The 104346-nt window shown below is 58.9% G+C and carries 85 protein-coding genes and 2 pseudogenes; 45 read left to right on the forward strand and 42 right to left on the reverse strand.

Annotation, left to right across the window (positions count from 1 at the left end; genetic code table 11):
* The first annotated feature begins 220 nt into the window (after window positions 1–220).
* The 3 genes from IEQ42_RS23800 to pgm all read left to right on the forward strand — a co-directional run bounded on the left by IEQ42_RS23800 (window position 221) and on the right by pgm (window position 4878).
* Window positions 221–1675, forward strand: a complete 1455-nt coding sequence (locus IEQ42_RS23800; protein WP_210705562.1) for a hypothetical protein — start codon at window positions 221–223, stop codon at window positions 1673–1675.
* Window positions 1676–1724: 49 nt separating this feature from the next.
* On the forward strand, window positions 1725–3125 hold the full coding sequence (locus IEQ42_RS23805) for an aminotransferase-like domain-containing protein (RefSeq protein ID WP_210705563.1): 1401 nt from the start codon (window positions 1725–1727) through the stop codon (window positions 3123–3125).
* Window positions 3126–3231: 106 nt separating this feature from the next.
* Window positions 3232–4878 carry a phosphoglucomutase (alpha-D-glucose-1,6-bisphosphate-dependent) gene (gene pgm / locus IEQ42_RS23810; RefSeq protein WP_210705564.1) on the forward strand — a complete coding sequence of 549 codons (1647 nt, stop codon included), beginning with the start codon at window positions 3232–3234 and terminating at the stop codon, window positions 4876–4878.
* An 85-nt stretch (window positions 4879–4963) separates the two neighbouring features.
* Here the strand turns inward: pgm and IEQ42_RS23815 are convergent, their stop codons facing one another.
* On the reverse strand, window positions 4964–5659 hold the full coding sequence (locus tag IEQ42_RS23815) for a pirin family protein (RefSeq protein ID WP_042559266.1): 696 nt from the start codon (window positions 5657–5659) through the stop codon (window positions 4964–4966).
* 276 nt (window positions 5660–5935) lie between these two features.
* Here IEQ42_RS23815 and IEQ42_RS23820 point away from each other — a divergent pair, with 276 nt between their 5' ends.
* On the forward strand, window positions 5936–8410 hold the full coding sequence (locus IEQ42_RS23820; protein ID WP_210705565.1) for a UvrD-helicase domain-containing protein: 2475 nt from the start codon (window positions 5936–5938) through the stop codon (window positions 8408–8410).
* Window positions 8411–8460: 50 nt separating this feature from the next.
* Here IEQ42_RS23820 and IEQ42_RS23825 read toward each other — a convergent pair whose 3' ends face one another.
* Window positions 8461–8733 (reverse strand): DUF1652 domain-containing protein, encoded by a 273-nt coding sequence (locus IEQ42_RS23825; RefSeq protein WP_042559264.1) that lies wholly within the window; start codon window positions 8731–8733, stop codon window positions 8461–8463.
* Window positions 8734–8996: 263 nt separating this feature from the next.
* On the opposite strand from IEQ42_RS23825, the gene IEQ42_RS23830 reads away from it, so the two are divergent.
* The 14 genes from IEQ42_RS23830 to IEQ42_RS23895 all read left to right on the forward strand — a co-directional run bounded on the left by IEQ42_RS23830 (window position 8997) and on the right by IEQ42_RS23895 (window position 30681).
* Window positions 8997–9812 (forward strand): AraC family transcriptional regulator, encoded by an 816-nt coding sequence (locus IEQ42_RS23830; protein ID WP_200617183.1) that lies wholly within the window; start codon window positions 8997–8999, stop codon window positions 9810–9812.
* Window positions 9813–9864: 52 nt separating this feature from the next.
* The gene (locus tag IEQ42_RS23835; protein ID WP_210705566.1) at window positions 9865–11271 is read left to right on the forward strand and encodes an NAD(P)/FAD-dependent oxidoreductase; all 1407 of its coding nucleotides are present in this window, start codon (window positions 9865–9867) and stop codon (window positions 11269–11271) included.
* Between the two features lie 30 nt (window positions 11272–11301).
* A complete protein-coding gene (locus tag IEQ42_RS23840; protein ID WP_210705567.1) occupies window positions 11302–11646 on the forward strand; it encodes a cupin domain-containing protein in 345 nt (114 codons plus the stop codon).
* 50 nt (window positions 11647–11696) lie between these two features.
* Window positions 11697–12782: a polyamine ABC transporter substrate-binding protein gene (locus IEQ42_RS23845; RefSeq protein WP_210705568.1), complete on the forward strand. Its 1086-nt coding sequence runs from the start codon at window positions 11697–11699 to the stop codon at window positions 12780–12782.
* Between the two features lie 468 nt (window positions 12783–13250).
* Window positions 13251–14717: a serralysin family metalloprotease gene (locus IEQ42_RS23850; RefSeq protein WP_200616828.1), complete on the forward strand. Its 1467-nt coding sequence runs from the start codon at window positions 13251–13253 to the stop codon at window positions 14715–14717.
* 93 nt (window positions 14718–14810) lie between these two features.
* On the forward strand, window positions 14811–15239 hold the full coding sequence (locus IEQ42_RS23855; protein WP_210705569.1) for an AprI/Inh family metalloprotease inhibitor: 429 nt from the start codon (window positions 14811–14813) through the stop codon (window positions 15237–15239).
* 205 nt (window positions 15240–15444) lie between these two features.
* Window positions 15445–17223, forward strand: coding sequence for a type I secretion system permease/ATPase (locus IEQ42_RS23860; RefSeq protein ID WP_047301172.1), 1779 nt, complete (start codon window positions 15445–15447; stop codon window positions 17221–17223).
* Complete coding sequence (locus IEQ42_RS23865) at window positions 17220–18569, forward strand: HlyD family type I secretion periplasmic adaptor subunit (protein ID WP_210705570.1); 1350 nt, start codon at window positions 17220–17222, stop codon at window positions 18567–18569. The genes IEQ42_RS23860 and IEQ42_RS23865 overlap by 4 nt, the downstream gene beginning before the upstream one ends.
* A 2-nt stretch (window positions 18570–18571) precedes the next feature.
* Window positions 18572–19933 carry a TolC family outer membrane protein gene (locus tag IEQ42_RS23870; RefSeq protein ID WP_210705571.1) on the forward strand — a complete coding sequence of 454 codons (1362 nt, stop codon included), beginning with the start codon at window positions 18572–18574 and terminating at the stop codon, window positions 19931–19933.
* A gap of 253 nt (window positions 19934–20186) precedes the next feature.
* Window positions 20187–23138 carry an autotransporter serine peptidase EprS gene (gene eprS / locus IEQ42_RS23875; RefSeq protein ID WP_210705573.1) on the forward strand — a complete coding sequence of 984 codons (2952 nt, stop codon included), beginning with the start codon at window positions 20187–20189 and terminating at the stop codon, window positions 23136–23138.
* 77 nt (window positions 23139–23215) lie between these two features.
* Window positions 23216–26302 carry an autotransporter serine protease gene (locus IEQ42_RS23880; protein ID WP_210705575.1) on the forward strand — a complete coding sequence of 1029 codons (3087 nt, stop codon included), beginning with the start codon at window positions 23216–23218 and terminating at the stop codon, window positions 26300–26302.
* 23 nt (window positions 26303–26325) lie between these two features.
* Window positions 26326–28014 carry a polyurethane esterase gene (locus tag IEQ42_RS23885; RefSeq protein ID WP_210705576.1) on the forward strand — a complete coding sequence of 563 codons (1689 nt, stop codon included), beginning with the start codon at window positions 26326–26328 and terminating at the stop codon, window positions 28012–28014.
* 199 nt (window positions 28015–28213) lie between these two features.
* Window positions 28214–30067, forward strand: coding sequence for a polyurethane esterase (locus IEQ42_RS23890; RefSeq protein ID WP_210705685.1), 1854 nt, complete (start codon window positions 28214–28216; stop codon window positions 30065–30067).
* 239 nt (window positions 30068–30306) lie between these two features.
* Complete coding sequence (locus IEQ42_RS23895) at window positions 30307–30681, forward strand: hypothetical protein (RefSeq protein ID WP_210705578.1); 375 nt, start codon at window positions 30307–30309, stop codon at window positions 30679–30681.
* Window positions 30682–30787: 106 nt separating this feature from the next.
* Here the strand turns inward: IEQ42_RS23895 and IEQ42_RS23900 are convergent, their stop codons facing one another.
* Window positions 30788–31012, reverse strand: coding sequence for a YgdI/YgdR family lipoprotein (locus IEQ42_RS23900; protein ID WP_042562092.1), 225 nt, complete (start codon window positions 31010–31012; stop codon window positions 30788–30790).
* Between the two features lie 194 nt (window positions 31013–31206).
* Between IEQ42_RS23900 and IEQ42_RS23905 the strand changes: the two genes are divergently transcribed.
* From IEQ42_RS23905 to IEQ42_RS23920, 4 genes are all read left to right on the forward strand, one after another.
* Window positions 31207–32859, forward strand: coding sequence for a VRR-NUC domain-containing protein (locus IEQ42_RS23905; RefSeq protein WP_210705580.1), 1653 nt, complete (start codon window positions 31207–31209; stop codon window positions 32857–32859).
* Complete coding sequence (locus tag IEQ42_RS23910; protein ID WP_210705582.1) at window positions 32856–35174, forward strand: ATP-dependent DNA helicase; 2319 nt, start codon at window positions 32856–32858, stop codon at window positions 35172–35174. Before IEQ42_RS23905 ends, IEQ42_RS23910 begins: the two co-directional genes overlap by 4 nt.
* Before the next feature lie 5 nt (window positions 35175–35179).
* A complete protein-coding gene (locus tag IEQ42_RS23915; RefSeq protein WP_210705584.1) occupies window positions 35180–37099 on the forward strand; it encodes a hybrid sensor histidine kinase/response regulator in 1920 nt (639 codons plus the stop codon).
* A 76-nt stretch (window positions 37100–37175) separates the two neighbouring features.
* Window positions 37176–37712, forward strand: a complete 537-nt coding sequence (locus IEQ42_RS23920) for a hypothetical protein (RefSeq protein WP_047301155.1) — start codon at window positions 37176–37178, stop codon at window positions 37710–37712.
* A gap of 191 nt (window positions 37713–37903) precedes the next feature.
* Here the strand turns inward: IEQ42_RS23920 and IEQ42_RS23925 are convergent, their stop codons facing one another.
* The 5 genes from IEQ42_RS23925 to IEQ42_RS23945 form a co-directional block, all read right to left on the reverse strand.
* On the reverse strand, window positions 37904–38200 hold the full coding sequence (locus IEQ42_RS23925) for a hypothetical protein (RefSeq protein WP_210705586.1): 297 nt from the start codon (window positions 38198–38200) through the stop codon (window positions 37904–37906).
* A 156-nt stretch (window positions 38201–38356) separates the two neighbouring features.
* Window positions 38357–39703 (reverse strand): cation:proton antiporter, encoded by a 1347-nt coding sequence (locus IEQ42_RS23930; RefSeq protein WP_210705588.1) that lies wholly within the window; start codon window positions 39701–39703, stop codon window positions 38357–38359.
* 107 nt (window positions 39704–39810) lie between these two features.
* Window positions 39811–40668 carry an SDR family oxidoreductase gene (locus IEQ42_RS23935; protein WP_210705590.1) on the reverse strand — a complete coding sequence of 286 codons (858 nt, stop codon included), beginning with the start codon at window positions 40666–40668 and terminating at the stop codon, window positions 39811–39813.
* Window positions 40669–40879: 211 nt separating this feature from the next.
* A complete protein-coding gene (locus IEQ42_RS23940; protein ID WP_200616817.1) occupies window positions 40880–41359 on the reverse strand; it encodes a nuclear transport factor 2 family protein in 480 nt (159 codons plus the stop codon).
* Between the two features lie 55 nt (window positions 41360–41414).
* The gene (locus IEQ42_RS23945; RefSeq protein ID WP_210705592.1) at window positions 41415–41978 is read right to left on the reverse strand and encodes a TetR/AcrR family transcriptional regulator; all 564 of its coding nucleotides are present in this window, start codon (window positions 41976–41978) and stop codon (window positions 41415–41417) included.
* A gap of 215 nt (window positions 41979–42193) precedes the next feature.
* Here IEQ42_RS23945 and pssA point away from each other — a divergent pair, with 215 nt between their 5' ends.
* Window positions 42194–43537 (forward strand): CDP-diacylglycerol--serine O-phosphatidyltransferase, encoded by a 1344-nt coding sequence (gene pssA, locus IEQ42_RS23950; protein ID WP_210705594.1) that lies wholly within the window; start codon window positions 42194–42196, stop codon window positions 43535–43537.
* A 151-nt stretch (window positions 43538–43688) separates the two neighbouring features.
* Here the strand turns inward: pssA and efeO (IEQ42_RS23955) are convergent, their stop codons facing one another.
* From efeO (IEQ42_RS23955) to efeU, 4 genes are read right to left on the reverse strand one after another with little or no spacing between them, the layout of a single operon-like run.
* Window positions 43689–44513 (reverse strand): iron uptake system protein EfeO, encoded by an 825-nt coding sequence (gene efeO / locus IEQ42_RS23955; protein WP_210705596.1) that lies wholly within the window; start codon window positions 44511–44513, stop codon window positions 43689–43691.
* A 27-nt stretch (window positions 44514–44540) separates the two neighbouring features.
* The gene (gene efeB / locus IEQ42_RS23960; RefSeq protein WP_210705598.1) at window positions 44541–45839 is read right to left on the reverse strand and encodes an iron uptake transporter deferrochelatase/peroxidase subunit; all 1299 of its coding nucleotides are present in this window, start codon (window positions 45837–45839) and stop codon (window positions 44541–44543) included.
* Between the two features lie 17 nt (window positions 45840–45856).
* Window positions 45857–47056, reverse strand: coding sequence for an iron uptake system protein EfeO (gene efeO / locus IEQ42_RS23965; protein WP_210705599.1), 1200 nt, complete (start codon window positions 47054–47056; stop codon window positions 45857–45859).
* 8 nt (window positions 47057–47064) lie between these two features.
* A complete protein-coding gene (gene efeU, locus IEQ42_RS23970; protein ID WP_210705601.1) occupies window positions 47065–47904 on the reverse strand; it encodes an iron uptake transporter permease EfeU in 840 nt (279 codons plus the stop codon).
* Window positions 47905–48210: 306 nt separating this feature from the next.
* Here efeU and IEQ42_RS23975 point away from each other — a divergent pair, with 306 nt between their 5' ends.
* From IEQ42_RS23975 to IEQ42_RS24000, 6 genes are all read left to right on the forward strand, one after another.
* A complete protein-coding gene (locus IEQ42_RS23975) occupies window positions 48211–49227 on the forward strand; it encodes an AraC family transcriptional regulator (protein ID WP_210705687.1) in 1017 nt (338 codons plus the stop codon).
* 248 nt (window positions 49228–49475) lie between these two features.
* Entirely contained in the window at window positions 49476–51140 is a 1665-nt protein-coding gene (locus IEQ42_RS23980; RefSeq protein WP_210705603.1) for an AMP-binding protein, read from the forward strand.
* Between the two features lie 16 nt (window positions 51141–51156).
* Window positions 51157–51918: an SDR family NAD(P)-dependent oxidoreductase gene (locus IEQ42_RS23985; protein ID WP_210705605.1), complete on the forward strand. Its 762-nt coding sequence runs from the start codon at window positions 51157–51159 to the stop codon at window positions 51916–51918.
* A gap of 12 nt (window positions 51919–51930) precedes the next feature.
* Entirely contained in the window at window positions 51931–53124 is a 1194-nt protein-coding gene (locus IEQ42_RS23990) for an acetyl-CoA C-acyltransferase (protein ID WP_042559233.1), read from the forward strand.
* 142 nt (window positions 53125–53266) lie between these two features.
* Window positions 53267–54394, forward strand: coding sequence for an acyl-CoA dehydrogenase family protein (locus IEQ42_RS23995; protein WP_210705608.1), 1128 nt, complete (start codon window positions 53267–53269; stop codon window positions 54392–54394).
* Between the two features lie 15 nt (window positions 54395–54409).
* Complete coding sequence (locus IEQ42_RS24000; protein ID WP_210705609.1) at window positions 54410–55183, forward strand: enoyl-CoA hydratase; 774 nt, start codon at window positions 54410–54412, stop codon at window positions 55181–55183.
* 289 nt (window positions 55184–55472) lie between these two features.
* On the opposite strand, the gene IEQ42_RS24005 is transcribed toward IEQ42_RS24000, so the two are convergent.
* From IEQ42_RS24005 to IEQ42_RS24025, 5 genes are all read right to left on the reverse strand, one after another.
* On the reverse strand, window positions 55473–56624 hold the full coding sequence (locus IEQ42_RS24005) for an acyl-CoA dehydrogenase family protein (protein ID WP_210705611.1): 1152 nt from the start codon (window positions 56622–56624) through the stop codon (window positions 55473–55475).
* 3 nt (window positions 56625–56627) lie between these two features.
* On the reverse strand, window positions 56628–57734 hold the full coding sequence (locus tag IEQ42_RS24010) for an enoyl-CoA hydratase/isomerase family protein (RefSeq protein ID WP_042559229.1): 1107 nt from the start codon (window positions 57732–57734) through the stop codon (window positions 56628–56630).
* 188 nt (window positions 57735–57922) lie between these two features.
* Window positions 57923–58618, reverse strand: a complete 696-nt coding sequence (locus tag IEQ42_RS24015) for an HPP family protein (protein WP_210705613.1) — start codon at window positions 58616–58618, stop codon at window positions 57923–57925.
* A 155-nt stretch (window positions 58619–58773) separates the two neighbouring features.
* On the reverse strand, window positions 58774–59952 hold the full coding sequence (locus IEQ42_RS24020; protein WP_210705615.1) for an MFS transporter: 1179 nt from the start codon (window positions 59950–59952) through the stop codon (window positions 58774–58776).
* 112 nt (window positions 59953–60064) lie between these two features.
* The gene (locus IEQ42_RS24025; RefSeq protein ID WP_210705618.1) at window positions 60065–61444 is read right to left on the reverse strand and encodes a UDP-glucose dehydrogenase family protein; all 1380 of its coding nucleotides are present in this window, start codon (window positions 61442–61444) and stop codon (window positions 60065–60067) included.
* Between the two features lie 384 nt (window positions 61445–61828).
* Here IEQ42_RS24025 and IEQ42_RS24030 point away from each other — a divergent pair, with 384 nt between their 5' ends.
* The gene (locus IEQ42_RS24030) at window positions 61829–62674 is read left to right on the forward strand and encodes a site-specific integrase (RefSeq protein ID WP_228732033.1); all 846 of its coding nucleotides are present in this window, start codon (window positions 61829–61831) and stop codon (window positions 62672–62674) included.
* On the opposite strand, the gene IEQ42_RS24035 is transcribed toward IEQ42_RS24030, so the two are convergent.
* The 5 genes from IEQ42_RS24035 to IEQ42_RS24055 all read right to left on the reverse strand — a co-directional run bounded on the left by IEQ42_RS24035 (window position 62675) and on the right by IEQ42_RS24055 (window position 69009).
* A complete protein-coding gene (locus IEQ42_RS24035; protein ID WP_210705620.1) occupies window positions 62675–63226 on the reverse strand; it encodes a PqiC family protein in 552 nt (183 codons plus the stop codon).
* A 16-nt stretch (window positions 63227–63242) separates the two neighbouring features.
* Window positions 63243–64898 carry a PqiB family protein gene (locus tag IEQ42_RS24040; protein WP_210705622.1) on the reverse strand — a complete coding sequence of 552 codons (1656 nt, stop codon included), beginning with the start codon at window positions 64896–64898 and terminating at the stop codon, window positions 63243–63245.
* A gap of 195 nt (window positions 64899–65093) precedes the next feature.
* Complete coding sequence (locus IEQ42_RS24045; RefSeq protein WP_210705624.1) at window positions 65094–66395, reverse strand: NAD(P)/FAD-dependent oxidoreductase; 1302 nt, start codon at window positions 66393–66395, stop codon at window positions 65094–65096.
* On the reverse strand, window positions 66392–67480 hold the full coding sequence (locus IEQ42_RS24050; protein WP_210705626.1) for a polyamine ABC transporter substrate-binding protein: 1089 nt from the start codon (window positions 67478–67480) through the stop codon (window positions 66392–66394). Before IEQ42_RS24050 ends, IEQ42_RS24045 begins: the two co-directional genes overlap by 4 nt.
* 170 nt (window positions 67481–67650) lie before the next feature.
* The gene (locus tag IEQ42_RS24055; RefSeq protein WP_210705628.1) at window positions 67651–69009 is read right to left on the reverse strand and encodes a glutamine synthetase family protein; all 1359 of its coding nucleotides are present in this window, start codon (window positions 69007–69009) and stop codon (window positions 67651–67653) included.
* 161 nt (window positions 69010–69170) lie between these two features.
* Here IEQ42_RS24055 and IEQ42_RS24060 point away from each other — a divergent pair, with 161 nt between their 5' ends.
* From IEQ42_RS24060 to IEQ42_RS24085, 6 genes are all read left to right on the forward strand, one after another.
* Entirely contained in the window at window positions 69171–70079 is a 909-nt protein-coding gene (locus IEQ42_RS24060) for a helix-turn-helix domain-containing protein (protein ID WP_042559151.1), read from the forward strand.
* Between the two features lie 83 nt (window positions 70080–70162).
* Window positions 70163–70672 carry a sigma-70 family RNA polymerase sigma factor gene (locus tag IEQ42_RS24065; protein ID WP_210705630.1) on the forward strand — a complete coding sequence of 170 codons (510 nt, stop codon included), beginning with the start codon at window positions 70163–70165 and terminating at the stop codon, window positions 70670–70672.
* The gene (locus IEQ42_RS24070) at window positions 70672–71619 is read left to right on the forward strand and encodes a FecR domain-containing protein (protein WP_210705632.1); all 948 of its coding nucleotides are present in this window, start codon (window positions 70672–70674) and stop codon (window positions 71617–71619) included. The genes IEQ42_RS24065 and IEQ42_RS24070 overlap by 1 nt, the downstream gene beginning before the upstream one ends.
* Window positions 71620–71686: 67 nt before the next feature.
* A complete protein-coding gene (locus IEQ42_RS24075) occupies window positions 71687–74089 on the forward strand; it encodes a TonB-dependent receptor (RefSeq protein ID WP_210705634.1) in 2403 nt (800 codons plus the stop codon).
* Window positions 74090–74231: 142 nt separating this feature from the next.
* Window positions 74232–74747 carry a cupin domain-containing protein gene (locus IEQ42_RS24080; RefSeq protein WP_210705636.1) on the forward strand — a complete coding sequence of 172 codons (516 nt, stop codon included), beginning with the start codon at window positions 74232–74234 and terminating at the stop codon, window positions 74745–74747.
* A gap of 424 nt (window positions 74748–75171) precedes the next feature.
* Window positions 75172–75750, forward strand: coding sequence for a site-specific integrase (locus IEQ42_RS24085; protein WP_210705638.1), 579 nt, complete (start codon window positions 75172–75174; stop codon window positions 75748–75750).
* A gap of 1162 nt (window positions 75751–76912) precedes the next feature.
* Here IEQ42_RS24085 and IEQ42_RS24090 read toward each other — a convergent pair.
* The 3 genes from IEQ42_RS24090 to IEQ42_RS24100 all read right to left on the reverse strand — a co-directional run bounded on the left by IEQ42_RS24090 (window position 76913) and on the right by IEQ42_RS24100 (window position 78964).
* Complete coding sequence (locus tag IEQ42_RS24090; RefSeq protein WP_210705640.1) at window positions 76913–77683, reverse strand: molybdopterin-dependent oxidoreductase; 771 nt, start codon at window positions 77681–77683, stop codon at window positions 76913–76915.
* A complete protein-coding gene (locus IEQ42_RS24095) occupies window positions 77676–78278 on the reverse strand; it encodes a cytochrome b/b6 domain-containing protein (protein ID WP_210705642.1) in 603 nt (200 codons plus the stop codon). The genes IEQ42_RS24090 and IEQ42_RS24095 overlap by 8 nt, the downstream gene beginning before the upstream one ends.
* Window positions 78279–78352: 74 nt before the next feature.
* Window positions 78353–78964 carry a hypothetical protein gene (locus tag IEQ42_RS24100; protein ID WP_210705644.1) on the reverse strand — a complete coding sequence of 204 codons (612 nt, stop codon included), beginning with the start codon at window positions 78962–78964 and terminating at the stop codon, window positions 78353–78355.
* Between the two features lie 183 nt (window positions 78965–79147).
* On the opposite strand from IEQ42_RS24100, the gene IEQ42_RS24105 reads away from it, so the two are divergent.
* Together IEQ42_RS24105 and IEQ42_RS24110 are read left to right on the forward strand one after the other, a co-directional pair.
* Window positions 79148–79843, forward strand: a complete 696-nt coding sequence (locus IEQ42_RS24105) for a heavy metal response regulator transcription factor (RefSeq protein WP_072405205.1) — start codon at window positions 79148–79150, stop codon at window positions 79841–79843.
* A pseudogene (locus IEQ42_RS24110) lies at window positions 79816–81220 on the forward strand (heavy metal sensor histidine kinase). Before IEQ42_RS24105 ends, IEQ42_RS24110 begins: the two are co-directional and overlap by 28 nt.
* 80 nt (window positions 81221–81300) lie before the next feature.
* Here IEQ42_RS24110 and IEQ42_RS24115 read toward each other — a convergent pair.
* From IEQ42_RS24115 to IEQ42_RS24135, 5 genes are all read right to left on the reverse strand, one after another.
* Window positions 81301–82509, reverse strand: coding sequence for a GNAT family N-acetyltransferase (locus IEQ42_RS24115; RefSeq protein WP_210705646.1), 1209 nt, complete (start codon window positions 82507–82509; stop codon window positions 81301–81303).
* A 173-nt stretch (window positions 82510–82682) separates the two neighbouring features.
* On the reverse strand, window positions 82683–83441 hold the full coding sequence (locus IEQ42_RS24120; protein ID WP_210705647.1) for an SDR family NAD(P)-dependent oxidoreductase: 759 nt from the start codon (window positions 83439–83441) through the stop codon (window positions 82683–82685).
* Between the two features lie 63 nt (window positions 83442–83504).
* Window positions 83505–84977 carry an MFS transporter gene (locus IEQ42_RS24125; protein ID WP_210705649.1) on the reverse strand — a complete coding sequence of 491 codons (1473 nt, stop codon included), beginning with the start codon at window positions 84975–84977 and terminating at the stop codon, window positions 83505–83507.
* A gap of 165 nt (window positions 84978–85142) precedes the next feature.
* A complete protein-coding gene (locus IEQ42_RS24130) occupies window positions 85143–85619 on the reverse strand; it encodes a nuclear transport factor 2 family protein (RefSeq protein ID WP_210705651.1) in 477 nt (158 codons plus the stop codon).
* Between the two features lie 9 nt (window positions 85620–85628).
* Window positions 85629–87512 carry an NAD(P)-binding domain-containing protein gene (locus tag IEQ42_RS24135; RefSeq protein ID WP_210705653.1) on the reverse strand — a complete coding sequence of 628 codons (1884 nt, stop codon included), beginning with the start codon at window positions 87510–87512 and terminating at the stop codon, window positions 85629–85631.
* Between the two features lie 115 nt (window positions 87513–87627).
* Here IEQ42_RS24135 and IEQ42_RS24140 point away from each other — a divergent pair, with 115 nt between their 5' ends.
* On the forward strand, window positions 87628–88479 hold the full coding sequence (locus IEQ42_RS24140; protein ID WP_210705655.1) for a LysR family transcriptional regulator: 852 nt from the start codon (window positions 87628–87630) through the stop codon (window positions 88477–88479).
* A 78-nt stretch (window positions 88480–88557) separates the two neighbouring features.
* Here the strand turns inward: IEQ42_RS24140 and IEQ42_RS24145 are convergent, their stop codons facing one another.
* Genes IEQ42_RS24145 through IEQ42_RS24170 form a run of 6 tightly spaced genes read right to left on the reverse strand, consistent with a single transcriptional unit; the run spans window position 88558 to window position 94678 of the window.
* Window positions 88558–89496, reverse strand: coding sequence for an AraC family transcriptional regulator (locus IEQ42_RS24145; protein WP_210705657.1), 939 nt, complete (start codon window positions 89494–89496; stop codon window positions 88558–88560).
* A 55-nt stretch (window positions 89497–89551) separates the two neighbouring features.
* Window positions 89552–90451 (reverse strand): LysR substrate-binding domain-containing protein, encoded by a 900-nt coding sequence (locus IEQ42_RS24150; RefSeq protein ID WP_232392136.1) that lies wholly within the window; start codon window positions 90449–90451, stop codon window positions 89552–89554.
* A 36-nt stretch (window positions 90452–90487) separates the two neighbouring features.
* Window positions 90488–91813, reverse strand: a complete 1326-nt coding sequence (locus IEQ42_RS24155; protein ID WP_210705659.1) for an MFS transporter — start codon at window positions 91811–91813, stop codon at window positions 90488–90490.
* Between the two features lie 59 nt (window positions 91814–91872).
* On the reverse strand, window positions 91873–92664 hold the full coding sequence (locus IEQ42_RS24160; RefSeq protein ID WP_210705661.1) for an enoyl-CoA hydratase-related protein: 792 nt from the start codon (window positions 92662–92664) through the stop codon (window positions 91873–91875).
* 29 nt (window positions 92665–92693) lie between these two features.
* Window positions 92694–93470, reverse strand: a complete 777-nt coding sequence (locus IEQ42_RS24165) for an enoyl-CoA hydratase-related protein (RefSeq protein WP_210705663.1) — start codon at window positions 93468–93470, stop codon at window positions 92694–92696.
* Window positions 93467–94678 (reverse strand): CaiB/BaiF CoA transferase family protein, encoded by a 1212-nt coding sequence (locus IEQ42_RS24170; protein WP_210705665.1) that lies wholly within the window; start codon window positions 94676–94678, stop codon window positions 93467–93469. Before IEQ42_RS24170 ends, IEQ42_RS24165 begins: the two co-directional genes overlap by 4 nt.
* Window positions 94679–94899: 221 nt before the next feature.
* Here IEQ42_RS24170 and IEQ42_RS24175 point away from each other — a divergent pair, with 221 nt between their 5' ends.
* The 3 genes from IEQ42_RS24175 to IEQ42_RS27450 all read left to right on the forward strand — a co-directional run bounded on the left by IEQ42_RS24175 (window position 94900) and on the right by IEQ42_RS27450 (window position 97733).
* Complete coding sequence (locus tag IEQ42_RS24175) at window positions 94900–95904, forward strand: membrane dipeptidase (protein ID WP_210705667.1); 1005 nt, start codon at window positions 94900–94902, stop codon at window positions 95902–95904.
* A 159-nt stretch (window positions 95905–96063) separates the two neighbouring features.
* Window positions 96064–97443 carry an NAD-dependent succinate-semialdehyde dehydrogenase gene (locus tag IEQ42_RS24180; protein WP_210705669.1) on the forward strand — a complete coding sequence of 460 codons (1380 nt, stop codon included), beginning with the start codon at window positions 96064–96066 and terminating at the stop codon, window positions 97441–97443.
* A gap of 182 nt (window positions 97444–97625) precedes the next feature.
* On the forward strand, window positions 97626–97733 hold the full coding sequence (locus IEQ42_RS27450) for an MEKHLA domain-containing protein (protein WP_232392134.1): 108 nt from the start codon (window positions 97626–97628) through the stop codon (window positions 97731–97733).
* A gap of 77 nt (window positions 97734–97810) precedes the next feature.
* Here the strand turns inward: IEQ42_RS27450 and sodC are convergent.
* A pseudogene (sodC, locus tag IEQ42_RS24190) lies at window positions 97811–98325 on the reverse strand (superoxide dismutase [Cu-Zn] SodC).
* Between the two features lie 336 nt (window positions 98326–98661).
* Window positions 98662–99165 carry a hypothetical protein gene (locus IEQ42_RS24195; protein WP_210705670.1) on the reverse strand — a complete coding sequence of 168 codons (504 nt, stop codon included), beginning with the start codon at window positions 99163–99165 and terminating at the stop codon, window positions 98662–98664.
* 398 nt (window positions 99166–99563) lie between these two features.
* Here IEQ42_RS24195 and IEQ42_RS24200 point away from each other — a divergent pair, with 398 nt between their 5' ends.
* Together IEQ42_RS24200 and IEQ42_RS24205 are read left to right on the forward strand one after the other, a co-directional pair.
* Window positions 99564–99998 (forward strand): PaaI family thioesterase, encoded by a 435-nt coding sequence (locus tag IEQ42_RS24200; protein WP_210705672.1) that lies wholly within the window; start codon window positions 99564–99566, stop codon window positions 99996–99998.
* A gap of 4 nt (window positions 99999–100002) precedes the next feature.
* Window positions 100003–101016: a zinc-dependent alcohol dehydrogenase gene (locus IEQ42_RS24205; RefSeq protein WP_210705675.1), complete on the forward strand. Its 1014-nt coding sequence runs from the start codon at window positions 100003–100005 to the stop codon at window positions 101014–101016.
* Between the two features lie 2 nt (window positions 101017–101018).
* Here the strand turns inward: IEQ42_RS24205 and IEQ42_RS24210 are convergent, their stop codons facing one another.
* Together IEQ42_RS24210 and IEQ42_RS24215 are read right to left on the reverse strand one after the other, a co-directional pair.
* On the reverse strand, window positions 101019–101486 hold the full coding sequence (locus tag IEQ42_RS24210; RefSeq protein ID WP_210705677.1) for a MarR family winged helix-turn-helix transcriptional regulator: 468 nt from the start codon (window positions 101484–101486) through the stop codon (window positions 101019–101021).
* A gap of 133 nt (window positions 101487–101619) precedes the next feature.
* A complete protein-coding gene (locus IEQ42_RS24215) occupies window positions 101620–102435 on the reverse strand; it encodes an SDR family NAD(P)-dependent oxidoreductase (protein ID WP_215729746.1) in 816 nt (271 codons plus the stop codon).
* 48 nt (window positions 102436–102483) lie between these two features.
* On the opposite strand from IEQ42_RS24215, the gene IEQ42_RS24220 reads away from it, so the two are divergent.
* Window positions 102484–102888, forward strand: a complete 405-nt coding sequence (locus IEQ42_RS24220; protein ID WP_210705679.1) for a winged helix-turn-helix transcriptional regulator — start codon at window positions 102484–102486, stop codon at window positions 102886–102888.
* 601 nt (window positions 102889–103489) lie between these two features.
* On the opposite strand, the gene IEQ42_RS24225 is transcribed toward IEQ42_RS24220, so the two are convergent.
* Window positions 103490–104074 (reverse strand): TetR/AcrR family transcriptional regulator, encoded by a 585-nt coding sequence (locus IEQ42_RS24225; protein ID WP_210705681.1) that lies wholly within the window; start codon window positions 104072–104074, stop codon window positions 103490–103492.
* 50 nt (window positions 104075–104124) lie between these two features.
* On the reverse strand, window positions 104125–104346 hold a 222-nt coding region (locus tag IEQ42_RS24230; RefSeq protein WP_210705683.1), incomplete at its 5' end, for a hypothetical protein.

Raw genomic sequence — 104346 nt, forward strand, 5'->3', positions numbered from 1 at the left:
AGCACGATCAGAGGAAAGAGCCGTGAATTAAAGACAAGAAGGGTCTGTTTTTCGGCCGACTTGGATTTTTTGAACCTCAAGCAGCGAGGGCCTCAAAAATCGGTGGGTACTTCAGACCTTCCTTAGCATCTGAGCGTCTATTACTTATTGATTAATTGTCGTGCGGACAGTTGGTTTTCTGTCTGCGCGCCATGAAACCTTTTATACCGGGTAAATACCGATGAGCACGATCCACGATCAGGCAATGAATTATGTCTACCAGCAAGTATTGCAGCGGTTGCTGAGTTTTTTCTCACGAGCGGAGCGCACGGCATTGCAGTTGCTGATCCAGCGACTGGCCGTGGCTGCTGGCGGCATGGAGAACATCGGTCAATTCAAAGTGCTGGTTAACCAGACCGGGTCGCGCGACAGCTGTTACACATTGGCGCTGCTGCGGGCAGCGCAATTGAGTATCGCCGGGCGTGCGCCCGGGACGTTTCAGCTACGGGTGGCGACTTTACGCTGGAACGGCAACAGTGACACGGCGCTGCAGAACATGCACCGCAGCTACGGCGCGCTGTTCCTCTATGACGATCCTCGGGTCGAGTTGTTGATGGTGGATCATCGCCAGGTCCTGCCATTCGACCATCAGGCACCGATCTGCGAAGAGGGGCGCGAGACCCATCGTCTAAACCTGCTGCTGCTGGGGCATCGAAGAACCTACAGCGAAGCGCTTGAGTTGTGGGACGACGCTTATTTGGCCACTGCCGAGTACTACGGTCAGATCGCCCGATGGAACAATGGTGTCGATGCCATGATCGGCAGTGAGTCGTTAAACCGCCAGAAGCACTTTCTCGACGGCTTGAGTCGCGCCGTTCAAAAAGCCGCCATTGCCGGTCCGCTGGTGACCTCTGCTGGCTTTGAAGCGCTGTTCCCGCTGCTCGACCGGCTGGGTGGTGATTACTATCGCGAGTTCTACACCGAAGAGGAGCGGGTAGCGTGGCGCCCGGAAGGTGAGTTCGAAGCGTGTCGGCGCACCGGTTTCATCAACATCAATGACATGATCGTTGGCAAGCTCGAGGAGCGCTGGCCGTTGCTCAGTGACTTTCTTGGGTTCCAGGCGGATGACCTGAGCCTTTATCAAAGTGACGATGAATATGCAGATCCTCTGGTCGCTGCGCATCTGCGAGGAATGCAGGCACGATTCATCGAGGGGAGAACCTACGAGGCCGGAGTCGGCGAATACCTGCACAACTACCTGATAACGATGCGTCGCAGACAGGTACCCGAGCCGGTTTGCGAACAGATGCTCGCCCATTTCGGCAATCTGCAGGATCCGCGACATTTGCGCATGCAGGCGGAAGGCTGGCTCTCGGCCGGTTTCGATTTGAACGATATCCAGCTGATGTGCCTGCTGTTTGCGCCGTTTGTTGATAGCGGGGCGGGGCTGGAACGGTTTCTGCGCAATTGTCATCCCGGCATGTTGGTGGCGTTGCCGGATCTGCACCGGGCAATGCAGGGCCTGCATGCGCCTGAGCAAGTGCTGAAGTGGATGACGGACGTCAGCGGGTTGCCGGTCAAATTGATTGTGCGTCTTTACTCGATGGGACCCGTTCGGTTACTTGCGTGCGGCGACAGCGCCAGTGCGGAGGAGGCGGGTACCGAGCCGACAAACGATCGATCGGCGGAAGGCTGACCGTGAGCCAATCGCCTAACCCTGAATCACAGCCCATGGATGCCGGCTCGTGAAAGCGTCGCGGGAAAACGACTTTGTTTATCAGGCTGTTTATCGCTACCTGACGCTGCTGATCGAGGAGGCAGGGAGCAGCTCGGCAGTGCGCCTGCCTTCCTTGCGGCAACTGGCTGATCGACTGAATGTGTCGATCTCGACCGTCCAGTACGCCTATTCGTTGCTGGAAAAGGAAGGTCGGGTTTATTCAATCGCCAAATCCGGTTATTACGCGAAAGCACTGCCCGCAATGGACGTGCCTGGTTGTGGCAGGGACCTGCTCGAAACCGTCTACGTCAATACCCAGCGACCGGGCATGTGTGTATTGAGCGCCGATGACCCGGCTTCGCTGCAACCGCTGGACCGTCCTTTGCTGATGCTTGAGCGGGAACTGCTGCGCCAGTACCCGCGCCAGCCGCAAGTACTGGTGCAGCCTTGCGGTGAGCTGGAGTTACGCACCGTACTGGCTGCGCGTTACACCTCATCGACGGTGAATTGCTGGCATGCCGATGACGTCTACATCGGTGCCGATTTGCGCGGGGTGCTGGAAATTCTGATTTCGGTGCTCGAGTTGCGTGGGGCCACCGTAGTGGTCGAGTCGCCGTGTGACTGGGTGATCCTGCGTCTGCTGGATTGCGCCCAAGTGCGGGTGATCGAGTTGCCACTGCTCGCAGGCGGGGTGATTGATCCGCAGCGCCTGGAGTCTTTGCTCAAGAAGGAACGGGTGCGCCTGATCCTGTTGTCCTCAGCGTTGAGCATGCCCCACGGCAGCCTGCTCTCTGCGACCAATCGACAAGCCATCGCCCATCTGCTCGGGTGTCATGGCACCTGGGTTCTGGAAAACGACTGCTACAGCGAGCTCGATGAAGGGATCGACTCCCAACGCCTGCGCCACTGGCTGGACCCGGATCGCCTGCTGGTGTTTTCCACGTTCGAGAAGTTCATCGGTGCTGAGGCGCCTTTCGGTTTTGTCCTGTCGCGCCATTGGCGCAGTGAGCTGCAACGTCATTTCCTGTTACGCGCCTATAGCTTGTCGCTAATCCGCCAGAAAGCGATTGCGAGATTGTTGGGTGGCGGACGGCTGGACCAGCATTTGTCGGTACTGCGACGGATGCTGAAGGAGCGGCGAACGCAGTTGATCCAGTTATTGCGCGAGCGCCTGGGCGACGCGTTGCAGGTTGTCGAGCCGCAGGGTGGGGCGACGGTCTGGGTAGGCTCGTTGCGTCCGGTAGACATGGGGAATGTCTTTCAGCGCCTGCTCAAGCAACAGATCATTATTGCGCCAGGGGAGTTGTTCAGCCTGCAGGGGTTGCATGCGCACCATCTGCGCTTGAGCTCATTGGGCCATGGTGACCACGATCTGGGGAATATCGTCGGGCTGCTGGGCGACGCATTGCGGATGGCACCCGAAAGTTAACGTTAAAAAACATCGGGAGTGTCCCGGATAGATCCCGTCGCACTACGGTCAAACTGCCAGTAAACTGCGTTCTATTCCTGAATCACTCTATTTCAGAGGTTTTTGCATGACACTCAGTCCTTTTGCGGGCAAACCGGCACCGGCAGAATTGTTGGTCGATATCCCGCGACTGGTAACGGCCTATTACACCGGCCAGCCTGACGCTTCCATTTCCACGCAGCGTGTGGCGTTTGGCACGTCGGGGCATCGGGGCAGTTCTTTCGACCTGAGTTTCAACGAATGGCACGTGCTGGCGATCAGTCAGGCGATCTGTCTGTATCGCGAGGCCCAAGGGATCACCGGGCCGCTGTTTGTCGGCATCGACACTCACGCGTTGTCGACTCCCGCGGGTGCCAGCGCTCTGGAAGTGCTGGCGGCGAACGGTGTGACCGTGATGATCGCCGAAGGCGACGAGTACACGCCGACTCCGGCCATTTCCCATGCCATTCTTTGCTACAACCGCGGCCGTACTTCTGGCCTGGCCGACGGCATCGTCATCACGCCGTCGCACAACCCGCCACAAAGCGGTGGCTACAAATACAACCCAACCAACGGCGGCCCGGCAGACACCCACATCACCAAGTGGATCGAGGCCAAGGCCAACGAGCTGCTGGCCAATAAACTGGCTGGCGTGAAACGCATCAGTCACGAGCAGGCGCTCAAGGCCAGCACCACCCATCGTCACGACTACGTGAACACCTACGTTGCCGATCTGATCAACGTGATCGACTTCGATGCCATCCGCGATGCCAAGCTGCATTTGGGTGTCGATCCGCTGGGTGGCGCAGGGGTGCGCTACTGGTCCGCGATTGCCGAGCACTACCGTCTGGATCTGGACGTGGTGAACAAGCAAGTCGATCCAACCTTCCGTTTCATGACCGTCGATTGGGACGGCCAGATTCGCATGGACCCATCATCGAGCCATGCGATGCAAGGCTTGATCGGTCTGAAGGAGCGTTTCGATGTGGCGTTTGCCTGCGACCCGGATCACGATCGCCACGGCATCGTGACGCCTTCCGGTGGCTTGCTCGCGCCGAACAACTATCTGGCAGTGTCCATCGATTATCTGTTCCAGAACCGTCCGCAGTGGCGTGCCGATGCTGGCGTGGGCAAAACCGTGGTCAGCAGCGGTCTGATTGATCGTGTCGCCAAGCGTCTGGGGCGTCGTCTCTACGAAGTGCCGGTCGGTTTCAAATGGTTTGCGGACGGGCTGTTTGACGGTTCGCTGGGTTTTGGCGGCGAGGAGAGCGCCGGTGCATCGTTCCTGCGCAAGGACGGCGGTGTATGGAGCACTGACAAGGATGGTCTGATCCCGGCATTGCTCGCGGCAGAAATGACCGCTCGCACCGGTCGCGACCCAAGCCAGGCCTATAAAGCGCTGACCGATGAACTCGGAGAGCCGTTCTCGGTACGCGTAGACGCCAAGGCCAACCCGGAACAGAAAGCCCTGCTGAGCAAGCTGTCGCCGGAGCAAGTCACTTCGACCGAATTGGCGGGCGAGAAGATTCAAAGCATTCTCAGCCACGCACCGGGCAATGATCAGGCAATTGGCGGCTTGAAGGTAATGACCGAGAACGGCTGGTTCGCGGCGCGTCCGTCAGGCACCGAAGACATCTACAAGATCTACGCAGAGAGCTTCATCAGCGACGAGCACCTCAAGCAATTGGTGGTCGAAGCGCAAACTCTGGTGGATGGCGCAATTTCCAGCAAATAAGCTGAAGTCCTTCACCGCAAGGGCTACCGAGCCAAAAAAGGGGCAACCATTGCGGTTGCCCCTTTTTTTGCCTCTGATCAGGCGATCAAGCCAAATCTACCAACACAATCTCACTGTCTTCAATCGCAGTAACGGTCAGCACCTGCTCATGCGCAACCGCCACACCGTCTCGAGCTTGTGCACGCAAACCATTGACTTCAATCACACCCGTAGCCGGCACCAGATAAGCGCGGCGTCCTTCGTCGAGACGATATTCCGCCGTCTCACCAGCCTTGATGTTCGCCGCCACCAGGCGAGCATCGGCGCGGATACGCAGGCTCTGATCATCGCCATCCTTACCGCTGGCAAGGGTCACAAACCCTTCACGCTGACCTTTGGGAAAGGGTTTCGCACCCCAGGACGGCGGGGCGCCGGTTTCGGTGGGCAGGATCCAGATCTGGAAGATCTTGGAGTCTTGGGCTTCCAGGTTGTATTCACTGTGCGCGATGCCCGTGCCGGCACTCATGACTTGCACGTCGCCAGCTTCGGTGCGGCCCTTGTTGCCGAGGTTGTCCTGATGGGTAATCGCACCTTCACGCACGTAGGTGATAATTTCCATGTCGCGGTGCGGGTGCTGCGGGAAACCGCTGCCGGCGGCGATTACATCATCGTTCCACACCCGCAGATTGCCCCAGCTCATGCGCTGTGGGTCGTAGTACTCGGCGAACGAAAAATGGTGATGGGCATCCAACCAGCCATGATGGGCGGCGCCCAGTGTGTTGAAAGGTCTGAGTTCAAGCATGATCGTCTCCTCAAAAGGTTCATGACGGGGCGCAGTTATCGCGCCCGGCCCAAGACCGGTGGTTTATGACGGCGATCATCTATCAGCCAAGTATCGATAAAAAGCGTAAAAAGTGCGGCATCAAGATCGAATAAGTCGATCAAAAAAACCTCGAAAATTTCTCATCCCACCTTCAGTTAATCGCCTAAACCAATGAAGCGTAAGCATTTCGCTAGAACCCGGCGTTAAATAAAGACACCATAGCCTTCAATAGCATATTTACTGGAGCCCGTCAGCGTGGCGCAACAAACTCCCGATCTTCCTCCCGAACTTCGCCCTTTGGCCGAGATGCAGTGGTTCAAACGGATGGCCGCACGTTTCTTCGGCCACGGTTTGACGCGTTTGCGCGCGCAACACCGTGCGTCGTGGCTGCATGGTCAGGCGGATGGCTTTCGTAGCGGTCACACCGCGGGTGTCGAGTACGGGTATAAAGAGGGCAAGCTCGAGGGGTTTGAAGAAGGTCGGCAAGTGCTGCTGATCCGCGACAGCCGCAACACCGAACATCGTCCGCCAAGCGTGGACAATCTCCTGTTCGACGACTGGCGCCTGCCGCTCACCGCTGAGCTGAAGAAGCGCATCAAGGCTGATGTCGCGCGTTTACTCCCCGCACACGCTCAGCCGAGCACTGCGCAATGGAAGATGATTTTCAGCGATACGCCTTCGACTTCCGTGGTGGCCGGCGCCGGAGCGGGCAAGTCGACCACGCTGGTCCTGCGCATTCTACTGTTGACGCACTATCTGGGCTTTGAGCTCGATTCAATGACCGTAGTGACCTTCACCCGCGAATCGCGCAAGGACTTCATCAACAAGCTGATCGAACTGTTTGCGCTGTGGGGGCGGGCGCTGAGCCTGAAACAGGCGCGTGAACTGGTGCGAACCTTCCACTCGCGAATCCTGCCGATGGTGCGCAGCCTGGCGGGTTTCGAGCGGTTGCAGGCTTTCGAGAACCTCAGCCATCGAGCGCCCGGTGCTGACGAGGAGGTCGACAGCAATCCGTTCGACCTGCGTATCAACGACGCGCAGCGCCAGCAGCTCAATGCCTGCTATCACCGATTGTTCACTCAGGACGAGCGTTTCCGCCAACTGATTCAGCCGATGGCAAAGGCCGGGTTGCAGCTCAAGGAGCTGGAGCGTGATAACCCCGATGTACAGAAGCGCATGGCCGTCACCGAGCTGGCGGCCAAGCGCGATGAAGAACTGTGCGATGCAATTGAAGATCTTTGGTTCGGCGCCGGTGCCTGGCCTATCAAAGGCATTGAGCCAAACCGGCAGACCTTCGAAATCAATGGTTCGACATTTCACTGTCACGGTTACATTCCAAGCCTTGATGCTTGGGTCGTACTCGGCTTTGACCCCAGGGAAAACGCCCAGCTCTGCCGAGCGAATGCGAAACTTTCGATACGTGCAGAGTGGGCAGTGAAGCGCACCCTGTTTCAAGCTTTCTGTCGTAAGCCATTGATTTGGCTGGATAGTTACGAATCGTCAAAACGCGTTTTGGCGACATTGGCAGGCGATGCCAGTGCGGGCCCGGGCTTCGATTACAAGGTCAAGGGTGAACTCGCTTCCGCGCCGTTGCTCGACTGTTTCGTGGCGGCGGCCGGGTTTATCGAGAACCTGGGGCTGGACGTACCGGACGCTGTTGGCCGCATGAGTTTCGCCAAAGATGACCCCGACCGGTTTTTCTTCGAGGCGCTGAGCCTGTTCTGGCGCGCCCTGGAAGATCACTTGCTCGACCAGAAGCCGCCGATCATGACCTACAACCGCATGTTCGCGCTGTTCAGCGAGCACTCGCCGGAAAACCTCAAACTGCTCAGCGATGAACTGCTGCGACCCATGTCGCACCTGATGATCGATGAATTTCAGGACGTTTCGCCACAGATCGTTTCGTGGATTCGCGCGAGCCTCTCGGAAATTCGCAGCCGTGGGCCGGCCATGCATGTCGGACGAGGCGCGCAGCGCTCGTCGCTGCTATGTGTGGGGGATGACTGGCAATCGATTTACGGCTGGCGCGGCAGTTCACCGAGTTACTTCATGGAGTTCAACAAGGAATTCCCGTCGCCGAGCACCACGCGAGTAATGCTCAGTGACAACTATCGCAGTCATCAACACATCATCGATGCGGCGGAACACATCGTCCGTGCCGCGCCCGCGATTCCCGGTAAGAAGGCCAAGGCGAGCGGCGAGCCCAAGCCATTGCAGCCAGTCAATGTGCTGGAACGCGATGATCAGGCGCTGGGCGAACGCCTGGCCGAGCATTATCGGCAGGGCCATTCAATCTTGATGCTTTATCGAAAAAGCAGCGATAAGTTATTGATAGAAAAGCATATTCAGTCAGTAGTTAATGTTGATTCGAGCTTGCCGTACGAGGCTCGTCGGTTGAAACAACTGACGTATCACAGTGCCAAGGGCCTGCAGGCAGACGCGGTGTTCCTGCTCGGAGACTGTCAGCATCTGACCAGTTCTCCTTACAAGAACCAGGTGTATCGCATGGCCGGATTGGGCAAAACCGGCGACAGCGAGCCGTATGACAGCGCGCAAAAGGACGAGATCTTGCGCCTGGCGTACGTCGGGATTACCCGCGCGGTCAGCCATTGTTATTGGTATGTCGAACCGCAGGAGCCGCAGGCGGTGAACATGCCCAAGGCGTCTGACCGAGTGGCGAAGGGCAAGCCATTCTTCGCTGATCATCGAGCAGAAAAGCAAACCGCGTGACCCACAAAAAAGCCCGCATCAATGCGGGCTTTTTGTTGTAAATCATAAGGTTATGCGTAATTCCTGAGAGACTCTGGAGGTATGAAAGCATCCAGCTCATCCTCCACAGCCTCGATAATTCGCTCGACGTCTGCCGCATTCATTACCGTTGCGCACGGGATGCCAGCGATAGCGATCATGGTTTCACCACTGGCTCGATCGAACAATCGGGCAATCATGCTGCCCGGTGCATCCATCGTTGCCTCGAAACCCATGGGATGAAAATGCCAGCGCATCAGCTGGCAGGCGTTGGGGAACGTGACTTTGCTTGACCCGTTATTCATGTGTTGCCCGCCTTCTTCATCGAGCGCTTCCTTTAGCTCATGTTAGGTGGGAAGAGCCTTCATTGGCTCAACCGGTGACTGACATTAAAAGTAGCATCTCAATGTGAAATTTCTGTGGGAATTTTCAGTTCATTTTGCGATTGATTCGTATTTTTTGATGTAAGTCACGGCTTACGCATTCGTCGCCAAAATGCCACCATGGATTAGTCATTGATGCCCGTGCCGAACTTCGGCAAGCTCGATTCTTTTTCGCCGAGCTCCTTATGCACGCCGACGACGACGGCCCCGCACAGACCCAGGCCACGACCGCCACGGTCATGCGCTATCACTTGAGCTGGAAACACCGCGACCTGGACAGCGTGATGGCGCTGTATCACCCGGACATTCAGTACAGCGATTTTTTCCAGAACCGCGTGCTCGGCCTCGACGAGTTGCGCGAGTACGTGCGTGTGAGCATGCCGCGCGAATCCGACGAAGCGCTTGAGCATTGCGACCGCATTCGCGTTGATGGCAACACTGCGTTCATTCAGTACGAAGTGACCCTGCGCGGCGGCGAGGGACTTGTGTCGTTCCGCTCCAGCGAGGCGATCACGGTCAAGGACGGGCTGATCTGGCGCGTAAATGAATATGCCTCGTTGGTGCGTGCACAGGTTGGCAACACGACTGCGCCGAGCCAGCGCCCGGCCGTCAGTCGCCTGGGCCTGTCGCCGCGTCAATTGAGTTTTATGGCCGACGATCTGCAGCAATACTTCGAACGCCAGCAACCGTACCTGGATCCAGAGCTTGACCTGCAACGGGTCGCGAAGGAGTGCGGGTACAGCCGCAATCAGATTTCTTACCTGCTTAATCAGGTGCTTGGGCAAAGTTTCTACCGCTACGTCAACCACGCGCGACTGCAGCATCTGCTCAAGTCACTGGACGATGCCGCGCCGCCAGTGCGCATCGATGAGTTGGCGTTCGCCGCTGGTTTCAATTCGTTGTCGGCGTTTTACAGCTGTTTCCGCCAACACACCGGCCTGTCGCCCAAGGCCTACGTTAAACAAATTTCTTTGCGGACACGCGCGCAAGACATCTCCTGAGGTCGCGCACTAGGATCGACGCCATCGAAGGTTTTCAGTGGCGGAGTCTTGCATGCCGGCGTGGCGCACTATCAGTTTGTGGATGGATCAACTCGACGAGCCGCTGATCGCGCGGCCCGAGCTTGAGCGGGATCTGGACGTAGACGTGGCGATCATCGGCGCCGGTTACACGGGGCTGTGGACGGCGTACTACCTGAAGAAGCACGCGTCGGGCCTGGACATCGCGATTATCGAGGCGCAAACCGCCGGGTTTGGCGCATCCGGGCGCAACGGCGGCTGGCTGATGGGCAATCTGCTTGGCGAGGAGCGTTTGCTCGCCGGCCTGTCCCCCGAGCAGCGTCGCGCGTCGTTTGATCTGCTGCACAGCATCCCCGATGAAGTCGAAGTCGTCCTCGAACGTGAAGGCATCGACTGTGATTACCGCAAGGGCGGCGTGCTGTACTGCGCGGCGCGCTATCCGGAACAGGAAGCCACGCTGCGCGACTACCTGGCCAAACTCCACGCCCAGGGCCTGACCGACGACGATTACCGCTGGCTCAGCCCCGAGCAACTGGCGCAGCAGATTCGTGTGGCCAAACCTTACGGTGGTATCTACGCTCCGCATGTGGCGACCATTCACCCGGCCAAACTGGTGCGCAGCCTGGCGCGCACCGTACAAGGCATGGGCGTGAAAATTTACGAAAACAGCCCCGTTACGCATTGGCAGTCGGGCAGTTTGCGCACGGCCAAAGCCCATGTGCGCAGTCGCTGGATCGTGCCGGCAGTGGAAGGTTACTCGGTGACATTGCCGCCATTGGGTCGCTACCAATTGCCAGTGCAAAGCCTGATCGTCGCCACAGAGCCGCTGTCCGCTGCTACGTGGGACGAGATCGGCCTCAGTCGCGGCCAGGCTTTCAGCGAATTCAGCCGCCAGGTCACTTATGGCCAGCGCAGTGCTGACAACCGTCTGATTTTCGGCGCCCGCGGTGGTTACCAATTCGCCGGCAAGCTGCGCCACAACTTTGACCTGACCCGCGATGAAGTCGAGCTGCGTCGTTATCTGTTCGGTGAACTGTTCCCGCAACTGAAAAATGTGCAGATCACTCACGCCTGGGGCGGCAACCTCGGCATGTCCCGCCACTTCAAGCCGCACATGCTGTGCGATCGGGCCAACGGCATTGCGTTGGCCGGCGGTTATGGCGGGGAGGGCGTCGGTGCCAGCAACCTCGGCGGCCGTACCCTGGCCGATCTGATCCTTGAGCGCGACAGCGAACTGGTTAACCAGCCGTGGGTGCTGCCGGACGGCGGGATTCATGCGCTGCGTGCCTGGGAGCCGGAGCCGTGCCGTTGGCTCGGTTACAACGCGATCATCAAAAGCTTCGTCCACGAAGACCAGACCCTCGCCAACCCGGCGACTGCGCCATGGCGGCGCAAACTCGCCAGCCAGGTGGCCGGGTTCATGGAAGGTTTCATGCACTGACAGATGTTTATTCACAAGACAGGTAACGCCATGAGCATCACCCAGTTCAAAAACACCGCCACGTTACAACTCGATGAATCCAACCCGGTCGCCGTGCCGCTTGGCGAGCCGATAGCCATTGCCTCAACGACCAGCGTCGAGCGCGACGATGGTGTCGAAACCGGCGTCTGGGAATGCACGCCCGGCCGTTGGCGCCGGCAGATCACCGCGCAGGAGTTCTGCCATTTCATTACCGGGCGTTGCACATTCACCCCGGACGACGGTGGCGAAACCCTGCACATACAAGGTGGCGACGCTTTGATGTTGCCGGCCAACACGCTCGGCATCTGGGATATCCAGGAAACCGTGCGCAAGAGCTACGTGCTGATTTTCTGATTGCTTGAGATTGCCTGCCAAACAACAATAGCCTCTACAGGAATCGACCCATGATCCGGAAAACCCTCACTCTGGCACCGCTGTTGCTGGTCGCCTCCATCAGTCACGCCGCCGAGACGGTCAAGGTTTACAACTGGTCCAGCTATATCGCACCGGACACCACGAAAAACTTCCAGAAAGAAACCGGCATTGGCGTTATTTATGACGTCTACGACAGCAACGAAACCCTCGATGGCAAGTTGATGACCGGCAACTCCGGTTACGACGTGGTGTTTCCGTCCAACCACTTCATGGCTCGGCAGATTCAGGGCGGCGCGTTGAAGAAGCTCGACAAGAGCCAGTTGCCGAACTGGAAAAACCTCAATCCGGTGTTGCTCAAGGCCCTGCAAACCAACGATCCGGGCAACGAGCACGGCTTCCCGTATCTGTGGGGCAGCACCGGCATCGGTTACAACGTTGCCAAGATCAAAGCGGTGTTGGGCGATGACGCGCCGGTCGATTCCTGGGATCTGATCTTCAAGCCCGAGTACATGGAAAAACTGCAGAAGTGCGGCGTCGCGATTCTCGACAACGGCCCGGAATTGCTCCCGGCGGCCCTCAATTACCTGGGCTTGCCGCACCACAGCAAGAACCCCGAGGACTACAAGAAAGCCGAAGCATTGCTGTTGAAAGTGCGGCCGTACATCAGCTATTTCCATTCCTCGAAGTACACCAGCGACCTGGCCAACGGCGATATTTGCGTGGCGGTCGGTTTCTCCGGCGACATCCTGCAAGCCGAGAGCCGCGCCAAAGAGGCGAAGAACGGCATCGAGATCGGCTATTCGGTTCCCAAGGAAGGTTCGCCCATCTGGTTCGACATGGTTTCGATGCCCAACGACGCTCCGGACGAGAAGGCCGGCTACGCCTTCATGAACTACCTGTTGCGCCCGGACGTGATGGCTGACATCAGCAACTCGGTGCACTACGCCAACGGCAATGAGCAGGCCGACAGCCTGATCGATCCGGCGATCAAGAACGACACCAAGGTTTATCCGACCCCGGAGATGTTGGGCAGGTTGTTCGCGCTGGAGGCAATGCCGATGAACATCGACCGGATTCGTACTCGGATCTGGAACAAGATTCGTACCGGTAGCTGAGATATATCGGTAAATGCAAAACCTGTGGGAGCGAGCCTGCTCGCGAAGGCGATGTTTCATTCAGCATTGATGTTGGATGAGCTTTCGCATTCGCGAGCAGGCTCGCTCCCACATGGGTTATCAGCGACTGTTATCGGTTGATATCAATGCGCTGGCACTTGCACTAATACAAAGCAAAAGTGAGACGCCTTCGACAAAAAACAACTTAGCCTTATTTAATAATTAAATAGAAAATCGTCAGACAATTAGGAAAAAACCAGACATCTGAAACATTCTTTCGACCGCACATGCTTTGTTTACGGGAGCTTCCCGGAATAGCTCGATTTGAATTCAAAAAAATGCTTTACGTCAGATTTCAAATTGTGTCAGTTTTCTTTCGCCTTCATTGGGCGAGTGATAGGACGATCTCGCCAGAGATTGTCGCTATCGGACAAAAACTGTTCCATTGCTTAACAAGGAAGTGTGTTTATGTCGAAAGTTAAAAAGAACGCTATTGATACCGCCGAACAGGCTTTCCAGCCTGTAGGGGCTGCGCAATCACTGGCAGCATCCAGCTCCGCCTGGAACCAGATCAATAGTTTCAGCCATCAATACGATCGCGGCGGCAATCTCACGGTCAACGGCAAACCCTCCTTCTCCGTCGACCAGGCCGCCACCCAGTTGCTGCGCGACGGCGCTGCCTACCAGGACAAGGACGGCAGCGGCAAGATCGAACTCACCTACACGTTCCTGACTTCTGCTTCATTTGGCACGATGAACAAGCACGGGATCTCCGGGTTCAGTCAGTTCAGTGCACAACAACAAAACCAGGCCAAGCTCGCCATGCAATCCTGGGCCGATGTGGCCAATGTCACCTTCACCGAAAAAGCTACGGGTGGTGACGGTCACATGACCTTCGGTAACTACAGCGGTGGCCAGGATGGCGCTGCAGCGTTCGCTTATCTGCCAGGCACCGGCGCCGGTTATGACGGCACCTCGTGGTACCTGATCAACAGTGGCTACACGGCGAACAAGAATCCGGATCTGAACAACTACGGCCGTCAGACGCTGACTCACGAGATCGGTCATAGCCTCGGTCTGGCTCACCCTGGCGACTACAACGCCGGTAATGGTAACCCGACCTATAACGATGCTTCCTACGGGCAAGACACCCGCGGCTACAGCATCATGAGTTACTGGAGCGAGAACAACACCAGCCAGAACTTCAGCAAGGGTGGCGTGGAAGCCTATGCCTCCGGCCCGCTGATGGATGACATCGCAGCGATCCAGAAGCTCTACGGCGCCAACACCACCACTCGTACCGGTGACACCACCTACGGTTTCAACTCCAACACCGGTCGCGACTTCCTCAGCGCTTCGTCGTCGAGTGACAAAGTAGTGTTCTCGGTCTGGGATGCGGGCGGCAAGGATACTCTGGACTTCTCGGGCTTCACCCAAAACCAGAAGATCAACCTCAATAGCGCCTCGTTCTCCGACGTTGGCGGTATGGTGGGTAACGTCTCCATCGCCAAGGGCGCAATCATCGAGAACGCCATCGGCGGTTCGGGCAGCGACCTGCTGATCGGCAACAGTGTGGCCAACGAACTCAAGGGCGGTGCCGGAAACGACATCCTCTACGGGGCCGGCGGTGCCGACAAGCTGTGGGGTGGCGCGGGTTCGGACACGTTTGTGTTCGCGGCAAGTTCGGATTCCAAACCGGGTGCTATCGATCAGATTCTCGATTTCGTCAGTGGTCTGGACAAAATCGACCTGACCGGCATCACCAAGGGCGCCGGCCTGCACTTCGTCAGCGCCTTCACCGGTGCGGCGGGCGATGCGGTATTGACCTCGTCGGGCGGCAACAGCCTGCTCTCGGTGGACTTCTCCGGATTCGGCGCGGCCGACTTCCAGGTCAGCACCGTTGGCCAGGCGGCAATCAGCGACATCGTGGCTTGATGTGAAACAAGAGGGCGGCGCGTGATGCGCCGCTTTCTTCGCTTGCATCGTCTTGCCCTGTAGGCAAGGCTACGCACTGGGGTGAAATTTCCTATGAGTCGAAACGTTTTTACCTACATGACGGTGGCGTGGCTGATGGCGACGCTGATGATGATTTCAGGAGAAACAAGCATGGCAAGCAGCCTCAGGCTCGAAGAACCCTCGGTATTTGCCGGGCAGTGGCAGGCGACGCTGAGTGCCCGCGAAGACAGCGCTGAAGCGCAAAAACTGCAGGACAAACCGTCGAATACCTGCATTGTCGATCTGCAATCCAGCCAGACGATCGGTAAAGGCGCTGACTGCTTGGGAGTATGGCTCGAAGAGGCGCCGATTGGCTGGTTTCCCGACCCGGACGGAATTTCGATCACTGGCAAGGAGGGTTCAAGAATCCAGTTCTTTAGCCGACAACGTGATGGGTTTTATCTGGCGACTTTGAAGTCAGGTCTGAAAATTACCCTCGAGCGCATTGCACAACAACCGTAAAGATCAATCAGACGACGAAGTTTTAATATAAGGCGTCAGTGTCAGGTTATAAGCGACGTGTTCAATCACAACTGCACTGTATTAATCAGAGCTAGTTGTTATGAATTTGTAAGCGTACAGCTTGGAAATATATTCCCGCGTTGCGCGGATAATCAATTTGAAGTCTCGTCAAAGATTGGCGAGAGTTAGACCTCAGGAATAATCAATGAAGATGGCGAAGGCCCCAGCCACCGCTCCCTTGTTCAAGGCATTGGGTGACTATAAAAGCATCCTGATCAGCGTTGGATGCTTTACGGCACTGATTAACGTGCTGATGCTGGTGCCCTCCATTTATATGCTTCAGGTCTATGACCGGGTGCTGTCTTCACAGAACGAAACCACCCTGGCGATGCTGTCGCTGATGGTTGTCGGCTTCTTTGTCTTTATCGGCCTGCTGGAAGTGGTGCGCAGTTTCATCGTGATCCGCATCGGCAGCCAACTGGAGCGCCGCTTCAACCTGCGGGTGTACCAGGCGGCGTTCGAACGCAACCTGTTCAAGGGCGAGGGCAATGCCGGGCAGTCGCTGGGCGACTTGACCCACATTCGTCAATTCGTCACCGGCCCGGCGCTGTTCGCTTTTTTCGATGCGCCGTGGTTTCCGGTGTATCTGTTCGTTATTTACCTGTTCAACGTCTGGCTCGGCGTACTGGCCACCGCCGGTGCGCTGTTGCTGATTGCCTTGGCATGCCTCAACGAATACATGACCAAAAAGCCGCTGGGCGAAGCCGCCGGTTTCTCGCAGCAATCCAGCCAGTTGGCCACCAGCCACCTGCACAACGCCGAAACCATTCAGGCGATGGGCATGCTCGGTTCGTTGCGTAAACGCTGGTTCCAGGTGCATTCGCGCTTTCTCGGTTTGCAGAATCAGGCCAGCGACACCGGCGCGGTGATCAGCTCTCTGAGCAAAACCCTGCGTCTGTGCCTGCAATCGTTGGTGCTGGGTCTCGGCGCGTTACTGGTGATCAAAGGTGACATGACCGCCGGCATGATGATCGCCGGGTCCATCCTGATGGGCCGCGTACTCAGCCCGATCGACCAGTTGATCGCCGTCTGGAAGCAGTGGAGCGGGGCGAAGCTGGCTTACCGGCGTCTCGATGCGTTGCTGCAAGCCTTCCCGCCGAGTGATGAAGCGATGGCCCTGCCAGCGCCCAAAGGCCAGATCACCTTCGAGCAAGTCAGTGCCGGCCCACCGGGGCAACGCGCTGCGACGTTGCACATGGTCAATTTCAATCTGGGCGCAGGTGAAGTGCTGGGTGTGCTCGGCGCGTCCGGTTCGGGTAAATCGACCCTGGCCCGAGTGCTGGTCGGTGTCTGGCCGACCCTGGGAGGCACGGTACGACTGGACGGCGCGGACATCCATCGCTGGAATCGCGATCAACTCGGCCCTTACATCGGCTACCTGCCGCAAGACATCGAACTGTTCAGCGGCAGCATCGCCGAAAACATTGCGCGTTTTAGCGAGGCCGATGCGCAGAAAGTCGTGGCGGCTGCCCAGCAGGCCGGCGTTCACGAAATGATCCTGCGCCTGCCGCAAGGTTACGACACGCAGTTGGGCGAAGACGGCAGCGGTTTGTCCGGTGGTCAGAAGCAACGAGTAGCGCTGGCGCGCGCCATGTACGGGACGCCAAGCCTGGTGGTGCTGGATGAGCCCAACTCCAACCTCGACACCGTCGGCGAAGCGGCGTTGGCCAGCGCGATTGCGCAACTCAAGGCCCAAGGCACCACAGTGGTGCTGGTGACACATCGCTCTTCGGTGCTGGCTCAGGCCGACAAGCTGCTAGTGCTCAACGAGGGTCGTCTGCAGGCCTTCGGCCCGAGTCAGGACGTGCTCAAGGCGCTGTCCGGCGCCGCCAATGAACAACCACGCGAGAAACCTGCGCAAGCACCGGGCGGGCTCAGCATGAGCCGGCAGTATCAGCCCACGACAAGGAATTCGGGTGTATGAGCAGCGCAAACATGAACACTGAAAACGAAGCGAGCATGGAGCACGCTTACATCGCTGAACGTCCGGAGCGTGACGCGAAATTCTTCGCACGCATGGGCTGGGTTCTGGCGATTGTCGGCGCGGGCAGTTTCTTCACCTGGGCGGCATTGGCGCCGCTGGATCAAGGCATTCCGGTACAGGGCACAGTGGTCGTGTCGGGTAAACGCAAAGCCGTGCAGTCGATGAGCAGCGGGGTGGTCAGCCGGATTCTGGTGCGCGAAGGCGAGATCGTTAAGCAGGGCCAGCCACTGTTTCGCCTCGACCAGACGCAAGTCGCTGCCGATGTGCAATCTTTGCAGGCGCAATACCGCATGGCATGGGCGAGTCTGGCGCGTTGGCAGGCCGAGCGCGACAACCTCAAGCAAGTGACCTTTCCGGCGGCGTTGAGCAATGACCCGGACCCGCGCCTGGCGTTGGTTCTGGAAGGTCAGCGCCAGTTGTTCAGCAGCCGCCGCGAAGCGTTCTATCGCGAGCAGGCCGGATTGCGCGCCAGCATCGAAGGCGCCACCGCGCAACTGGCCGGCATGCGCCGCGCGCGCACCGACCTCAATGCCCAGGCTGACTCGCTGCAACAACAGTTGAGCAACCTGCAACCGCTGGCCGACAACGGCTACATTCCGCGCAACCGCTTGATGGAATATCAGCGCCAGCTCTCGCAGGTCCAGCAGCAACTGGCAGAAAACACCGGTGAAAGCGGGCGTGTCGAGCAGGGCATTCTCGAGTCGCGCCTGAAGCTGCAGCAGCACAGCGAGGAATATCAGAAGGAAGTCCGTACGCAACTGGCCGAGGCGCAGCTCAAAAGCGTCACGCTGTCGGAGCAACTGACCTCCGCCGGTTTCGACCTGCAACACAGCGAGATTGTCGCCACCGCTGACGGCGTGGCGGTCAATCTTGGCGTACACACCGAAGGCGCCGTGGTGCGTCAGGGCGAAACCCTGCTGGAGATCGTTCCGCAAGGCACCACCCTGGAAGTGGAAGGGCACCTGCCGATCAATCTGATCGACAAGGTCGGCCCGCATCTGCCGGTGGACATCCTGTTTACCGCGTTCAATCAGAGCAAAACCCCGCGGGTGCCGGGCGAAGTCAGCCTGATTTCCGCCGACCAGATGGTCGATGAAAAAACCGGCGTGCCGTACTACGTGTTGCGCAGCAGCGTCAGCGATCAGGCCATGGAAAAACTCCACGGCCTGGTGATCAAACCTGGCATGCCTGCAGAAATGTTTGTGCGCACCGGCGAGCGATCGCTCCTCAACTATCTGTTCAAACCGCTGCTCGACCGGGCCAACTCTGCGTTGACCGAAGAATAAGGATGTTCAGCTGTATGAATAAGCTTTGCATGCTCGGGGCAGCATTGACGCTGTTCGCGAGTCACTCAGTCGTAGCGGCCATGGGGCCGTTTGAGATCTACGAACAGGCGTTGCGCAATGACCCGGTGTTCCTCGGCGCGATCAAGGAGCGTGATGCTGGCCTGGAAAACCGCGCCATTGGCCGTGCCGGGCTGCTGCCGCGTATCGGTTACACCTACAACAAGGGCCGCAACTCCTCGAAGGCCACCTCCCTTGATGAGCGTGCACGAAATCGCACCGATGACCGCAATTACAGCAGTTACGGCTCGGCCCTGACCCTGCAACAACCCTTGCTCGATTACGAAGCCTATGCGGCGTATCGCAAGGGCGTGGCGCAGTCGCTGTTTGCTGACGAAAGCTTTCGCGGCAAGAGCCAGGAACTGCTGGTGCGCGTGCTGGATAACTACACCAAAGCCTTGTTTGCCCAGGACCAGATTGATATCGCACAGGCGAAGAAGAAGGCTTACGAGCAGCAGTTCCAGCAAAACGAACACATGTTCAAGCAGGGTGAAGGCACGCGCACCGACATTCTTGAAGCCGAGTCGCGTTATGAGCTGGCGACCGCCGAGGAGATCGAGGCGCGCAACGAACAGGACGCAGCGCTGCGCGAACTGGGCGCACTGGTCGGCGTGCCGGCCGTGGATATCGGAGATCTGCCGCCGCTGGATCAGAACTTCCAGACCTTCGTACTGCAGCCAGCCAATTTCGACACCTGGCATGAAATGGCGGTCAGCAACAACCCGAACCTGGCCTCGCAACGCCAGGCTGTGGAAGTGGCGCGCTACGAGGTCGAGCGCAACCGCGCCGGGCACTTGCCGAAAATCAATGCTTACGCCTCGATGCGCCAGAACGAATCGGAAAGCGGCAACACCTACAACCAGCGTTACGAAACCAACACCATCGGTTTCGAAGTGAGCGTGCCGTTGTACGCCGGTGGCGGCGTCTCGGCCTCCACCCGTCAGGCCAGCCGCACCATGGAACAGGCCGAGTACGAACTGGACGGCAAGACCCGCGAGACACTGATCGAACTGCGTCGCCAGTTCAGCGCCTGCCTGTCGGGGGTGAATAAATTGCGCGCGTATCAAAAGGCCCTGAGCTCGGCGGAAGCGTTGGTGGTGTCGACCAAGCAAAGCATCCTCGGCGGTGAACGCACCAACCTCGACGCGTTGAACGCCGAGCAGCAACTGTTCACCACCCGCCGGGATCTGGCGCAGGCGCGGTACGACTATTTGATGGCGTGGACCAAGTTGCATTACTACGCCGGCACGTTGAATGAGCAGGATTTGGCGCGGGTGGATGAGGCGTTTGGTGTAGCTCATCGCTGAAGTGCATGACTTGAGAGCGGCCCCTCACCCTAACCCTCTCCCAAAGGGAGAGGGGACTGATCGGGGGATGCTTCAGAGATACACCGACGTGAACGTGTTGCACCGAATCCATAGCCGACCGGTTTTTACAGGTCGATATAAAGCGCAAGACCCCTCGGTCAGCTCCCTCTCCCTCGGGGAGAGGGCTGGGGTGAGGGGCTCCAGGCGACACTGCAAAAGTACCCGCATAAAACAATAAAAGTGAGTAGTGAACATGGACGTACGCATCAAGCCAATTTCGGTCGGCACGCTGTTGCTCGCAGTTTCTATATCCCAGGCCCACGCCCAATACCTGGAGACCGGTAAACCCGGTGATCCCGCCAGTTGGCGCAGCGCCGAGTTTCTGCGCGATTGGGGCCTTGCGCGCATGCAGGCCGATCAAGCCTTTGCTGCCGGCATTACCGGCAAAGGCGTGAAGATCGGCGCGCTCGATTCCGGTTTCGACGCCGCCCATCCCGAATTCGCCACTGAGCGTTACCACCCGGTGCTGGCCAACGGCAGCTATGTCGACGGCTCGCCGTTCAACGTCGACGGCACCCTAAACGCCAATAACGATTCCCACGGCACCCATGTGGTCGGCACCATGGGCGCCTCGCGTGACGGCACGGGCATGCACGGTGTGGCCTATAACGCGCAAATCTTTGTCGGCAACACCAACAAGAACGACAGCTTCCTGTTCGGCCCCACGCCCGATCCGCGTTATTTCAAAGCGGTATACGACGCTTTGGCCGATGCCGGCGTGCGCGCCATCAACAACAGTTGGGGCAGTCAGCCGCCGGATGTCAGCTACCGGACCCTGGCTGATCTGCACGCCGCCTACGCGCAGCATTGGAACAAAGGCACCTGGCTCGACGCCGCTGCCGACGTTTCACGACGCGGGGTGATCAACGTGTTCAGTGCCGGCAACAGCGGTTATCCGAATGCCAGCGTGCGTTCGGCGCTGCCTTACTTTCAGCCGGACCTTGAAGGTCACTGGCTGGCGGTCTCCGGTCTCGATCAGAGCAATCAGCAGAAGTACAACCAGTGCGGCATCGCCAAATACTGGTGCATCACCACGCCGGGCGCGAAGATCGACAGCACCATTCCCGGTGGCGGTTACGCGATCAAGTCCGGTACGTCGATGTCGGCACCGCACGCCACCGGCGCCTTGGCTCTGGTGATGGAACGCTACCCGTACATGAACAACCAGCAGGCGCTCGAAGTGCTGTTGACCACCGCCACCCAGCTCGATGGTTCGGTGACGGATGCGCCGACCGAGCGGCTCGGCTGGGGCGTGGCCAACCTGAACCGGGCGATGCACGGGCCCGGGCAATTACTCGGGGCGTTCGACGCCAATCTGGCGGCCGGGCAGAGCGATGTCTGGAGTAACGACATCTCCGACAACGCGCTGATCCAGCGTCAGGGCGAAGATCTCGCTGAACAGGTTACCTGGCAGCAAACCCTGCATGACAAGGGTTGGCAGAACGGCATTGCGCCCGGTGCCAGCCAGCAGGATCAGACCGATTACGCGGTGGGCATGGCCCGTGATGCCGCCGCCGCGGCGCGGGTTTATCAGGGCAGCCTGATCAAGTCCGGAGACGGACGCCTGTTTCTCACCGGGGACAATACCTATCGCGGCCCGACCACAGTCAATGGTGGCCTGCTGAGCGTCAACGGTTCGCTGGCTTCAGCAGTGACCGTCAATGATGGCGGCACCCTTGGCGGCTCCGGGCAAATCGGCTCGCTGATCGCCAACAGCGGCGGCCGCGTGGCGCCGGGCAACTCCATCGGCACCTTGAATGTGGCCGGTGACGTGACCTTCGCGCCAGGTTCGACCTACGCGGTGGAGCTGTCACCGACCCGCAGCGACCAGATCGTTGCAAGCGGCACGGCCACGGTCAGCGGCGCAACCGTCAGCCTGGCGCTGGAAAACAGCCCGACCCTGCTCAGTGCCTCCGAGGCGCAAAGCCTGCTCGGTCGCCAGTACAACATCCTGCAAGCGACAGGTGGTGTTCAGGGTCAGTTTGGCGCCGTGGTGCCGAATTATCTGTTCATCGGCGGCAGCCTCGACTACGCAGCGAACGGCATTCAACTCAATATCGAACGCAACGCGACCGCGTTCTCCAGCGTCGGCCAAACCCCGAATCAGCGTTCGGTGGCCACGGCTGTCGAAGGCTTGGGCGCAGGCAATTCGGTTTACGAAAGCGTGCTGCTGTCGGCAGACGCCGCGTCTGCGCAACAGGCCTTTCAGCAACTGAGCGGCGAAATCTACCCGGCCCTCGGTTCGATGCTGATCAATGACAGCCGCCAATTGCGCGATGCCGTCGGTGAGCGCCTGCACGATGCCTCCGCGACGCAAAACAACGGCTGGATCAAGGCCCTCGGCGCGTGGGGCAGCACCGATTCGAGCCATGACACGACGGGCTACAACACGTCGATTGGCGGTCTGCTGGCCGGTGTCGACGGCGCGCTGAACGAGCAGACCCGCATCGGTCTGGTCACCGGCTACAGCGACAGCTCGCTGAGCATGGGCTCGGGCACGCACTCGTCGGCCAAGGTCGACAGCTATCACTTCGGTGCTTACGCCGGGCATGAAATCGGCGCTTGGCGCCTGAGCACCGGCGCGGCCTACAGCTGGCATCGCGCCGATGTGAAACGCGATCTGCAGTACGGCAACGTCAGCGCCAAACAGAAAACCAAGGTTGATGCGGCGACGACTCAGGTGTTCGGTGAAGCGGCTTATCGACTGCACCTGCAACCGCTGGCGCTGGAGCCGTTCGCCAATCTGGCTTACGTGCATCTGGACACCGAAGGCTTCACCGAGAAGGGCGACGCTGCGGGGCTGAAAAGCTCGGGCGATCAGCGTGATGCGGTGCTGAGTACCCTCGGTGTGCGGGCGATCAAAACGTTCAATCTGTCGACTCGGCAAACACTGGATGTGAGCGGCCATCTGGGCTGGCAGCACAGCCTCACCGACATCGAATCTGAACAGCATCTGCGCTTTGCCAGTGGCGGCACGCCTTACAGCGTCGAGAGTTCGGCGCTGGTGCGCGATGCCGCGTTGGTCGGCGTGCAGGCCAGTCTGGCGTTGAGCAAGGACGTGCGCGTGAACCTTGATTACAACGGGCAGTTGGCTAGTCGCGAGAAGAGCCATGGCGTTGGGTTGAGCCTGAACTGGCAGTTCTGACCGAGGCCCTCAATTACAGGGGGGCGCTAGCTGAACATAGACGGATTTTTCGTAACACAACTAAGGAAGGTCGCAGGATGAAAAACAATAAAACCCCCGCGCAAACGGGTGGCTGCTTTGCCCTGAAAACGTTGACTGGCGCGGTGTTGTGCGCACTCGCCACTTGGGGCACGGCACACGCCGCGCCCTATGTGGAAAACGGTCGCACGGGCGATGTCGGCAGTTGGCGCAGTGCCGAATTCAAGGCTGACTGGGGCCTGGGCGCAATCGGTGCCGAACACGCCTACGCCGCTGGTTACACCGGTAAAGGGGTAAAACTGGGGATCTTCGATCAGCCGGTGTACGCCGCACACCCGGAGTTTTCCGGCAGTAATAAAGTCGTCACTCTGGTCACCAGTGGCATCCGCGAATACACCGACCCGTATATCCCTGTCAAAGCCGGGGATGCGTTCCGTTATGACGGTTCGCCCTCGGTGGGTTCCGACGGCAAGCTCGGTGCGCACGGCACCCACGTCGGCGGCATCGCGGCGGGCAGTCGTGACGGCGGGCCGATGCATGGCGTCGCGTTCGGCGCACAAATCATCAGTGCCGACAATGGCGACCCCGGCCCTGAAGACGGCATCGTCCGCGGTAACGACGGCGCCGTGTACAAGGCCGGTTGGGATGCGCTGATCGCCAGTGGCGCGCGGATCATCAACAACAGCTGGGGCATTGGCATCACCGATCGCTTCGACCTCGGTGGCCGCGATCCGGCGTATCCACACTTCACCGTCAACGACGCACAGGTGCAATTCAACGAAATCCGCACGCTGCTCGGCACCAAACCCGGCGGCGCCTATGACGGTGCGATTGCCGCGGCACGCAGCGGTATCGTGACGATTTTCGCCGCCGGTAACGACTACAACCTGAACAACCCGGACGCCATCGCCGGCCTCGGTTACTTCGTCCCGGACATCGCGCCGAACTGGATCACCGTCGCCGCGTTACAGCAGAATCCGGACCTGACCAGCGCCAATCCGTACATCATGAGTACGTTCTCATCGCGTTGCGGCTACACCGCGAGCTTCTGCGTCTCGGCGCCCGGCACGAAGATCTTCAGTGCGATCATCGAGGGCACCAACGCCGACAATCTGACCACCGCCTACAAAAACTACAACGGCACCTCGATGGCCGCTCCGCATGTGGCCGGCTCGATGGCCGTGCTGATGGAACGCTTCCCGTACATGTCCGGCGATCAGGTCGCCAGCGTGTTGCGCACAACCGCGACCGACCTCGGCGCGCCGGGCATCGACGCGTTGTATGGCTGGGGCATGATCAACCTGCGCAAAGGCATTGATGGCCCGGCGATGTTCGTCACCGAGCAGGACATTCCGAGCGAGTTTCGCATCGACGGCGCTTACGGCACCGGCCAGTTTGTCGCGGATTTGCCGGGCATCGGCGCGATCATCGATCAGGGCAAACCCACCGAGCGCGTGTGCAACGACATCACCTGTGGCCTCGATACCTGGCGCAACGACATTTCCGGCCATGGCGGTCTGACCAAGCAGGGGATCGGCACACTGGTGCTGACCGGCAACAACAGCTACAGCGGCCCGACCCTGGTCAATCAGGGCCGACTCGCTATCAACGGCTCGCTGGCCTCTGCGGTCACGGTGAATGACGGCGGCATCCTCGGCGGCAATGGCCGGATCGGCGCGTTGTCGGTGAACAGTGGCGGTACCGTGGCGCCGGGCAATTCGATTGGCACAATGAATGTCGCCGGTGACGTGACCTTCACGTCGGGTTCGACCTACGCGGTGGAACTGTCGCCAACCAGCAGCGACCAGATCCTCGCCACCGGTAAAGCCGTAATCGATGGCGGCACAGTGACCATGGCGCTGGAAAACAGCCCGACACTGCTGACCACTGGCGAAGTGCAAAGCCTGCTCGGTACGCAGTACAACATCCTGCAAGCGGCGGGCGGTATCGAAGGGCGCTTCGGCCAGGTGTTGCCGGATTACGCATTTCTTGGCGGGACGCTCGCTTACTCGGCGAACGGCATTCAACTGGCGGTGGGGCGCAATGACGCTTCGTTCGCCAGCGTCGGTCTGACGCCGAACCAGCGCGCCGTGGGTGCCGCTGCCGAGCGCCTGGGCGCGGGCAATGCGCTGTTCGAAACCCTGCTGGTGTCACCGACTGCCGCCGTCGCGCAGCAAGCGTTTCAACAGTTGTCCGGCGAGATTCATCCGGCCATCGGCACGATGCTGATCAACGACAGCCGTTACCTGCGCGATGCCGTGGGTGAACGTCTGCGCGAACGCGATCTGTTCGACGCCGGCGCGCCGACGGACGACCGCGGCAACCCCTGGGTCAAGGTGCTGGGCGCGTGGGGCAAGAGCGATGGCGGGCACGAAAATGCCGATTCCAACAGCTCCATCGGTGGCTTGCTGGCCGGCGTCGACGGCTTGATTGCTGAAGATACTCGTCTGGGTTTCGTTACCGGTTATAGCGACAGTTCACTGAGCATGGGCAGCGGCACGCATTCGTCGGCATCCGTCGACAGCTACCACTTGGGCGCGTACCTGGGGCATGAAATCGACGCACTGCGTCTGACCGTGGGCGGCGCCTATAGCTGGCACCGTATCGACGTGAAGCGTGATCTGCAATTCGGCGATGTCAGTGGTAACCAGAAAGTAAAACGCGATGCGAGCACCGCGCAATTGTTCACCGAAGCGGCGTATGACCTGGGCTTGCAACCGTTGAACCTGGAGCCGTTCGCCAATCTGGCTTACGTGCACCTCAACAGCGACAGCTTCACCGAGAAGGGTGACGCCGCCGCGCTGAAGGGCGGTGAAGACAATCGCGAGGCGGTGCTGTCGACCCTCGGCGTTCGCGCCAAGCGCACGTTTGCCCTGTCGGACAAACATCAGCTGGAACTGGGCGCGACCCTGGGCTGGCAGCACAACCTGAGCAGCGTCGATGCTGAAAACCATTTGGCGTTCGCCAATGGCAACAGCGCGTTCAACGTGCAGAGCGTGTCGCTGGATCGTGATGCTGCGGTGGTCGGAGTGCGCGCCGGTCTGGCGCTCAACCGCGATGTGCGGGTTAACCTGGATTACAACGGGCTGATCGGTTCGAACGAGAAAGACCACGGCGTGGGCCTGACGCTCGACTGGCAGTTCTGATTTCAAGGAAGAGAGAGCACAACATGGGACTGTTTGACTACAAAAATACCGATGGCAAAGCGTTGTACAGCGATGCCATCGCCCTGACGCTGTATGCCTACACCCCGACCGGCAAGCCATTGCCGGCCGGGGGCTGGGCGCCGGTTACAGCGACGGCGCTGGGCTATCAAGGCAAGGTCGGGCCGCAAGGCACGTTCTTCGGCGAGAAAGATGGCTTCACCAGCGCCGAGGCCGAAGTGCTCGGCAAGTACGACGCGGCCGGCAAACTGATCGGCATCGGCATTGCCTTTCGTGGCACCGGGGGGCTGGGTTACAGCGACACCTTCGGCGACATGAAAAACAATCTGCTGGCCGCCGTCGGGCCTTCGGACTACGCCACTCAATACGCGAAAAATGCCTTCGACAATCTGCTCAAGGCTGTTGCGGCGTTCTCCATCGCCCATGGCATTGGCGCCAAGGACGTGTTGATCAGCGGCCACAGCCTCGGCGGGCTCGGGGTCAACAGCGTGGCCGAACTGAGCGCCGGCAACTGGGGCGGGTTCTTCAAGGACGCCAACTACATCGCCTTCGCCTCGCCGACCCAGAGCAGCACCGGCAACAACGTGCTGAACATCGGTTACGAGAACGATCCGGTGTTCCGCGTGCTCGACGGCACCACGTTCAGCAGCGCATCGATGGGCAAGCACGACAAACCGCACGAATCGACCACCGACAACATCGTCAATTTCACCGACAACTACGCGTCGACCGCGCAGAACCTGGTGCCGTTCAGCATCGTCAATCCGATGAACTGGTCGGCCCACGGTTCCCTGGGGTATGCCGACGGCTTGAATCGGGTGATCGATTCGACGTTCTACGGCCTGACCCACAAGGACTCGACGATCATCGTCTCCAACCTTGAGGCATCGTCCCGGGGTAAAACCTGGGTCGAGGATCTGGGCCGCAGCGGCGAGGCGCACACCGGCAGCACCTTCATCATCGGCACCCAGAGCAACGACTGGCTCAAGGGCGGGGCGGGTAACGACTTCCTTGAGGGCTTGGGCGGTGATGATCGTTTTCGCGATGACGGCGGCTTCAACATCCTGCTCGGCGGCCAGGGCCACAACACCTTCGAGCTGCAGAAACCGTTGCAGAACTTCAGCTTCGCCAACGACGGTGACGGCACGCTGTATGTGCGCGACGCCTACGGCGGCATCAGCATGACCCGCGACATGGGTGCACTGGTGAGCAAGGAGTCGGGGTCGTGGTGGGGTAGCAAGGAGATCACCTGGGACGTCACGGCCAAGGGTTTGACCAATGGCAGCGAGCTGACCCAGTACAACCATTCGCTTAGCGGTGATGGCTACGGCAACGCGCTGCACGCCACGGCCGACGGTGACTGGCTGTTTGGCCTGGGTGGCGACGACACGCTGATCAGCGACAAGGGCCATGTGACCTTCGTCGGAGGCGGGGGTAACGATGTGATGAACGCGGTGGGTGGCAACAATACCTTCCTGTTCAGCGGCGCGTTCGGTTTCGATTCCATCAATGGTTATCAGGGCAGTGACAAACTGCTGTTCATGGGGGTCGAAGGCGCGGGGCAGGGCTACGACTACAAGCAGCATGCGTCGCAGGCAGGCGGCGATACCGTGCTGAAGATTGGCGAGTTTGCCGTGACGCTGGTTGGGGTAGGAGTGGCTAATCTGTCGGACGCAAGTTTCGTCTTCGCCTAGGTCCAAATGTGGGAGCGAGCCTGCTCGCGAAAGCGGTGTGTCAGCAATACAAGTGTTGACTGACACTGCTTCTTCGCGAGCAGGCTCGCTCCCACAGTAAAAGCAGCAAGTAGTTTTGAAATGCTCCGCGGCGTTCCGCAAGGGGCGCCCCGGCTGTGAGCTATCTCTGACAATTCCAACAAAAAGAGAGGCAATGGCAATGGGTGTGTATGACTACAAAAACTTCGGTACAGCCGATTCCAAGGCGTTGTTCAGTGACGCCATGGCCATCACGCTGTATTCCTATCACAACCTCGATAACGGCTTTTCCAGCGGTTATCAGCACAACGGTTTCGGCCTCGGTCTGCCGGCCACGCTGGTTACCGCGCTGATTGGCGGCAGTGATTCGCAAGGCGTCATCCCCGGTATCCCGTGGAATCCCGATTCAGAAAAACTTGCCCTCGAAGCAGTGCAAAAGGCCGGTTGGACGCCGATCACTGCTGCGCAATTGGGCTATGACGGCAAGACTGACGCGCGCGGAACCTTCTTTGGCGAAAAGGCCGGTTACACCAGCGCCCAGGTGGAAATCCTCGGAAAGTACGACGCCCAAGGCCATCTTACTGAACTGGGCATTGCCTTTCGCGGCACCAGCGGCCCGCGAGAAAACCTGATCCTCGACTCCATCGGCGACGTGATCAACGACCTGCTGGCGGCCTTCGGTCCCAATGACTACGCGAAGAATTACGTCGGTGAAGCCTTCGGCAATCTGCTCAATGACGTGGTCGCGTTCGCCACGGCAAACGGCCTCAGCGGCAAAGACGTGCTGGTCAGCGGTCACAGCCTCGGTGGATTGGCCGTCAACAGCATGGCGGACTTGAGCGGCGGCAAGTGGGGTGGCTTCTTCAATGACTCCAACTACATCGCCTACGCCTCGCCAACCCAGAGCAGCACCGACAAGGTGCTCAACGTTGGCTACGAAAATGATCCGGTGTTCCGCGCGCTTGATGGCTCGACCTTCACCGGCGCGTCGATTGGCGTGCACGATGCGCTCAAGGAATCAGCCACCGACAACATCGTCAGCTTCAACGATCACTACGCCTCTAACGCCTGGAATGTGCTGCCGTATTCGATCCTGAATATTCCAGCCTGGATCTCGCACTTGCCGACTGCATATGGCGAGGGCATGAACCGGGTGATCGAGTCGAAGTTCTACGACCTGACCAGCAAGGACTCGACGATCATCGTCGCCAACCTGTCGGACCCCGCGCGGGCCAACACCTGGGTGCAGGACCTCAACCGCAACGCCGAAACCCACAAGGGCAGCACGTTCATCATCGGCAGCGACGGCAACGACCTGATCCAGGGCGGTAGTGGCCATGACTACCTCGAAGGTCGCGCCGGTAACGACACCTTTCGTGATGGCGGCGGCTATAACGTCATCCTCGGCGGGCAGGGCAGTAACACCCTCGACTTGCAGAAATCGGTAAACACCTTCGATTTCGCCAATGACGGCGCGGGCAATCTATACATCCGCGATGGCAATGGCGGGATCAGCATTACCCGCGACATCGGCAGCATCGTCACCAAGGAGCCCGGCTTTCTCTGGGGGCTGTTCAAGGACGATGTGACCCACAGCGTCACGGCCAGCGGTTTGAAGGCTGGCAGCAATGTGACGGCGTACGAATCCAGCGTGAAGGGCACCCACGGCGCCGATACGCTCAAGGCGCATGCCAACGGTGACTGGTTGTTCGGGCTCGATGGCAACGATCATCTGATTGGCGGCGCGGGCAACGACGTGCTTGTTGGTGGCGCGGGCAATGACCTGATGACGTCGGGTGGCGGGGCGGACACGTTCCTGTTCAACGGCGCGTTCGGACAGGATCGGGTGGTGGGTTTTACCGCCAACGACAAACTGGTGTTTCTTGGGGTGCAGGGTGTTTTGCCCAGCGATGACTTCCGTGCTCATGCTTCAACGGTTGGGCAGGATACGGTGCTGTCGTTTGGCAGTGATTCGGTGACATTGGTGGGGGTGTCGCTGAACAGCCTGAGTGGCGATGGCATTGTGATCGCCTGATGTTGATGGGGCGTCGGTAAGGACGCTTTCGCGAGCAGGCTCGCTCCCACAGTGGATTTGCGTCGACCAGGACCAGTGTGGGAGCGAGCCTGCTCGCGAAGAACGATAACGCGGTATCAGAAGTGACTCGATGGCCATTACCTGAATCTCAACCTGTGCAAAACAGGAAAAGCGGCCTAAAGCCAGCACGTGCGCACACGTTCTATAGCCAGCCGCCACTGAACACAGGAGATTCAAACGTGAAAGGTTTCAAAGGGTATGTCGGAATTGTGGGACTGGCGCTGTTATCGGCCAACGCCTGGGCCGATCTGCCTCAAAGCTCGATTCTGAGCCGTTACGGCATAACTACCGATGAATTGCCGAGCCCGGCGAAAACCGAAGTGGTTGAGCCGGTCGAAGAGAAAAGCCGTTTTCAGATCCAGCCCGAACAGCCCTTCGTGACCATTCGCCTGGGTGACGGCAAGCAGCCGCAGACCACCGGCAACCTGAGCATCGACCGCATGGCTCAGCAGGATCAGGAACGTTGCCAGCGTTTGCAGGGCGAACTGGCCCGGCGTGGTGGGCAGTATTTGCGTTGCGACGACACGATCCCCGGCATGACCCTGGATCAATAACACCGCGAATCCCCTGTAGGAGCTGCCGAAGGCTGCGATCTTTTGATCTTGAAAAAAAGATCAAAAGATCGCAGCCTTCGGCAGCTCCTACACAGGTCGTGTTTCGTCAGTCTTCTTCGCGCACGGTAGCCACTTCAGCCGCGCGTACTTTCACCTTGGCACCGGAAATATCCTCGAACTCATAGAAGCCGTCCTCGGTTTCGGTCTTCGGCATGTCCTTGGTCAGATACTGGGTGCCGTTCTGCAGGGTGACCACGGTCGGGCTTGCGCAACCGGCCAGTGTCAGCAAGGTCGCTACCGCGAGGGGGATGCCCAGAGTCTTGATTTTCATACCCATCTCTAATTCCTTAATCCATGTGATTCCGAACGATGTCGGTGTTCTAACGCGGTTGGTGCCATTCAACCAGAAAAAGTTCGATAGGCCGGCGAAAAAATGCCATTGATCCTTTTCCGTTTGCGCCGGGCGGGGCAGAGCTGGTATCTGTACGCATAACCAGTATTCGCTCCCCGTGGCCCAGAATTCCCGTGACTGCCAATCCACTCGACGATCCGTTCTATTACCTCAACAACTTCCGGCAAGTGCTTGAATGGCTTGAGCTTCGCTATGCCGATGTGATGGGTGAAGCAGAGCATGCGTTCCTGCGTGACTTCAAGGCGTTGCCGCGTGCTTCGCAGGGTTTGCTGGTGCGGTTGGTGATGCGTAAGGGTGCGCATTTTCGTGCTGGCAAACTCAACTACCCGGAAATCGGTGACATTGGCCAAGCGGCGCATCCGCTGCTGGAGCAGGGCTGGATCGACGAGCATGCAGCGCTGGCGATCACAGAGCTGTTCGACGTACTGCTCAAAGCCGAAATCCTGCAAGCCTTCGGCGCTTTCATCGAGCAGCCCAAGGGGCGCAAGGACGATTGGCTGCCTGCATTGGCCGAGCAGTTCACTGATGCGCGCACGCTGCGTGACTGGGCGCCGGCGCTGCAGGATCGCCTGTTCAGCCTGACCATCATGGAGCTGTGCGACCGCTTGCGGTTGATGTTCTTCGGCAACCTGTATCAGGACTGGTCGGAATTCGTGCTGGCCGACCTCGGCATCTTCACCTATGAAAAAGTCGAGTTCTGCGCCGATTCCCGTGGTTTGCGCACCCGTGAAGACGTCGATGCCTGCCTGTTTCTGCACCAATGCCAAATGCGTTTCGAGGCGGGTGAGCCGCTGGAAACCATTGTTGAGCAGGTCAGCGCCTTGCATTTCGACAACCCGTGGCTGGAACGTCGACGCGCCAAGGTGTTGTTTCAGATCGCCCAGTATTGCGAGCGCATCAGCGAGTTTGCCCTGGCTCTGGATATTTACCGGACGTGCGCCTATCCCGGTGCACGATTACGCATGATCCGGGTCTTGGAGCGCTGTGGCGAATACGGCTTGGCGCTGGAACTCGGCACGCTGGCTGAACAGGCGCCGCAAAGCGCGACCGAACAGCAAGGCCTGCAACGCATCCTGCCCCGACTGCGGCGCAAACTCGGTGGCCCGCCGCTCAAACGGCTGGCACCGCGACCGGTGGAGCGTCTCGATCTGCACTTGCCGCGCACCGATCCGGCGCGGTCTGTGGAGTTTCATGTGCAGGCGCATCTGCACGACGACGAGGGCCCGGTGCACTACGTGGAAAACAGCCTGATCAACTCGTTGTTCGGCCTGTTGTGCTGGCCGGCGATTTTCGCGCCGCTGCCGGGGGCGTTCTTTCACCCATTCCAGCGGGGGCCGGTTGATCTGCTCAATGAAGACTTTCAGCAACGCCGCGCCGAGCTGTTCCAGGCCTGTCTCACCGAGCTGGATGACGGTCGTTATGCCGATACCATCCGCCAGCGATTCGTCGCCAAGTGGGGTGTGCAGTCGCCGTTTGTGTTCTGGGGCGCGTTGAATGAAACGCTGCTGGAGCAAGCGCTGGCCTGTTTGCCCGCGGCCCACCTCAAACACTGGTTCAGCCGCTTGCTGCTCGACATCAAGGCCAACCGCGCCGGGATGCCCGACCTGATCCAGTTCTGGCCGCAGCACAAAACCTACCGGATGATCGAAGTCAAAGGCCCGGGTGATCGCTTGCAGGACAACCAGCTGCGTTGGCTGGAGTTCTGCCATGAACATCAGATGCCAGTGGCCGTGTGTTACGTGCAATGGGCGGAGCAGAGCGCTTGAGCTACAGCATTGCTGTGCGGGCGCTGTGCGAGTTCACCGCCAAGACTGGCGATCTCGACTTGCGCTTCACGCCCTCACCGACGGCACTCGAAGGCATTGCCGGCCATCGCACCGTGGCCTCGCGGCGCAGTGACAACTACCAGAGCGAAGTGGCGCTGGAAGGCACGTTCCGCCAACTGAAGGTCAAGGGCAGGGCAGATGGCTACGATCCGGCGCAGAACTGCCTGGAGGAAGTCAAAACCTACCGGGGCGACCTGAGCAAGCAACCGGCCAATCATCGGCAGTTGCACTGGGCGCAGGCGAAGGTCTACGGCTGGCTGATGTGCCGCAAACTTGATCTTGCGCAGATCAACGTGGCGCTGGTGTATTTCGACATCGTCAGCGAGAAGGAAACCTGTCTGGTTGAAGCGTTCAGCGTCGAGGCCTTGCAGGGTTTTTTCGAGCAGCAATGCAGCCTGTTTCTGTACTGGGCCGAACAGGAAATGGCCCACCGCGAGGCGCGCAATCTGGCCGCGCAGCAACTGGCCTTTCCCCATGCAGACTTCCGTCCCGGTCAGCGCCATCTGGCCGAATCGGTGTTCAAGGCGATCAGCACCGGTCGCTGTCTGATGGCGCAGGCCCCGACCGGGATCGGCAAAACCCTCGGCACACTGTTTCCGATGCTCAAGGCTCTGGCGCCGCAGCAACTGGACAAGGTGTTCTTCCTCACCGCCAAGACACCCGGGCGCAAACTGGCGCTGGACGCCAGCCAGGTGTTGTTCGACCAATCGGCAACCTTGCCGTTGCGCGTGTTGGAGATGGTCGCGCGGGACAAAGCCTGCGAACACCCGGACAAGGCATGCCACGGCGAATCCTGCCCGTTGGCCCAGGGCTTTTATGACCGCTTGCCCGCCGCCCGCGAAGCGGCCAGTCGCATCAACCTGCTCGATCAAGCCGCGATGCGTGAAGTCGCCGCGCAGCATACGGTGTGTCCGTATTACCTGAGTCAGGAGATGGCGCGCTGGGCTGACGTGGTGATCGCCGACTACAACTATTACTTCGATTTCAGCGCATTGCTGTTCGGCCTGGCGCAGCTCAATCAGTGGAAAGTCGCGGTGCTGGCAGACGAGGCGCACAACCTCGTCGAGCGTGGCCGGCAGATGTACAGCGCCAGTCTCGATCAGTCCACGCTGGGCACCGTGCGCAAAACCGCACCCGCACCGCTGAAGAATTCGCTGCAACGGGTCAATCGCGAATGGAACGCGCTGCATGCGCCGCAACTGGCGGCTTATCAGGCCTACGACAAAGCTCCGGAAAAGCTCTTGCAGGCGATTTCCCTGTGTTGCGCAGCGATTGGCGATTACCTCAATGACCATCCGCAAGGTCTCGACAGCGGTTTGCAGAGCTTCTATTTCGACTTGCTGCAATTTGGCCGGGTGGCGGAGCTGTACGACGCGCATTACCTGTTCGACATCAGCAAGCGCGACCTCGACCGCAAACGTCCGCTGTCGCAGCTGTGTTTGCGCAATGTGGTACCAGCGGCGTTCATCGGCCCACGCCTGAAGGCTGCGCGCAGCTGCGTGCTGTTTTCCGCGACCCTGAGCCCGCGCAACTATTACGCCGACTTGCTCGGTACGCCCTTTGATACCGTGTGGATCGACGTCGAATCGCCGTTCAGCGCCGAGCAGTTGCAGGTGCAGATCGTCAGTCGCATCTCGACGCGCTTCAACCATCGCCAGGCATCGCTTGAACCGATCGTCGAGCTGATCGCCCGCCAGTTCAGCGAGCGGCCGGGCAACTACCTGGCGTTCTTCAGCAGCTTCGATTATCTGCAACAAGTGGCAACGTTGCTGGCCCAACGGCACCCGCACATCACCCTGTGGCAGCAATCGCGGGGCATGGTCGAAGGGGCGCGACAGGCGTTTCTCGATCAGTTCACCGCTGACAGCCAGGGCGTCGGCTTTGCGGTGCTGGGCGGTGCGTTTGGTGAAGGCATCGATTTGCCGGGCGCACGCTTGATCGGCGCATTCATCGCCACCCTCGGGCTGGCGCAGCTCAACCCGGTCAATGAACAACTGAAACGGCGCATGGCGGCGATCTTTGGCGCCGGCTACGACTACACCTATCTCTATCCCGGCGTGCAGAAAGTGGTGCAGGCCGCCGGCCGGGTGATTCGCACCCGCGAAGATCGCGGGGTGGTGATGCTGATCGACGACCGCTTTGCCGAGAGCCGCGTCCAGCAACTGCTGCCGCGCTGGTGGGCGATCAATAATGAGGCGCCGGCTTCCCAATTCCCCGGATTGCCGCATACTTCCGTTCATGACAACGGCTGGTGAGTGTGATGAGCGATAACAACAAGTCTGCAGCGATCGAAGAGATGCGTTTCAGGCTTCTGATCGATGCGGTCGTCGACTATGCGATCTACATGATCGACCCCGACGGCATCATCACCAGTTGGAACTCCGGCGCCAAACGCTTCAAGGGTTATGAAGAGGCGGAAATTCTCGGTCAGCACTTTTCGCGGTTTTATACCGCCGATGATCGCGCAGCCGGATTGCCGCAACGGGCACTCGATACGGCGATCCGCGAAGGGCGATTCGAAGGCGAAGGCTGGCGCGTGCGCAAGGACGGCACCAACTTCTGGTCCCATGTGGTGATCGACCCGATCATTGACCCCAATGGCAAACTGCTGGGTTTCGCCAAGATCACTCGTGACCTCACCGACCGCAAGATGGCCGAGGAAACCCTCAAGCAAAGCGAGCAGCAGTTCCGACTGCTGGTGCAGGGCGTCACCGACTATGCGATCTACATGCTCAGCCCCGAAGGTCGGGTGAGCAACTGGAACCAGGGCGCCCAGCGGATCAAAGGTTACCTGCCGGAAGAAATCATCGGTCAGCATTTTTCGATTTTCTATACCCCCGAGGACCGCGAGCGCGGCGAGCCGCAGCGGGCGCTGGCGATAGCCACCGAAACAGGCCGCTTCGAGAGTCGAAGCTGGCGTGTGCGCAAGGACGGCACGCAATTTCTGGCGCACGTGGTGGTCGATGCGATTCGCGGTGAAACCGGCACGTTGCTCGGTTTTGCCAAAATCACCCGCGACGTGACCGAAGCCCATCAAGCCCAGCAGTCGCTGGAAAAGACCCGCGAGGCGCTGGCCCAGGCGCAGAAAATGCAGGCCATTGGTCAGCTCAGTGGCGGCATAGCGCATGACTTCAACAACCTGCTGACGGTGATTCTCGGCAATCTGGAGATCGTCCAGAAACGTATTGGCGACGACCCGAAAATCAACCGCCTGTTGGAAAACGCCACGCAGGGCGCTCTGCGCGGCGTGTCACTGACCCAGCGCATGCTGGCATTCGCCCGGCGTCAGGAGCTCAAGACCGAGTCGGTGGACATACCGCAACTGGTGCAAGGCATTACCGGCCTGCTTCGCAGTTCGCTGGGGCCGGGCATTCGCATCGATACAGATTTTCCCGAAGACCTGGAACCGGTGTTGGCTGACGTCAACCAGCTTGAATTGGCGCTGCTCAACCTGGCTACAAACGCGCGCGACGCCATGCCCGAGGGCGGCAGCGTGACCATTGCTGCGCAACGCGAAGTCGTGCTTGAACTCGGTCATACGGAATTGGCGGCGGGGCGTTACATTTGCCTGAGCATGACTGACACCGGCGAAGGCATGGACGCACAGACGCTCGCTTCGGCCCGCGACCCGTTTTTCACCACCAAAGGCGTGGGCAAAGGCACTGGTCTGGGTTTGTCGATGGTGCATGGCTTCATTGAACAGCTCGGCGGCCGCTTTATCCTCAAAAGTGAAAAGGCCAACGGCACTACCGCCGAACTGTGGATTCCGGTGGCCGGCGAGGGCGCGACGGCGGAGGCCTTGTTCCCGCCGGCCGCTCCGATCGTTGTGCCGCGGCTAAGCGTGTTGGTGGTGGACGACGACTCGTTGGTGCTGACCAGCACCAGTCTGCTGCTCGAAGACCTCGGTCACCGTGTGGTCAGCGCAACCTCCGGCACTGAGGCGCTGGCGCTGTTCGACCGAGGCGAGGTCATCGACCTGATGATTACCGACATGGCCATGCCGCACATGAGCGGCGCGCAACTGGCCCACGCGGTGCGGGTGCTGAAACCTGATCTGCCGATCATTCTGGCCACCGGTTACGCCGAGCGCCTGGAAGGCTTCGCCGCGCAGTTGCCGCGCCTGCCGAAACCGTTCACGCAGTTGAATCTTGTGGAGATCATTGCCCTGTCGATGAAATGAGCTTCGGGGATATTCGGCTGAACTAGTGTGAGGCAGGGGGTTTCTAAGTTTTTTACCTGCCCGGAGCCCGCGTCTCGTGTCTCGCATATTGACCCACCCGACCGCTGAAGAAATCCAGACCGAACATGACGCCAAGATGTTCGGCTCACCCAAGGAACGTCTGGACTTCTATAGGCGCGAAATCCAGTACGAAACCAGCATCCTCGCCAATCGCACCGATGCCTATCTGGCGGCGCAATCGTTCCTGGTGATTGCCTTTGCTTCGTGCATGTCCAACCTCAACCCGGAATGGGGCAAGTTGTTTACCTTGGTGGTGCCACCGTTTCTGGCGCTGTTGGGACTGCTCAGCTCGCTCAACGCCTGGCCTGGGATTCGCGCGGCGTACGACATCATCGACCACTGGCACTTCAAGCAGAGCCATTTGCTGCACAGCGAGCCTTTGATGGGTCTGGCGTACGACGAATCACCCCTGTTCAGCGAGACGGAGTCGAGCCACAAGGGCTACCGTAAATCGCTGTTGTTCTCGGTGCGCACGCCGTGGATTTTTGCCACGTTCTGGATGATGCTGGGCAGTTATGCGGTGTTTATTCAGGTAACGAATCCTGGGGGCTAGGTTTTGGCTACCAGAGTCGAAGATCAACAGCCCCTCACCCCAGCCCTCTCCCAGAGGGAGAGGGAGCGGATCTTGGTTGTGTTCAAAACTTGAGTTCGACTCGGTGTCTCACGTCGGCGTAACGCCTGAGAACAACACGGTCAGTCCCCTCTCCCTCGGGGAGAGGGCTAGGGTGAGGGGGCTTTTTCAGCCTATTCCGCCGTCTCCAACTCCCGACGCAACCCCTGCGAATTCTGCACCGACATCGGAATCGGCGGGAAATCCTCGTTCAGCACGCACAAATGCTCAATCGCATCGGCAAACTTCACATCGGCTTTTCGGCGTAAAGCCCGATAGTGCTCAAACTGTTCGAGATCCAGCTGCCCGCTTTCGAGTAGCTGATGAGCCGCGCGATTCAGCGCGTGTGCTTCTTCGAACAATTGACGATTGCGTTCCAGGGCCAAAGCCCTGCAAGCCTTGATTTGCGCAGGAGTCGAGCATTCTTTCATGACCGTAACCTTAAATATCGGGATTCCTTTTCAGGGCGCGATGCCGCAGGGGAACCGAACCTGCCGTACCCCGTCGCAGGGTGCGGCAGGGAGTTAAGGTTGTGACCGCCGGCAGTTGCAGAGCGATCCATTTTTTTTCATCAGAACATTCCGCAGTTATTGTCGGGAGCGCTTTTTGCGCTGTTCATATCGCGCAAGGATCGGTTGCGTACTGATGCCATGCAGCAAAATACTCAGCGCCACTATCGACAGCGTCAGGTCGGTACACAGCGTGGCCACCGAATCGCTCAGCCCATGATTCAAGGCATAAAACAGATAGAACAGGCTGCCGATCCCGCGAATGCCGAACCAGCCGATCAGCAAACGTTGCCGTCCCTGCAGCAAAGAACCCCACGGCATCAGCGCAACACAAAGCGGGCGAATCAGGCAGAACAACACGCCACCAACCAGTAACGCCCGCCAGTCCCAGTGTGCAATCAGCACAACACCCAGCAGTGTGACGAGAAACACTTCCATCGCCCGTTCAACCAGGCCACCGAACGACAACATGTCACCCATCATGATCCCGGCAGCAACCTGACTGTCTTCCATCTGTTCGGTATCGCCATGCACGGCATGCTGCGGTTCCGTATTCAGGTGACCGACTACCGGTTGCACCAGATGCTCGGCGGGCGGCTGAGTGGCTCCGGTGGATTGAACTTCCACCTGACGCAGGCCCAGTCCCGCAGCAAATACCGACAGAAAGCCATAGCCACCGATGGCTTCGGCCATGACATAGGCCAGCGCGATCAATGCCAGCGCCAGATAGTCATTGGGGCTCAGAGTGCTGTCTTCGTTATGGATACGTAATGACAGCGTCACGCGGCCGATGCCACGCCCCATCCAGTAACCGGTCAACAACCCGGCGGGTACAGCCCATAACACGCTGTCCAAGAACCAGTCCTGCCAGAGTCCGTTGTTGCTATCGGCCTGCAGTAATAGCAATCCTAGGATTACAAAAGGAAAGGCGATGCCGTCATTCAGCCCAGCCTCGCCGGACAGGCCGAAGCGCACGCTGTCGACGTCCCTCGCGTCGTTGACCTGGACCAGCGCCGCGAGCACGGGGTCGGTCGGCGCCAGAATCGCGCCGATCAGCAGCGAGGGCCCCCACGCGAGTTGAAAGCCCCAATGCAGCAACAGGCAGACGCCAGCGATGGTCAGTACCATCACCGGGCCGGCCAGGCCGAACGCGATCCGCCAACGCTTGTCGCTTAGCGGCAGGCGCAGTTTCAATCCGCAGACAAACAACGAAAAGAGCACCGCGACTTCCGTCAGGTGCTCCATCCACAACGAGGCGTCATCCAGCGACAGTTTCAGCAGATCCAGGCCACTGGGGCCAATTGCAACACCCAGCAGCAAGCACACCGCCGAGGTCGTCACCGGCATCCAGCGCAAATAGGAGGAGGTCAGCGCCAGCGTCAGCAACACGGCGCCGAGCACGGCAACCCACACGGTAAAACTCATGATTCATCTCTCGTACGGCCTGGTTTGTGGGTGGGTTGGTGCAACTCTTACAGAGTTGTGAGAACCCCGGGGTTACCAGTGACCCCGGGGCCGATCAGGGGCGATGCTCAGAGCATCGGTTTGCCGCCCGTGACGCCATAGCGTTGGCCGGTGATGTAGCTGGCTTCGTCGGATGCCAGCAGAACGTAGATCGGCGCAACCTCCACCGGCTGGCCGGGACGCCCCAGCGGGGTATTGCCACCGAAGTTCTGCACTTCTTCATCAGGCATGGTCGAGACGATCAGAGGCGTCCAGATCGGCCCCGGCGCCACGCAGTTCACGCGAATTTCCTTGGGCCCGAGCATCTGCGCCAGACCACCGGTGAAGTTGGCGATCGCACCCTTGGTGGTGGCGTAAGCCAGCAGGCTCGGCTTCGGCATGTCCGAATTGACTGAGCTGGTATTGATGATCGACGCACCGGGGCGCATGTGTTTGATCGCTGCCTGACACAGGCGGAAAATCGCCGTGATGTTGACGTCGAAGGTCATCACCCATTCGTCATCGGGGATGTCTTCGAAGTTTTCGTGGGTCATCTGGAACGCGGCATTGTTGACCAGCACGTCGATGCGGCCGAAGCGTTCAATGGTTTGATCGACCAGTTCCTGGCAATGGGACTTTTGCGCGAGGTCGCCCGACAGCAACAGGCATTGGCGACCGGCCTGTTCGACCCAGCGTGCGGTTTCCTTCGCGTCTTCGTGTTCATCGAGGTAAGCGACGACAACGTCAGCGCCTTCACGGGCAAAGGCAATGGCCACGGCGCGGCCGATACCGCTGTCGCCGCCAGTGATCAGGGCGATCTTGCCGGCCAGTCGGCCCGAGCCAACGTAACTTTGCTCGCCGCAATCAGGATACGGCTCCATTTTGCGTTGCGAACCGGGAACGGATTGGGCCTGCGCAGGGAAGGGTGGTTTTGGATAATCGGTCATCGTGGGTCTCCGAGTCTCATGGCGGGTATGGCCGGTTGACCCGGCAGGTTTGCCATGAGTTCGATCGGATTTGCGCTGACGGTTCTACATTGAGCAAAACCCCCGCCCCCCTGTAGGAGCTGTCGAGTGAAACGAGGCTGCGATCTTTTGATCTGTTTTTTAAGAGCAAGATTAAAAGATCGCAGCGTGCCGCAGCTCCTACAGAAGCGGGTTACAGACCAAGCGCCGACAGTCCCGGATGATCATCCGGGCGACGGCCCAGCGGCCAGTGGAACTTGCGCTCGCTTTCCTGAATCGGCAGGTCGTTGATGCAGGCATAGCGCTGGAACATCAGGCCGTTGTCGTCGAACTCCCAGTTCTCGTTCCCGTAGGAGCGGAACCAGTTGCCGGAATCGTCATGCCATTCGTAGGCATAGCGCACCGCAATGCGCGTGTCCGAGTAGGCCCAGAGTTCCTTGATCAGTCGGTAGTCCAGCTCTTTCGCCCATTTACGGGTGAGGAAGGCTTTGGCCTCTTCGCGGTTGTTGGCGAACTCGGCGCGGTTGCGCCATTTCGTCTCGAGGGTGTAGGCCAACGAGACCCTCTCGGGATCGCGGGAGTTCCAGCCGTCTTCGGCCAGGCGAACTTTCTCGATGGCCGATTCAAGGTTGAAGGGTGGCAATGGCGGACGTACCTGAGCTGCAGTAGACATGATCAGTCTCCCGATAGATTCAACGTTTAAACAACTTGTCTGGCCTATTAAGGCGTTACAGGTCCAATAACTTGCGCGCCATGCATTGCGCATTATCGGCGGCACTGTGATCACCCATCACAAGCGCTACGGTAATGGCGCCGTCAATCAGGATCAGCAGCTGTTTGGCCAGCAACTGCGGATCCTTGGCGCCATGTTCGGTACACAGCTCGCACACGTAGTCGAGCAGCTTCTGTTTATGTTCCCTGGCGATCAGACGCACCGGATCTTGCGCGTCGCCGGTCTCGCCGCTGGTGTTGATGAAGGCGCAGCCGCGAAAGCCCTCGGAGGCGAACCAGCCCTTGAGCACGGTAAACAGGTTGAGCAGGCGATCGGCCGGCGTTTCGGCCTGATCGACAGCGCTTCGGTACCAGTGCATCCAGCGCACATCGCGACGTTGAAGGGCGGCAGCCACCAACTCATCTTTATTGGTGAAGTAGCGGTAGATGCTCTTTCTGGAGACGCCGGCGGTTTTCACCAGAAGATCCATGCCCGTGGCGGCGATGCCACTTCTATAGATCAGCTTTTCGGTGACATCCAGAATGATGTCGCGGGTTGAGGTGTCTTTGATTTCGTTCATGTTGCGAACAGTAGAACGGGCGTTCTTCATTGGCAAGTTATTTTTCAAAGTCAAAAGATCGCAGCCTTCGGCAGCTCCTGCACGGGGATTGTGAATACCTTGCAGGCGCTGCCGAAGGCCGCGAACTTTCGATCTCTTTACAGACACTCACAAGACCCACAGGGATCGATGGTGTAAGCTCTCGGGTTCTTCGGATTCGACCCATTGCGAGCCCTATGCCGTTGCTCTTCAAACGTTCTCTGCTGCCTAAACTGCGCAGCTTTCCGCTGACCGCCGAGGCCGTGACCATTTTGTCCGGCGCCGCCGAGTTCCGCCGTTGCCTGCTGGAGAAAATCGCTGCGGCGACCCAGCGCATCTATGTCGTTGCGCTGTATTTGCAGCAAGACGAAGCCGGTCAGGAAATCCTTGATGCCTTGCACGCCGCCAAACTCGCGCGACCCGAGCTGGAAATCGCCGTGGTGGTCGACTGGCTGCGCGCCCAGCGCGGGCTGATCGGTGCCGGCAAGCAGCCGGGCAATTCGGCGTGGTATCAGGAAATGACCCGCACCCACCAGAGCGAAGTGCCGGTCTACGGTGTACCGGTGCAAACCCGCGAACTGTTCGGTGTGCTGCATTTGAAGGGCTTCGTGATCGACGATTGCGTGGTCTACAGCGGCGCCAGCCTTAACAACGTTTACCTGCACAAGTTCGACAAGTACCGTTTCGACCGCTATCACGTCCTGCAGAGCCCTGAGCTGGCGGACTCAATGCATCACCTGGTCAAACACGGCCTGATCGAATCCAAAGCGGTGCATCGTCTCGACCTACCGAATCTGCCGACCACCCGCAGCCTGCGTAACGATATCGGCGATCTGCGCAGCCGCCTCAAGCACGCGGCGTACGACACCAGTGCCGGCAGCACCGCCAGAGAAGGTTTGTCGGTCAGTCCATTGCTGGGCGTGGGCAAGAACAACCCGCTGAACCGGGCGATTCTCGAACTGATCGCCAGTGCGCAAAAGCAGCTGACCATTTGCACGCCTTACTTCAACCTGCCGCTGGGGGTGATCCGCGAGATCAACCGCGCGCTGGCCCGTGGCGTGAAGATCGATATCGTGGTTGGCGACAAGACCGCCAACGACTTCTACATCCCGCCGAGCGAGCCGTTCAGGGTGATCTCAGCGCTGCCGTACCTGTACGAGATCAGCCTGCGCCGCTTCGCCAAACGCCATCAGCGCAGCATCGACAGCGGTCAGTTGAACCTGCACCTGTGGCGTGACGGCGACAACACCTATCACCTCAAGGGCATGTGGATCGATCAGCGCTACACGCTGCTGACCGGCAACAACCTTAATCCACGGGCGTTCCGCCTGGACCTGGAAAATGCGTTGTTGATCGATGATCCCAAAGGCGAGTGGGTGGACCCGCGAGCGCAGGAGCTGAAGGCGATCTTCGGCCATACCTCGCGGATTTCCAGCTTCCACGACCTTGAGACCTTGCCGGAATACCCGGCCGGGGTGGCGAAGTTTCTCAAGCGCGTAAGTCGGGTGCGGATTGAGCGGTTGCTTTACCGGATTCTGTAACTTGATCCGGATGATGCGGCGAGCCTGCTGACGTCATCGCTGGCAAGCCAGCTCCCACAGGTCTGGCGGGTGTTCACAAAATCCGTGAGCACTCCAAAACCCTGTGGGAGCGAGCCTGCTCGCGAAGGGGCCAGCCCAGACGCTGGAAAACTTAATTCAGCCCCAACTTCCCACGCAACGTGGAAAGGTCTTCCGCCAATGTATTCACCGGCCCGACCAGCGCCTTGCGGTCGTTATCCTTGACCTTGTCATACGTCTCAAACCCGCCATCCTGGGTCTTGTACCTGGCCAGCACCTTGTTGACGGTGGCGAAGTTCTTGTCGACTTTCGCTATGAAAGCCTTGTCCTGCTGCTCGATCTGCGGGCGGAACAAATCGACGATTTTCTTCGCGCCATCGATGTTGCCCTGAAAGTCATACAGGTCGGTGTGGCTGTAGCGATCTTCCTCACCGGAAATCTTCGTCGCGGCCACTTCTTCCAGCAGCGCAGCCGCACCGCCCACCACTTTTTCCGGCGGGAAGGTCAGGCCGGCCACGCGGGTTTGCAGGTCTTGCACGTCTTTGTTCAAGCCATCCGCCAATGCATCAAGGCCCTGGGTGCTTTTCTGCGCGAACAGTGAATATTCGATGCGGTGGAAACCGGTGAAATCTTCAGCCTTTACGCCTTTTTCGTGGTCATCGACGCGAGAATCGATGGACGCATCGAGGTCACTGAACAGCTCGGCAATCGGCTCGATCTTCTCGTAGAAGACGCGGGTCGGTGCGTAGAGTTTTTGCTCGGTCGCCAGGTCGCCTTTCTTCACGGCGTCGGTGAATTGCTGGGTGTGGCTGGCCAGTTCATCGAGTTGTTCGGTGACGTAGATCTTATAGTCCGACACCGGACCGACCAGATCCAGCGGTGCTGTCGCGGCGAATGCCGACATTGGGGTGTTGAGCAATCCGAGGGTCAGCAATAACGCGAGTGGCGTCTTTTTCATGGGGGCGGCTCCAGTGTTGAAGTTGTTTTATGCGGCTGTTTTGGGTTGTGTGGCGTTGAGCAGCGAGCGCCCGATAAAGTCTTTGTCGCCCGTCACACCCGGCAGGGTGAAGAAGTAACCGCCGCCGACCGGTTTGAGGTATTCCTCCAGCGGTTCACCGTTGAGGCGGTTCTGCACGGTAATGAAGCCTTTTTCCAGATCTGCCTGGTAACAGATGAACAGCAGGCCCATGTCGAGCTGGCCGTTCTTGTTGACGCCATTGGAATAGTTGAACGGTCGGCGCAGGATCAGGTTGGCCTGGCTGGCGGCGGTGCGCGGGTTGGCCAGGCGAATGTGCGCGTCGAGCCTGGTCAGCTTGCCTTCCGGGTCTTTGCTGTAATCCGGGACCTCGCTTTCGTGGTGGCCGCCCATCGGCGCGCCGGTGTTCTTGGTCCGACCGAAAATGCTTTCCTGCTCCTGCAACGGCGTGCGATCCCAGCGTTCGACGAAGTTGCGGATGATCCGTACCGCTTGATAACTGCCGTGCGCCGCCCAGGCCGGTTCGTCGCTGCCCGGTTGCACCCATACCAGGCGATCCATGGCTTTATGGTCGTTGGAATCGGGGTTGGCCGAGCCATCACGGAAACCCAGGAAGTTGCGCGCCGATTGCGCCGGCACACCGGGTTTGGCCGGGGCTTGCGGCGGCACGCTGCCTTCCTGTTTCCAGCGCACCAGCAACAGGTCCGGCAGGTTTTTGACGATGTCGCGCAGGGCGTGGATGTTGGTGTCGGCGGTGTTGGCGCAGAACTGCAGACTCAAGTCGCCATGGCAGCAATCGGCCTCCAGCGCATCGTTGGGGAAACCGACCATGCGTTGCAGACGCTTGGGTTTGGCGTCCGCCAGGCCGAAGCGCTCATCGAACAGCGATTCGCCCACCGACACGGTGATGGTCAGGTTGTCCGGGGTGACGACCGGGCCGAGGATGCCGGAGTCTGGCGGCGGCAGTTTCGGATCGATCTGCGCGACCGGTCCGCCCTTCATCAGGAAGGCGATGCGCTCGTTGAGCGTGCGGAACAGTCGCTCGAGATCTTCGCGATCGCTGGCCAACACATCGAACGCCACCAACATGCCCGACGCCGGGCGAGGGGTGACGATGCCGGTTTGATGCACACTGTGGAAATCGTGACGGTCTTCGGTCTTGTCGCTGCTAGGTGCTTCGGTGACTTGCGCAGGTGCAGCCGCCATAACCGGGCAGCTCAGGGCTGATCCGGCCAGCGCGACACCGGCAGCGCCCATGCCCATCAGTACACGGCGGCGTTGCAGGTTGAGTTGTTCTGAATCTTTCATCGGTACGGGTCTTCTGCTTACAGGCCGGAAAGGCCAAGGGCTGGATCGATGCCATCAAGTACGTCGGCCAAAGCCTGAGCCTTGTCGGCGATCTGCTTGCGTTGCGCGCCGCTGATGGCGTCGTAGCTGGCGTAGCCGTCCTTGACCTTGTAGCTGTTCAGTTCGTTGTCGAAGCCGGCCAGCGTCTGGTCGATTTTCGGCAACAGTTCCGCCGCCGACTTGCTCAGCATCGGCCGCAGCAGATCGACCACTTTGTGTGCGGTTTGCAGATTGGCGGCGAAACCGTTGAGGTCGCTGTGGCTGTAGCGTTCTTCTTCACCGCTGGCGGCACGCACGTCGGCGAGGGTGTTGAGGTTGCGCACGACGATCTTGACCAGTTGCTCGGGTGGCAACGATTGCGCGAGCAGTTGCTGTCTCAGCGTGGTGACGTCGCTCACCAGACGCTGGGCGACGGCGGCGAGATCATCGAGTTGGCGTTGCTGGAACAGCGCGTATTCGATGCGGTGGAAACCGACGAACGCCGGATCCTGCTCGCGCTTCTCGAAGTAATCGGCGCGCGCATTGATGCGGTTGTCCAGTTCGGCCAGTCGCTGAGCCGCTGGGGCCAAGCGTTGATACGCCGCCCGCGCCGGCAGGTACAACGCCTGCGCCTGACTCAAGTCACCGCTGGCAATCGCCTGATTGAGCGCGGTGGTGGTTTTGATCAACGCGCTGCCCTGGCTGGCCAGATACACACGGAATTCCGACAGCGGCCCGATAAAGGCCACCATCGACGGCTTGGCTTTCGAGGCGGCGTCAGAAGCGGCGGTCGGTGTCACATGCAGGGTGCCGCGCGGGTTGCTCAGCAGGCCGCAAGTGATGGCGTAGTCGCCGGGTTGCAGGTTGGCATTGATCACCTGGCTCAGGCCCGGGGCGATGTTTTCACGCTCTTCGACCACCAGCACGCCGTCGAGGATTTCCCATTCCACCGCCCGTTCGGAGCGGTTGACGATGCGGAAACTGGCGCGACCGGCCGGGACTGTCAGGGCGTTCGGCTGGCAATTGCCCGGATGAATGTTGACCACCACTTCATCGTGGTTGTGCTGACGCTTGGCCGCGGCCATTTTCGAGGCGTACCAGAACAGGCCACCGGCGGCGATCATCACGATCACCGAACCGGCCAGCGCCCAACGCAAGGCACGGGGAGGCGAGGCCTGAGGAGTATTAGGCTTTGACATAAGTGCCCTTATTGGCTGGAAGCAGAAGACGATTGCGCGACAGGCTTGGGCGCGGGCAGAAAGAACATCGCCAGCGCCAGCAGCAGATAGATCAGGTATGCGCCAAGGGTGCTGACCGTCGGCGCATCCTGATAACCGAACATGCCGGCCAGCACCGAGCCCAGCGGGCCATCCATCGGCAGCGTCGCGCTGAAATCGAAGAGCACGGTTTGCAGGTGATTCCACACGCCGGCTTCATGCAGGGCTTGCACCGAATTGGCGAGAATTCCCGCGGCCACGACCAGAATGAACAACCCGGTCCACTTGAAAAATGCCGAGAGGTTGAGGCGCATGCTGCCGCTGTAGATGAGGAAGCCAACGATGATCGCCAGAATCAGGCCGAGCAGGGCGCCAATCGGCGCGCTCGGGCCTTCGCTCTGCTGGAACACTGCGAGCAAAAAGAACACGGTTTCCAGACCCTCTCGCGCCACGGCAAAGAAGACCATGGCGATCAGCGCAATCACCTGATTTCTGGACGAGGTCAGCGCCTGATCCAGCGAGGCGTGCAGCGAATGCTTGATCGACCGCGCGACCTTGCGCATCCAGAACACCATCGAGCTGAGAATCGCCACGGCCGCCAACCCGACTACGCCTTCGAACAGTTCCTGCTGCTTTTGCGGGAATTCGGCGCTGACCAGTTCCAGACCACCGCCGACCAGCAATGCCAGGGCTGCCGCGAGAAAAACACCGATCCACACGGCGGGCATCCATTCGCCGCGGCCGGTCTGTTGCAGGTAGCTGGCGATAATGCCAACGATCAACGCGGCTTCAATGCCTTCGCGCAGCATGATCAGAAAGGGAACGAGCATTCGGTATCCGCGGTGATTTAGATAGGAAGCTAAGTTGTAACATAATGACACTCATTCTCATATGGCAATCATTGACAAGAACCTGAACGCAAGCTGAACAACATGACGTTATGTTCAGCACAGAACCCTGTGGGAGCAGGCTTGCCCGCGATGGCGTCCTGTCAGTCAACAGAAATGCCAGCTGTTCCATTGCAATCGCGGGCAAGCCCGCTCCCACAGGGTTTTGCATTGTTTTCGGGCCAGCAACGCGCGGGTGGCTGCGGTAAGATGCCCGTCACTCAAAAACAACAAGGTCTGCCGCGTTCCATGTCGGAAAAAGACACCATCGCCGTGCAACTGGTGCGTGAAGCGCTGCTGCAAAGTTGCGCCCCAGGCGTGGCCAGGGAAGAACTGTTGAACAAGGTCGGCATTGCCCCGACCTTGCTGGAAACCGGCGAGGGCCGGGTGCCGGCATCGCAATATGCAAAGCTCTGGCGTCTGTTGGCTCGGCGGGGGGATGACGAGTTCTTCGGCATGGACCCGCGCAAGCTCAAGTCCGGCAGTCTGGAGTTCCTTTGCCGCAGCGCCATGGCACAACCGACGCTGGCAGCCGGTTTGAGCACGGGCCTGAGTTTCCTGTCGTTGATGCTTGAGCGCCTGCCGGCGCAACTGGTGCATCAGCAGAGTCTTGCGGAAATTGTCCTGCTTGAAGACGATCCGGAACCACGCCGCGCGTTTACCTACTTCACCTATTGGATGATCGTCCACGGCGTGGCCTGCTGGCTGGCGGGGCGGCGGATTCCGATCCTGGCCATCGAACTGCGCTGCCCGGCGCCGGACTTTACCGATGACTACCGGGTGATGTTCTCGGACAACCTGCGCTTTGATCGGCCACGCACGCGGATGATCTTTTCCGCCGATTGCCTCGATCTGCCGATCAAACGTTCCGCCGAGGAGCTCAAGCGCTTCCTGGCTCACGCGCCGGCCAACATTCTGGTCAAGTACCGCGACCCGCAGAGCCTGGCCAGCCGGATCAAACACGATTTGCGTCAGTTGCCTGCCGAGCAGTGGCCGGAAACTGAAGCGCTGGCCCAGCAACTGTGCATGTCGGCCTCGACGTTGCGCCGTCGCCTGGCCGAGGAAGGGCAGACGTATCAGGGCCTCAAGGACAGCGTGCGCAAGGAACTGGCGATTGTCTGGCTGGCCGAGCCTTCGATCAGCTTTGTCGAGATCGCCAGCCGCTTGGGGTTTGCCGATGCGAGTTCGTTCTACAAGGCGTTTCGCAAGTGGTCGGGGTCAAATCCGGGGCATTACCGGACGCTGATCCTTAACGAAGCCGTCTGATCCGAATTCCATGTTGGCTGATCTGGCCCCTTCGCGAGCAGGCTCGCTCCCACAGGGTGAACGCATTTCAAATGTGGGAGCGAGCCTGCTCGCGAAGGCGGCAATCCTGGCGGCACATTTCTTGAACCCTGGCCAAACCAGTCAGCCACTTTGATGGCTTTGACCATTGCCCCAAGCCCCTTACAGCGCGACTATCCCTCTGTTGTTTACGGTTCCCAGCCTAATAAAAACACAGAGGGATTCTGGCAATGCGCGACTACTTGTCTGCCACCGAACAGTTCAACTATCAGCACACTGTGGATGCCGCACTCAGCGGCTCGCTTGAGGCGCTCAACGCCTGCGTCGAATGTTGCGACCGCCATGCATTGCCGGGGCGCATCGCGCTGTTCTGGGAAGGCCGCGACGGCGCCAGCGCGACGTACACCTTCAGCGACTTGCAGGACAAAGCCGCGCGATTCGCCAATTTCCTCCTCGCCCAAGGCGTGCGCAAGGGTGACAAGGTCGCCGGCCTGCTGCCACGCAATATCGAATTGCTCATCACCGTTTTCGCCACCTGGCGTATCGGCGCGGTCTATCAACCGCTGTTCACCGCGTTCGGGCCCAAGGCCCTCGAACATCGACTGAACAGCTCCGGCGCCAAAGTCGTGGTGACCGACGCCGTCAACCGGCCGAAACTCGCTGAAGTTGCCGACTGCCCGACGCTGGTCACGGTCGGCGGCGCCAAGGGCCAGGGCATTGTCCGTGGCGATTTCAGTTTCTGGGCTGAACTGGCCAATTATTCCAACGTCTGCGAACCCGTGCTGCTGAGCGGCGAAGACCCGTTCCTGCTGATGTTTACCTCGGGCACCACCGGCCCGGCGAAAGCCCTGTCGGTACCGCTCAAGGCGATCGTCGCGTTCCAGAGTTACACCCGTGATGCGGTGGATCTGCGCCCGGAAGATGCATTCTGGAACGTCGCCGATCCGGGTTGGGCCTATGGCATCTATTTCGGCGTCACCGGCCCGTTGGCAATGGGGCATCCGATCACGTTCTACGATGGCCCGTTCACCCTCGAAAGCACCTGCCGGGTGATCAACAAGTATGGGATCACCAACCTCACCGGTTCGCCGACGGCCTATCGTCTGCTGATTGCCGGCGGTGACGAGTTCGCCAGGTCAATCAAGGGCAAGCTGCGGATCGTCAGCAGCGCGGGCGAACCGCTGAACCCGGAAGTGATCCGCTGGTTCGCTGACAACCTTGATGTGGTCATCCACGACCATTACGGCCAGACCGAACTGGGCATGGTGCTGTGTAACCACCACGGCCTCGACCATGCAGTTCACGCTGGCGCCGCCGGTTTCGCCTCGCCGGGTCATCGCATTGTGGTGCTCGACGAGCAGCATAAGGAACTGGGCGTCGGCCAGCCAGGCATCCTCGCCATCGACCGTGCCAACTCGCCGATGTGCTGGTTTGGCGGCTATGAAGGCGCACCGACCAAAGCCTTCGTCGGCGATTACTACCTGAGTGGCGACACGGTGGAGTTGAACCCGGATGGCAGCATCAGTTTCGTCGGCCGCAGCGACGACGTGATTACCACATCTGGCTACCGCGTCGGCCCATTCGACGTCGAAAGCGCATTGATCGAGCATCCGGCCGTGGTCGAGGCCGCGGTGGTCGGCAAACCCGATCCGGAGCGCACCGAACTGGTCAAAGCCTTCGTGGTGCTCAGCGCGCAATACCGCGCGGCACCAGAGTTGGCCGAAGAACTTCGCCAGCACGTACGAAAACGTCTGGCCGCCCATTCGTACCCGCGTGAAATCGAATTTGTCAGCGAATTGCCCAAGACCCCGAGCGGCAAATTGCAGCGCTTTATCTTGCGCAACCAGGAAATCGCCAAGGCTCAAGAGGCCGCGGCGCACAACGTTTCAGCTTGAATCGAAGGAAACAGTCATGCAGATCGAGAACAAGGTTTTTATCGTCACTGGCGGCGCTTCCGGCCTGGGTGCAGCCACCGCTGAATTGCTGGTGAATGCCGGCGCCAAAGTGATGCTGGTGGACATGAACGCCGAAGCGGTTGCCGCGCAGGCCCAACGCCTGGGTGCGCAAAGCGTCGTCGCTGACATCAGTAATGAAGCCGCCGCCGAAGCCGCCATACACGCGACCGTCACTGCATTCGGCAGCCTGAATGGTCTGGTCAACTGCGCCGGCATCGTCCGTGGCGAGAAGATCCTTGGCAAGAACGGCCCGCACGTATTGTCCAGTTTCGCCCAGGTGATCAACGTCAACCTGGTCGGCAGCTTCAACATGTTGCGCCTGGCCGCTGCGGCGATTGCCGAGAGCGAGGCCAATGCTGATGGCGAGCGCGGCGTGATCATCAACACCGCCTCGGTAGCGGCATTCGACGGCCAGATTGGTCAGGCCGCGTATGCAGCGTCAAAAGGCGCCATCGCCAGTCTGACCCTGCCGGCCGCCCGTGAACTGGCGCGCTTCGGCATCCGCGTGATGACCATCGCCCCGGGCATTTTTGAAACGCCGATGATGGCCGGCATGACCCCGGAAGTCCGCGACTCGCTGGCGGCCGGCGTACCGTTCCCGCCGCGTCTGGGCAAGCCTGCCGAGTACGCCGCGCTGGTTCGGCATATCATCGAAAACAGCATGCTCAACGGTGAGGTGATCCGTCTCGACGGCGCCTTGCGCATGGCCGCCAGGTAAGGAGGATTTGTCATGACTATTTCCAACGATCCGATTGTTATCGTCAGCGCCGTTCGCACCCCGATGGGCGGCTTTCAGGGCGAACTGAAAAGCCTCACCGCGCCGCAACTCGGCGCTGCCGCCATCAAGGCAGCGGTTGAACGCGCCGGTGTCGCCAGCGATGCGGTCGACGAAGTGCTGTTCGGTTGCGTATTGCCTGCGGGCCTCGGCCAGGCCCCGGCGCGGCAAGCAGCGCTCGGCGCCGGGCTGGATAAATCGACCCGTTGCACCACCGTCAACAAGATGTGCGGCTCAGGCATGGAAACCACCATCCTGGCCCACGACATGCTGGTCGCTGGCAGCGCCGATGTGGTGATCGCTGGCGGCATGGAAAGCATGTCCAACTCGCCGTATCTGCTGGATCGTGCCCGCGCCGGTTACCGCATGGGCCACGGCCGGGTGCTGGATTCGATGTTCCTCGATGGTCTCGAAGACGCGTACGACAAGGGGCGCCTGATGGGTACCTTCGCCGAGGAGTGCGCCGACACCAATGAATTCAGCCGTGAAGCGCAGGACGCCTTCGCCATCGCCTCGACCACGCGCGCGCAACAGGCGATCAAGGACGGCCGCTTCAAGGACGAAATCGTCCCGCTGACCGTGACCGTCGGCAAAGAGCAGGTGCTGATCAGCAATGACGAACAGCCGCCGAAAGCCAAACTGGACAAGGTCGCTTCGCTGAAACCGGCGTTCCGCGAAGGCGGGACGGTGACGGCGGCGAACTCCAGTTCGATTTCTGACGGCGCAGCGGCGCTGGTGCTGATGCGTCAGTCGCAGGCGCAGAAACTTGGTTTGAAACCGCTGGCGGTCATTCACGGCCACTCGGCGTTCGCTGATACTCCGGGCCTGTTTCCGGTGGCACCGATCGGGGCGATCAACAAACTGGTGAAAAAGACCGGTTGGTCGCTGGCCGAGGTTGACCTGTTTGAAGTCAACGAAGCATTTGCGGTGGTTGCGATGGCGGCGATGAAGCATCTCGATATCCCGCACGAGAAGCTGAACATCCACGGCGGTGCTTGTGCGCTGGGCCATCCGATCGGTGCGTCGGGTGCGCGGATTCTGGTGACGTTGCTCTCGGCGTTGCGCCAGAACAATCTGAAACGCGGCATCGCGGCCATCTGCATTGGTGGCGGTGAAGCAACGGCCATGGCCGTGGAATGCGTTTACTGAAGTTGACACCTGACCCTGTGGGAGCGGGCTTGCCCGCGATGGCGGTGGGGCAGACAGCCAATATTTTGATTGACACGGCCTCATCGCGGGCAAGCCCGCTCCCACAGGGTTTTGCGTAGCAAACCGGATTTAAGGACTCACCATGATCCCCAACGAAGACCAACAACAGATCCGCGACATGGCCCGGCAGTTTGCCGAGGAACGGTTGAAACCGTTTGCCGCCGAGTGGGATCGCGAGCACCGCTTTCCCAAGGAAGCCATTGGCGAGATGGCCGAGCTGGGCTTTTTCGGCATGCTCGTGCCGGAGCAGTGGGGCGGTTGCGACACCGGTTACCTGGCCTACGCCATGGCGCTGGAAGAAATCGCCGCCGGCGACGGTGCCTGCTCGACGATCATGAGCGTGCACAACTCGGTCGGCTGCGTGCCGATCCTCAAGTTCGGCAACGACGATCAACGCGAGCGTTTTCTCAAGCCGTTGGCCAGCGGCGCCATGCTCGGGGCTTTTGCGCTGACCGAACCGCAGGCCGGTTCCGACGCCAGCAGCCTGAAGACCCGCGCACGTCTGGAAGGCGATCATTACGTGCTGAACGGCTGCAAACAGTTCATCACCTCCGGGCAAAACGCCGGGATCGTGATCGTCTTTGCGGTGACCGATCCAGGTGCCGGCAAGCGCGGGATCAGCGCGTTTATCGTGCCGACCGACTCGCCGGGCTACAAAGTTGCCCGCGTCGAAGACAAGCTCGGCCAGCACGCCTCGGACACTTGCCAGATTCTCTTCGAAGACGTCAAAGTGCCGGTCTCCAACCGGTTGGGTGAGGAGGGCGAAGGTTACAAAATCGCCTTGGCCAACCTCGAAGGTGGCCGCGTCGGTATCGCCTCGCAATCGGTGGGCATGGCCCGTGCAGCATTCGAAGCGGCGCGCGATTACGCCCGTGACCGTGACACCTTTGGCAAGCCGATCATCGAGCATCAGGCGGTTGCTTTCCGTCTTGCCGACATGGCGACGCAAATCGCCGTCGCCCGGCAAATGGTGCATTACGCCGCGGCGCTGCGTGACAGCGGTCAACCGGCGCTGGTCGAAGCGTCCATGGCCAAACTGTTCGCCTCGGAGATGGCCGAGAAAGTCTGCTCGATGGCTTTGCAGACGCTCGGCGGTTACGGTTATCTCAACGATTTCCCGCTGGAGCGCATCTACCGCGACGTGCGCGTCTGCCAGATCTACGAAGGCACCAGCGATATTCAGCGCATGGTTATTTCGCGCAATCTTTGACCAGGAATTTTATCCATGACTTACGAAACGATTCTGCTGGAAAACCACGGCCGTGTTGGCTTGATCACTCTCAACCGGCCGCAGGCGCTCAACGCGCTGAACGCGCAACTGGTCAGCGAAGTGAACCAGGCACTTGATGCGCTGGAAGCGGATGGCAACATCGGTTGCATCGTTATCACCGGCTCGAAAAAGGCTTTCGCTGCCGGTGCCGACATCAAGGAAATGGCCGAGCTGACCTATCCGCAGATTTATATGGACGACCTGTTCAGCGACAGTGATCGCGTGGCCAACCGCCGCAAGCCGATCATCGCCGCCGTTAATGGCTTTGCTCTCGGCGGTGGCTGTGAGCTGGCGTTGATGTGCGACTTTATCCTGGCCGGCGACAACGCCAAATTCGGTCAGCCGGAAATCAACCTCGGCGTGCTGCCGGGTATGGGCGGCACACAACGTCTGACTCGCGCCGTGGGCAAAGCCAAAGCCATGGAAATGTGCCTGAGCGGGCGTTTAATCGACGCGGTTGAGGCTGAACGTTGCGGCATCGTCGCGCGGATCGTGCCGAGTGATGAATTGCTCGATGAAGCGCTGAAAGTGGCAGCAGTGATCGCCAGTAAATCGCTGCCGATTGCGATGATGGTCAAGGAAAGTGTGAACCGTGCGTTTGAGGTCAATTTGACGGAGGGTGTGCGGTTTGAGCGCCGGGTGTTCCATGCGGCGTTTGCGACGCAGGATCAGAAGGAAGGGATGGCGGCGTTTGTGGCCAAGCGGACGCCTGAGTTCAAGGGTAAGTAATTCGGTTGACAGCGAAAGAGCCCCTCACCCTAACCCTCTCCCGGAGGGAGAGGGGACTGACCGAGTTCTTTGTGAGCGATACATCGACCTGAGCCACCAAGGCGAGCTTAGGTTTGAGAAGCCAGCAAATCGCTTATTGGCAAACGCATCGGCCTTTCAGGCCGCCACAAGTGTCCCGTAGCATTCATCGTCAACTCGGTCTTTCAGGTCGATGTATAACGCGAGATACCTCGGTCGGCCCCCTCTCCCTCTGGGAGAGGGCTGGGGTGAGGGAAAGAGGGCCATCACGCTACAACTGGTAGTTCTTCAATTCCCGAGCAATCACCATCCGCTGAATCTCGCTCGAGCCTTCATAAATCTGGGTAATCCGCGCATCGCGGTAATACTTCTCGACCGGATAATCTTCCAGATACCCATACCCACCATGAATCTGAATCGCCGACGAGCAAACCTTCTCGGCCATCTCGGACGCAAACAGCTTGGCCTGTGAGGCCTCTGACAAACACGGTTTGCCCGCCGTGCGCAGACGCGCCGCATGCAAAATCATCAACCGCGCCGCGTTCAATTGCATGTGCATGTCGGCCAGCAGATTGGCGATGCTTTGGTGTTCGTTGATCGGCTTGCCGAACTGCACCCGATCCCGCGAATAAGCCAGCGCCGCTTCGAACGCCGCGCGGGCAATCCCCAACGCTTGCGCGGCGATGCCGATGCGTCCGCCCTCAAGGTTGGACAGGGCAATCGCCAGACCTTTGCCGCGCTCGCCAAGCAGATTGGCCTCGGGAATGCTGCAGTTGTTCAGCGTCACCGCACAGGTGTCGGAAGCGCGGATGCCCATTTTGTGTTCGGTGCGATCGACGATGAAGCCCGGTGTATCGGTGGGCACCAGAAACGCCGAAATGCCTTTCTTGCCCAGATCCGGGTCGGTCACCGCAAACACGATCGCCAGTTTCGCCCGTTTGCCATTGCTGACAAATTGCTTGGCGCCGTTGATCACCCACTGGCCATCGCGCAGCTCGGCGCGAGTGCGCAGGTTGTGCGCTTCGGAACCGGCCTGCGGTTCGGTCAGGCAGAAGCAGCCGATCACCGCGCCGCTGGCCAGATCCGTCAGCCAGGTCTGTTTCTGCTCGTCGCTGCCGTAGTTCATCACCGGGCCGCAACCCACCGAGTTGTGGATGCTCATGAACGCGCCAGTGGCGCCATCGCCGGCGGAAATTTCTTCCACGGCCAGCGCATAAGCGACGTAGTCGACGTAGGTCCCGCCCCATTCCTCAGGCACGACCATGCCCAGCAGACCCAACTCGCCCATCTTCGCCACGAGGGCGTCGTCGATCCAGCCAGCCTTTTCCCAGGCTTGCGCATGAGGCGCGATTTCGCCGCGGGCAAAGTCCCGGGCCATGTCGCGGATCATCACTTGTTCTTCAGTCAGTTCGAGATCGTGCATGGCTCAGCTCCCGCTCTCAGCAAAACCGTGGAAGAAACTCGCCACATGCGCAGCGTCCAGCGCGGCGAGGTTCGGCGGGTTCCAGCGAGGTGTCTTGTCTTTGTCGATCAGCAGGGCGCGCACGCCTTCGATCAGGTCACCGCGGGCGAACCACTGACGATCCAGATGCAGTTCGAGGGCGAAGCACTGTTCCAGGCTCAAGTGCCGGCCACGACGGAGCATTTCCAGCGTAACGGCCATGGCCAGCGGCGAGCGGGTTTCCAGCAGATCAGCCGTGGTGGTCGCCCATTCATGGCTGTTGGCAACGGTGACGGCGCGCAGTTGCTCGACCATGCTTGGCACGTCCGGCAGCGCGAAGAAGTGGTCGATGGCCGGACGCAAGGCTTCGAGTGGCGCATCGGGCAGGGTTTGTACGGCGTGTTTGGCCAACAGGTTTTGCAGCGACTTGAGCGGTGTGTCCTGCCATTCCATCTGATCGAGTTTTTCATCGAGGATGGCCAGTTTGCTGCTGTCCAGATACCAGTCGGCGAGCCCGCAATACAACGCATCGGCAGCGCGGATCTGCACGCCGCTGACCCCCAGGTATATCCCCAGCTCGCCGGGAATGCGCGGCAGGAAATAGCTGCCACCGACGTCCGGGAAATAACCGATGGCCACTTCCGGCATCGCCAGTCGGCTCTTCTCGGTGACCACGCGCAGATCGGCGCCTTGCACCAGACCCATACCGCCACCGAGGACGAATCCGTCCATCAGCGCCAGCACCGGTTTGCGGTAGTGGTGAATCGTCAGGTCGAGGGCGTATTCCTCGACGAAAAAATCTTCGTGCAGCGTGTCGCCGCTCTTGTAACTGTCGTAGAGGGAACGAATGTCGCCGCCAGCGCAGAAGGCTTTGTCACCGGCACCGCGCAGGACAACGGCGTGCACATCGGCGTCGCTCGCCCAGGCGTCGAGCCGCTGTTGCAGCAGGCGAACCATGTCGAGGGTAATGGCGTTGAGGCCGGTAGGGCGGTTGAGGGTCAGGTGACCGATGTGGTTGCGAACCTCGGCCAGCACTTCGTTTTGCGTGGCATCCATGGACAGAGTCCGCGGGGATGAAGCCTGAGCAGTCATCACTAACTCCCTGCTTTTATTGTCTTTATTCGAGAAGCTCGCGCGCGAGCGTTAACGGATCGTAACAGTGCAAATTTGCCCTGTACAACGAGGATATCTGCAGGGGCTGTGTGCATTTTTACATCAGGTGATGGAATGCAATGACAGTGTAGGAGCCTTCGGCAGCGCCTACACAGAAGTGTGGGGATTCAGGACGGGCGGGTGAAAACTTCACCAATGCTGCGCCGTTTGGCATGCAGTTCACTGGCGTGGATCAATTGCTCCAGGTCTTCAGGCGTGATGTCGATGAACGCCTCCATGTCGGCCAGCGCCAGTTTCAGGTCTTCAGCAGTAATCGCCTGACTGTCGACCGGGGCAACCACGGGGGCGGGTTCGGCGGGGCGTTTCGGGTAACGAATGCGCGTCAGGTTGTTGTAGGCCAAGGCGCTGGCCAACATGCACGCAGCCCCCAGCATCACTGGCTCCATGGCTTTCCAGTCCATGGCGATAGTCGCTGGGTCGGCCAGCACCAGCGTCAACGCCAACGCGCCGGCCGGTGGGTGCAGGCAACGCAACCAGCACATCAGAATCAACGCGATGCCCGCCGCCAGACACGCGCTGCCGAGTGTTCGGCCGAGCACATGGGCGACCAGCAAGGCCACGACACCGGCACACAGATAGCCGCCCAGAATCGACCAGGGCTGGGCGAGGGCGCCGGACGATACGGCGAACAGCAACACCGCTGAGGCGCCCAACGGGCCGATCAGGTGATAAGCGACTTCATGACCAAATACCTGGGCACACAACCACACGCTGAACAGCGTGCCCAGTGCCATGCCGATAGCGGCGCGGCTCCATTCGGTGGGGCGAGTGTTGATGGCAGCGGGCAACCAGCGAGCGAGCATGTAAAACCGATCCTTGCAAAAATCCGGGCAAAAAAAAGGACTTGTCCGGCAAATCCGGAAAGCCCTCGAAGTGTTCCAACATTGGGGGAGGAACGCGCACAGTGTGCCGATCAATCTCGATGCTGACAAATTCATATTAATGCAGTTTGAGTGCATTATCTTTGCATTGAAGCAGCCCTGCGTCCACTGACAAAACACAGATAGCCGCCCAGCGCCGCGAGACCACTGAGGGCGTAAAACATGCTCGGTGCCGGTGTGTGCATCAGCAGAAACCCGCACATTGCCGGGCTTAAAGCACCGCCCAGTGCCGCCAGATTTTGTGCGCCGTAGTAGCTGCCACGCAGTTCTTCCGGGGCGAGGGTGTCGACGAAGAGGAAATCCGCCGGGTAAATGATCATCTCGCCCAGAGTGAAGATGAACATCGCCACGCACCAGCCGACGAGGCTGTCGGCGACACTGAAGCCGATCAGCCCGACGATGAACAGCGCGGTGCCCCCGGCAATCCAGTACCGCAGGTGCTCGCGCTTGAGGAACCGGCCGATCTGATATTGCAGCAGGATCACTGTGATCGCGTTGCAGGCGAGCAGGGCGGCCATGGTGTCCAGCGTCTGTTGCTGAGTGTGGGTCACCAGCAGGTACTGCGACAGGTACAAGGTGAAACGCCCGTGCACCAGCGTACTGAGCAGGCAGCCGAGGGTGAACAGGACCATCGTGCGGTCGTTTTTCAGGATGATCAGGGTATTCACAAAGCTTTGCGGCTGGCCGAACGGTGATATCGGGTTCACCTTCCTGGCGGCGCCGAGCAGCAGGAATACACTGGCGCAGGCGATCGCACCGGCGACGATAAACGGCGCGCCAGGCTGAATACCGGCGATCACCACGCCGATCATCGGGCCGACGGCGTAACCGATATTGGTCAGCGTGTAGTTCAGGGAAAAAGCCTTGACCCGCTGGCCGACGGGCAGGTTCTCGCTGAGGATCGCCTTGGAGCAGATCAGGAACAGCGCCGAGGCGGTTTCGCTGATGATCAACACCAGCGTGACCAGATACAGATTCTGCGCGAAGGTCAGCAGGATCAGGCCGATGCCGCTTGAGAGCATGGTAAGGATCAGCAACTGGCGCTTGTCCAGGCGATCGATGATGTAACCGCCATACAGCGACAGCAGCGTGGCACTGAACACCGCAATGCCCAGCAGCAGCCCGACGTCCTGTGGGTTGAGGCCAAGTTTGTTGCTGAGGAACAAGGTCAGCAACGGGCTGATCAGGGCACGGCTGATGACAACTGTCAGCGAGCTGATCATCAGCCGGCGGATCAGGGGAGAGTAGGTGGCCACGAAGAGGTCAATGTCCTTATTTCAGATAGCCATCCTCAACCGGGTCTCGGTCACCGGTCAACCTGACACAACAAAATTCCCTCTGTAGGAGCTCAGAGGTCGCAATAACCGGTCAGGCGACGTCGGACGCGCGCGGCCATTGCTGCAGCGAGATCGGCAGTTTGCGCGATTCGCCACGGCCCATCGGGAAGTACTGGAAGCCATTGCGCGCCAACCGCTCGGCGTCGTACAGGTTGCGACCGTCGAAGATCACCGGGGTGTTGAGGCGCTGCTTGATCAAGTCGAAATCCGGCGCCTTGAACTGCTGCCACTCGGTGCAGATGATCAGCGCGTCGGCGCCGGGCAATACCGACTCAGGCGTGCCCATCAACATCAGTTTTGCTTCGTCCGGGTAGAGGTTTTGGGTTTCCTGCATGGCTTCGGGGTCGAACGCACGCACACTGGCGCCGGCGGCCCACAGTTCTTCCAGCAAGACCCGGCTCGGCGCATCGCGCATGTCGTCGGTGTTGGGTTTGAAGGCCAGGCCCCACAGGGCGAAAGTCTTGCCGCGCAGGTCGCCTTTGTAGAAGGCGTTGATACGCTCGAACAGCTTGTGCTTCTGCCGCTGATTGATCGCTTCGACCGCTTGCAGCAAGTCGCTGGAGCAGTGCGCCTGTTCGGCACTGTGGATCAAGGCGCGCATGTCCTTGGGAAAGCACGAACCGCCATAACCACAACCCGGGTAGATGAAGTGATAGCCGATGCGCGTGTCGGCGCCGATGCCCTGGCGCACCGATTCGATGTCGGCACCCAGGTGTTCGGCCAGTTCGGCGATCTGGTTGATGAAGCTGATCTTGGTCGCCAGCATGCAGTTGGCCGCGTACTTGGTCAGCTCGGCGCTACGCAGATCCATGAACATGATGCGGTCATGGTTGCGATTGAACGGCGCATACAGATCGCGCATCACGTCACGCACCTCATCGCCCTCGCAACCGATGACGATGCGATCCGGACGCCGGCAATCAGCGACGGCGGAACCTTCCTTGAGAAACTCCGGGTTGGAGACGATATCGAAATGCAGTAAACGACCCACCTTGATCAAGGCCTTTTCGATGTGCGTGCGCAAGGTATCGCCCGTGCCCACTGGCACCGTGGATTTCTCCACCAGAATCAGCGGATGTTCACGGTGACGGGCAATCGCATCGCCGACCGAGAGCACGTAGCGCAAATCCGCCGAGCCGTCTTCACGCGACGGCGTACCCACCGCAATGAACGCCACACGGCCGTGCTGCACGGCGAGTTTTTCGTCGGTGGTAAACAACAGGCGTTTCGAATCCAGCCCCTCACGCACCAGGCTGGCCAGCCCCGGCTCGAAGATGCTGACGTGGCCCTGACTCAGCAAGTTGACCTTGTTCTGGTCGATGTCCATACACACCACGTCATGCCCGACTTCTGCCAGCACAGCCGCTTGCACCAGACCGACATAACCGCTGCCAAATACCGTGATTTTCATGAAGCACTCCTGAATGCGGACGCACGAGCCAGATGAGTGTTGATCTGTTGTTGACCGCGATCAGGTTAGGCAAGGGCATGTTTCAATTCGTCTATCGCTCCTGCAACGTCCGCCCGGTTGTCTGAAAAACGCGGAAGTTCAAGGGCTTGGGATACCGGCCGGGGAATGCCTGATTGACTTTTAAGCCCTTGGCCGGCAGGTTGTGAGCCTTTTCCGGCAACCGGTCGCATTCAGGTTTTGCCGTTTTTTGTCATGTTGTAATGAACTGTTTTCCATTCAAGGCCGTTTCGTTTGATTGACTTGTCGAGTACCCCATCTTCCCCGTCCAACACTAATCCGCTGACGCTTTATCTGGCACGCCTGGCGCCTTCCAGCCAATTGACCATGCGCTACGTCTTGCAGGACGCCGCCGACCGCCTGGGTTTCGAAGACGTGAATCTCGAAGACATTCCATGGCACGGCTTGCAACCTGAAGATGTCGTTGCACTGGTGGCGGCTTTGCGTGAGGACAACTACGCGCCCAATACGTCTTCGCTTTATGTAAATGCCGTGCGCGGGGTGATGAACGAAGCCTGGCGCATGAGCCTGATCACTCAGGATCACCTGTTGAAAATGCGTTCGGTCAAAGGCATCGCCGGCACGCGGTTATCGCAGGGGCGCAATCTCAAACGCACGCTGATTCACGAATTGATGGAAGTCTGCGCCGCCGACCCACGCCCGCAGGGCTTGCGTGACGCCGCTGTGATTGCGCTGCTGTACGGTACCGGCATGCGCAAATCCGAGTCGGTGGATCTGGATTTGAATCAGGTCGATTTCACTGAGCGCAGCCTGACCGTCATCGGCAAGGGCAACAAACAACTGATCAAGTACGCTCCGGCGTGGGCGTTCGCAAAGCTCGATGCGTGGCTGGAACTGCGTCGCTCACAGCTCAAGGAAGGTGAAAGCGATGACGGGTTTCTGTTCAATCGCATCCGTCGTGGCAGCCACATCACCCGCGAACGCATCACCAAACACGCGATCTATTACATCGCCCGCCAGCGCGGCACACAGGTCGGGGTGAAGATCATGCCCCACGATTTTCGGCGTTCGTTCATCACCCGGGTGATCGAAGAGCATGATCTGTCGATTGCGCAGAAGCTGGCGCATCACAGCAACATCCAGACCACCGCCAACTACGATGTGCGTGACGACAACGAGCGGCGGCGGGCAGTGGATCGCTTCGATCTCTGATCAGGAGGCGGGAGGGCAACCGCGCGACCCACTGGCGGCCTGAGTGATTTGCGCGGCAAGACGTTTGACGTTGTTCTGCTGCGCCGTCACCAGTTCGTCGATGCTTGGCCCGGACGGCGTTTGCAGGACGGAACGGCAGGTCAGTAATGCGCTGTCAGCCTCGCCGAGTGGCCGCAAACGCCATTTGACGTCGATCAAACCGTACTGGCCGGGGATCGAATCGAAGCGCTGCACGTCGACGCGCACCGAGAGTTTCTGCTGGCCGCTGGCGCTGCTCAACTGGTCGACCAAGGCAGTGCGCAATTCATCCGCGAGCGTCGCGCCCCACCATTCAGTCTCCAGTATCGCCAGGCCACTGTTGCCCTGACGGATGACGATTTGCGCACGATCGACCTGCGGCGGCACGGTGATGCCTTCAATGGCGATCTCCGATCCGCTTCGGCCAGAACCCGGTTGTGCCGGCACCAGCGTGTGAAAGCTGATCGGATCGCTGCGACAAGCACCAAGCAGCACAAATGCAGCGAGCACGGTGATCTTCAACGGTAAAGCCATGGTTCAGCTCCTGTGCTCAATTGCGTGGCGGTCCTTTCAGGTCCATCGGCCCGGCGTTTTCGGGACGACCGCGAATCAACGATTCCGGATGACGACCCAGGTAGTCCGAGAACTCGCGCAGGGAGCGCGACATGCGAGAGAGCTCGTCGAGGGTCTCATTGATTTTTTCCCGCTGCGGTGAGTCATCGGCCAGCGTGGAGTTGGCGGACTGCAGGGTTTTGCTGACGTCGGCGAGGGTGCTCTGTACGCCCGGCAAGGTTTTCGCATTGAACTGGGTCAGGCCTTTGCGCAACTCGACCAGGTTGCCGTCGAGGTTGCTGGCGATCCGTTCCACCGGCAGTTTGTTGATTTTGTCGACCATCGCTTCGAGTTTTTCCTGCAACTGTTCGAGGCTGCCTGGCACGGTCGGTATGACCACGGGACGAGCCGTTGGATCGAAGGCGACTTTTTCGGCTTTAGGGAAGAAGTCCAGGGCCACATACAGTTGGCCCGTGAGCAGGTTGCCGCTGCGGGCCTGGGCGCGCAGGCCGTTGTCGATAAAGGTGCCCATCAGGCGTATACCGGCGGCTTCGTCGTTGGGGTCATGATTGAACGCCGTGAGCATTTTTTTGTATGCCTGGCCGAGGCGCTGCGGGTAAATGACGATGCCAACGTTCAGCGGGAAGCTGCGTTTTTTCGCGTCGAAATCCAGATTGATTGCTACCACCCGGCCTATTTCCATGCCGAGGAACTCCACCGGTGCGCCAACCTTGAGGCCGCGCAGGGACTGGTCGAAGCGCAAGCTCAGGTATTGCGCCTTGCCGTTCGGTGGGGCGAGGGCGGTCAACTGATCTTCGAACAGCTCGAAGTCTTTGTCATCGGCCGCTGCTACATCGTTGGGACTGTAATCCGGAGCACGGAAGGCGATGCCGCCGACCAGCATCGACGACAACGATTCGGTCTTGACCTGAAAACCGTTGGCGCCAACGCTGACGTCTATGCCGCTGGCGTTCCAGAACCGGGTGTTTTCAGTGACGAAGGCATCGTTGGGCGAATGAATGAAGATTTCGATGTCGACGCCTTTGCCGTCCTGGGCGAGGGTGTAGGCGACCACTTGGCCAACCTGGATCTTGCGGTAGTAAACCGGCGAACCGATGTCCAGCGAGCCGAGATCCTGGGTGTGCAGCATGAAGCGCTTGCCCGGTTCGCCGTAGGTGATCGGCGGCGGGTTCTCCAGCCCCTTGAACTGCTTGGCGCGGTTATTGGCCTGGCCGATGTCGGCGCCGATATAGTCGCCGGAGAGCAGGGTGTCGATACCGGAAACGCCGCCAGCGCCAATGCGTGGGCGTACCACCCAGTACTGCGAGTCTTCGCGGGTAAAGCTTTCGGCCTGCTTGGCCAGTTTGATGGTGGCGTTGACGCTTTTCTGGTCATCGCTCAACTCGACATCGGTGACCCGGCCGATGACCACGTTGCGGTATTTGACTTCGGTCTTGTTCGCCACCAGACCGCTGCCGGTCTTGAAGTTGACGGTGATGGTCGGCCCTTCCTGCATCAGGTTGTGCACCACCAGCGAAATGCCCACCAGCACCGCGATAATCGGCACGACCCATACCAGCGACAGGCTGAAGCGTCGGGTTTTTATGGGCGCCTGGCCCGGTGCTGGCGGCTCGTTGGTGGCTGACGACTTCATCCGTGTCCTCCTCTGATAATTGGGCACTGAGCGTCAGGAACGCAAAAGCACTTCATCAATATAGAAGTGCTTGGCGATAGAGCAAATTACTGACGATGTTGACGGTGATCGTTCCCACGCTCCTGCGTGGGAACGGTCAAATCAAGCAAGATCAAAAGATCGCAGCCTTCGGCAGGTCCTGCATGGGATCGTGTGTTAGCCGAGTATCTCGCGCAGGCGATACCAGAACATGCCCAGTGCCAGCAGGGGCGAACGCAGGGCCGGGCCGCCGGGGAAGGTCATGTGCGGCACGCCGCTGAACACGTCCATGCCCTGACTGTGGCCGGCGTCAATCGCCTCGCCGAGCAGTTTTGCGCACCAGTGAGTCACGTTCAGGCCATGACCGGAGTAACCCTGGGCGTAGAACACGTTCGGGTGCTGTTTCAGGCGCCCGACCTGAGGGAAGCGGTTGGCTGTGATGCCGATCTTGCCGCCCCACTGATAATCAATGCGCACGTCGGCCAGTTGCGGGAAGACCTTGAGCATCTTCGGGCGCATGTAGGCGGCGATGTCTGCTGGATCTCGCCCGGAGTAATGGCAGGCACCGCCGAACAACAAGCGCCGGTCCGCCGAGAGCCGGTAGTAATCGAGTCCGACCTTCTGATCACACAGGGCCAGATTGTGCGGGATCAGTTGCGCGGCGCGTTCTTCGGACAACGGCTCGGTGGCAATGATGTAGCTACCGGCGGGCAACACTTTGCCACTCAGCTGAGGTTCGAGTTCATCAAGGTGCGCGTTGCAACCGAGCACCAGGCTGCCGGCACGCACGGTGCCAGTGGCGCAACGCACCTGAGCCGTCGTGCCATGGATGATTTCCAGTACCGGGCTCTGCTCGAATATTTTCACGCCAAGTGAAGTCGCCAGTCGCGCTTCACCTTGCACCAGATCCAGTGGATGCAGGTGCCCAGAGCCCATGTCGATCAGACCGCCCGCGTAACCTTCGGCATTCACCACTTGCTGGCGAATCTGCTCGGGCCCGACCAGACGGGTTTCATGGGCGTAGCCGAGTTCGGCGAGGCTGACTTGTTCTTCCTTGAACGCGGCGAATTGCGCCGGCGTATTCGCCAGCTCACAGAAGCCCCAGCGCATATCGCATTCGATGCCGTTGTCTGTAATGCGCTGGCGCACCAGGTCCACCGAATCGATCCCGGCACGCTGTAAATAGCGCACACCTTCCTGACCCACATACTTGGCGAAACCTTCGACCTCGTGGCCAATCCCGCGGATCAATTGACCGCCATTGCGGCCGCTGGCGCCCCAGCCAATCCGCCGCGCCTCGATCAACACCACCGACAGCCCGCGCTGAGCCAGCTCGATGGCGGTGTTGACCCCGGTGAACCCGCCGCCGATCACGCAGACATCGACGCTCAGATCACCGTCCAGGACAGGGTAGGGAGTGGTCGCCCGAGCCGAGGCTGCGTAGTAGGAGCGGGCGTGTTCTTGGGTGTACTGATTCATTTGTTCGACTTCACTTTGCTCCAGGAACGGGTCATCAGACGCATGATTGCCTGGGGCGGGGTAGAGGAGATGTAGAGCTTGTCGAGCACCGCTTGAGACGGATAAACCTCAGGGTTGTTGACCAGCTCCTGATCCATGTACTGCTTGGCGGCCGGGTTCGGGTTGGCATAACCGACCGAACCGCTGACCTTGGCGATCACCTGCGGATCGAGCAGGTAATTAATGAACGCGTGGGCTTCTTTGGTATTGCCGGCGTCGGCCGGAATCGCCAAAAGGTCGAACCACAGGTTGGCGCCTTCTTTCGGGATCGCGTAGGCGATGTTCACGCCGTTCTTGGCTTCCTTGGCGCGATTGGCCGCCTGGAACACGTCGCCGGAATAACCGAAGGCCACGCAGATGTCGCCGTTGGCCAGGTCCGACACGTACTTGGACGAGTGGAAGTAGGTGATGTACGGGCGAATGCTCAGCAGTTTGGCTTCGGCTTTCTTATAGTCTTCCGGATTCTCGCTGCGCGGGTCCAGGCCCATGTAGTTGAGGATGGCCGGGTAGACTTCGTCGGCAGAGTCCATCATCGACACGCCGCACTGGCTGAGTTTCTTCAGGTTCTGCGGCTCAAACAGCACGGCCCAGGAATCGATGTGATCAATGCCCAGCACTTGTTTGACTTTGTCGACGTTGTAGCCGATGCCGTTGGTGCCCCACAGGTACGGCACGGAATGCTCGTTGCCCGGGTCGTTTTTCTCCAGCAGTTCGAGCAGTTTCGGGTCGAGATTTTTCCAGTTGGGCAGTTGCGCGCGGTCCAGTTTGAGGAACGCCCCGGCTTTTACCTGACGGGCGAGGAAGTGGTTGGACGGCACCACCACGTCATAGCCGGTGCGGCCGGCGAGGAGCTTGCCTTCGAGGGTTTCGTTGGAGTCGAAAACGTCGTAGATCACCTTGATCCCGGTTTGGCTCTGGAAGTCGGCGAGGGTGGTTTCACCGATGTAGTCGGTCCAGTTGTAGACGCTGATCTGTGGCTGGGCGTGGGCTACGGCGCTGAACAGAACGCTCAGGCTGAGCGGGATCAGGGATTTCAATAGACGCATATCGACACCTCTTTAAATGGTCTTTTTATTGTGTTGGGTAGGTGATGCCTTGCACAGACCCTGTGGGAGCGGGCTTGCCCGCGATGGCGGCGGCACAGGCAACATTGATAGCGAGGCTGCCGGCCTCATCGCGGGCAAGCCCGCTCCCACATGGATTGTGCAGATTTGAATCAGACGCTCATCATCAGGAACTCACGCTCCCACGAGCTGATCACGCGCTTGAAGTTTTCATGCTCGGCACGTTTCACCGCGACATAGCCACGGACGAACTTGCTGCCCAGGTACTCGGCGACGGTGGCGCATTCTTCCATTTGCGTCAGCGCTTCTTCGATGGTGATCGGCAGGCGCAGGTTGCGGCGCTCGTAAGCGCGACCCTCGACGCCCGCGCTCGGCTCGATCTTCTCGACCATGCCGAGGTAACCGCAGAGCAGACTCGCGGCAATCGCCAGATACGGGTTGGCGTCGGCGCCCGGCAAGCGGTTTTCCACGCGCATCGCCTCAGGGCTGGACGTCGGCACACGCAAGCCGACGGTGCGGTTTTCTTCGCCCCATTCGACGTTCACCGGCGCCGAGGTGTCCGGCAGGAAGCGGCGGAACGAGTTCACGTTGGGCGCAAACATCGGCAGGACTTTCGGGATGTACTTCTGCAAACCGCCGATGTAATGCAGGAACAGTTCGCTCATCTGCCCGTCAGCGGTGGCGAAGATGGGTTTGCCGGTGGCGATGTCCACCACGCTCTGGTGAATGTGCATGGCGCTACCCGGCTCGTCGCCAACCGGCTTGGCCATGAACGTCGCCGCGACGTTGTGCTTGAGCGCTGCCTCACGCATGGTGCGTTTGAATACGGTGATCTGGTCGGCCAGATCCAGGGCATCGCCGTGACGGAAGTTGATTTCCATCTGCGCCGGGCCGTCTTCGTGGATCAGTGTGTCGAGGTCCAGACCTTGCAGTTCGCACCAGTCGTAGACGTCTTCGAACAGCGGATCGAATTCGTTGGCGGCATCGATGGAGAACGACTGACGACCACTTTCAGCACGGCCCGAGCGGCCCAGCGGCGCCTTGAGCGGCAGGTCCGGGTCTTCGCAGCGCTGGGTCAGGTAGAACTCCATTTCCGGCGCAACAATCGGTTTCCAGCCTTTATCGGTGTACAGCTGCAAGACTTTCTTCAGCACGTTGCGTGGCGACAGTTCGATCGGGTTGCCGAACTTGTCGAAAGTATCGTGGATGACAATGGCGGTCGGCTCGATTGCCCAAGGAATCACATAGACCGCATCCGCCACAGGCTTGCAGACCATGTCGATGTCAGCCGGGTCGAGCAGGTCGTAGTAGATGTCGTCGTCGACAAAGTCCCCGGTTACCGTTTGCAGCAGCACACTTTCCGGCAGGCGCATGCCTCGCTCATGCAGGAACTTGTTGGTCGGTGCGATTTTGCCGCGGGCAATGCCGGTCAGGTCGCTGACCACACATTCAACTTCGGTAATCTTGTGATCTTTCAGCCAAGTGAACAGCTGATCGAAAGGGGCATTCATAAAGACCTCGTTATTGGTTTTATTGACGCCGGGGAGGGCGGGTTTCATCTTCCGCCCCTTCCCCTGTAGCGCGTTGACGACTATCTTGGGCGAGCCTTGCAGTTCCATCTATCCACTTTAGACACACCAAAGCGCACCAAAAGAGTGCGCAAGGTCACCCCATGACAACGTGCAATTCGCTTCAGGTTCAAGCGTTCAATACCGCCGATGTGGCCGAGCAAGTCCGCGCCACGCCGGGCTGGGTTCAGCATTACCAACAAATGTCGCCGGGCCATTTCGCCGGACAGATTCGCTATCTGGATCTGCAGGGTGTCGAGGTCTACGAAGAGCAGATGAACACCCGGGTCGAGCAAAATTTTAGCGCGCCATCGGGGGCTTTGGCGTTCTGTTTTGATCGCAGTGACAACGCGCTGTACCTGCTCAATGAAGAGAGCCGCAACATCTGGATCACCCCGGAGAACTACCAGGAAATTGCCGTGGTGTTCGGCCCGGAATTCGTCCGTCAGCACGGTCTGGATGTGGCCAAACTTGAAGGCCTGTTCATGGCGCCGCTCAATGGTGGGCAAAACGCCTTGTTCAGTCGCTGGTTAAGCTCGACTCTCACGAAGTTGACGCAACCCATTGATCTAGTTGAAAAAGAGGCGCTGACTCAACAGTTGCTTGAGGACTGTCTGTTCATCCTCGATAACGCGCGGGTGCATCTGGATCGCGGCGGCTTGCAGCGCCGGACTGAGGAGCGAATGATCATGAAGCGCATCGGCGAATGGGCGGCGGATTCACCCGAAGAGACGCTGAATCTGCTGGAGCTTTCGCACGTGGCGGGTGTTCCGTTGCGGCAGTTGCAGCAAGCCTTCAAGCACTTCACCGGGATGACGCCAAGCCATTGGTTGCGACTGCGCCGGTTGAACAGTGCACACCGCGAGTTGCTCAAGCGCAGGCCGACGGAAACCACGGTTGCCGAGGTAGCGATGCATTGGTCGTTTTGGCACTTGGGGCGGTTTTCCAGCAGCTACCGAGCGTTGTTCAAAGAGCTACCGAGCGAGACCCTCAAGCGTTCACACATGGCCTGACCCGTAAAAAGACCTTTGTCTCACCCGTGAAGTTAATTAGAATCAGTCTCATTTGAATCTAACTTCGCGCAGGGTCTCTTGAGATGATTGAAGCAGCGGCGGCCTCGGAGCAGAACCTGCACGACCTGTATCGGGATCACCGCGGCTGGCTGGAAACCTGGCTGCGTCGACGCATGGGCAACGCCTGGGATGCGGCGGATCTGAGTCAGGACACCTTCATGCGCGTGCTGTCCAGTGCGCAACCCCTGGCCGATATTCAGGAACCACGAGCCTATCTGCTGACCGTGGGCAAACGCCTGCTAAGCAATTTCTACACCCGCCGCCAACTCGAAAAAGCCTATCTGCAAGCACTGGCGCAATTGCCGGAGGAGAGCGTGCCTTCGCCAGAGCAGCGCTGGCTGCTGCTTGAAACCCTGCAAGCGCTGGACGAGTTGCTCGATGGTTTGCCGCGGCCGGTGCGCCGGGCGTTTTTGTGGAGTCAGCTCGAAGGGCTGGGTTATCGCGAGATTGCCGAGCGCTTGCAGGTTTCAGAGCGCACGGTCAAACGCTACATGGCGCAGGCATACGAGCATTGTTTGCTGGTGGATTTGTGATGCGTGTTGCCCCCAGCGACGAAACGCGTGAAGTGGCCCGCGCGGCTGCGCAATGGTTGGCGTTGCTGGAGTCGGGCGAGGCCACGGATGATGATCACACGCGCCTGCAACACTGGCGCAGCAGCGATCACCGCCATGAAAACGCCTGGCAGAAGATTCAGCTGTTGCGCCGACGCTTTATTGACCTGCCTTCGGCATTGGCCATGGCCACCCTGGATCGCCCGGATCCGGCACGTCGTGCAGCGCTGAAACGCGCACTCGGTCTGGCGGCGCTGGTGCCGGCGGCGTGGCTGATCAGCCGGCAACTGCCGCTGGACGCCTGGCGGGCCGATCTGCACACCGGCACCGGTGAGCACAGTCAATTACAGTTGGCGGATGGCAGTTCGTTGCAGTTGAACACGGACAGCGCGGTCAATATCGATCTGGTCGCCCGTCAATTGACGTTGGTGCGTGGCGAGATGGCGCTCAAGGTTCCCGGCAATTCAGCCTTGATGATCAACGCACCTTACGGGCGGATCAGCGTCAGCCGCAGTGAAGTCTGCCTGCGCCTCAGCGAACGTGAATGCCGCGTTTCGGTGGTCAGTGGCGCGGTACAGTTACAGCCGCTGCAAGGGCAGGCGCTGATGTTGAATCAAGGCCAGCAAGTCAGTCTGCAAGCGTCCGGCGCCGGGCGTGTCGCAGCGTTCGATGCCCTGATGCCGGGCTGGCGTGAAGGTGTGTTGATGGCGCAGAACCAACCACTGGGGGATTTCCTGCGGGAGTTGAGCCGTTATCGGTCCGGGCTGTTGCGCTGGGATCCGGCACTGGAGTCTTTGCGCATCACCGGCAGTTTCCGTCTCGACAACACTGATCAAGTCCTTTCATTACTGGCAGCGAGTCTGCCAATCGACGTCCATACGCGCACCCGTTTCTGGGTTTCTCTCGTCCCGCGAAAAAACTTTGGCTAAAGGCTGTCCCTTTTTTTCGCCTCGCTGGTCATTTCAGGCAAGTGAACAAAATCGAGAGCTTTTTCCAATGCCCGCAGTATTCCCAAGTCGTTTGCGTCCGTTGTTGCAATTGAGTCTGCTGCTGAGCCTGAGTGCCAGCCCCTTGTTGATGTCGACCAGTTGGGCCGATGGCGCAGAGCGCCGCAGCTATCAGGTACCGGCCGGTAATCTGAGCGCGGCGTTGACGCGTTTTGCCGGTTTGGCCGGGGTCAATCTGTCGGTGGACCCAGCACTGGTCAGCGGGCGTAATAGCGCAGGGCTGTCTGGTGAATACGGGGTGGAGGAGGGCTTCACGCGCTTGTTGCTGGGCAGTGGTTTGCAGTTGCAGCCAGTGGGCGGCAATGCCTACATCCTGGTTCCGGCGGCGGACGGCAGCAGTGTGGAGCTGGCGCCGACCTCGATACTCGGCGCCACCGGCTCGTCGGATGCCGAGGTGTTTGCCGGTGGCCAGGTCGCACGGCGTGGCTCGCAAGGGCTGTTGGGGTCCAAGGACTTCATGGAAACTCCGTTCAGCATGACCACTTACACCAGCGAAGCGGTCAAGAACCAGCAGGCCCGGACCCTGGGAGATCTGATCGCCAGTGATCCTTCGGTGCGCGCGACCAATCCGGCAGGGGGGCGATACGAGCAATTCACCATCCGCGGCTTCAGTTTGTTCAACAGTGACGTTGCCTATAACGGCCTCTACGGCGTATTGCCAACGTACACGATCGACATGGAAATGGCCGATCGCGTCGACATCATCAAAGGCCCGAGCCAACTGATCAACGGCATTTCGCCTCGGGGCAGTGTTGGCGGCGGGATCAACGTGGTGCCCAAGCATGCTACCGACAAGCCAATCACTTCGTTGACGACCAGTTACGCCTCCAACAATCAGCTTGGTGGGGCAGTGGACGTCGGTCGACGTTTCGGCGAGGACAACCAATTCGGCCTGCGTTTCAACGGCGTCAAACAGTCTGGCGACACTGAATGGGATCACCAGCGTATCGATCGCGATATGGCGGTACTTGGCCTGGACTTTCGTGGCGATCGTCTGCGCCTGTCGACCGACATCGGTCATACCGAGCGCGATACTGACGCCCCGCAAGAACGTGTTCAGGTGGCGGCCAACGCGAAGGTTCCAAACGCCAACGACGTGCGAAACAACTACGCGCAGCCCTGGAGCCAGGCGCGAACCAAGGACACCTTTGGCACGGTCAACGGTGAGTTCGATGTCAGCGATTCGGTGATGGTGTACGGCGGTGTCGGTGCACGCAAAAGCAACCATGACTTCCTGCGCCACGCTGTTTCCGTCACCAATGACGCTGGCGATTTCAGCGTGCAGCCACGGGATTTCACTCGCGACGAGAACGTCCGTACAGCCACGGCTGGCGTGCGTAACTGGTTCCATACCGGCCCGGTCAGCCATGAGGTCAACCTGGCGGCCAGCTACTTCTACATGGACTTCGAAAACGGCGGCGCCCGCTATGCGGCAGGACGCAGCAACCTTTACGACCCGGTGACAACTGCCAAGCCCGGCACACCGACGCGTCAAGATGCCAAGGTCTATACCGAAAACCGCTTCAGCGGCGTGGCGTTGTCCGACACGCTGGGCTTCTTTGATGATCGCCTGTTACTGACCCTCGGCGCGCGCTGGCAGCGGGTCAAGGTCGACGACTGGAGCGATGACGTGAAGGGCGACACCGCTTACGACGAGGAAAAGATTTCGCCTTCGGGGGGCATTCTGTTCAAGGCGACCGACAAGTTGTCGCTGTACGCCAATTACATGGAAGGCCTGAGTCAGGGCAAGATCGCGCCTTCGACCTCGGTGAACGAGGATGAAATCTTCCCGCCATTCATCAGCCGTCAGGTCGAGGTCGGCGCGAAATACGATGCCGGTGCGTACGCATTGACCGCTGCAGTATTCCGGATCAAACAGCCAGCCTACGAAACCAACGCTACGACGCGGGTATTCGGCCCGAACGGCAAACGGCAGAACAATGGGGTGGAACTGAGTATGTTCGGTGAGCCGCTGAAAGGTTTCCGGCTGCTCGGCGGTGTGATGTATATCGACAGCGAATTGACCCACACCACCAACGGCACTTTCGATGGCAACCGCGCGCCGGCAACGCCGAAATACAACGTCAACCTGGGGGCCGAATGGGACGTGCCGACTGTGCAAGGGTTGACGCTGACCGGGCGCGGAATCTATTCCAGCTCGCAGTATCTGGATCAATCCAACGAGAAGGAAATCGACTCCTGGGAGCGCTTCGACGTAGGCGCGCGTTACGCGTTCAAAGTCGATGACAAAAACATTACCCTGCGTGCCAACATCGAGAACGTAATGGATAAACGCTATTGGAGTTCGGCGGGCGCTTCGGATGACAGCGAGCCGGGTTTGACGCTGTCGACGCCGCGGACTTATCTGTTGTCGGCGACAGTCGATTTTTGACGCTGAGGCGTGAAGGGCGGCAGCATCATCTTGTGGGTAACGTCGGTAAATGTCTTTGAATGTCGTCGATATACCGTTAACTATACTAAATGGTCGTTTAGTAGAGCTAACAGGAATAAGTCATCAATCAAGAGGGAAGGCCATGATTCAGCGCGATATGAAAGTTGATGAGCTAATTACCGCGCTGGATTTAGAGCCCCACGTTGAAGGCGGCTATTTTCGCAGAACCTATCAAGCCGACCATCTCAAAATGCTCGATACCGCTGGCGGCCCACGATATCTGATGACGTCGATCTACTATTTGCTGACCGAACAATCACCCGTGGGCCAGTTTCATTTCAACCAATCCGACATCCTGCATTACTTTCATCTGGGCGACGCCATCGAGTACAGCCTTATCCTGGCTGACGGTTCATTGCAGACGCTGGTGATGGGCAGCGATATTCTGGCAGGACAACATCTGCAATTGCATGTACCGGGTGGCATCTGGAAAGCTTCACGCTTGCTTGGAGGTTTACACGGATTTGGTTTGATCAGCGAAGCCGTTTCACCAGGATTTGATTTCGGCGATATGGAAATGGGTAATCGCGAGAAACTCACGACGCAGTTTCCTCAGCATCGAACACTGATTGAAAAGATGACGCGGGAGGAAGATTGAGCATGCGGCATTTAAGGAGGTTACCGGGTTCAAGGAACAGCGACGTCAGAAGCCGTGCGGGAGGTTTAATTCCTGTGGGCAACCGGGTCAATCTAGCAATATCTTGTTGCGTGTAATGTATATTATGTTAAATCGTATCTGTGGAGGTAATTACCAGCCTCTAAAGGCGCTGTGACTGTTAGCTAAAAATGATAAATCCCTGCTTAAAAATGATACCGACTTTTCAACAGGTTAGACTTTTCGTAGTAGGTGTTTATCTATGCTTGATACTAATAGCGGATAATTTTTTCCGACATTCCTCCGCACCTTGCACCCTGCCCAGGAAAAGCAGGCGGCTCCCCTGCTCCTGCAGCACCTGGAGCAAGCTGTTCAGTGGTTGGAGCGAGAGGCGGAGCAGGCGGCCGCGCGGCACGACCTGACAGGCATGTTGCGCAGTCGGCGTGACATCGCGCTGGTGCTGATTGGATTCTGGCGTGGGTTTCGTGGTGATGAGCTGTCACGTTTGCAAGTGGAGCACACCCAGGCGCAAACGGGCGTGGGCATCACGTTCTACCTGCCGCACAGCAAAGGCGATCGTCAGCACCTAGGAACAACCTTTCGCACGCCAGCCCTAAAGAAACTCTGCCCCGTCCAGGCTTATGTGAACTGGATTACCGTGGCGGGGATTGCGCATGGCCCTGTATTTCGGCGACTCGATCGTTGGGGGCACCTGGCAGAGGATGGCTTCAATGCCAACAGTCTCATTCCGTTGCTGCGCAGGGTCTTTCGGCGTGCCGGGGTACCTGCCGAGCTGTACACCAGTCACTCCTTACGCCGCGGGTTTGCTACGTGGGCTATCGCAAATGGCTGGGATATAAAGGCGCTGATGACGTACGTCGGCTGGAAGGACATGAAGTCCGCTATGCGCTACATCGACACGGCAGAATCCTTCGGCGCGTTGGCAATAAGTCAGCCGCTCACTTCATCATCAATTCCCCCAAGAGCAAGCGTTGACGGTTGCTGAAAATCCCTAGGGCCATGAGGTTCACATGGGTAGCCGTAGCCACCTGCAAGCCATGGCGGTTCTGGTTTGGTAGTTCTTGTCAATCGCAACACCGCTGCCAAGTTTTCGAAATTTGAAAACAGACCTCTTCTACACCAGCAAGGGGGATGGCAGAAACGGTCGGCTTCATGGGTAAGGGTGTGGCCACACACCGGCAGGTCGCGATCAGTAAGTTATAGCCGGCAGCTTCTTACGCGATTATCGCATCGTCCGCCATTGTACAAACCTACTAGTTGGTAGATAGTAAGTGCCTAAATGACGAACTTCGTACCCTCCAGACTTGCCCCCACCCGCACGGGAGAGACCGATGGACCTGCCCAAACTACCCCAGCTGCCCATTCTCGACCTCGCCCAGGCATCGCTCCTAATCATCTCGCAATCCTTAACTTCTGCAGGTATCAGGAAGACTGGAGTTACGATTGGTACATCAGCCTCTGATAATGAGGTCCTCTTGTGACCAGCGTGCCTCCCCTGCCCCCGGTTTTTTATGTCTTACCGACTGCTGCAGAGCCCGCCAACAAACCGCGAGCGGCAACCACTGGGCCGGATTTTCCGTCACAGTTGAAGGCTCAGTCTAAGTCCACTTTGGTACCACCAGGCCCTGCAAGCGTACTGGTGCTATCGGATTCAGCCGTGGATCTGTCGCGCCAGCCGGAAGTGGAAGCGATGCTGCAAATGATGGCAGGGCGCAAGATCACGTCCACTGTACCGAGCAAGGTGGGGCGATCGGTGCCTGGGGCCTTAGCGAGTGGCTTGACGATTCCGGACTACAGTTTCGCGGATCATACTTTTTTGGTCAGCGCCGAGATGATCAACCTTGCTCGCGCCGATGAACACAGTAGCGCTCCGTGTCCAGAGCCTGACGAAGAGTCGCCCGCGTTGCGCGGCGATTCCTTTGGGAGCGATTTCTTCGCTGACGCGCCTTGGGGCGGACTTAATGCGGCAGCCATTGCCGTGGCGCTGTCCGGAAGCATCCTCATCTGGATACCGTCCGAAACCGTTCGAGCGCCACTGCAATCGCCCCACATTCGGATTTGGCGCCGGCGCAAGCCTCATCCAGCCGAGAGCCCTCTCCCGGATCAGTCCGCTTAGGTCTTATGCTTGAAGTGATGTGTTCGCTTCTTTAGATCCCGCTAAACCAGTTATAGCCCTGATCTTCCCAATAACCGCCGGGATGATCATTACTGACGAAGATCTCAACGATGTGTTTGGGATTTTTGAAGCCCAACTTGGTCGGTACTCGAACCCGCAGTGGATAGCCGTATTCCGGCGGCAAAGTGACGTCGCCGAAATCCAGTGCCAGCAGTGTTTGCGGGTGCAATGCCGTCGGCATATCCAGGCTAGAGTAATAGCGGTCAGCACACTTGAAGCCGACGAATTTAGCGGTCGTGTCAGCCCCGATATGTTCCAGGAAGGTTTTCAGCGGCACGCCACCCCATTGTCCGATGGCGCTCCAGCCTTCTACGCAGATCAGGCGCGTAATGTCGGTGCGCTGCGGTAATTTGCGCAGCCCCTCTAGTGTCCACGGTGCCTTATCCCGAACCAGCCCGGAAACGGCGAGCGAATAATCGCTCAGATCGAGGTCCGGAATATCCTCCTGGCCGTAGAACGCGTTGAAGGGGAATGGCTTGGTCAATTGCGCCTGGGTGAACGTCGGCGCGAGTTTCTGCCCGCTGAACAGCCAGGCCTGAACCCGATCGTTCCAACGCGACATGGCCCATAGCACCTTGTCGACCTGATCGCCGTCCTGCAAGTTGCAACCGGTCAGCATCGCCATCGCGCCGACGGTTAAGCCACCGCGCAGGAAGTGGCGCCGCTGGAGGTTTTCCAACTGAAGCTGCTGTGCGGGTTCAAGTTTGATGCGCTCAATGGCGCGTTTTTTTGGCTCAATCATGGTCGAGTTTTCCGCCAGTGATCATGGGCATCAGCGTTTTAGGGACCAGCAGCACCAAGACCAGATGCACAACGACGAACGCGCCAATCACCGCCATCGCCGCGAAATGCACGTAGCGGGCAATGTCATAGCCGCCCAGGAGCGCGACCAGTTCTTGCAATTGAATGGGCTTCCAGATCGCCAGCCCCGAAATCACGACCATTGCACCTGCAGCCAGCACCACCCAATACATCAGGCGCTGCACTGCGTTATAGACACCCTTCTCGTGCACCAGTCGAAAACGCAGTGCATCCGTCAAATCACGTTTTACCGCCTGAACACTGATCGGCAAAAAATCACGTCTGAAATGCCGACTGAGCAAGCCATACAGCACATAGATGAGGCCGTTGATGAACAGCAGCCACATGAATGCGAAGTGCCAAGCCAGCGAGCCGCCCAGCCAACCACCGACCGTCAACGCCACCGGAAACCGAAAGGCGAACAGTGGCGAGGCGTTGTAAATCGCCCAACCGCTCATGAACATGCAGACCATGCACACGGCGTTAAGCCAGTGAGTGACGCGGACGGGCCAGGGATGGATTGCTTTTTTACTCATGTTTTTCGCTGCCTTGGAAGCGCTGCACCCGTTGATGCGAGGCCCGGCGGCCCCGCGCCAACAGGTTCAGGTGATTACATCGGTGGCTGGAAGCCATCTTTACCGACAGCAATACCGCGTGCGGTGGTGCCATCCTGAGCGGGGAACACGACAATTTTCGCGCCTTTGACCAACTCATCGGCTTTGCCAGGTTCTACGTAGGCGACGGGTACATTTTCCGGCACGACGAGTTGCTTCTCTCCGCCCTTGTAATTGACGGTCAGCGTGCGGCCATTGGCTTTGGACAATTTGCCCACGGTGCCGTTGGTCATGGTGCCTATGCTGCCATCCGCATTCTGCCAACCGTAATGGCCTTCACCGCTGCCCTTGAGACTGGACTCGAATACGGTGACTTCCAGCGCCTTCAGCGAACCGTCGGCCTGTGGAATGGCTGCAGAGCCAACGAAACTGTCAGCTTTGATCGACTCGATGTCAGCCTTTGACACCCGTTTGATATCGGTCTTGTCAGTCAGACCGATGGTCTGCTGTGCGCCAGATCGAGTAGCGAAAGTCAGCGTGTTGTTGCTGACACTTTCCACGGTGCCACGCAGCGGCTTGATCACCGGCATATCAGCCGCAGTGGCCATGACAGCAGCGCTGAGCATCAGCAAACCGAACGTGGTGGACAGAGCAGTCTTGAGCTTCATTGCGACAATTCCTCACTGGTTTATGTGCCGCCATCCTCGGCTTCCGACCGGGACCTCACGATGACCGCCGGATGACATTTTTGTCATTCGCGATGACGCTTGTGCAAATGACAGAAATGTAACCGACTCAACCTCCTCCGCTGGTTACACTGCAAGGCTGAGAGACCCGAGCGCCCCCTGACAATGCATATTCTGCTGATCGAAGACGACACCAAAACCGGTGAGTACCTGAAAAAGGGGCTTGGCGAGTCCGGCTACAACGTCGATTGGACCCAGCACGGCGCCGATGGCTTGCACATGGCGCTGCAAACGTCCTACGACCTAATCGTGCTGGATGTGATGTTGCCCGGCATCGATGGATTTCAAATCATCGAGCTGTTGCGCGCCAAGCAAGACGTGCCCGTGCTGTTCCTCACGGCCCGCGATCAGTTGCATGACCGCATTCGCGGCCTGGAACTGGGCGCCGATGACTATTTGGTCAAACCGTTTTCCTTCACCGAGTTGCTGTTGCGCATTCGCACCATCCTGCGTCGTGGCGTGGTCCGCGAAGCCGATCATTTTCACATCGCTGACTTGGAGCTGGACCTGGTGCGGCGCCGCGTCACACGCCAACAGCAAGTGATCGTGTTAACCAACAAGGAGTTCGCCCTGCTGCATCTGTTTCTGCGTCGTGAAGGCGATGTCCTGTCCCGGGCGCAGATTGCCTCGGAAGTCTGGGACATGAATTTCGATAGCGATACCAACGTCGTGGACGTGGCCGTCAAACGGCTGCGCAGCAAGGTCGACCAGCCCTACCCGATCAAGCTTATCCACACCATCCGCGGTATCGGCTATGTGTGCGAGGTGAGGCCATGCGGACCCGACGCCAACCATCCCTGACCCTGCGCTCGACCCTGGCGTTCTCACTGGTGGCCATGCTCGCCGTGGCCGGGGCCGGGTTTTATTTGTACCATTCGATGAAAGCCTCGGTCTTGATCTACAGTGATCACGCGGTCATGGGCCGTCTGGATCACTTTCGCAAGCTGCTGCATTACGAACTGGCTATCGAGAAGCTGCGCGACAGCCCGCAGATTTTCAAGAACATGCTCGACAGCGAAGACGACATTTTCATTATCGGGGAGCCCGGTCAACCGCCGGTGATCCTGGTCAATCCGTTGAACGTCACACTGCCCGATTTACCCGTGATCGGCCAAGAGGCGCAGCTGAGCGTCAACGACCTGCGCAGTGGCATGACCGACTCTGGCGCACCGCTGCGCACCGCTGCGCGCCGCTTCCGTCGTCACGACTTCGGGCGGGCGCGAAGTTCGCCTGACGGCTGCGCACATCATGGGCAAGGAAATGGCCATGCTCGCGGCGTTTCGCGAACGTATTTACCTGGCCGTGACGCTCGCGTTTCTGCTCACTGCGTTGCTCGGTTACGTGCTGCTGCGTCGCGGCCTGCGCCCGTTGCGCAAAATGGCCGCGCATGCGGCAAACATTACCCCCGAGCGACTCGACAGCCGGATGGACAGCGCCGACACACCAATTGAACTGCAACAATTGAGTGACGCCTACAACGCGATGCTTGATCGCCTGGCCAAGGGTTATCAACGGCTGACGCAATTCTCCGCCGACCTAGCTCACGAAATACGCACGCCGGTGGGTTCGTTGATGGGCCATTGCCAGGTCGCCTTGCGCCAGACTCGCAGTCAGGACGACTATCAGGCGCTGATCGCCTCGAACCTTGAAGAATTGGAGCGTATTTCCAGGATCGTCGAAAGCATCCTGTTCCTCGCTCGCGCTGACGAAGCGCAATCGGTGGTCGAGCGTCAGCCATTGTCGCTGCAAGATGAAACACAGCGCATCGCCGGCTATTTCGAAGGCTTGGCCGAAGAGCGCCAGATGACCCTCCAGACCACCGGTGATGGCAACGTGCAAGCCGATCCTTTGCTGTTGCGCCGGGCATTGAGCAATCTAGTGGCAAACGCGATTCGCTACGCCAATGAAGGCAGCGAGATCCTGATGCGGATTGTTGCAGTCGAAGGCGGATGCCGAATTGAAGTGGAAAATCAGGGCCCCGTGCTGAACGACGAAACCCTGCGCAAACTGTTCGACCGCTTTTACCGCGGCGATGCGTCCAGGCACCAAAGCTCCGATTCATACGGCCTGGGCCTCGCCATCGTGGTGGCGATCATGCAATTGCATGGCGGTGATGTGAGTGTTGAACAGCCCAAGCCCGGGACCATCCGTTTTTCGCTTTTATTCCCTACTGCTTGAGCGACACAACCAGACATTGCATATCCACTCTGTCTCTCGCAGAAGGCTAAGCTGAAAAATTAAACTCTTGATAGTGCCCTCTAGGTAAAGCTTTTTGTCAAAACCGCGAAACGTAATCCGGGCTTGGTTGGCGTTCCGAAACGGCTGTCTTCATAAGGAAAAAGCTCAGTCTCACCAGACTTGGAATATCCGCGTCGCTCATACCAAGCAATCAGAGTTTCACGAGCTTCTAGCACTGTCATATGGATAGCCTGAGCGCCTCGTGCCTGGCACCATTGCTCCGCAGTGCTGAGCAACCGACGCCCAAACTGGGCATTCTGTGTCTGTGGATCAACGGCAAGTGATCCCAGATACCAAGTGTGACCATTCATTGGCTCGACCCATACACAGCCTGAGAGCTTTTCGTACTGCTTCCATACCAATAACGTTGCGTGGGATTTTTCAGCGATTTCTGCTCGAAGCGTTGCTTGCGAACTGCGGTCTCCGCTAATGAGGCCAGCTTCCGTTGTCCAGCCACCCTCATCACCATCGCCACGATAAGCCCGATTCAGTAACGACACCACATCGGGAATATCAGCAGCACTGGCTGGCACTAAGTCGACCGAAGTCAAAACACTATCGATTGAGCTAATGGGCTGGGACGACTTGGTATCATTTCTGAAGATTTGTGCGTACAGCCTGGAAACGTTCGGAGTCAAATTTTGCTCTATCGGAACGATGAAATCTGACGGATCAGCGAGTGGCTTTGCGTAAATCACTTCATAAACACGATGCACCACGCCGGGTTCTCGTTCTTCACGATCAAAGCCTGGCATTATGCCGACGGCTGTATAACCCGCCTGTTCCAACGCTTGTTGCATGTAAGGGCTGATCGTCGTCGCCATGCCATAGATCAACCCCGCCCCCATGTGTTTGCCGATCTTTTCGCCTAGATTCTGAGCTGCAATGGCAAGGCTCGACTTCCGATGAGGCTTGGCCACAGCACCTACGCGACCGTAGATGACATCAGCCCCGTCTATTTTCTCCCAAGTCGCGATAGCGACGATCTCACCTTGGTGACGTACAACCACCGCTAAAATGTGCCGGTCGAGGCAGTCTGAAAACACCACCTTTTCTTCATAAAACATCCTGTTAAAAAATGCGCTGCCCATGCCCACGGAGATGGACGGAAACCACATCTTGAGAAAACTCATGGCGACGCCAATTTCGTCGCGATTCAGGTAGTCCCATTCATAATCCTCAGGCAAAGGGGTAATGCCTCGGACTTCGTCAATGGTCGGCCATTTCATTGTGATTTCCTTGTGATGCTTTGTTTCGCAAGACGGGTCGGTTTAAAGCGCAACGTAGTTTCGCTAGCAAAAGCGAAACAGTCAGCGCAGAAGTGCTCTGGATTCCCGGCTGGAGGTCCGTCCTCCTCTGCGGAGTTACCCAGCCGGTAAGCGTTTGTCCAGACAGGCTGCCCTTAGATTTGTGAGAGGCCACCGTCGACCATCAGTTCTATGCCGTTGACATAACTGGCGTCAGCAGATGCAAGGAAAAGTGCGGACGACGCTATTTGTTCCGGTTGGGCCATATAGCCCAGCGGCACGATTTGTCCTACGTGATTTCTGAGTGCTTCGATCTGGCCCTCATCCATCTTCAGTCCGTTGTCCATCAACGGTGTTCTGGTAAAGCCAGGGCTGAGCACGTTCGCGCGAATTTTTCGGCCTTTGAGCTCATTGGCCCAAGTACGTGCAAATGAACGCACCGCAGCCTTTGAAGCATTGTACAGACTCAGACCTTCCATCCCGTTGCTGGAACAAATGGAGGCTGTCAGAACGATTGACGAGCCATCCTTCATCAACGGCAACAGCGTCTGAACAGTGAAAAATACACCCTTAACGTTAATATCAAACATGTTGTAGTAAGCGGCTTCAGTCGTTTCGCCCACTGGGTTTTTTTCGCATATACCGGCATTGGCAAACACCGCGTCGAGTTGACCGTCCCGCTCTTCGACCAATGCCTTGAGGGAATCGAGATCGGCTTGCCGGGCGACATCGGACACCACCGCCACGGCTTTATCGCCCAGTGCAGTAACCGCAGCGTCCAACGTTGCCGCCGAGCGTCCAGTTATGTATACGCGTTTAGCACCCTCGGCTAACAGAGCTTGGGCAATTGCAAAGCCGATTCCAGTCGAGCCGCCCGTGACAACCGCTACTTGATTGATAAATTTGCCAGACATGTTTTGACTCCTAAGTAACGCAGTTATGGTTAGTTGAAAATTTGGCAACTGTTCGAGCTGGAGTCAGTCAAGGTTTGAGCTGACCGATACGCCGAAAGGAGTGACTTTTGATAAACGAGGCATCGAGGCATACACAGACAGCAGCGCTGAAATGACAAGGCAGGCAGCGATGCCCAGCAGGCAGGCAATAAAACCGGTGGCTAGCGAGGAGGGAGTTTGCACAGGAGAGGCCAGTGCGTAAAACACGCCACCGAGGACTGCCACCCCCAGCGCGGCGCTGATCTGCAATGCCGAATTGACTACGCCGGAGAGCATTCCCGATCCGCCGGTAGGTGCACGATCTATCACGGTTCGAATCAGTGTTGGCAGCGCCCAACCCTGGCCAAACCCGAGTAATCCTACCGCCAGAATCACCAACACCAGGTCAGGGCTTTCGCCGGTCGGCGCGATCGCAACGGCTGCACTAAGGATCAGACATCCGAATACCTCGAGCATCATGCCCATGGCAGGTACAAAACGGCCGAACCAGCGGATGGCAAAGGGTGTGGTCAGAGGGCCAATCAAAAAGCCCACACCAAAGGGAACGAACATCAAGCCTGAGACCAATGGCGTTGCGCCTAGCGCGTCTTGTAAATAAATCGAAAACGTTAAAAAAAATGCGGATATCACGTAGAAGAACAATACGCCCGCCAGCCCGGCGATCAGGCCGGGGGCTCGGCCGAGCTGCGGACTGACCAGCGGTGTGCCGCCTCGACGTTCCAGCGCACTTTCATAGCGCCAGAAGCCGGCGGCGACTATGGGCGAGCTCAGCAGCATCAGGCAAAGCCACCAAGGCCACCCTGCTTCCCTGCCCTCAACCAACGGCAGTACTAGCAGCCCGACCGCCAGCGCGCACAGCAATACCCCAATTCGATCTAAGGGCGCCGGGGTTTTACTTCGGGAATCGGGAAGCAAGGGCACGCCGCCGATAAAAACAGCGACGACGATGGGCAGGTTAATCAAAAAAATGGCCCGCCATTGCAGATCGAAAACGTTCGCCGAAATCAGCAGCCCCCCAAGCGCCTGGGCTACAACCGCCGCGAAGCCAATCGTCGCGCCATATACCGCTAACGCGCGCGAACGTTCGTGTTCCGGGAATAGCGTGTGGATGGACGCCAGTCCTTGCGGAGCCATTGCCGCAGCGCTCAATCCTTGCAGCACCCGTCCGAAGATCAATGTCGTCGGTGAGTTGGCCAGTCCACAAATCAGGGACGAAACGCCGAACCCGGCGATGCCGGCCAGGAACACTCGTCGGCGGCCCAGCAGGTCACCCAGGCGACCTCCCGTTATCAGAAAGACGGCATAGCTGGCGGCATAGCCCGAAATGACCCATTCGACTTGCGCGGGTGTAATAGCGAGGCCGCTGCGGATTGACGGCAATGCAACATTGACAATGAAAAAGTCCAGAGGCGGAAGAAACGCGCCGACTAGAAGAACAGCGAAAGCAAACCATCGGCGTGAATCCGCTGCTTGAGAAGAATCCGGTTTAGATGTCATTGGGTAACTCCAGAAAGACACGGCTAGCGCACATTGTGGGAGTCAGCCAGCGGCCGCGGCACTGCCAGAGCTGCACGTTTCTCGTGCATATTTGTAAGGGGGCTAGCGTCGGCCAAAATGATTTCACGTGTTACTTTCAATCAACTCGCCTGCCCGCCTCAGAGGTTACGAGCTGGCATGAAAATGCTCGCTTCCTGCAACAGGAACCCATTCCTTGAGAGGCGTGAGGTAGTGCAGTTCGAAGCGCCGGTATACAAACCTCCACTCGCTGTCACGACGTTCGAACCTATCGTGATAAAGGCCACTGACCTGCACCGGACCTTGCTCCATATCGTGGAACAGGCAATTGGCTGCCACTGTCCCAACAGCGCTGTCGCCCTCAATCTCAATCAGAGGGTTGGCCATCCAATGATGCATATGCGGCATCTGTCGCCAGCTCTGTTCAGCCATTGAAATGATGTCGCTCCGACTCCCTGCAGCTCCGAATCCGGGCAGGTCCAGGGTCGAATCCTCATGCCAGATCTGCTGCAATAGATCGGCATTCAAACGGTCGAACGCATTCGCATAAGCAGAAATGAGCGTTTCGATCGCCAGACGACTTTCAAGACGATCCAGTCGTGCGGCCAGTGCTTTGATGTTCATGATTTTTTCCTATTCGACTGAATCTGGCTGCGCTTGATTGACCCGCTGGAGTGAATGGCTCAACCAGTGCAAAACCACTCCGAGCGCCTCATCCGAATTGCGTTCGTAGATCAAACCGTGGCCATTACCGTGAATCCCGAAAGCAGGCAGATCCAAGTGGTCGACGCAGGCTCCGGCGGTTCGCAGAAACGGCACAATGGTGGTGGCAAATGTGGCGAATTTCGACGTCTCGCCCGTCAGCAGCGCGACAGGTATTCCTTTGAGTGCGGGTATCTGCAGCGTCGAGGAGTCGGCCGCTTGCACTTCCTGCGCCGAGGCGCGTGGAGGATCGAACGTGATCGGAGCAGCTGTCAGCCCCCAGTCCAGGGCACCGATGCCGGGTGTATCGCCGAAGACTGGACCCATCGGCTCAACAGCGACAATGGCTGCAATCAGCCCAGGCCTGCGATCTGCCAATAACCAGCCATCAGGACCGGAGGCCGAATGAGTGACGACGATTGCCTTGCCGATTCGGTCCAGTAGTTGAGCCAAGCGATCGGCATCCATGGTCTGGGAGGCCGCTAGGTCTGCGGGCATAGGGCCGTACCCTGCGATGAAGGCATCAAAGGCGCTTTCGTCGTCCGCAGAAAAGGGCCATTGGGTCTCACTGCCGCCCTTCGGAAAATAGACCTCTCGGGCTCGTTCATAGGAAAAAGGCGGCCCCATCGGACCCAATATTTTCGAGTGATACGGCGATCGCCCATGACCAGGCCTGTCGACACAAAACACGACGTGACCGGACTCGACGAAACGCTGAGCCCATCCGGGCCGGCCGTCCGGTGTATCGAACCATTCAGTGGCTTGCAACGTACCGCCATGGACCAACACCACGGGGTAAGGTTGGGTAATGAACTCCGGGGACTCCCATTCCACGTACATCGGACCTTTCTGGAATTGCTTGCCCTCTTGAATCACCCGTTCACCGGTGATCCAGAAGTGCCCACGGCGGGAAGTCTTTGGAGGGTTCATGTGCCATGGCTCTAGAGTCAGCGCAAACGCCGGAGAGTGTTGGGCCATGATTGAAAACGCTGACCAATCCTTGTTACCCAGTCCGCTCGCGACGGCCGCTTCCATTCTCGAACGCACCACTCGTGCCACGGGCAGGCTGAGCCCCCTCCCCTCGGCGGCCTGCAACGCAAGGTTCACGTCCTTCAACCCAAGCGATAGCTTGAAACCTGGTTCGTAGCGATCATCGACAATGTTTTGCCCATAGCGTTGGTAGCTGGGGCAAGCGAACAGGGTCTGGGTGACGACTTCGATGAATGCCGACGGACTCAGCCCATATTGTTCAGTGAGTAAACTCGCTTCAACCAATGACTGAATGGCTTGGGTGATCATCATATTGCCGGCGATTTTTGCGATGCCGGCATGCACAGGCCGATCGCCCAGGCGCCAAGTCTTTTTGCCGAGCACATCAAACAATGGCTGAACGCGATCAATGGCGGCTTCAGGTCCGGCCGCCAGAATGTTTAATTCACCCTTGGCGGCGACAGCAGGTATGCCGAAAACCGGCGCGGCAATGAGCACAAGCCCCGCCTCGTCATGTTCTTTCTGCAGTTGCTCCATCAACGCTGGCGACAGCGTCGACATAACGATATGGATGCAGCCGTCACAGGCCGTTTTTAACGCCGCTGACTCCAGCAGCACCTCGCGCACCGCCGTGTCATCGACGAGCATGCTGATCACCACCGGCTGTTGAAATGCAGTCGCCGCAGACGCCAGCACATCGATCTCACTTAACCCGGCAAGCGCCTCGGCACTGCGATTCCATGCACTCACCCGATAGCCCGCCTGAATGAGCAACAGAATCATGGCATGTCCCATGCTCCCGACACCTACAAACCCGATATTCATGTGAAGCCCTCCTGCTTGCCGCGCAAACATTGATAAATCAATTGTGTGGGGGGATGGGTTGCAACGGGACTGTCATTGCTGCATCTTCGCCGTTCATTTTCGTTAGAGGTGGGTCATGGACTGGAACGACTTACGCGTCTTTCTGGCGATAGTCCGTACCGGCTCGCTGGGCGCCGCCGCGAAGCAACTCGGCGTTAGCCACCCCACCGTAGGAAGGCGGCTTCACGTCCTTGAGCTGCACAGCGGGCAGGTTTTTTTCCGCCGCACCGGTCAAGGTCTTGTATTGACGGACAGCGGTGAAAGAATTCTGGGTCTGGCCGAGGAAATGGAGCGAAGCGCTCTTTCCATTGAGCGGCACCTGGCGGGCGACAGCGATCAACCTGAGGGACTGTTGCGGATTTCATCGGCGGACTGGTTCGCCTGCTATGTGCTGGCGCCTGTACTCAGCGAAATGTCGCGAAGGTACCCGTTGATCGTTCCAGAGGTGATCGCCGGACATCGCCTGTTCGATCTGACTCGTCGTGATGCGGATATCGCCTTTCGCATCGTGCCGTTCACCGAACCGGACATCGTTCAACGTCGACTGACGACACTCACCTACGGTCTGTACGTTGCGGCGCACTCGCCCTTCTCACTCTCGCAAGATGGAGAAGGCCTCGGGTTGATCCTCATGAGCACTGCTCAAGCTCACTACCCCGACGTGCTTTGGCTACAGCAGATGTTTCCCCGCGCCAAAACTGTGCTCACCAGCAGCAGCCGTACCGTACAGGCGCAGATGTGCGGTCGGGGATTGGGTGTAGCGGTTTTGCCACGCGCGCTGGGCGATGAGTTGACCGCCCTGAGATTGGTAGACGTCGGTAGTGAACCACCCGGACGGGATATCTGGATGGGCTATCACCACGACATGAGACAGATGGACAGGCTCCGCGCCCTCGCGGATCTCGCTGGGGAAATGATCGGTACGTAGGGCCTCCCTTTGCTCGGGTCAATCCCGATAAGAGGTGGCCGTCCAACGCAGTAAGTGCCTCGCAGGGCGTGGCAGCGCTCAGTGCGACGAAACGTAGGGGGAGGACGTCGTAGGCGCTGGAAGTGCGTAGGTGGCCTTCATCCACTGGATTTCCGCATGGGGCGGGCGGCCAAAGAATCGCTTGAATTCACGGCTGAATTGCGAGGGGCTTTCATAGCCGACGCTGAATGCCGCCGATGATGCTGACATGTTGTTGCGCAGCATCAGCAGGCGGGCCTGATGCAGGCGGGTCGATTTCAGGTATTGCATCGGTGAGGAATCGGTGACGGTCCGGAAATGCAGATGGAAGTTGGGCACACTCATGCTCGCCTCCTGCGCCAGGGCCTCGACGTCCAGCCGCTCCTGATAGCAGCTATGGATTTTGCGGATGGCGCGCGTCACTTTTCCGAAATGTCCCTGTGCGCCAAGTGCTGCGCGCATCGATCCGCCCTGCTCACCGGCGATGATGCGGTAATAGATTTCTCGCACCAGCGACGGACCGAGGATCTGCGCGTCGACCGGATGACTCATGGCTTCGATAAAGCGCAGTGTTGACTCGCTGAGCATCTCTTCCATTGGCGAGGAGTAGATACCTCTGGGCCGGGCGTGAGTTGGTCCAAAAGTGTCATCGATTTCCATGATCAGTTCGCCGGCCAGCTTGAAATCCAGTCGCATGTAAACCGCCAGCATCGGCTCTTCCTCGCTGGCGTCGGTTTCCATGGTGAACGGCACCGGCACCGAAACCACCAGGTAATGCTGGGCATCGTAAATGTAGACGTCGTCGCCCAAATATCCGAGCTTGCGCCCCTGACACAGGATCACGATACCCGGTTCATAAAGCACCGGCGTTCGGGTCAGCGGACGGTTGGAACGCAAAAAACGTATGTCATCCAGCGGGCTCAAGTTATAGCCTTCCAGCGGTGCCAGCTGTTTCATCAGCTGGACCATGCGCCGAGTGCGCTCTGTATTTTGGTTCATATGCCCCCTTTTTTCCGACGTTCTACTGTGCGTTCAGCGCCGGCGGCGCAGACCTTCAATCGACCCTCTGCCCAAGCCACTGACGAAACAGGGTCAGTGCCAACGACTCAGGCTTGTTCAGCGGCCAAGCGAAGTAATAGGAAAAGCTCTGGCGGTTGATCACCAGTTTGAAAGGCATACGCAAGAATCCCGCCTCCAACTCCTTGCTCACCAGCGATTTCTGCGCAATCGCCACACCGTGGCCTTCGATGGCGGCCTGATAGGCCAGAAGCGAAGTTTCGTAGCGCATGCCACGGTAAGGATTGACCTGATTGGCGCCGGCTTCGCGCAGCCACAATGCCCAGTCATCCAGGCGTGCCAGGGAATGCAGAAGAACCTGGTCGCCCAGTTGCTCCGGCGCGTGCAGATCGGCGGCAAAGCCCGCCCCTACCACTGGAATCAGCTCATTGGGAGTGAGCAACAGCGCCCCTGTGTGCGGCCAGTCACCGCCGCCCAGTTGAATCCCGCCATCGAGGTCCTCATGCTCGAAATCCAGCGCAACCGGCGACGTGGTCAGCTGCACGTCGATTGCCGGGTGGGCGATGTGAAATCCGGCCAGACGTGGAATCAGCCAGCGCACGGCAAAGGTCGCAGGGGCGCGAATCTTGAGCAACTGACGGCGTGACGAGCCACCGACGATGGCGTTGGTGGACTCGCGCAGTGCGTTGAACAGAGGCACGATGTCGGCCAGGTATCGCGTGCCCGCTGGCGTCAACTCCAGCCCGTTGGGCATGCGCTTGAACAATTGCACCGACAGGTAATCCTCCAGCGCCTTGATCTGTCGACTGACGGCTGCCGGGGTCACCGACAGTTCGTCAGCCGCGCGCGTGACGCTGAGCGACCGGCCGGTGGCCTCGAAGGCCTTGAGCGGATTGAGCGGCGGCAAGGGCCGAGAAGGAGCGCCATTGGTGTTCACTGAAAATCTCCCGGCTGTCGCCGCAGATGGCTGCGCCTATTGAGTATCGGAACTGCGCTTGCGGTCAAGGCGCACGCCCCAGACCGCCGCCACCAGAATGCACGGCAATAGTGAGGCGATCGAATAAACGATGCCAGCCAGCGGGTTGCCACTCCAGTTGACCAGCGCCAGGCAGATCATCGGCAAGAAGCCACCGAACAGTATGTTGCCGATCTGCTGCGACAACCCAAACCCTGTGGTTCGGCTCTGCGGTGGAAAGCTGTCGGCAATGAACGCTGGCAGTGGCGCCATGACCATTGCCGTTAGTGCCGCGAGCAACGTAATGCACGCGGTCACAGTGGGCCAGGCCTGGATTTTCGCTGACGCGACGATTTGCGAAAAACAGGGGTAAGCGACTGACGCCCACAGCCCCATGCCGATAAGCATCACCCACGCCCGGCCATAGCGATCGCTGACCGCGCCGAATAGCGGGTACAGCGGCGCGGCTATGAGGATGGCTACGCCAACACACAAATTTGCCTCGAAGACCGGCACAGCCAGTACATTCTGTAGGAAATACAGCATGTAGATGATCGAGGTGTACAACGTCACCGAGGTTCCCCCCTGCGCGCCAAACACTGCCACCAACAGGTTTTTCCATGAAGCGCGGCTGCCCAGGGTGTCGGCCAATGGCGAACGAGACACTCCTCCCTTCTCCTTGAGCGCCTGGAATACGGGCGTTTCTTCCATGCCGAGGCGAATGTACGTGGCGACGAGGACAATCGGCGCCGAGACGAGAAAAGGCACCCGCCAGCCCCAGGCTGCAAAGTCGGCAGTTGAAAGGTAAACGTTGAGCAGGGCGACCACCACCAGCGCAAGCAACAGGCCCAGGCTGGCCGTGCTCTGCAGGAAACTGGTGAACAGGCCGCGCCGCTCGCGAGGTGCATGTTCCATGACATACACCGCAGCGGAGCCGTACTCGCCACCCAATGCGATGCCTTGAACGATGCGCAGCAACAACAGGCACACCGGCGCAAATACACCTGCGGACTCATAGGTCGGCAAACACCCCATCAGAACCGTCGAGACGCCCATCAGCACCAGCGTTATGACAAAAGCCCGCTTACGCCCGATGCGGTCGGACATTGGGCTGAAAATCAGCGTGCCGAGCGGTCGCGCCAGGTAAGCGACACCGAACGTGCCGGCGGTGAGAATCGAAGAGACGAAGGGGTCGAACTCGGGCAGAAACAAGGCGCGCAAAGTGCTGCCGAGCGCGACGTAGACGAGGAAGTCATAGTATTCGAGCAGGGTGCCGAAGCTGGCGGTGCCCACCACGCGTGACATGCTGGGCCGATGAGAAGCAGTGACTGCGGTGATGTACATGGTGTGGTCCTTATTGTTATGGAGCTACAGCAAATAACGGATAACAGCAGGAGCAGGCATTACTGGGACGACGCGAGAAACGCTCGAACCGCGGCCTTGTGTTCAGCGCCACACAGCAAAATGGCTTGCACGCTGCCCGCTGTCTCCAGCGCCTGCGGCAAATCACTGGTGGCCGCCTGACGAACCAGGCGCTTGGCCAGGCGCAGCGCCTTGGGCGGCGCACTGGCGATGGCGCGGGCCAACTCGTCGACCACGGTGTCGAGCTCGTCGGCCTCCACCATGCGGTTGATCAAGCCCATCTGCAGGGCTTCCTCGGCACTGTGAAACTGGCTGGTCAGGGTCATTTCCATGGCTTTGGCAAGACCCACGGCACGGGTCAGGAACCAGGCGCCGCCGATGCCCGAGATCAAACCCAGGCGTAGAAAGCTTTCAGCCAGACGGGCGCCTTTTACTGCGACACGCAGGTCACACATCATCGCCAGGTCCAATCCCGCACCGATCGCCGAACCATTGATCGCTGCGATCACCGGGACTTCCACAGCCTGCATGGCCAGCGTTATGCGATGCAGATAACGGCGCAGGCCTTCCAGCACCTCTTCAGTGGCGCCCTGCATCAGGTCCTCGCCTTTGTGCATATCCTTCACATTGCCACCGGTGCAAAAGTGCCGACCGTTGCCGCGCAGCACCACGCAGTGAACATCGAGGCGGTCGTTGACGCTTTCCAGCGCCTCGGCCAACGCCACGCACATGGGTGTCGCCAAGGCATTGCCGGTTTCCCTGGCGTTGAGGGTCAGGTGCAGGACGGCACCGCGTTGTTCGATCAGTACCAGATCGGTTTTCTCGGGATTCATGGCGCACGCTCTCTTGTTGATCGGTGTTGTCATTGATGGGTAAAGCGAGGGTCACGACGCTCGAGGAACGCTTCGCAACCCTCGCGTTGGTCATCGAGGGCGAAGCTGCCGTGAAAGGCGCTTCTCTCGTAGGTCAAACCTTCTGCGAGCGTGGTTTCGAACGCTCGTGCCGTGGCGGCCTTTACCGCCAGCAGCACCGGCAGCGAATGCCGCGCCATCGACTGCGCGAGCGCCAGCGCAACGCTGGTCACCTCCTCATCCGGCACCACCCTGGAGATCAACCCGCAGGCCTGCGCCTGGGCAGCTGTGATCGGCTCGCCGGTCAGGTTCATTTCCATCGCCAGCGATTTCCCCACAGCCCTTGGCAGGCGCTGGGTGCCGCCCGCTCCCGGGATCAGTCCCAGCTTGATTTCCGGCTGGCCGAACAGCGCGTTTTCACCCGCGACGACGATGTCGCACAGCATGGCTAATTCACAGCCACCGCCCAGCGCGTAGCCGCGGACGGCAGCTACCAGGGGTTTGCGCAATGTGCTGACTGTCTGCCACTCAGCGGCGAGGTAATTTTCCCGAACGGCTCGTGCATAGGTCATTTGCGCCATCGCCTGAATATCGGCGCCGGCCGCGAAGGCACGCGCCGAGCCGGTGAGTACGATCGCGCGGGTTTCCGTGTCGGCATCCAGCGTTTGCAGAACACTGCCCAACTCCGTCATCAGCTCGCTGGTCAGCGGGTTGAGGGTGTTGTGGCTGGCCAGCGTGACCAACGCAACGGCGCCGTGCCGGTCAAGCCTCACGAGAGACGCGGTCATGCCATCACCTCCTGACGAGGACGCACACCCACCACGCCTGCTGCCTCGAACGCTTCTATTTGCTGCTCGGTGAAGCCCAGCGCGGCAAGGATTTCGGCGGTGTGTTCACCCACGGCTGGAGGAGGCATCAGCGGCGCGCCCGGATGGCTGTTAATGGCAAAGCCAGGCATGCGCAACACCCCCGCCTCGACATGCTGCAGCTCGATCTCGACACCACTCTGGAGATAGTGATCAGTGCAGGTCAGTTCATCGTAGTTGGCGACCGGCGCGCACAGGATGTCCTGCTGCTCCAGTTGCTGCAGCCAGTGAGCGGAGCCTCGGCGGACGAATCGTTGCTCCAGCAAAGGGTGAAGTTGGGCGCGGTTCTGCACCCGGGCTGGGTTGTCGAGGAATCGTTCATCCTGCACTAACTCCGGCAGCTCTAGCAGACCGCAGAGCGCAGTCCATCGCGCGGGATGATAGGCGGCGACCATGATCCAACCGTCGGCGGTTTTGAACGCTTCGTTCGGCGCCGCGTAGGGCGCTGCGCTGCCGGTTTTTTCAGGGGCTTGGCCGGTGGCCAGAAAGCTGCTCAGCGACAGGTGTTGCAACATCAACGTGCAGTTGTAGAGACTCACGTCCAGGTGCTCGCCACCGCTCTGATGCCGACGGCCATGCAGCGAGGCGAGTATCGATATCGATGACAGGTAGGCGGTGACCATGTCGGCGATGGGAATCGGCACTTTGGCAGGCGTGGAGCCAGGGTTGCCCATCATGCTCATCAACCCGGTCACTGCCTGGATGTTGCCGTCGACGCCAGGCCGTTTGTGCCACGGCCCCTTTTGCCCGTAGGCGGAAATCGAGCAATAGACCACCGTCGGATTCAGCGCTTTGACTGTGTCGTAATCCAGGCCCAGTCTGGCCATGACGCCGGGCCGGAAACTCTCGATCACCACATCGGCGTCACGCATCAACGCCAGCGCGACCATCCGGCCGTTGTCGCTTTTCAAGTCCAGGGCAATGCCGCGCTTGTTACGGTTAACGCTAAGCGACGTCACGCTCTGACGCTGCTGCCATGGAGGACCGATGGCGCGCCCCAACTCGCCGCCCAGCGGCTCGACCTTGATCACATCCGCACCCATATCCCCCAGCAGCATGCCGCAGACGGGGCCCGCCACAATGTGCGAGAAATCCACGACCTTTATGTTTTTCAAGCTGTAGGTCAGCATCGTCAACACCCTGTTGCGCACTTGTACGTGCGATTTATCGTTGAGGTCGAGGATAGGGAAAGCTGTCTTGACGCCGCTATCGACTTTATAAGCGGGGGGGCTTGAGTTTTTGTTAAGGGCACCGGCACCCGACGACGGGGGGCGCACCAGAACACTGTCACCCGCGCGCGCAAATGCGCCATGATGTTTAAGCACTCAACCACGCCGCAGGCAGCTCTAGAATGATCTTTAAGGACCCGCAAACGAATATCCGCGAACCGATCCAGTGGGAAGCCCACGCCTGCCTGCCGTTGCTCCCTAGTCAGGACATGTCTGGCCTGTCCGTCTACCGCAGCGCCGGTTTTCATCACGTATCGGTCAACGTGGGGATGGACATGACGCCATTTTCAGACGTGATCCGAGTGCTCGCCGGTTTCCGGCACTGGCTGGCGCAAAACGAAGGCGACTATGTCTTGGCAGGTACGGTCGCCGATATCCAGCGCGCCCGTGACGAGTGCAAGCTGGCGGTTTCTTTCGATCTCGAAGGTTCGAACATGCTGCAGCAAGACGTCGCCATGGTCGGTTTGTTCGCCAGACTGGGTGTTCGCCAAATGTTGCTGGCCTACAACCGCGACAACAGCTGCGCCGGTGGTTGTCATGGCGCGGGCGGCGGTTTGACCCCTCTGGGCCGCGAGGTGGTGAGCGAAATCAACCGGTCCGGCGTCGTCATGGATTGCTCCCACGCCAGCAAACGTTCAAGCCTGGAGATCATGGAGCTCTCGCAGCGGCCGGTGATCTTTTCCCATACCAATGTGAAGGCTATCCATGACCACCCGCGCACGATCGACGACGAGCAGATCCTCGCATGTGCCGCCCAAGGTGGCGTGGTCGGCCTCACTGGCCTGGGGATTTTTCTGGGCGACCCCGACGCTTCAGTCGCCACCTACATTCGTCAAATCGATTACCTGGCCGAGCGAGTCGGGACCCGCCACATCGGCCTCGGCCTAGACACCGAACTGCACCCCGACCACCGAGACCTGCCCGAGGGCGTGGAGGAGAACGATTGGTGGCCAGAGCAGCATTACGGACATATGAACGGCCATCGCCAATTACAGCCAGCAGCCCTCGAGCAGGTGGCTCGGGAGTTGAAGCGGATGGGCTACAGCGCGTCGGATGTTCACAACATCTACGGCGAGAACTTCCTGCGTGTGGCGCAATCCACGTGGCCGTCGCCTGAGACCCTTTGAGCGCACCCAGCCTTACGTATTAATTTCACGCACGGTCTTGCCGTTATTGGATTAGGCAAGCAATGGAGATGAATCGGCATTCGCAGCACTACCCGCGAAACGTAACTTGGGCACTCAGCTTTCATGCTGAATCAAATAGCAACGATTGGAGATCAGCCCATGTTAGTCGTCTACAACCCAGCCGATGGCAGCGAAGTCGGCCGTGTTCAGCAAAGCGACGCGGCCGCCGTCAACGCCGCCGTCGACCGCACGTGTGCAGCCTTTCCCGAGTGGTCCACCAAGCTTGCTAAGGAACGCGGCGATATGCTTCGCCGCTGGTTTGATAGCGTCAAGGCAGACAAGGAAGCGTTCGCCGAGTTGCTGTCGAAGGAAAACGGCAAGTGCCTGACCGAAGCCCGTGGCGAAATCGATTACGGTCTGGGGTTCATCGAGTGGTACGCCGAAGAAGCCAAGCGCGTCTACGGCGACACCATCCCAACCCATGACAAGAATGCTTCGGTCATGGTCACCAAAGAGCCCGTCGGGCCGGTAGCGGCGATCACTCCGTGGAACTTCCCGTTCATGATGATCACCCGCAAGGTCGCTACCGCCCTGGCGGCTGGCTGCACCATGATCATCAAGCCTGCCGAAGATACTCCGCTGACCGCTTTCAAACTGCTGGAACATGCACGCATGGCCGGTATTCCGGAAGGCGTTCTGGAAATGGTAGTGGGCGATCCCAAGCAGATCGGCGAGATCATCACCTCCGACCCGCGGATCCGTAAAGTGTCGTTCACCGGTTCCACCAACGTCGGTAAATTGCTGGCGGCGCAATGCGCGCAAACCATCAAGAAAATGACCATGGAGCTAGGGGGCAACGCGCCCTTTATTGTGTTCGACGACGCCAATATCGAAGAAGCAGTCAAGGGCCTGGTGGGTGCCAAGCTGCGCAACTCTGGCCAGGTGTGCATCTCGCCAAACCGGATTTTTGTACAGGACACGATCATCGATTCATTCATGGAAAAAGTGAAGGCTGCCGTGGCGGCAATCGATGTCGATCAGGGATTGCGGGAAGATTTCGTAGTGGGCCCGATGATCAACAGGAACGGCTTCGAAAAAGTCGTTGCGCTGGTCGAACAGGCCAAGGCTGCCGGCGCCAAGGTGCTGCTGGGTGGCAAACCCCACGCCAAGGGCGGGCTGTTCTATGAGCCGACCCTCCTCACGGGCCTGACCGACGATTCACCGCTTGCAAAGAATGAAATCTTTGGACCGGTGTTCGCCTTCTATTCCTTCTCTACCGAAGCGGAAGTCATCGAACGTGCCAACCAGACCGAGTTCGGCCTGGTCGCCTACGCCTACACCAGTGCGCTGGGGCGTTCCCTGCGCCTCTCCCGCCAGCTTGAGGCCGGCATGGTGATCCTCAACTCGGGATCTGTTGGCACCGTCTCGATTCCGTTCGGCGGTATCAAGCAATCAGGCTATGGCCGCGAAGGCAGCTACTACGGCATCGAGGAATACGTTCACGTCAAATACGTGCTGCTGGCTGGTGCCCAGCTGTAACGCACGCTGAAATTGCGCGGAGTACCACGCCCACTCCGCGCTCTTGCTCTCCCGATCAACTACTCTTTCTACGATTCGGACTGCATGGCTTTCAACTGCGTCAATGAGGCGATTCGTACCTGCCCGTACTTCAAAATCACCGCGCCCTCCGCGGCCATGATCTTGAGCTCCAGAGCCAAGGTTTGCCGTGTGATGCCGTCTATGCAGGCTACCGCGTCGACCGCCATGGCAAGTCGTTTATGATTCACGATGGAGTCGTCTGGGAAGTGCTGGACGAGTCAGGAGTGTGAAAAGGGCAAGTCACGTTATTCTGGCCGAACGCTGCACCCGTTGGCTGGCTCGATCCCTAAGGCAATAATCGACTCTGTCAGATCACGCCACACGCGATTCGTGAACCACCAGCGCCGTATTTAACCGGTGTGTCCGCATAGTTATCGCTGCCAGCATGAATGATCAGCGCGCGCCCCTTGACCTCTTTCAGTTGCTTCAATCTCGGCGCCAATACAGGCGCGGTGGCGGTGCCTTGCGGGCTTACCAACAATAAAGGCAGGTCACCCAGATGCCCGCGCCCATTCGGACCCGAATGCTTCAAGGTTTGTCCAGGGTCAAAATGTCCACCCGCTGCCATGGCCGGTGACTTCACACGGGTGCCAGGAGCGCAATTGCCACTGTCATGAACATGAAATCCATGGGGCCGGAAGGTAGTAGCTTCAAGTCGGGCGTAAACAACAGTCCGGCCTGTGTTTCCTTGATGACGATGTTTCCAATAGGAATCGGCGCATTAACAAGGCTCATCATACTCATGGGAACGGTTAAAGAGGCCGCTTGGGCGATGCCCACGGTCATAACGGTAAACAACCCCAGCAAAATACGTAGTTCCATCGGTTACCTGCCATTTCCAAGAAATAATTTAAAGAGGACGGAGGCTGAGTCCCATTCGGGTAGAACTAAACGAGTCAGCGATGAGACGTTATTTCCGGATCGGAATGCCTTTTTGAGGCATGCCACAACAAACGTCTTTAATGAGACAAAACAGGCCTGCTGGATAATTGCAAATAGCGTTAGCCCGCCGCGATGGAATGCGAGCCCGCGCCGTCGAATGCAAGTTCATTTGCAATTAATCTGGGCCAGAGCGTTCCGTCATTTGCAGATAATCTGAGCCGAAAAACGGGATAAATGCGAGCCCGCGTGTATACAAACGCGAGCCGCTACCTGTTTTTATGTCCGGAGCAGTCCCCGATTCTGTAAATACACACGCCGGCATTGCGCAGTAAATCCAATGGCGAACAAGCAGAACAGGATCAGCAAGGTGACCTTCACCACGCTCGCAGTTGGACCCGCGGCCAGAGGCTGGGAAGGTGGCAGTCGAGTTAGCGTTTCGTTGATGGCCGGCACCAACGACAAGAAGAAACTAAACGACAGCCCAAAGGCAGACAGATAAGGACGAAGCTTCCCGAAAAAGGTAAATCGAGGCACGAGCACACCGCCGAAAGCGGCAAGCAGGACCACGATGCCAAACGCATGCCCAGCGTTTAAACCTCCGGTACTGGAAACTCCGAATGACGTGATAACCGCTAACAATGTCCCCACCAAATACACTTTGCCGGAGCGTGTCGTTTTATCGATTTTGCTGTAGCGGGCAAAGCTGTAGATCCCCGCAATGACGGGAACCAGACTGATCACCGTGTGGATGATGCCTATAAATGACATGGGCTGGGTCATGGATATCTCTCAGGAAAAAAATCGGCGCCACAATTGCGGCGATTAGGAATAAGGCACAGATAATTCCAATGCCGTGTTGACTGATCGATTACCGACGACCCTATGTCTGGATAGGGCTGCCTGCAAATGGCCTGCAAAAGCCTCGATTTCACTAGAAATATTTTTCAAGCGCAGCCCAGCCTACTAGTAGGTAGTCTGCAGAGTCAAGCTAACTCCACCTCATATCAACCATGTTGACTTAAGGTCTTCGCAGCGTATAGGTTGTCGGCGGGCTGTGCACGCTTACATCGCGTACAGCGACCAAAGGCATTCCTCGCTCCTTACACGTATTCCAACAATAACTAGCGCAAAGGTGGCAACGGACTCAACGCACGGGGGCCGGCCACATAGGAAATCATATGACCGAACACGAGATCTCTGGGCTTCAAGCGCTGCGTGCGCTGATTCGCGGGGAAATACCCGCCTCTTCTATCGGCCAGACGATGGGCCTGACCGCCGTCATGGTCAGCCCTGGAAGAATTACGCTGGAGGCTCGACCTGACGATCGTCATCTGAACCCCGCAGGTGGCGTGCATGGCGGTTTTGCCGCAACGTGCCTCGATGGCGCTGCGGCGCTGGCGTTATTCTCAACGCTGGAAACGTCCACTCCCCATTCAACGATCGACCTCAACGTCAAATACGTGCGGCCGCTACGCGCCGGCCAGATCTACTGTGTCGAAGGATGGGTCGTTGAGCGTACACGGAGCCTGGCGATTTGCGATGCTCAAGTGGTCGATGATGCAGGCAAGCTTTTCGCCAAGGCCACCACCACGTTTGTCGTAACTGAGGGCTGATCCGATGAAAGTACTGAATGTTCAAAGTGCGGGCCGATTGGCCTGGATCGAGGCTCCGTCACCGAAGCTTTCCAGCGCCCACAGCGCGCTGGTCCGCCCTATAGCTTCCGCTTCCTGTGACCTGGACCGTCGACTGATTGCCGGTAGTACCCCCTTCAAACCGCCCTTTGCTTTAGGCCACGAATGTGTCGCCGAGGTGTTGAAAGTGGGTGAGGCCGTGCTGACCGTCCGCCGCGGCGATCTCGTTTCCGTGCCGTGGAAGATCGCGTGTGGGACGTGCCCGCAGTGCCTTGCCGGGCGTGCCACCGCATGCACCACAGTACCGCGCCACGCTGCCTACGGTGTGCCGGCAGGCGGCCATTGGGGCGGACTTTTTTCGGAAGTGGTCGACGTGCCATTTGCCGACGCGATGCTTGTCCCTTTGCCCGCAGGGCTCAACCCGCTGGCGGTGGCAAGCGCCAGTGACAACCTGACAGATGCCTGGGTCGCCACCAGTCGCCCAATCAGCACCCGGCCGGACGCCCGAGTTCTTGTGGTGGGTGGCACCGAAAGCCTCGGCGTGCTCGCTGTACAGATGGCCGTCGCCGCTGGAGCGGGCAGCGTCGATTATCTGGACGACAACGAATATCGTCGGGATCTCGCTCTGCGTAGCGGTGCCAACGTCGAACTGCCGACGGTACTTGACGAGCGTTACGACGTTGTCGTGTCCGCCACCCGTGATCATGAGTCGCTGCACCGTGGGCTGCTGGCACTGGCGCCGGGCGGACATTGCTCGTGCATAGGAATCATCTTCGACGATCCGAAGATCCCCCTTTTCGGCATGTACTTGCGCGACGTCACGCTTTCGGTGGGGCTCTGCAATGTACGCCCACACATTCCCAAGGTGTTTGACCTCGTCAGTAGCGGGCGCTGCGATCCATTGATGGTAAGCCCCACCGTGGTCTCGCCCGATGAGGCAACCGAAGCATTACTTGACCCACTCGCCAAGTGCATCATGGTGCGAGAGCGCATTACCTGATTTCAGTTCAGATTGTCTGCCAGTGTCGTCATGACGGACGTCCAGGCCTCTTGCCCTTCGACCCCTACAGTGCGAAAGGCTTGATCCAGAGTCTGTCTCTCCAATTCAGTGGCGGTCTGTTCCACCGCCCTACCCCCTTCCGTGAGCGCCAGCTGCTTGAAACGATGGCGTTCCGGGGAGCGGCTGAAACACACCAGATCCTGGTCGATCAAGTGCTTGAGAGGTCGATGTAACGCTTGCTTGCTGATGCCTAATGTCATCGCCAGATCACCGACGTTGATCTCATCTGCCCGGGCGATGATGTAGAGAACACGGTGATGCACGCGAGACAGGTCGCGCGTCGCCAGAAACTGATCGGCCTTGATGGTCAGCCCGCGAAATCCGAAATGCAGTAACTCAAGCGCATGATCGAGTGGATGCAGCGACTGCATGCTGACCGATGCTATGTTTATCTTTTTTTCAATGACCATGTGCACGGATTCCCTGAGCTCCGGCGCAGCCTAAACCGTAGTGGATACTCAGGGCAACTGCGACGCCGGTCCCATGCGTGCCATTTGCACAAGATTGGAATGGGGGAAAAAAGGAGCGTTTACGATGCAGGTGTTAGATAACCGGAGAAAGACCACCGTCAATACGTAAATTGACCCCGGTTATGTACCCGGCAACCGGGCTTGCCAGAAACGCGACGGCGGCCGCGATCTCGTCAAGACGACCGACTCTGCCGAGAGGAACCTGAGCAAACATCGGCAGGACCGCTCGCTCGACTTCTTCCCATGGCGCGTCTTTACTCGCCAAGCCACGTTCCTCGGCGACCTCACGAAACCGAGCATCAAGGGTGGCACTGTGTATCGTGCCGGGAGAGATGGCGTTGACCGTTATCCCCTCTGCGGCGACAGCTTTCGCCATGGAAGCGGTCATTGCGTTCAAAGCGGCTTTGGCCGCGGAATAGTCAGGCGCAGTGGGCGGCGGCATCGTTGCAGCCAGACTGGAGATGTTGATGACTCGTCCCCATCGCGCTTCCTGCATCCTGGGCAGTAGGCGCGTGGTAACACGTAGGGCTGCGAGAACATTTCGATCATAGGCAGCTGCCCAGGTATCGGGCTGTGTGAGGCTCCAGGAGTCTTTCGTGCCCCCTGAGCCGCCGGCATTATTGACCACAATGTCGATAGGACCCGCGAGCTTTTCCGCGGTGTCGACAAGTTGCCGGACTTGGTCATCTTCCGTCAGATCACCCACGACCACAAAGGCACTGCCGCCCAGCTTAATAATGTCCTTGGCCACTCGTTCTGCCTGAGTTCTATCGCGACCGTGAACGATGACGACTGCATTCTCAAGCGCGAGCTTTCTGGCGATCGCTTCGCCAATGCCTTTGCTGCTACCGGTGACCAACGCTTTCTTGCCACCTAATTGCAAGTCCATGTACCCACCTCCTATTCACGTATTATCAACGTCGCAAGGTAAATAGAGATGATGGATGAAACCAGTACGCACTTTTATGTGCCTATCAGTCAGGAACAACGTGAGATTTGTCTTGGGCCTGAGGGATCGACCTGGCACGTGGCTCGGGTGATTAGAATGATCCAGAGTCGATGGAAACTACCGATTCTGTTCAGGCTCTACGCGGACCCATCGATTCGCACACTGCAATTGAAGCGCGACCTGCCAGGCGTCTCGCAGAAGATGCTGACGGCCCATCTTCGCGAACTGGCCAGAGACGGCTTGATCGAGCGAATCGATTTCGGTGAAAAGCCTCTGCGTGTCGAGTATCAGATGTCACCAATGGGGCGCCAGCTTCTTCCTGTTCTGATTGCAGCGCGCAGATTTTCGACAAGCCATCCACCCGAGGCGGAAGATTCGTCAGAGGAGATTTGAACATCCGGGCTTAGGCGGGATCGGCGGAAGTGGTCACACAGCTGTTTTGAACGAGCCTTCTCAACGTTTTTTTTCAACCAATGGCGGGTTACCAGCGTCGAAGGTTTATTCGATGCGCTGGAAAACTGGACGCTGATCGAGGGGGCTCGCGGTTGCCTCTTTCTGAGGGCGTATAGCGAAACTGGCGGAAACGTAGCCGATGTAGCGCAAGCCGTTTCCGCCTATAGAACGCAACTGCGTGAACAGATCGAGAATGTCGTCACCCATCAAATCGGCGCCGCCGATGATGATCTCGTAGAGCAGATTCTTGTGCTGTTCGAAGGCGCGACTTCGACCTCTACTTATCGTGGCCCCAGCGCCATATCCACGGCGCGCTATAGCTGCTGTGATAATGGATCGGACTGATCGAAAGGAATAAAGCTTCCCGTGTATTCGCCATCAGACGGAACAAGCGCCCATGAATGTATTGACTGTTTTTTTTGCACCCATTCACAGACAAAACCCAGCCGCGGTCACGAATGCCTTCCACGAACCCTTTCTGGAAGCCGGCCAACACGTCGAGATGGCGCGCATAACAGAATCCCGCCATGCGCCCTTTCTATTATTGCTTGATAACCAACCTGTCGATGAGCGGGAGAGTAATCATGCCAAACATCTCGGGATCGCCGTATGCGCGAGCCGAGAGCATCGCACCATGAACGGTCGCCATAAATGCTTCTGCCTCGGAGCGAGGATCGCCGGACAGCATGAAAATACCTTGCTTGGCCCCCCGGTCAAGGACGGAAGTGAGCCATGCGGAAAGCGCTAGAAAGTGGGTTCGCACTTCTACCACCACCTCTTTCGGTAACACTGGAATCTGAGTCGCCAATAATGCGCAGACGCAGTAACTCTTTGTTGCATCGCCTATGCAGGATTGCCAATAGCCCATATAGGCGCGCAGTTGGTCTTCGGGGGCTGGACAATGGCGCTCAATTTCGCCAATCCCAGCTTCTGCTTCCTCTCGATACCGCATAACAAGCGTTCGTACAAGATCCACCTTGGTAGGAAAGTGGTGGTGAATACTCGCTTTGCGAATACCCACAAACTCGGATATATCCGCATAACTGAAGCCGTTGTACCCACCTGCGATAATGAGCGAGCGGGTACAGTTGAGAATTTCGTAAAAGGTGTTGGAGTAGTTTGTCATGGCCGGAACCTACCTTCTGGTAGGCTGAGAGTCAAGTATGTCGATTTTTGTCAAATGGGCAAGCCCGAGAGATGACACATCAGTGGCCAGACATCCATGCGCACGAGGCCCAAGGGCAGGCCAAATTTTTCGGATAGTTTGGGTATTAGGGAAACTCTGAAAAAGGCTTCCAGATTTGGTGAAATACCCGCCTCACAGGAATCGAACGGTTGAGTCCCGATGAAACAGATGTCCTTCGCCGATGCTGAGTACGCCGGCAAACGTAAGCAGAC

This window comes from Pseudomonas iridis (genome assembly GCF_017980685.1).
Classification (GTDB): Bacteria; Pseudomonadota; Gammaproteobacteria; order Pseudomonadales; family Pseudomonadaceae; genus Aquipseudomonas; species Aquipseudomonas iridis.

Excerpts from the sequence above, each read along its gene's own strand:
- IEQ42_RS24120 (WP_210705647.1), bottom strand. The coding sequence starts at position 83,441 with ATGTCTGGCAAATTTATCAATCAAGTAGCGGTTGTCACGGGCGGCTCG.
- IEQ42_RS23935 (WP_210705590.1), bottom strand. The coding sequence starts at position 40,668 with ATGACCGATTATCCAAAACCACCCTTCCCTGCGCAGGCCCAATCCGTT.
- IEQ42_RS23850 (WP_200616828.1), top strand. The coding sequence starts at position 13,251 with ATGTCGAAAGTTAAAAAGAACGCTATTGATACCGCCGAACAGGCTTTC.
- IEQ42_RS23995 (WP_210705608.1), top strand. The coding sequence starts at position 53,267 with ATGATCCCCAACGAAGACCAACAACAGATCCGCGACATGGCCCGGCAG.
- IEQ42_RS23990 (WP_042559233.1), top strand. The coding sequence starts at position 51,931 with ATGACTATTTCCAACGATCCGATTGTTATCGTCAGCGCCGTTCGCACC.
- IEQ42_RS24145 (WP_210705657.1), bottom strand. The coding sequence starts at position 89,496 with ATGAACCAAAATACAGAGCGCACTCGGCGCATGGTCCAGCTGATGAAA.
- IEQ42_RS23930 (WP_210705588.1), bottom strand. The coding sequence starts at position 39,703 with ATGAGTTTTACCGTGTGGGTTGCCGTGCTCGGCGCCGTGTTGCTGACG.
- IEQ42_RS24100 (WP_210705644.1), bottom strand. The coding sequence starts at position 78,964 with ATGAAGCTCAAGACTGCTCTGTCCACCACGTTCGGTTTGCTGATGCTC.
- IEQ42_RS24015 (WP_210705613.1), bottom strand. The coding sequence starts at position 58,618 with ATGCTCGCTCGCTGGTTGCCCGCTGCCATCAACACTCGCCCCACCGAA.
- IEQ42_RS23870 (WP_210705571.1), top strand. The coding sequence starts at position 18,572 with ATGTTCAGCTGTATGAATAAGCTTTGCATGCTCGGGGCAGCATTGACG.
- IEQ42_RS23830 (WP_200617183.1), top strand. The coding sequence starts at position 8,997 with ATGCACGCCGACGACGACGGCCCCGCACAGACCCAGGCCACGACCGCC.
- efeB (WP_210705598.1), bottom strand. The coding sequence starts at position 45,839 with ATGAAAGATTCAGAACAACTCAACCTGCAACGCCGCCGTGTACTGATG.
- IEQ42_RS24025 (WP_210705618.1), bottom strand. The coding sequence starts at position 61,444 with ATGAAAATCACGGTATTTGGCAGCGGTTATGTCGGTCTGGTGCAAGCG.
- IEQ42_RS24090 (WP_210705640.1), bottom strand. The coding sequence starts at position 77,683 with ATGATTGAGCCAAAAAAACGCGCCATTGAGCGCATCAAACTTGAACCC.
- IEQ42_RS24165 (WP_210705663.1), bottom strand. The coding sequence starts at position 93,470 with ATGACCGCGTCTCTCGTGAGGCTTGACCGGCACGGCGCCGTTGCGTTG.
- IEQ42_RS23940 (WP_200616817.1), bottom strand. The coding sequence starts at position 41,359 with ATGTCTACTGCAGCTCAGGTACGTCCGCCATTGCCACCCTTCAACCTT.
- IEQ42_RS23835 (WP_210705566.1), top strand. The coding sequence starts at position 9,865 with ATGCCGGCGTGGCGCACTATCAGTTTGTGGATGGATCAACTCGACGAG.
- IEQ42_RS24060 (WP_042559151.1), top strand. The coding sequence starts at position 69,171 with ATGACAACGTGCAATTCGCTTCAGGTTCAAGCGTTCAATACCGCCGAT.
- IEQ42_RS23975 (WP_210705687.1), top strand. The coding sequence starts at position 48,211 with ATGTCGGAAAAAGACACCATCGCCGTGCAACTGGTGCGTGAAGCGCTG.
- eprS (WP_210705573.1), top strand. The coding sequence starts at position 20,187 with ATGGACGTACGCATCAAGCCAATTTCGGTCGGCACGCTGTTGCTCGCA.
- IEQ42_RS23840 (WP_210705567.1), top strand. The coding sequence starts at position 11,302 with ATGAGCATCACCCAGTTCAAAAACACCGCCACGTTACAACTCGATGAA.
- pgm (WP_210705564.1), top strand. The coding sequence starts at position 3,232 with ATGACACTCAGTCCTTTTGCGGGCAAACCGGCACCGGCAGAATTGTTG.
- IEQ42_RS24125 (WP_210705649.1), bottom strand. The coding sequence starts at position 84,977 with ATGACATCTAAACCGGATTCTTCTCAAGCAGCGGATTCACGCCGATGG.
- IEQ42_RS24130 (WP_210705651.1), bottom strand. The coding sequence starts at position 85,619 with ATGAACATCAAAGCACTGGCCGCACGACTGGATCGTCTTGAAAGTCGT.
- IEQ42_RS24085 (WP_210705638.1), top strand. The coding sequence starts at position 75,172 with ATGTTGCGCAGTCGGCGTGACATCGCGCTGGTGCTGATTGGATTCTGG.
- IEQ42_RS24000 (WP_210705609.1), top strand. The coding sequence starts at position 54,410 with ATGACTTACGAAACGATTCTGCTGGAAAACCACGGCCGTGTTGGCTTG.
- IEQ42_RS24160 (WP_210705661.1), bottom strand. The coding sequence starts at position 92,664 with ATGAATCCCGAGAAAACCGATCTGGTACTGATCGAACAACGCGGTGCC.
- IEQ42_RS23900 (WP_042562092.1), bottom strand. The coding sequence starts at position 31,012 with ATGAAAATCAAGACTCTGGGCATCCCCCTCGCGGTAGCGACCTTGCTG.
- IEQ42_RS24225 (WP_210705681.1), bottom strand. The coding sequence starts at position 104,074 with ATGACAAACTACTCCAACACCTTTTACGAAATTCTCAACTGTACCCGC.
- IEQ42_RS24030 (WP_228732033.1), top strand. The coding sequence starts at position 61,829 with ATGCGCTACGTCTTGCAGGACGCCGCCGACCGCCTGGGTTTCGAAGAC.
- IEQ42_RS24195 (WP_210705670.1), bottom strand. The coding sequence starts at position 99,165 with ATGACCCAGCCCATGTCATTTATAGGCATCATCCACACGGTGATCAGT.
- IEQ42_RS23985 (WP_210705605.1), top strand. The coding sequence starts at position 51,157 with ATGCAGATCGAGAACAAGGTTTTTATCGTCACTGGCGGCGCTTCCGGC.
- IEQ42_RS24170 (WP_210705665.1), bottom strand. The coding sequence starts at position 94,678 with ATGCTGACCTACAGCTTGAAAAACATAAAGGTCGTGGATTTCTCGCAC.
- IEQ42_RS23980 (WP_210705603.1), top strand. The coding sequence starts at position 49,476 with ATGCGCGACTACTTGTCTGCCACCGAACAGTTCAACTATCAGCACACT.
- IEQ42_RS24140 (WP_210705655.1), top strand. The coding sequence starts at position 87,628 with ATGGACTGGAACGACTTACGCGTCTTTCTGGCGATAGTCCGTACCGGC.
- IEQ42_RS23815 (WP_042559266.1), bottom strand. The coding sequence starts at position 5,659 with ATGCTTGAACTCAGACCTTTCAACACACTGGGCGCCGCCCATCATGGC.
- IEQ42_RS23860 (WP_047301172.1), top strand. The coding sequence starts at position 15,445 with ATGAAGATGGCGAAGGCCCCAGCCACCGCTCCCTTGTTCAAGGCATTG.
- efeU (WP_210705601.1), bottom strand. The coding sequence starts at position 47,904 with ATGCTCGTTCCCTTTCTGATCATGCTGCGCGAAGGCATTGAAGCCGCG.
- IEQ42_RS24215 (WP_215729746.1), bottom strand. The coding sequence starts at position 102,435 with ATGGACTTGCAATTAGGTGGCAAGAAAGCGTTGGTCACCGGTAGCAGC.
- efeO (WP_210705599.1), bottom strand. The coding sequence starts at position 47,056 with ATGTCAAAGCCTAATACTCCTCAGGCCTCGCCTCCCCGTGCCTTGCGT.
- IEQ42_RS23845 (WP_210705568.1), top strand. The coding sequence starts at position 11,697 with ATGATCCGGAAAACCCTCACTCTGGCACCGCTGTTGCTGGTCGCCTCC.
- IEQ42_RS24220 (WP_210705679.1), top strand. The coding sequence starts at position 102,484 with ATGATGGATGAAACCAGTACGCACTTTTATGTGCCTATCAGTCAGGAA.
- IEQ42_RS24175 (WP_210705667.1), top strand. The coding sequence starts at position 94,900 with ATGATCTTTAAGGACCCGCAAACGAATATCCGCGAACCGATCCAGTGG.
- IEQ42_RS24135 (WP_210705653.1), bottom strand. The coding sequence starts at position 87,512 with ATGAATATCGGGTTTGTAGGTGTCGGGAGCATGGGACATGCCATGATT.
- IEQ42_RS23865 (WP_210705570.1), top strand. The coding sequence starts at position 17,220 with ATGAGCAGCGCAAACATGAACACTGAAAACGAAGCGAGCATGGAGCAC.
- IEQ42_RS24200 (WP_210705672.1), top strand. The coding sequence starts at position 99,564 with ATGACCGAACACGAGATCTCTGGGCTTCAAGCGCTGCGTGCGCTGATT.
- IEQ42_RS24115 (WP_210705646.1), bottom strand. The coding sequence starts at position 82,509 with ATGAAATGGCCGACCATTGACGAAGTCCGAGGCATTACCCCTTTGCCT.
- IEQ42_RS24010 (WP_042559229.1), bottom strand. The coding sequence starts at position 57,734 with ATGACTGCTCAGGCTTCATCCCCGCGGACTCTGTCCATGGATGCCACG.
- efeO (WP_210705596.1), bottom strand. The coding sequence starts at position 44,513 with ATGAAAAAGACGCCACTCGCGTTATTGCTGACCCTCGGATTGCTCAAC.
- IEQ42_RS24035 (WP_210705620.1), bottom strand. The coding sequence starts at position 63,226 with ATGGCTTTACCGTTGAAGATCACCGTGCTCGCTGCATTTGTGCTGCTT.
- IEQ42_RS24180 (WP_210705669.1), top strand. The coding sequence starts at position 96,064 with ATGTTAGTCGTCTACAACCCAGCCGATGGCAGCGAAGTCGGCCGTGTT.
- IEQ42_RS24210 (WP_210705677.1), bottom strand. The coding sequence starts at position 101,486 with ATGGTCATTGAAAAAAAGATAAACATAGCATCGGTCAGCATGCAGTCG.
- IEQ42_RS23890 (WP_210705685.1), top strand. The coding sequence starts at position 28,214 with ATGGGTGTGTATGACTACAAAAACTTCGGTACAGCCGATTCCAAGGCG.
- IEQ42_RS24155 (WP_210705659.1), bottom strand. The coding sequence starts at position 91,813 with ATGTACATCACCGCAGTCACTGCTTCTCATCGGCCCAGCATGTCACGC.
- IEQ42_RS24065 (WP_210705630.1), top strand. The coding sequence starts at position 70,163 with ATGATTGAAGCAGCGGCGGCCTCGGAGCAGAACCTGCACGACCTGTAT.
- IEQ42_RS23800 (WP_210705562.1), top strand. The coding sequence starts at position 221 with ATGAGCACGATCCACGATCAGGCAATGAATTATGTCTACCAGCAAGTA.
- IEQ42_RS24075 (WP_210705634.1), top strand. The coding sequence starts at position 71,687 with ATGCCCGCAGTATTCCCAAGTCGTTTGCGTCCGTTGTTGCAATTGAGT.
- IEQ42_RS23825 (WP_042559264.1), bottom strand. The coding sequence starts at position 8,733 with ATGAATAACGGGTCAAGCAAAGTCACGTTCCCCAACGCCTGCCAGCTG.
- IEQ42_RS24070 (WP_210705632.1), top strand. The coding sequence starts at position 70,672 with ATGCGTGTTGCCCCCAGCGACGAAACGCGTGAAGTGGCCCGCGCGGCT.
- IEQ42_RS24040 (WP_210705622.1), bottom strand. The coding sequence starts at position 64,898 with ATGAAGTCGTCAGCCACCAACGAGCCGCCAGCACCGGGCCAGGCGCCC.
- IEQ42_RS23915 (WP_210705584.1), top strand. The coding sequence starts at position 35,180 with ATGAGCGATAACAACAAGTCTGCAGCGATCGAAGAGATGCGTTTCAGG.
- IEQ42_RS24105 (WP_072405205.1), top strand. The coding sequence starts at position 79,148 with ATGCATATTCTGCTGATCGAAGACGACACCAAAACCGGTGAGTACCTG.
- pssA (WP_210705594.1), top strand. The coding sequence starts at position 42,194 with ATGCCGTTGCTCTTCAAACGTTCTCTGCTGCCTAAACTGCGCAGCTTT.
- IEQ42_RS24005 (WP_210705611.1), bottom strand. The coding sequence starts at position 56,624 with ATGCACGATCTCGAACTGACTGAAGAACAAGTGATGATCCGCGACATG.
- IEQ42_RS24050 (WP_210705626.1), bottom strand. The coding sequence starts at position 67,480 with ATGCGTCTATTGAAATCCCTGATCCCGCTCAGCCTGAGCGTTCTGTTC.
- IEQ42_RS24055 (WP_210705628.1), bottom strand. The coding sequence starts at position 69,009 with ATGAATGCCCCTTTCGATCAGCTGTTCACTTGGCTGAAAGATCACAAG.
- IEQ42_RS24045 (WP_210705624.1), bottom strand. The coding sequence starts at position 66,395 with ATGAATCAGTACACCCAAGAACACGCCCGCTCCTACTACGCAGCCTCG.
- IEQ42_RS24095 (WP_210705642.1), bottom strand. The coding sequence starts at position 78,278 with ATGAGTAAAAAAGCAATCCATCCCTGGCCCGTCCGCGTCACTCACTGG.
- IEQ42_RS24205 (WP_210705675.1), top strand. The coding sequence starts at position 100,003 with ATGAAAGTACTGAATGTTCAAAGTGCGGGCCGATTGGCCTGGATCGAG.
- IEQ42_RS23925 (WP_210705586.1), bottom strand. The coding sequence starts at position 38,200 with ATGAAAGAATGCTCGACTCCTGCGCAAATCAAGGCTTGCAGGGCTTTG.
- IEQ42_RS24080 (WP_210705636.1), top strand. The coding sequence starts at position 74,232 with ATGATTCAGCGCGATATGAAAGTTGATGAGCTAATTACCGCGCTGGAT.
- IEQ42_RS23885 (WP_210705576.1), top strand. The coding sequence starts at position 26,326 with ATGGGACTGTTTGACTACAAAAATACCGATGGCAAAGCGTTGTACAGC.
- IEQ42_RS23855 (WP_210705569.1), top strand. The coding sequence starts at position 14,811 with ATGAGTCGAAACGTTTTTACCTACATGACGGTGGCGTGGCTGATGGCG.
- IEQ42_RS23880 (WP_210705575.1), top strand. The coding sequence starts at position 23,216 with ATGAAAAACAATAAAACCCCCGCGCAAACGGGTGGCTGCTTTGCCCTG.
- IEQ42_RS23945 (WP_210705592.1), bottom strand. The coding sequence starts at position 41,978 with ATGAACGAAATCAAAGACACCTCAACCCGCGACATCATTCTGGATGTC.